At 71.6% G+C, this 115343-nt stretch carries 96 protein-coding genes and 2 pseudogenes (1 of these 98 only partly in view); 53 read left to right on the top strand and 45 right to left on the bottom strand.

Features of this window, described 5'->3' with window-relative positions:
* Positions 1-203: 203 nt before the first annotated feature.
* The gene (locus tag EF387_RS11205; RefSeq protein WP_128376372.1) at positions 204-1301 is read right to left on the bottom strand and encodes a LacI family DNA-binding transcriptional regulator; all 1098 of its coding nucleotides are present in this window, start codon (positions 1299-1301) and stop codon (positions 204-206) included.
* 190 nt (positions 1302-1491) lie between these two features.
* Here EF387_RS11205 and EF387_RS48185 point away from each other — a divergent pair, with 190 nt between their 5' ends.
* The 5 genes from EF387_RS48185 to EF387_RS11180 all read left to right on the top strand — a co-directional run bounded on the left by EF387_RS48185 (position 1492) and on the right by EF387_RS11180 (position 6039).
* Entirely contained in the window at positions 1492-2280 is a 789-nt protein-coding gene (locus EF387_RS48185; RefSeq protein ID WP_238431446.1) for a TMEM175 family protein, read from the top strand.
* Between the two features lie 118 nt (positions 2281-2398).
* Positions 2399-2740, top strand: coding sequence for an ArsR/SmtB family transcription factor (locus EF387_RS11195; RefSeq protein ID WP_128376371.1), 342 nt, complete (start codon positions 2399-2401; stop codon positions 2738-2740).
* Positions 2741-2743: 3 nt separating this feature from the next.
* Positions 2744-3250, top strand: a complete 507-nt coding sequence (locus EF387_RS11190; protein WP_128376370.1) for an SRPBCC family protein — start codon at positions 2744-2746, stop codon at positions 3248-3250.
* Entirely contained in the window at positions 3250-3915 is a 666-nt protein-coding gene (locus EF387_RS11185) for a dihydrofolate reductase family protein (protein WP_128376369.1), read from the top strand. The genes EF387_RS11190 and EF387_RS11185 overlap by 1 nt, the downstream gene beginning before the upstream one ends.
* A 555-nt stretch (positions 3916-4470) precedes the next feature.
* Positions 4471-6039, top strand: coding sequence for a pentapeptide repeat-containing protein (locus tag EF387_RS11180; RefSeq protein ID WP_128376368.1), 1569 nt, complete (start codon positions 4471-4473; stop codon positions 6037-6039).
* Positions 6040-6180: 141 nt separating this feature from the next.
* On the opposite strand, the pseudogene EF387_RS48180 reads toward EF387_RS11180, so the two are convergent.
* Positions 6181-6519 (bottom strand): annotated as a pseudogene (locus EF387_RS48180) (SbtR family transcriptional regulator); the annotation flags it as partial.
* Positions 6520-6691: 172 nt separating this feature from the next.
* Here EF387_RS48180 and EF387_RS11170 point away from each other — a divergent pair.
* Positions 6692-7627: an ion transporter gene (locus tag EF387_RS11170; protein WP_128376367.1), complete on the top strand. Its 936-nt coding sequence runs from the start codon at positions 6692-6694 to the stop codon at positions 7625-7627.
* On the opposite strand, the gene EF387_RS11165 is transcribed toward EF387_RS11170, so the two are convergent.
* The 4 genes from EF387_RS11165 to EF387_RS11150 form a co-directional block, all read right to left on the bottom strand.
* On the bottom strand, positions 7596-8030 hold the full coding sequence (locus EF387_RS11165; RefSeq protein ID WP_238431445.1) for a hypothetical protein: 435 nt from the start codon (positions 8028-8030) through the stop codon (positions 7596-7598). The genes EF387_RS11170 and EF387_RS11165 overlap by 32 nt on opposite strands.
* 73 nt (positions 8031-8103) lie before the next feature.
* On the bottom strand, positions 8104-8850 hold the full coding sequence (locus EF387_RS11160) for a class I SAM-dependent DNA methyltransferase (protein WP_128376366.1): 747 nt from the start codon (positions 8848-8850) through the stop codon (positions 8104-8106).
* Between the two features lie 104 nt (positions 8851-8954).
* Positions 8955-11384, bottom strand: coding sequence for a GH92 family glycosyl hydrolase (locus EF387_RS11155; protein WP_128376365.1), 2430 nt, complete (start codon positions 11382-11384; stop codon positions 8955-8957).
* Positions 11385-11917: 533 nt separating this feature from the next.
* Positions 11918-13138 (bottom strand): acyl-CoA dehydrogenase family protein, encoded by a 1221-nt coding sequence (locus EF387_RS11150; protein ID WP_128376364.1) that lies wholly within the window; start codon positions 13136-13138, stop codon positions 11918-11920.
* A 127-nt stretch (positions 13139-13265) separates the two neighbouring features.
* On the opposite strand from EF387_RS11150, the gene EF387_RS11145 reads away from it, so the two are divergent.
* The 12 genes from EF387_RS11145 to EF387_RS11085 all read left to right on the top strand — a co-directional run bounded on the left by EF387_RS11145 (position 13266) and on the right by EF387_RS11085 (position 27909).
* Positions 13266-14096, top strand: a complete 831-nt coding sequence (locus EF387_RS11145; RefSeq protein WP_128376363.1) for an enoyl-CoA hydratase/isomerase family protein — start codon at positions 13266-13268, stop codon at positions 14094-14096.
* A 65-nt stretch (positions 14097-14161) separates the two neighbouring features.
* A complete protein-coding gene (locus EF387_RS11140) occupies positions 14162-14800 on the top strand; it encodes a hypothetical protein (protein ID WP_238431444.1) in 639 nt (212 codons plus the stop codon).
* Complete coding sequence (locus tag EF387_RS11130) at positions 14797-17604, top strand: putative PEP-binding protein (protein WP_238431443.1); 2808 nt, start codon at positions 14797-14799, stop codon at positions 17602-17604. The genes EF387_RS11140 and EF387_RS11130 overlap by 4 nt, the downstream gene beginning before the upstream one ends.
* On the top strand, positions 17601-18743 hold the full coding sequence (locus EF387_RS11125) for an acyl-CoA dehydrogenase family protein (RefSeq protein WP_128376360.1): 1143 nt from the start codon (positions 17601-17603) through the stop codon (positions 18741-18743). The genes EF387_RS11130 and EF387_RS11125 overlap by 4 nt, the downstream gene beginning before the upstream one ends.
* Positions 18744-18831: 88 nt before the next feature.
* Positions 18832-19350, top strand: coding sequence for a Zn-ribbon domain-containing OB-fold protein (locus tag EF387_RS11120; protein ID WP_128376359.1), 519 nt, complete (start codon positions 18832-18834; stop codon positions 19348-19350).
* The gene (locus tag EF387_RS11115; RefSeq protein ID WP_128376358.1) at positions 19347-20507 is read left to right on the top strand and encodes a thiolase family protein; all 1161 of its coding nucleotides are present in this window, start codon (positions 19347-19349) and stop codon (positions 20505-20507) included. Before EF387_RS11120 ends, EF387_RS11115 begins: the two co-directional genes overlap by 4 nt.
* 24 nt (positions 20508-20531) lie before the next feature.
* Entirely contained in the window at positions 20532-21239 is a 708-nt protein-coding gene (locus EF387_RS11110) for an SDR family NAD(P)-dependent oxidoreductase (RefSeq protein WP_202918201.1), read from the top strand.
* 174 nt (positions 21240-21413) lie between these two features.
* Positions 21414-22493, top strand: a complete 1080-nt coding sequence (locus tag EF387_RS11105) for a zinc-binding dehydrogenase (RefSeq protein WP_202918200.1) — start codon at positions 21414-21416, stop codon at positions 22491-22493.
* A 238-nt stretch (positions 22494-22731) separates the two neighbouring features.
* Entirely contained in the window at positions 22732-25494 is a 2763-nt protein-coding gene (locus tag EF387_RS11100) for an ATP-binding protein (RefSeq protein WP_238431442.1), read from the top strand.
* A 341-nt stretch (positions 25495-25835) separates the two neighbouring features.
* The gene (locus EF387_RS11095) at positions 25836-26111 is read left to right on the top strand and encodes a hypothetical protein (protein ID WP_128376355.1); all 276 of its coding nucleotides are present in this window, start codon (positions 25836-25838) and stop codon (positions 26109-26111) included.
* Positions 26108-26608 carry a hypothetical protein gene (locus EF387_RS11090; RefSeq protein ID WP_128376354.1) on the top strand — a complete coding sequence of 167 codons (501 nt, stop codon included), beginning with the start codon at positions 26108-26110 and terminating at the stop codon, positions 26606-26608. The genes EF387_RS11095 and EF387_RS11090 overlap by 4 nt, the downstream gene beginning before the upstream one ends.
* Entirely contained in the window at positions 26605-27909 is a 1305-nt protein-coding gene (locus tag EF387_RS11085; protein ID WP_128376353.1) for a hypothetical protein, read from the top strand. Before EF387_RS11090 ends, EF387_RS11085 begins: the two co-directional genes overlap by 4 nt.
* A 233-nt stretch (positions 27910-28142) precedes the next feature.
* Here the strand turns inward: EF387_RS11085 and EF387_RS11080 are convergent, their stop codons facing one another.
* Complete coding sequence (locus EF387_RS11080) at positions 28143-28787, bottom strand: TetR/AcrR family transcriptional regulator (RefSeq protein ID WP_128376352.1); 645 nt, start codon at positions 28785-28787, stop codon at positions 28143-28145.
* A gap of 158 nt (positions 28788-28945) precedes the next feature.
* Here EF387_RS11080 and EF387_RS11075 point away from each other — a divergent pair, with 158 nt between their 5' ends.
* Positions 28946-29578, top strand: coding sequence for a TetR/AcrR family transcriptional regulator (locus EF387_RS11075; RefSeq protein ID WP_128376351.1), 633 nt, complete (start codon positions 28946-28948; stop codon positions 29576-29578).
* Positions 29579-29677: 99 nt separating this feature from the next.
* On the opposite strand, the gene EF387_RS11070 is transcribed toward EF387_RS11075, so the two are convergent.
* The 4 genes from EF387_RS11070 to EF387_RS11055 all read right to left on the bottom strand — a co-directional run bounded on the left by EF387_RS11070 (position 29678) and on the right by EF387_RS11055 (position 33750).
* Positions 29678-31168 (bottom strand): 2-oxo acid dehydrogenase subunit E2, encoded by a 1491-nt coding sequence (locus EF387_RS11070; RefSeq protein ID WP_238431441.1) that lies wholly within the window; start codon positions 31166-31168, stop codon positions 29678-29680.
* A complete protein-coding gene (locus EF387_RS11065; RefSeq protein WP_128376350.1) occupies positions 31165-32190 on the bottom strand; it encodes an alpha-ketoacid dehydrogenase subunit beta in 1026 nt (341 codons plus the stop codon). The genes EF387_RS11070 and EF387_RS11065 overlap by 4 nt, the downstream gene beginning before the upstream one ends.
* A gap of 5 nt (positions 32191-32195) precedes the next feature.
* Positions 32196-33197, bottom strand: coding sequence for a thiamine pyrophosphate-dependent dehydrogenase E1 component subunit alpha (locus EF387_RS11060; RefSeq protein WP_128376349.1), 1002 nt, complete (start codon positions 33195-33197; stop codon positions 32196-32198).
* A gap of 97 nt (positions 33198-33294) precedes the next feature.
* The gene (locus EF387_RS11055) at positions 33295-33750 is read right to left on the bottom strand and encodes a VOC family protein (protein ID WP_128376348.1); all 456 of its coding nucleotides are present in this window, start codon (positions 33748-33750) and stop codon (positions 33295-33297) included.
* A 294-nt stretch (positions 33751-34044) separates the two neighbouring features.
* On the opposite strand from EF387_RS11055, the gene EF387_RS11050 reads away from it, so the two are divergent.
* The 4 genes from EF387_RS11050 (at position 34045) to EF387_RS11035 (ending at position 38309) form a co-directional block, all read left to right on the top strand.
* The gene (locus tag EF387_RS11050; RefSeq protein ID WP_128376347.1) at positions 34045-35319 is read left to right on the top strand and encodes an aromatic ring-hydroxylating oxygenase subunit alpha; all 1275 of its coding nucleotides are present in this window, start codon (positions 34045-34047) and stop codon (positions 35317-35319) included.
* Positions 35320-35348: 29 nt separating this feature from the next.
* Positions 35349-36140 (top strand): SDR family NAD(P)-dependent oxidoreductase, encoded by a 792-nt coding sequence (locus tag EF387_RS11045; RefSeq protein ID WP_128376346.1) that lies wholly within the window; start codon positions 35349-35351, stop codon positions 36138-36140.
* A 40-nt stretch (positions 36141-36180) separates the two neighbouring features.
* Positions 36181-37917: a PEP-utilizing enzyme gene (locus tag EF387_RS11040; RefSeq protein ID WP_128376345.1), complete on the top strand. Its 1737-nt coding sequence runs from the start codon at positions 36181-36183 to the stop codon at positions 37915-37917.
* 77 nt (positions 37918-37994) lie between these two features.
* Positions 37995-38309, top strand: coding sequence for a putative quinol monooxygenase (locus EF387_RS11035; RefSeq protein WP_202918199.1), 315 nt, complete (start codon positions 37995-37997; stop codon positions 38307-38309).
* 59 nt (positions 38310-38368) lie between these two features.
* Here EF387_RS11035 and EF387_RS11030 read toward each other — a convergent pair whose 3' ends face one another.
* Genes EF387_RS11030 through EF387_RS11015 form a run of 4 tightly spaced genes read right to left on the bottom strand, consistent with a single transcriptional unit; the run spans position 38369 to position 41371 of the window.
* Positions 38369-39412 carry an NADP-dependent oxidoreductase gene (locus EF387_RS11030; RefSeq protein WP_238431440.1) on the bottom strand — a complete coding sequence of 348 codons (1044 nt, stop codon included), beginning with the start codon at positions 39410-39412 and terminating at the stop codon, positions 38369-38371.
* A 5-nt stretch (positions 39413-39417) separates the two neighbouring features.
* Positions 39418-39636: a transposase gene (locus EF387_RS11025; protein ID WP_128376343.1), complete on the bottom strand. Its 219-nt coding sequence runs from the start codon at positions 39634-39636 to the stop codon at positions 39418-39420.
* Positions 39637-39641: 5 nt separating this feature from the next.
* Positions 39642-39980: a 2Fe-2S iron-sulfur cluster-binding protein gene (locus tag EF387_RS11020; protein WP_238431439.1), complete on the bottom strand. Its 339-nt coding sequence runs from the start codon at positions 39978-39980 to the stop codon at positions 39642-39644.
* The gene (locus EF387_RS11015) at positions 39965-41371 is read right to left on the bottom strand and encodes an aromatic ring-hydroxylating oxygenase subunit alpha (RefSeq protein ID WP_238431438.1); all 1407 of its coding nucleotides are present in this window, start codon (positions 41369-41371) and stop codon (positions 39965-39967) included. The genes EF387_RS11020 and EF387_RS11015 overlap by 16 nt, the downstream gene beginning before the upstream one ends.
* Positions 41372-41809: 438 nt before the next feature.
* Between EF387_RS11015 and EF387_RS11010 the strand changes: the two genes are divergently transcribed.
* The 4 genes from EF387_RS11010 to EF387_RS10995 all read left to right on the top strand — a co-directional run bounded on the left by EF387_RS11010 (position 41810) and on the right by EF387_RS10995 (position 46840).
* Positions 41810-42952 carry a sugar ABC transporter substrate-binding protein gene (locus EF387_RS11010; RefSeq protein WP_128376341.1) on the top strand — a complete coding sequence of 381 codons (1143 nt, stop codon included), beginning with the start codon at positions 41810-41812 and terminating at the stop codon, positions 42950-42952.
* Between the two features lie 96 nt (positions 42953-43048).
* Positions 43049-44671, top strand: a complete 1623-nt coding sequence (locus EF387_RS11005; RefSeq protein WP_162467115.1) for a sugar ABC transporter ATP-binding protein — start codon at positions 43049-43051, stop codon at positions 44669-44671.
* Between the two features lies 1 nt (position 44672).
* Positions 44673-45800 carry an ABC transporter permease gene (locus EF387_RS11000; RefSeq protein WP_128376339.1) on the top strand — a complete coding sequence of 376 codons (1128 nt, stop codon included), beginning with the start codon at positions 44673-44675 and terminating at the stop codon, positions 45798-45800.
* The gene (locus EF387_RS10995; RefSeq protein ID WP_128376338.1) at positions 45797-46840 is read left to right on the top strand and encodes an NAD(P)-dependent alcohol dehydrogenase; all 1044 of its coding nucleotides are present in this window, start codon (positions 45797-45799) and stop codon (positions 46838-46840) included. The genes EF387_RS11000 and EF387_RS10995 overlap by 4 nt, the downstream gene beginning before the upstream one ends.
* 372 nt (positions 46841-47212) lie before the next feature.
* Here the strand turns inward: EF387_RS10995 and EF387_RS10985 are convergent, their stop codons facing one another.
* Genes EF387_RS10985 through EF387_RS10975 form a run of 3 tightly spaced genes read right to left on the bottom strand, consistent with a single transcriptional unit; the run spans position 47213 to position 50095 of the window.
* Positions 47213-48010, bottom strand: a complete 798-nt coding sequence (locus EF387_RS10985) for a ThuA domain-containing protein (protein WP_128376336.1) — start codon at positions 48008-48010, stop codon at positions 47213-47215.
* Between the two features lie 3 nt (positions 48011-48013).
* Complete coding sequence (locus tag EF387_RS10980) at positions 48014-48778, bottom strand: SDR family NAD(P)-dependent oxidoreductase (RefSeq protein ID WP_128376335.1); 765 nt, start codon at positions 48776-48778, stop codon at positions 48014-48016.
* Between the two features lie 24 nt (positions 48779-48802).
* Positions 48803-50095 (bottom strand): acyl-CoA dehydrogenase family protein, encoded by a 1293-nt coding sequence (locus tag EF387_RS10975; RefSeq protein WP_128376334.1) that lies wholly within the window; start codon positions 50093-50095, stop codon positions 48803-48805.
* A 190-nt stretch (positions 50096-50285) separates the two neighbouring features.
* On the opposite strand from EF387_RS10975, the gene EF387_RS10970 reads away from it, so the two are divergent.
* From EF387_RS10970 to EF387_RS10955, 4 genes are all read left to right on the top strand, one after another.
* Entirely contained in the window at positions 50286-51833 is a 1548-nt protein-coding gene (locus EF387_RS10970; protein WP_128376333.1) for an AMP-binding protein, read from the top strand.
* Positions 51834-51934: 101 nt separating this feature from the next.
* Positions 51935-52603, top strand: coding sequence for a histidine phosphatase family protein (locus EF387_RS10965; RefSeq protein WP_128376332.1), 669 nt, complete (start codon positions 51935-51937; stop codon positions 52601-52603).
* A 56-nt stretch (positions 52604-52659) separates the two neighbouring features.
* Positions 52660-53850 carry an acetyl-CoA C-acyltransferase gene (locus tag EF387_RS10960; protein WP_128376331.1) on the top strand — a complete coding sequence of 397 codons (1191 nt, stop codon included), beginning with the start codon at positions 52660-52662 and terminating at the stop codon, positions 53848-53850.
* 110 nt (positions 53851-53960) lie between these two features.
* Positions 53961-54929: a PDR/VanB family oxidoreductase gene (locus EF387_RS10955; protein WP_128376330.1), complete on the top strand. Its 969-nt coding sequence runs from the start codon at positions 53961-53963 to the stop codon at positions 54927-54929.
* Positions 54930-55391: 462 nt separating this feature from the next.
* Here the strand turns inward: EF387_RS10955 and EF387_RS10950 are convergent, their stop codons facing one another.
* Positions 55392-56231 carry an intradiol ring-cleavage dioxygenase gene (locus tag EF387_RS10950; protein WP_128376329.1) on the bottom strand — a complete coding sequence of 280 codons (840 nt, stop codon included), beginning with the start codon at positions 56229-56231 and terminating at the stop codon, positions 55392-55394.
* Positions 56232-56625: 394 nt separating this feature from the next.
* Between EF387_RS10950 and EF387_RS10945 the strand changes: the two genes are divergently transcribed.
* Positions 56626-59283, top strand: coding sequence for a SpoIIE family protein phosphatase (locus tag EF387_RS10945; RefSeq protein ID WP_420802562.1), 2658 nt, complete (start codon positions 56626-56628; stop codon positions 59281-59283).
* Between the two features lie 33 nt (positions 59284-59316).
* Here EF387_RS10945 and EF387_RS10940 read toward each other — a convergent pair whose 3' ends face one another.
* Both EF387_RS10940 and EF387_RS10935 read right to left on the bottom strand, forming a co-directional pair.
* Complete coding sequence (locus EF387_RS10940; protein ID WP_128376327.1) at positions 59317-59916, bottom strand: dihydrofolate reductase family protein; 600 nt, start codon at positions 59914-59916, stop codon at positions 59317-59319.
* Positions 59917-60022: 106 nt separating this feature from the next.
* Complete coding sequence (locus EF387_RS10935) at positions 60023-61147, bottom strand: CapA family protein (protein ID WP_128376326.1); 1125 nt, start codon at positions 61145-61147, stop codon at positions 60023-60025.
* Positions 61148-61293: 146 nt separating this feature from the next.
* On the opposite strand from EF387_RS10935, the gene EF387_RS10930 reads away from it, so the two are divergent.
* From EF387_RS10930 to EF387_RS10910, 4 genes are all read left to right on the top strand, one after another.
* On the top strand, positions 61294-62112 hold the full coding sequence (locus tag EF387_RS10930) for an MBL fold metallo-hydrolase (RefSeq protein ID WP_128376325.1): 819 nt from the start codon (positions 61294-61296) through the stop codon (positions 62110-62112).
* Positions 62113-62441: 329 nt separating this feature from the next.
* Positions 62442-64244: a serine/threonine-protein kinase gene (locus EF387_RS10925; protein WP_128376324.1), complete on the top strand. Its 1803-nt coding sequence runs from the start codon at positions 62442-62444 to the stop codon at positions 64242-64244.
* Entirely contained in the window at positions 64241-64969 is a 729-nt protein-coding gene (locus EF387_RS10920) for a hypothetical protein (protein WP_128376323.1), read from the top strand. Before EF387_RS10925 ends, EF387_RS10920 begins: the two co-directional genes overlap by 4 nt.
* Positions 64970-65403: 434 nt before the next feature.
* Positions 65404-66177, top strand: coding sequence for a maltokinase N-terminal cap-like domain-containing protein (locus EF387_RS10910; RefSeq protein WP_128376322.1), 774 nt, complete (start codon positions 65404-65406; stop codon positions 66175-66177).
* 395 nt (positions 66178-66572) lie between these two features.
* Here the strand turns inward: EF387_RS10910 and EF387_RS10905 are convergent, their stop codons facing one another.
* Positions 66573-66980, bottom strand: coding sequence for a hypothetical protein (locus tag EF387_RS10905; RefSeq protein ID WP_128376321.1), 408 nt, complete (start codon positions 66978-66980; stop codon positions 66573-66575).
* 609 nt (positions 66981-67589) lie between these two features.
* Here EF387_RS10905 and EF387_RS10900 point away from each other — a divergent pair.
* On the top strand, positions 67590-68291 hold the full coding sequence (locus tag EF387_RS10900) for a YoaK family protein (RefSeq protein WP_238431437.1): 702 nt from the start codon (positions 67590-67592) through the stop codon (positions 68289-68291).
* 180 nt (positions 68292-68471) lie between these two features.
* Here EF387_RS10900 and EF387_RS10895 read toward each other — a convergent pair whose 3' ends face one another.
* On the bottom strand, positions 68472-68951 hold the full coding sequence (locus EF387_RS10895) for a hypothetical protein (RefSeq protein WP_128376320.1): 480 nt from the start codon (positions 68949-68951) through the stop codon (positions 68472-68474).
* A gap of 491 nt (positions 68952-69442) precedes the next feature.
* On the opposite strand from EF387_RS10895, the gene EF387_RS10890 reads away from it, so the two are divergent.
* Entirely contained in the window at positions 69443-70237 is a 795-nt protein-coding gene (locus tag EF387_RS10890) for an NPP1 family protein (protein ID WP_128376319.1), read from the top strand.
* Between the two features lie 255 nt (positions 70238-70492).
* A complete protein-coding gene (locus EF387_RS10885) occupies positions 70493-71728 on the top strand; it encodes a PP2C family protein-serine/threonine phosphatase (RefSeq protein ID WP_128376318.1) in 1236 nt (411 codons plus the stop codon).
* A gap of 27 nt (positions 71729-71755) precedes the next feature.
* On the opposite strand, the gene EF387_RS10880 is transcribed toward EF387_RS10885, so the two are convergent.
* From EF387_RS10880 to EF387_RS10840, 9 genes are all read right to left on the bottom strand, one after another.
* On the bottom strand, positions 71756-72181 hold the full coding sequence (locus EF387_RS10880; protein ID WP_128376317.1) for a Pepco domain-containing protein: 426 nt from the start codon (positions 72179-72181) through the stop codon (positions 71756-71758).
* Between the two features lie 183 nt (positions 72182-72364).
* The gene (locus tag EF387_RS10875; protein ID WP_128376316.1) at positions 72365-74665 is read right to left on the bottom strand and encodes a metallophosphoesterase; all 2301 of its coding nucleotides are present in this window, start codon (positions 74663-74665) and stop codon (positions 72365-72367) included.
* On the bottom strand, positions 74665-76605 hold the full coding sequence (locus EF387_RS10870) for a GMC oxidoreductase (RefSeq protein WP_128376315.1): 1941 nt from the start codon (positions 76603-76605) through the stop codon (positions 74665-74667). The genes EF387_RS10875 and EF387_RS10870 overlap by 1 nt, the downstream gene beginning before the upstream one ends.
* Before the next feature lie 309 nt (positions 76606-76914).
* Positions 76915-78990, bottom strand: a complete 2076-nt coding sequence (fusA, locus tag EF387_RS10865; RefSeq protein ID WP_128376314.1) for an elongation factor G — start codon at positions 78988-78990, stop codon at positions 76915-76917.
* 379 nt (positions 78991-79369) lie between these two features.
* On the bottom strand, positions 79370-79963 hold the full coding sequence (locus tag EF387_RS10860) for a GTP-binding protein (RefSeq protein WP_128376313.1): 594 nt from the start codon (positions 79961-79963) through the stop codon (positions 79370-79372).
* Entirely contained in the window at positions 79950-80303 is a 354-nt protein-coding gene (locus EF387_RS10855; protein ID WP_128376312.1) for a DUF742 domain-containing protein, read from the bottom strand. The genes EF387_RS10860 and EF387_RS10855 overlap by 14 nt, the downstream gene beginning before the upstream one ends.
* A 1-nt stretch (position 80304) precedes the next feature.
* A complete protein-coding gene (locus tag EF387_RS10850; RefSeq protein WP_128376311.1) occupies positions 80305-80736 on the bottom strand; it encodes a roadblock/LC7 domain-containing protein in 432 nt (143 codons plus the stop codon).
* 11 nt (positions 80737-80747) lie between these two features.
* Positions 80748-83282: a sensor histidine kinase gene (locus EF387_RS10845; RefSeq protein ID WP_128376310.1), complete on the bottom strand. Its 2535-nt coding sequence runs from the start codon at positions 83280-83282 to the stop codon at positions 80748-80750.
* Between the two features lie 186 nt (positions 83283-83468).
* Entirely contained in the window at positions 83469-84497 is a 1029-nt protein-coding gene (locus EF387_RS10840; protein WP_128376309.1) for a substrate-binding domain-containing protein, read from the bottom strand.
* A gap of 395 nt (positions 84498-84892) precedes the next feature.
* Between EF387_RS10840 and EF387_RS10835 the strand changes: the two genes are divergently transcribed.
* The gene (locus tag EF387_RS10835; RefSeq protein ID WP_128376308.1) at positions 84893-85810 is read left to right on the top strand and encodes a hypothetical protein; all 918 of its coding nucleotides are present in this window, start codon (positions 84893-84895) and stop codon (positions 85808-85810) included.
* Here EF387_RS10835 and EF387_RS10830 read toward each other — a convergent pair.
* Entirely contained in the window at positions 85791-86993 is a 1203-nt protein-coding gene (locus tag EF387_RS10830) for a CdaR family transcriptional regulator (RefSeq protein WP_128376307.1), read from the bottom strand. The two genes, EF387_RS10835 and EF387_RS10830, sit on opposite strands and share 20 nt — an antisense overlap.
* A gap of 238 nt (positions 86994-87231) precedes the next feature.
* Between EF387_RS10830 and EF387_RS10825 the strand changes: the two genes are divergently transcribed.
* Genes EF387_RS10825 through EF387_RS10810 form a run of 4 tightly spaced genes read left to right on the top strand, consistent with a single transcriptional unit; the run spans position 87232 to position 91030 of the window.
* Positions 87232-88173 (top strand): substrate-binding periplasmic protein, encoded by a 942-nt coding sequence (locus EF387_RS10825; protein ID WP_128376306.1) that lies wholly within the window; start codon positions 87232-87234, stop codon positions 88171-88173.
* A gap of 9 nt (positions 88174-88182) precedes the next feature.
* A complete protein-coding gene (locus EF387_RS10820) occupies positions 88183-88959 on the top strand; it encodes an amino acid ABC transporter permease (protein ID WP_128376305.1) in 777 nt (258 codons plus the stop codon).
* The gene (locus tag EF387_RS10815; RefSeq protein ID WP_128376304.1) at positions 88956-89750 is read left to right on the top strand and encodes an amino acid ABC transporter ATP-binding protein; all 795 of its coding nucleotides are present in this window, start codon (positions 88956-88958) and stop codon (positions 89748-89750) included. The genes EF387_RS10820 and EF387_RS10815 overlap by 4 nt, the downstream gene beginning before the upstream one ends.
* A complete protein-coding gene (locus EF387_RS10810) occupies positions 89747-91030 on the top strand; it encodes an NAD(P)/FAD-dependent oxidoreductase (protein WP_128376303.1) in 1284 nt (427 codons plus the stop codon). Before EF387_RS10815 ends, EF387_RS10810 begins: the two co-directional genes overlap by 4 nt.
* Positions 91031-91166: 136 nt before the next feature.
* On the opposite strand, the pseudogene EF387_RS50405 reads toward EF387_RS10810, so the two are convergent.
* A pseudogene (locus EF387_RS50405) lies at positions 91167-91262 on the bottom strand (PPA1309 family protein); the annotation flags it as partial.
* 181 nt (positions 91263-91443) lie between these two features.
* The gene (locus EF387_RS10800) at positions 91444-92157 is read right to left on the bottom strand and encodes a GntR family transcriptional regulator (RefSeq protein ID WP_128376301.1); all 714 of its coding nucleotides are present in this window, start codon (positions 92155-92157) and stop codon (positions 91444-91446) included.
* Positions 92158-92302: 145 nt separating this feature from the next.
* Here EF387_RS10800 and manD point away from each other — a divergent pair, with 145 nt between their 5' ends.
* From manD to EF387_RS10775, 5 genes are read left to right on the top strand one after another with little or no spacing between them, the layout of a single operon-like run.
* Positions 92303-93511 carry a D-mannonate dehydratase ManD gene (gene manD / locus EF387_RS10795; protein WP_128376300.1) on the top strand — a complete coding sequence of 403 codons (1209 nt, stop codon included), beginning with the start codon at positions 92303-92305 and terminating at the stop codon, positions 93509-93511.
* Positions 93508-94920, top strand: coding sequence for a mannitol dehydrogenase family protein (locus EF387_RS10790; RefSeq protein ID WP_128376299.1), 1413 nt, complete (start codon positions 93508-93510; stop codon positions 94918-94920). Before manD ends, EF387_RS10790 begins: the two co-directional genes overlap by 4 nt.
* 37 nt (positions 94921-94957) lie before the next feature.
* Positions 94958-96388, top strand: a complete 1431-nt coding sequence (locus tag EF387_RS10785; RefSeq protein ID WP_128376298.1) for an MFS transporter — start codon at positions 94958-94960, stop codon at positions 96386-96388.
* Between the two features lie 46 nt (positions 96389-96434).
* The gene (locus EF387_RS10780; RefSeq protein WP_128376297.1) at positions 96435-97469 is read left to right on the top strand and encodes an L-idonate 5-dehydrogenase; all 1035 of its coding nucleotides are present in this window, start codon (positions 96435-96437) and stop codon (positions 97467-97469) included.
* The gene (locus EF387_RS10775; RefSeq protein ID WP_238431436.1) at positions 97466-98545 is read left to right on the top strand and encodes a sugar kinase; all 1080 of its coding nucleotides are present in this window, start codon (positions 97466-97468) and stop codon (positions 98543-98545) included. The genes EF387_RS10780 and EF387_RS10775 overlap by 4 nt, the downstream gene beginning before the upstream one ends.
* Here EF387_RS10775 and EF387_RS10770 read toward each other — a convergent pair.
* The 3 genes from EF387_RS10770 to EF387_RS10760 all read right to left on the bottom strand — a co-directional run bounded on the left by EF387_RS10770 (position 98475) and on the right by EF387_RS10760 (position 101349).
* A complete protein-coding gene (locus EF387_RS10770) occupies positions 98475-99404 on the bottom strand; it encodes a hypothetical protein (RefSeq protein WP_128376296.1) in 930 nt (309 codons plus the stop codon). The two genes, EF387_RS10775 and EF387_RS10770, sit on opposite strands and share 71 nt — an antisense overlap.
* Before the next feature lie 146 nt (positions 99405-99550).
* Positions 99551-100261 carry a response regulator gene (locus tag EF387_RS10765; RefSeq protein WP_128376295.1) on the bottom strand — a complete coding sequence of 237 codons (711 nt, stop codon included), beginning with the start codon at positions 100259-100261 and terminating at the stop codon, positions 99551-99553.
* Positions 100258-101349, bottom strand: coding sequence for a sensor histidine kinase (locus tag EF387_RS10760; RefSeq protein ID WP_162467114.1), 1092 nt, complete (start codon positions 101347-101349; stop codon positions 100258-100260). Before EF387_RS10760 ends, EF387_RS10765 begins: the two co-directional genes overlap by 4 nt.
* A gap of 448 nt (positions 101350-101797) precedes the next feature.
* Between EF387_RS10760 and EF387_RS10755 the strand changes: the two genes are divergently transcribed.
* The 3 genes from EF387_RS10755 (at position 101798) to EF387_RS10745 (ending at position 105751) form a co-directional block, all read left to right on the top strand.
* Positions 101798-103708 carry an AMP-dependent synthetase/ligase gene (locus EF387_RS10755; protein ID WP_128376293.1) on the top strand — a complete coding sequence of 637 codons (1911 nt, stop codon included), beginning with the start codon at positions 101798-101800 and terminating at the stop codon, positions 103706-103708.
* Between the two features lie 232 nt (positions 103709-103940).
* Positions 103941-104960 (top strand): permease, encoded by a 1020-nt coding sequence (locus EF387_RS10750; protein WP_128376292.1) that lies wholly within the window; start codon positions 103941-103943, stop codon positions 104958-104960.
* Entirely contained in the window at positions 104957-105751 is a 795-nt protein-coding gene (locus tag EF387_RS10745) for a TIGR03943 family putative permease subunit (protein WP_128376291.1), read from the top strand. The genes EF387_RS10750 and EF387_RS10745 overlap by 4 nt, the downstream gene beginning before the upstream one ends.
* Before the next feature lie 235 nt (positions 105752-105986).
* Here EF387_RS10745 and EF387_RS10740 read toward each other — a convergent pair whose 3' ends face one another.
* Positions 105987-106364, bottom strand: coding sequence for a DUF952 domain-containing protein (locus EF387_RS10740; protein WP_128376290.1), 378 nt, complete (start codon positions 106362-106364; stop codon positions 105987-105989).
* Positions 106365-106424: 60 nt separating this feature from the next.
* On the opposite strand from EF387_RS10740, the gene EF387_RS10735 reads away from it, so the two are divergent.
* The gene (locus EF387_RS10735) at positions 106425-107264 is read left to right on the top strand and encodes an HAD-IIA family hydrolase (RefSeq protein ID WP_202918198.1); all 840 of its coding nucleotides are present in this window, start codon (positions 106425-106427) and stop codon (positions 107262-107264) included.
* Positions 107265-107389: 125 nt separating this feature from the next.
* On the opposite strand, the gene EF387_RS10730 is transcribed toward EF387_RS10735, so the two are convergent.
* The 6 genes from EF387_RS10730 to EF387_RS10705 form a co-directional block, all read right to left on the bottom strand.
* On the bottom strand, positions 107390-110767 hold the full coding sequence (locus EF387_RS10730; protein ID WP_128376289.1) for a pyruvate carboxylase: 3378 nt from the start codon (positions 110765-110767) through the stop codon (positions 107390-107392).
* A 594-nt stretch (positions 110768-111361) separates the two neighbouring features.
* Positions 111362-111868 carry a MarR family winged helix-turn-helix transcriptional regulator gene (locus tag EF387_RS10725; protein WP_128376288.1) on the bottom strand — a complete coding sequence of 169 codons (507 nt, stop codon included), beginning with the start codon at positions 111866-111868 and terminating at the stop codon, positions 111362-111364.
* 122 nt (positions 111869-111990) lie between these two features.
* Positions 111991-112404: a DUF6069 family protein gene (locus tag EF387_RS10720; protein WP_128376287.1), complete on the bottom strand. Its 414-nt coding sequence runs from the start codon at positions 112402-112404 to the stop codon at positions 111991-111993.
* 337 nt (positions 112405-112741) lie between these two features.
* Positions 112742-114394, bottom strand: a complete 1653-nt coding sequence (locus tag EF387_RS10715) for an alpha-amylase family protein (protein ID WP_128376286.1) — start codon at positions 114392-114394, stop codon at positions 112742-112744.
* 5 nt (positions 114395-114399) lie between these two features.
* Positions 114400-115236, bottom strand: coding sequence for a carbohydrate ABC transporter permease (locus tag EF387_RS10710; protein WP_128376285.1), 837 nt, complete (start codon positions 115234-115236; stop codon positions 114400-114402).
* Positions 115233-115343 carry the 3' portion of a carbohydrate ABC transporter permease gene (locus EF387_RS10705; protein ID WP_128376284.1) on the bottom strand. It continues 882 nt past the right edge of the window, so 111 of the gene's 993 nt are visible here — the last part of the coding sequence; the start codon falls outside the window, past its right edge; the stop codon is at positions 115233-115235. Before EF387_RS10705 ends, EF387_RS10710 begins: the two co-directional genes overlap by 4 nt.

Genomic DNA, 115343 nt, shown 5'->3' with positions numbered 1-115343 from the left:
TTGGACCGGTTGCGTAGGCACGTCTGGACCGGTCGCATGCGTCCCGTGTGAGCCGGTCGCATGGCCCGGGTTCGCGGGTGAATCGGTTGCGGGTGCACCGATCGGCGGCGACTGCCGGCTGGCCGCCGGGCGCTGGCCGCCGGGCGCTGGCCGCCGGGCGCCGGGCCGCCGGCTCAGGGGTACGGAGGTCGCCGAGGTCCAGCTCAGCGGGCGGGGGCCGGAGCCGTCGACTCCCGGACGACCAGGCTCGGCAGCAGTTCGAGGTGGCGGCTGGCACCGGGTCGCAGACCGCCGCGCGCCATGTCCAGCCGACGCAGCAGCAGGTCGACCCCGGTGCGGCCGAGTTCCGCCTTGGGCGGCGCGACGGCCGTCAGGGGGACGGGACCCATGTCGGCGACCACGTCGTTGTAAGCGATCACGGAAGCGCGTCCCGGCACGTCGATCCCGGCCGCCTGCAGCCGCTGTACCAGCACCAGTGCGTCCATGTCGCTGTGGATCAGTACCGCCGTGGCCCCGCTCTCGCGGACCGCTTCGGCGAGATCGAGCGCCCGCGGATCGGCGGCCCTCGGGTCGGGGCCCGCGGTGCGCGAACTGAGGATCGCGCGGCACCCGTCGGCCAGACCCCGGGCAGCGGCCTGCTCGGCGAACTCCGCGCGGATGACCCGCGCGGTGGGGCTGTCGTCGCGCGCCGCCAGCACGATCCGCCGGTGGCCGAGGTCCACCAGGTGCCCGAGCGCCAGGTGCACGCCGTACGCGTGGTCCGAGCGCACGCAGTCCAGCGGGTAGATCGCGCTGGTCCGCGCGGGCCGGCGCTCCACGAGCACGGTGGGGACGTCCAGGGCGGCCAGCCAGGAGTGGTCGGCGTCCGCCTCCTCCCGGGTACGCCAGTGCGGCGACAGCAGCAGCCCGCGCGCGCCGCCGTCCAGCGCCTGGCGCACCGCCTCGCGCTCCGCCCCGCCCTCGTCGGCGGCGATGTGCAGCGCGAGTCGCAGTCCGGCCTTCTCGGCGGCCTCCCGCGCGCCTTGGACAGCCTCGGTGAGGTAGGTGTTGCGCTCGGGGACGATCATCGCGACCGCGTCTCCCCCGCCCCCGGCGACGCTTTCCTCGGGCATCGGCTGCAGTGACCGCGCCACCCCGTGTCCGCGACGCACCTCTCCGCGCCGGGCCAGTTCCTCCACGTCGCGGCGCACCGTGACGACGGAGACGCCGAGTTCGTCGGCGAGATCGGTGATGCGCGCGACGCCGCGGCCCCGCACCACCTCCGCGATCCGGGTCTGCCGCTTCTGCGCCGACTCCCGCATGCCCCACCGCTTCCGTCACGCCTGCGTTCGAAAGGACCGCCCGGCGCGCGTTGCCGGGCGCGACCGTACGGCGGTGTGCGCGATCGTATTCGCGCGATGCGCCCCATGGTACCGATCAATCGATCAATTGCCTCCCGGACGGACGCTTCCGGCGGGCGGCCGACGGGCGCCGGCGGCAGGATCTGGGGGTGTGACGGACGACGGGCGTCCCGTGGTCGCGGGAGACGGTGCGGAGGGCGGCGGGGCGGCCGAGGGCCCTGGGGCCGGGACCGGCACGGGCGCCCAGCGGCTGGCAGCGCTCTCGGACGGTGTCTTCGCCATCGCGATGACGCTGCTGGTCCTGGACGTCTCGGTGCCCGCCGGACTCGACGACGCCGCGTTTCGCGAGGCGTTGGGGGACACGCTGCCGAACCTGGCCGCGTACGCCCTGAGCTTCGCGGTCATCGCACAGTTCTGGCGCGAACACCGGCACATCCTGGACGCGACGCCCACGGTCGACGGAGCGGTGACCGGGCTCGCGCTGCTGGGGCTGGCGCTGGTCGCGTTGCTGCCGTTCCCCACGGCGCTGCTCGCCGAGTACACGGACCAGTCCCTGGCCGTCGCCGTCTACTCGGCGACCGTCGCCGCCACCAACGCGGCTCATGTGGCGCTCATGGCCGCGATCCAGCGGCGCATCGTGTCGGACGGGCGGCCCGCGGGGGCAACGCCTCCGGGTGCGACCGCCGAGGGAGCGGCGGCTGAGGGGGCGACTCCCGAGCCGACGACGGCCAAAGGGGCCGGCGCGGCTGCGGGCGCGGGCGCGGCTGAGGCGTCGGCCCAGGTACGGGAACGATCCGTGGACGCCGGCACGACCGCCCTCGTGTTCGGTCTGGCCACCCCTCTCGCCTTCCTCTCCCCCGCGGCGGCCATGTGGTTCTGGCTCACGCTGATCCCGCTCAACGTCACGATCGGGCGCAGGCAGCGGCGCCGCCGCGAGTGAGCCACCTTGGTACTGGTGAGGTCGCGTATTTCAGGCGTTGACAGTTCTGGCCCTGGGAGACCGGGCTGTGAAAGATCCACGGCTTGACGCATACCCATAACGGCATATGATGGCGCCCATGGCACGAGCAGCGACGACGTCGGATGTCTTCAACGCCATCGCCGAGCCGCAGCGCCGGGAGATCCTGGTGCTGCTGCGGGCGGGTGAGCGGCCGGTGACCGAGTTGGCCCAGGAGCTGGGGATGACCCAGCCGGGGGCGTCCAAACATCTGCGGGTGCTCCGGGAGGTCGGGCTGGTGCGGGACCGCAAGGCAGGCAAGCAGCGCCTGTACGGCCTTGACGCCCGTGGGCTGCGACCGGTTCACGAGTGGGCCGGCGGATTCGAGCGGTTCTGGAACGAGAGCTTCGACCGGCTGGACGCGTACGTGCAGGACCTCAAGCAGGCAAGGCAGGAGGAGTGACCGATGGCAGCGACAGGACGGGACGCGCCGGCGCGGTCAGCGACGGCCGACCGCGAGATCGTGATTTCCCGGATCATCGACGCCCCACGGGAGCTGGTGTTCGAGGCGTTCACCGAAGTCCGGCACCTGTCGCGATGGTGGGGACCGGACGGGTTCACCACCACCACGCGGTCCTTCGAGTTCCGCGTCGGCGGGGAGTGGGACTTCGTGATGCACGGACCGGACGGGACGGACTACCAGGAGTGGATCTCCTGGACGGAAATCGCCCCGCCCGAGCGGATCGCGCTGCTGCACGGTGAGTCCCGCGGCGACGCGAACGCCTTCGAGTCGGTCCTCACGTTCGCGCCCGACGGCGCGGCGACCCGGATCGAGATGCGCACGGTGTTCCCCACCAAGGAGCTGCGCGACGAGGCGGTCGAGAAGTACCACGCGATCGAGGGCGGCCGGCAGACCCTGAGCAACCTGGCTGCCTACCTCACCGAGACCGTTCGGAAGGGAGCTGAGGGCTGATGGCCGGGAAGGTGTTCTTCAGCGTGTCGATGTCGCTGGACGGCTTCATCGCGCCCGAGTCCGTGCCCGTTGACGACTTCTTCGCACCCGAGAATCAGGACGACCCGCAGGTCCAGCGCTGGATGGGGCAGTGGATGGAACTGCAGCAGTGGATCTTCCCGCAGCGGTTCTTCCGGGAGAACCTGAAGCTGGGCGAGGGCGGCGAGGAAGGGCGCGACAACGACATCGCGCGGGAGACGTTCGAGCGCACCGGCGCGAGCGTGATGGGCAAGCGCATGTTCGACCTCGGCGAGCAGGCGTGGCCGGAAGAGGCGCCGTTCCACACGCCGGTCTTCGTCGTGACGCACGAGAAGCGTGACCCCTGGGAGCGGCCGGGTGGGACCACCTTCCACTTCGTCAACGACGGCATCGAGCCCGCGCTCGACCGGGCCCGCGAGGCCGCCGGCGACCGAGACGTCCGCGTCGCGGGCGGCGGCGCAACGATCCTGGAGTACGTGAACGCCGGCCTGATCGACGAGTTCTCGATCGCGCTCGCACCCGTGCTGTTCGGCTCCGGAATCCGCCTGTTCGACGGCGTGGACGCGGGCCGCGTGGCCCTGGAGCCGGTCCGCGCGGAGCCGACGCAGCGGGTGACCCACCTGACCTACGCGGTCCGGGAGCGGTAACTGCCTCGACCTCAGCGCTCGCCCGTCGAGCCGGCAGCACGGTGAGATCCTCGACGCTCCGGGCGCCAGGAAGTGCGAGCGTTCTCGATCTCGGCCGCGCGATCCTCCCCTGAACAGTCGGTGGCGGCTGGTTCTTGGGTGGCAGGGTGTCGCGGGTGACGGCTGTGCGTGTGGGGAGGTTCCGCCGGGAGCGTCGGGCGCGGTGTGCCGGCGCGGGGGCGTCGGGCCGCGTGGCGGCTGGAGCAGGTCGAGCGCCGCCGTAGGCCGACCGACACCGGCCTGAGCCATGCCGAGTTCTGCGACCGCACCAGAACGCCGTGGCGCTCCACCCGGCAGGGTGACCTCGCCCGCCCCGCCTGTCAGGCCGAATGCCGATGACCGCGGAGAGACCGACGAAGACTCCTTCACCGCGTACAACCCCTTCCACCACGGCAGGCTCTGACCCGGCGGCGCCCCGAACCCCTGTCGCCCGTCTACCGCCCGTCTGCCGCCGACGCCCCGGCAGACAGCGCCGTCGGCCCCCGTCACTGCCGAAAGCCCCGGAGTTCCCAAACCATGAGCACACCACCGACGCCCGCCCCAGCCCCGCCTTCCTGGCCGCACTGCGGACACGGCGCCGACCCCGCCACCGCCCCCGTCGGCTGCCCCGGCATCCATGTGCCCGGCCACACCGCATGCCTGGCCCACTTGGACGACACCGACCGCGATGTCTACCTGGCCTCCCTGACCCCCGGCGCCGACATCGACCACCGCGGTACCCCCTTCACCGAGCAACTCCTGAGAGGTCTCCTCCACGCCCTGCGCGACCCCACCACCGGAAAACTCCACCTGGGCGTTGCCTTGTTCAACGGGGCGCGGTTCTCCGGCCCTGCCGGGTTCGATGGGGCGCGGTTCTCCGGTAACGCAGAATTCCACGGCGTGCGATTCTCCGATATCGCGCGGTTCGAAGACGTGCAGTTCTCCGGCACCGCCGGGTTCGGCACGGCACAGTTCTCCGGTGATGTCGTCTTCGACAGGGCCCGGTTCTCCCGTACCGCCACGTTCCGCGGGGCGCGGTTCTCCGGTAACGCCGTGTTCCGCGGGGCCCAGTTCCATACCGGCTGGTTCACCGAGGCGCGGTTCTCGGGTACCGCCGAGTTCCGCGGGGCGCGGTTCTCCAGCGACGCCGAGTTCCGCGGGGCGCAGTTCTCCGGCCCCGCCAACTTCGACGGGGTGCCGTTCTCCCGCACCGCCGGATTCGACAGCGCGGAGTTCTCCAGCGACGCCGGCTTCGACGGGGGGCAGTTCGGCCGGGCCGAGTTCCGCGGTGCGCGGTTCTCCGGTAATGCCGGGTTCGGCGATACGCGGTTCTTCATTGCCGCCGGGTTCGACAGAGCGCAGTTCTCCGGCGACGCACGATTCGACGGGGCACATTTCTCCAGCGATGCCCGGTTCGACGGGGCGCGTTTCTCCGGCCCTGCCAGCTTCGGCAGGGCAAGGTTCTCCAGGGACGCCTGGTTCCGCAGGGCGCAGTTCTCCAGCGACGCCGAGTTCGACGGGGCACACTTCTCCCGCTTCGCCGAGTTCTACGGGGCACAGTTCTCCGGCCCCACCATGTTCAGCAGGGCAAGGTTCTCCAGGGACGCCTGGTTCCGCGAGGCGCGGTTCTCCAGCGACGCCGGATTCGACGGGGCACAGTTCTTCGACACCACCCGGTTCGATGAGACGCGGTTCTCCGGTACAGCCGAGTTCCGCGGGGCGCGGTTCTCCAGCGACGCCGAGTTCCGCGGGGCGCGGTTCGCGCTGGCGTCGCTGTTCGGGCCGGTGGTGTGTGCGGGGAAGGTCAATCTGTCCGGTGCGGTGTTCGAGGTGCCTGTGACGCTGGAGATCGCGGCGCGTGAGGTGCGCTGCGAAGAGACCCGGTGGGAGTCGACGGCGACTCTGCGTCTGCGCTACGCGGCCCTCGACCTCAGTCACTCGGTGCTGTCGTTCCCCGTGACCGTGGCTGCCCACACCGCCCCCTTCACCACCAGCGGCGGTACGGCGGTGGAGGAGAGTCTGCTGGAAGGCGCCGAGAGTGGCGTGCGGGTGGTCTCGGTGCGCGGGGTCGACACCTCGCACCTGACCCTACCGACATCGACCTGAACGACCTCCTGCTCTCCGGTGCCTTCCACCCCGACCAGCTCCGCCTCGCTCGAAGGCCGCGATTCGCGTGGTGAGGGTGCGCCGACGACTCGGGGTGGCCGCGCGTGACGATGTCAGCTGCGGGCGCGACACGCGGCGCTCTCCTTCGGCATCGCTGCTCGCCGCGCTCGTCAGCACTGCGCTCGCGACGACATCGAAGTGGTGACCGGCGCGTGGTGCGAGCGAGGCTTGGTCGCCCAGCCACGCGAGCGCCGCCACCAGCGCGAACAGATCGGTGCCGTCGATGTCGGTCCACGCTTTCCCCGCGCCCTGCGCACCGGCGAGGAGCCGCGTGCCCGCCGTACGCATGGTGACGCACGGAGCATGGAGTGCTGACTCGCTGTCTTCAGGGGCGGCGGCCGTCAGCGCTACAAAGCCCCGATACTCACCTGCCGTCGCGACGCAGTCGCGTAGCCAACCTGCGTCGGCCGCCGATCTGCTGTACCGATGGTCGCCAAGCTCAGTTTGGCACCGCTTCGGTGCGCGAACGTTCTGGTCCACCACCACTCCGGAGGGCATCTACACTCCTGGAGAAGGATCTTGCAGGGCGGGCCCGGAGCGACAACATGCCCGGCTCTCCGCCCTGTTGACCCCCGGGGGACGAGAAAACGGCATGACGGACCACACGGCCGAGCGCAGACTGTCGGCTCGCGAGGCGCTGGCACGCCGGTGCCGGACCATCACGGAGGCACGTGCCTTCGCGGTCGTCGTTCTAGGTGTGATCCTGGCCAACGCGACACTGCTCGGCGTGGAGACGTACACCGGTGCGGTCCAGGAGTGGAGCGGCTGGTTACGTCTGGCCGAGCACGCCTGCCTGGCCGCTTTCACGGTGGAGATCCTGCTGCGGGCCGCGGCACACGCGGACCGCCCGAAGGACTTCTTCCGTGACCCGTGGAACGTCTTCGACCTGGCCGTCGTCCTGTCCGCGTTCCTGCCGGTCGTCCGCGAGAACGGCACCGTCCTGCGACTGTTGCGGCTGGCCCGGGTCCTGCGCACCGCACGCTTCCTCCCGCAGTTGCGGATCATGATGATCGCGGTGGGCCGCAGCCTGCCGGGTACGGCGAGCTTCCTGCTGGTCGGAGCGCTGCTGCTGTATGTGTACGCGATGGTCGGCTGGGTGTTCTTCGCCCGCCACGATCCCGAGCACTACGGCTCCATCGGCCGTGCGGCGCTCACGCTCTTCCTCCTGATGACCCTGGACGGCATCGGTGACGCGGTCCACGCGGGCCTGGAGGTCTCCCGCTGGAGCCTCCTCTACTACGCGTCGTACGTCCTCCTCGCCTCCTTCGTGCTCGTGAACGTCCTGATCGGGGTCGTCATCAACTCACTGGACGAAGCACGTGACATGGAGCGGGAAGACCCCCCGGCGGCGCACCCCGACGACACGGTCCTCCTGCGTGAACGCATCGCCGCGGCCCGCCGGGCCCTCGACGACCTGGAGCGCAGCCTCGCGCAGGCCTCGGCCGTGTCGACCGTGGGCCACGGCGGGCATCAGGACCCGACCCGAACCGTCGCCCCTATCGCCGTGCCCACCGCCGGAGATCCCTGACGGAGCGCTCCTTCCAGTCCCGGATTCCCGCTAGCTCGGCCGTGGCGGTCATCAGGACCACCACCGGTGTCCATCGGGCCCGTCCGGTACGCGTCGTCCACCTGACCGCGGGGAAGTCCGTGACCGCCGTGACGGACCCCCGGGGGATGACGCGCGTGCGCAGGTAGCCCCGGACGATCAGTGTCCCGGTGTCCCAGGAGAGGCCCAGCCGGTAGCCGCGGACGGCGAGGACCGCGAAGACGAGCAGGGCCGCACCCGCCGCGGCGCGTGGAAACGCCTCACCGGTCTGCTCCCCGTAGGCCACGCACGCGACCATCGGGACCCACCCGAGAGAACTGTTCGCGAGCCGGTTCAACACAGGAGGAGAAAGGTCCACGATGCGCTCCTCGACCGCCCGGGACACGCTGGTTTCTCCTGCCCGTGACGGGACGGTCCGGTGACTGTACATGCCGGGTGTGCGGCCGGTACAGCGATGGTCAGGCGGGCTTCTCCCAGACCGAGACATGTCCGCCGCTCTCACTGGTGAACGGATCCCGTCGCCAGTTCTCCCAGCGGTCGCGCAGCCGCAGCCCGGCGAGTCGCGCCATCAGGTCGAGCTCGGCGGGCCAGACGTACCGGAACGGGATGGACCAGTGCTCGGCGCGTCCGTCGATGATGGTGACGTAGTTGGAACTCTGTGACTGGGTGGCGACGTCGTAGGTGTCGAACGCCCACCGGGTGGGGCTGATGTCGAACGGGACCGCGTTCTGTCCCGGCGGCAGCCTGCGCAGATCGGGCACGCCCACCTCGATGACGAAGCAGCCTCCGGGCCGTAGGTGGTCGGCCGCGTTGCGGAAGCAGGCCACCTGGGCGTCCTGTGTGGTCAGGTTCATGATGGTGTTGAACACCAGGTACGCGACCGAGAAGGAACCGGTCACGCGGGTCGTGGCGAAGTCGCCGACCGTCACACCGATCGCGTCGCCGCCGGGTTTGGCGCGCAGCCGGGCCACCATCGCCCGGGACATGTCGATGCCGTGCACCGGGATCCCTCGTCCGGCCAGCGGCAGCGCGATCCGGCCCGTGCCGATGCCGAGTTCGAGCGCCGGGCCGTCACCGGCGAGTTCGGCGAGCAGGTCGACCGCCGGGTCGACCACGTCCGGGGCGTACATGCCCTCGGTGGACTCGTCGTAGGTGTCGGCGATCTTCTCGCCGAAGTAGCCGTCGTCCCCGTCGTCGTCATGCATCCGGGGACCGTACCGTCCGCGGCCCGGCTGACGCGCGCGATTTTCCCGCCCGGGCATCACCGTGGTGCCGTGCACCGGCCCGGGTGCGGGCCGGTGCACGAGGGTCAGCGGGGCAGGTTCGCCGGTTCGGTGGCCCAGGTGGTGTCGGGCTGTTCCGCCAGGCGGTAGGTGAGCGTTCCGCCGTACAGCGTCAGCCTCCGGTCCACCCAGGAACGTTCACTGGTACGGCCATTGACGCGGACCGACTCGATGTACGGGTGGGTGGCGCCGGCGTCCGGTGCGCTGATGACGATGTCGCCGCGGCCGGGGCGGTCGAGGACGGCGGACCGGAACAGGGGGGCACCCAGCAGCAGGGTGGCACTGCCGGGCGTCTGCGGGTAGAGGCCCAGGGCGGAGAAGACGTACCAGGCCGACATGGTCCCGAGGTCGTCGTTGCCCGGCAGGCCCGCGGGGCCGGTTCCGTAGACGGTGGTGAGGATCTCCCGGACGGTGGCCTGGGTCTTCCACGGCTGCCCGAGGGCGTTGTACAGCCACGGGGCGTGGATGCCCGGCTCGTTGGTGGGGTCGTAGCGCAGGGCGTCGCCGCCCCTCACCGACCAGGAGCCGTCGGGCTTGTGGAAGAAGCCGTCCAGCCGGGTGGCGGCGGTCTCCCGGCCGCCCATCGCCTCGGCCAGCCCCTGGACGTCCTGCGGAACCATCCATGTGTAGGTGGCGCTGGTGCCCTGCGCGAAACCGAGGTCGCTGCCCGGACTGAACGGTGTCACCCAGGAGCCGTCGAGCCTGCGTGCCTGGATGTAGCCCGCGGTCGGCGTGGCGTTCGGGTTGTAGACGTTGCGCCAGTAGCCGGCGCGCTCGCGAAAGGCCGTCGCCTGCTCGTCCCGTCCCAGGAGTTCGGCCCATTCGGCGAGCGCGGAGTCGGCGACGGCGTCCTCCAGGGTCTCGGCCGCGCCGCCCCAGCAGTGGCAGACGTCCTGGGCCGCGTAGTGGGAGCTCAAGTACTGGGCCAGATTGGGGCGTTGGCCCACGCACTGGCCGGGGCAGCCCGCGTCCGAGAGGCCGTCGGGATGGGGGACGGTGGCCTGGCGGACCAGGGAGTCGAAGGCGCCTTCGTAGTCGAAGTTGCGTACGCCCATGGCGTAGAAGGTGGCGAGGGTCGCCGCCGACGGGTCGCCCGTCATGACATGGGTGGCACCGCTGATGTGCACCCACCGGTCCCAGACTCCCCGGTTCTGCCGGGCGAAGTTGTACAGGGACTGCGCGAAGTCTCCCGCAACACGCGGTTTGAGCACGGCCAGCAGCTGGATCTGCGCACGGTACTGGTCCCAGCCGGAGAAGTTGCTGTACTGGGCCCCCTGGCCGCGCTCGACGCGGTGCACCGCGCCGTCCATGCCGTAGTAGCGGCCGTCGGTGTCACTGATCAGGTTCGGCTGCATCAGTGAGTGGTACAGCGCCGTGTAGAAGGCGGTGCGCTGGTCGTCGGTACCGCCGCCGAGACGGACGGAGCGCAGTTCCCGGTCCCAGGCCCGGGTACCGGCCGCCGCGACGTCGTCGACGCTCGCCCGCGGTGCTGTCTCCCGGCGGAGGTTGTTCTCGGCGCCGGCGAGGCTCACATAGGAGATGCCGAGCCGCATGCGGACATCGTTGTCATCACTCGTGTCGAAGCCGACCCAGCCACCGGAGCCGCGTCCCGCGCGGTCCGCGCCGGTGGCGTATCCCTCCCCGCCCGACGCGGAGGTCGAACCCGGTGCGAGCGTGCCGTCCTTCCAGGTGCCGGTCGAGGAGAAGGCGCGGTCGAAGGAGGCGCTGAAGTAGAGCTTGTAGTAGCTCTTGCGGTTGTTGACGCCGCCGTTGGCGCGTCGGCCGCAGAAGGCGCCGGTGAGCACCCAGCCGGTCACCTTGCGACGAGCGGCGTCGATCTCGACGTGGGCGTCCTCACTGCCGTTGAGGGAGTTGGAGACCCGGAACAGGAGATTGGCGGGTTTGTCGCCCGGGAACGTGAAGTCGGCGACGCCGGCCCGCCGGCTGACGGCGAGGTCGGCGGTGGCGCCGGAGTCCAGGCCGAGGGTGTAACGGCCGGGAGTGGCCTTCTCGTTGGCGTGCGAGAAGGTGGAGGCGTAGACCGCGTCCCGGGTGTCGGCCGACGGCGAGGAGGTGACCTCACCGACGAACGGCATGATCGGCACGTCGCCCGCGGCACCTGGGTTGCATCCGGCGCCGTTGACATGGGTGAGGCTGAGGCCGCGGATCCGGGTGGTGTCGTACTGGTAGCCGTTGGCGGCGCCGGTGCTGGTCTGGTCGCCGGTGGTGCTGGTCGGCGACCAGGCGATCATTCCGTACGGGAGGGTGGCCCCGGGGTAGGTGTTGCCACCGTTGCGGGAGCCGATCAGCGGGTCGACGTAGGCGGTGGGACGGTCGACCGGAGCACCGGCCCCCGCTGCGGGCGGTGCGGCCGATAAGCCGAGGACGGTGGACAACAGAACGACGACACCCCGCCGGGTGAGCCGCCGGGTGACGGGCAGCGATCTCAGACGCATGGCACCTTCCGGTTGAGAAGCCGATACCGGGCGCGCGCGATCACGCGCCGCCCCGAGTCGATCAGCGAGCTTAGGAGGCACCTGGGAGGCCGGGAAGCGAGTCGTGCGTCGGGCCGGTGAATGCGCGGTGAACGCGACGCGGTGGCGTCGGCTCCGGCCCGCCGGCACCGGCTCAGGCCCGCTGGCGTCGGCTCAGGCGCGGTGGCATGGGCTCCGGCACGGCGGCACCGGCTCAGGCGCCGTGGCATGAGCTCCGGCGCCGTGGCATGGGCTCCGGCGCGGCGGCACCGGCTCCGGACCCGCCGTCGAGACGGCTTCGGGACCGGACACGGGGACGGCTCGGAACCTGAAGCCGACACAGCTCACGACCCGACGCCCCACGCGGCTCCCGGATCCGACGCCGAGACAGCTCCCGAACCCGGCGCCGAGACAACTCCCGAACACGATCCCGAGACAGTGCCCGAACCCGATCCCGAGACAGCTGACTCCCACCCCACCCGGCCGGGCCGCCGTTCCCGGCCGTGGGCACCCCGTCAGGAGTCGGCGGGCGTCTCCGGGCGCGGTTGCCGGTGGGGGCGCAGCGCGCGGCGTGCGATGGCGAAGCGGTGGGTCTCCGACGGGCCGTCGTAGATGCGGAACGGCCGGACCTCACGGAGCAGGCGGGCCAGTGGGGCGTCGGCGGCCGAGATGCCCAGTGCTCCGCAGATCTGGACCGCGCGGTCGACCACGCGGCCCACCGCCTCCGCCACGAAGGTCTTGGAGACGGAGGTGAGTTGCGCCGCCGCCGCGGAACCGGTGTCCAACTCCCAGGCGGTACGCAGGATCAGGGCACGGCTCGCCTCGATGTCGATCTCGGAGTCGGCCAGCATTTGCTGCACCATGCCGAGGTCTCCCAGTACGGAGCCGAAGGCGGTCCGGCTTCCCGCCCGCTCCAGTGCGACGTCCTGGGCGCGGCGGGCCGCGCCGAGCCAGCGCATGCAGTGCGTCATCCGGGCGGGGCCGAGCCGGACCTGAGCGTTGTCGAAGCCGCGGTCCACCTCGCCCAGCACCTGTTCCTCGCCGACCACGCACTCCTCGAACACGATCTCGCTGTGTCCGGCGAACAGGCTCTCGTCCAGGGTCTCGATGTCGCGGACGATGCGCATGCCCGGGGTGCCGGCGTCGACCAGGAACATCGTGGCCCCGCCGGGGTCACCGGGACTGCCGGAGGTGCGCGCCATGACGATGGCGAAGCCGGCTCCGTTCGCCCCGCTGATGAACCACTTGCGTCCGTCGATGCGCCACCCGCCGGGGACCCGGGTCGCCGTGGTCCGCAGGGAGCGGGGGTCGGCCCCGGCTCCCGGAGCCGGTTCGGTCATCGCGAAACAGGAGCGGCACTCACCGGCGGCGAGTGGGCGCAGATAACGCTCCTTCTGCTGCTCGGTGGCCACCTTCTCCAGCAGGTGCATGTTGCCCTCGTCCGGCGCCGCGCAGTTCAGGGCGAGGGGTCCGAGCAGCGAGTACCCGGCGGCCTCGAACACGACGGCCTGCCCGCGCAGGTCGAGTCCGTGCCCGCCCCACCGGGGTGGCATGTGCGGCACGAACAGGCCTGCGTCGCGGGCGGCCTTCTGCAGGGAGGCGCGCAGTTCGTCGGGTGCGTCGTGGACGGATCCGCCGCAGTCGCGCTCGGCGGGGACGACGACCTCCCGCACGAACTCGGCGGTGAGTTCGGCGAGTCGGGCGACGGGCGGATCGACGTCGAACTGGATGGGCACGGTTCCTCCCGCCAATGGGGCGTACGAACGTAGGGGCGTCGGCGCCCGCTACGCCTAGAAACTGTACAACGTCTTCAGTATCTTCGTATCTTCCTGAGTGACATCGCGCGATGACGGGAGAGGTCACATGGATACCGAGCCGGTCCGGGTCGTCCGCCATCCGGACGGAGTCGTCGAACTCCTGCTGGACGATCCCGGACGGGGCAACGCCCTGGATCTGCGGACCGCCGAGGCGCTGCGGGACGTGACGGCCGAGGTGGCCGCGGACCCGGGCGGCGCGGTCCTGCTGCGGGCGGCGGGCGCCACCTTCTGCGTCGGCGGCGACCTGCGCGCCTTCGCCGGCCGCGGGGCCGAGACCGGCGCGTATGTGCACGCCGTGGCGACCGCCGCGCACGCTGCGGTGCTGTCGCTGTACGAGCTGCCGGTGCCCGTGGTGACCGCGGTACGCGGTGCCGCGGCGGGCGGCGGCATCGGCCTCGCCCTGGTCGGCGACCTGGTGCTGGCCGCGCGGTCGGCGCGGTTCCGCCTCGCTTACACGGCGATCGGACTGACCCCCGACTGTGGGGCGTCCTGGCTGCTCCCGCGCCTGGCCGGGCCCCGGGCGGCGGCCGATCTGATCCTCACCAACCGGGTCCTGACCGGCGCGGACGCCGAACGGTTCGGCCTGGTCTCCCGGGCCGTGGACGACGACGAGCTGGACGGGACTGCGCGGCGCACCGCCGCGGAGCTGGCCGCCGGGGCCGGCGCCGCACTGCGGGCGGCGAAGGGCCTGCTGCGGCGCGACGCCCTGGCCGCCGACGGGCTTCGCCGTCACCTCGCCGAGGAGGCTCGGCTGATCGCGGGCCTCGCGGACGGTGAGGAGGCACAGGCCCGGATGGCCGCGTTCCTGGCCCCGCGGACCCCGGCGGGGGCGGGCGGCGACCGGCGCGCGGACCGGAAACCGGAAAGTGTTTCTTGATGGACTCTTCACTAACAACCCCGCCGGAGCGTAACCTCCGGGCAACACAGCACCGAGGAAGAGGTATGGCGATGCAACCTGCTGCCGTGGCCGGAACGGACGCTCTCGACGAGTCCCTCACCGAAGCCGTCGTCGACCTCGTCCTGCGGGGCATGTGGCGCGGCAGGCCCGAGTCCGAGCACCGTCCCCTGGTCGAGGCCGGGCTGGCGATGGTGAAGGGCCCGATGGTGCTGCCGACCGAGCGCGCCCGGACGGCCGCCGCCCAGATCCTGCGGATCGCCCCCGGTTCCGCCGAGGAGCAGCGGATCACCGCGGTCTACGAGGCGTTCCTGCCGGTCAACCGGAGGATCCGCGAGGTGTGCACGGCGTGGCAGTGCCGCCCCGACGGCACAGCCAACGACCACTCCGACAGTGTCTACGACGCCGAGGTGCGCGAGTCGCTGGAGGACGTGCACGAGGCCATCCAGCCGGTGCTGCGCAGGCTCGAACGCGAACTCGCGGGCAGCGGACGGTACATGACGGCCCTCGAGGAGGCCCTCGACCGGTTCGACGAGGGCGCGGTGGAGTGGCTCGCCTCGCCGCTGTGCGACTCGTACCACACGGTGTGGATGCGGCTGCACCAGGAGCTGCTGCTGGTGCTGGGAGTCAGCCGGGCCGAGGACGAGGCCCTCGAGGAGGAACTGGTCCGAAGGAGCCGGGGTTGAGCGTCACCGACCGCCGGGCAGACGCGCTCGACGCGCAGGAAGCCCTCCCCGTAGCCGACGTGCTCCCGAGAGCCGACATGCTCCCCGAAGATGTGCTTTCCGAGTCCGAGGCGCGGCCCGAAGCCGATGTGCTCCCGGAGGCGGAGCTGCAGCCCGAAGCCGGCATGCTCTCGAAGGCCGGCATGCTCCCCGAAGCCGACGTGCGCCCCGAAGCCGACACGCTTCCCCGGGCGCAGGGCCCCGGCCGCGCTCTGGTCCCCTACGGCCAGGGGCGGATCCGCGGGCTGGAGGCCGCGGATCTGGGCACGCACGGCGTCGCCATGGACCGGCTGGTGGCGCTCGGGCTGCCGGTGGTGCCAGGACTCAGCGTGCCGGTCGGTTCGGCCGCCGCACTGTGCGAGCCGGAGAACGCCCGCGCCGCCCTGGAACTCGTGGAGCAGTTGTCGGGACGGCGGATCGGCGACGGGGGCAGGCCGCTGCTGCTGCGGTTGTCGGCAAGCGCGCCGGCCGACGTGGCGGGGCTGCCGCCCGACCTCGCCTGCCTCGGCGTCACCCCGGCCGGGGCCGCCGGCCTGTGTGCCGTCATCGGCGGCGAGGAGGCGCTGTACGAGGTGTGGGCGGCTACGATCCGCATGATCGCCGAGTACGCCCTCGACGTTCCCGGTCCCGACCTCGACGACGTCCTTCTCGACGCCCCGGATCACCGGGCCCGCGTCGACGCGCTGCTGTCGGCGGTGGCCCGGCACACCGCGCGGCCGTACCCGGAGGACCCGGCCGAGCAGCTCGCGCTGGCCGCCCGGGCGATGCTGGGACGGTGGGCCTCGCCCCGGGCCAGACGGGCCCGCAAGGCACAGCGGCTCCCCGCGGATCTCGGCATCGCACTGCACGTACAGGCGCTGCGCATCGGACCGGCGGACCGCTCCGGCTACGGCACTGCCGTGAGCCGGGACCCCGAGAGCGGCCGGTTCTCCCCGCAGGGCTCCTTCTTCCGCGGGGTACGCCGCAGCTCGCCGCCGCCGCTCACCGGCGAACCGCTGGACCGGCTGGGCGGTGGCACCGCGCTGCTGGAGCACGCGATGCTCACCCTCGAACGCCATCTGCACTCGCCCGTCTCGGTCGACTTCGAGGTGCGCGACGGCGAGATCGCGCTGCTGGCCGCCGCTGCACAGAGCCGCCCGCCGCTGCGCGCCTCGGTGTGCCTGGCCGCGGATCTGGCCGGCGACGGGACCCTGTCCCCGCAGGAGGCGGTCCGCCGCATCGGCCCCGACCAGGTGCAGGAACTGCTGCACGCGCGGCTGAGGTTGACCGGTGCGGAGGATCTCCTCGTCCGAGGGCTGCCCGCTTCTCCCGGGGCCGCCGCCGGAAGCGTGGTGCTGTCCGCCGAACGCGCCCTCGAACTCGCCGCGGACGGCACGCCCGTCGTCCTGGTGGCCCAGGAGACCACACCGGCCGATGTCCCCGGGATGCTGGCCGCCGCCGCGGTGCTCACGGGCAGCGGTGGTATCGCCTCGCACGCCGCGGTGGTGGCGCGGGGCGCCGGGATCCCCGCGGTGTGCGGCGCCGAGTCGCTGCGCGTCCTCCCGGCCGAGGGCACGGTGCGGATCGGGGACCGGGTGCTGCGTGAAGGCGACCCGGTGTCGCTCGACGGCCGCACCGGCACCGTCTACGCCGGGACGCTGCCGGTCACCGTCGCCGGTCCGCCCCCGGAACTGTCCACCGTGCTGGGGTGGGCGGACGACCTGCGACGGCTGGGTGTGCGGGTCAACGCCGACACGGCGGCGGAGGTGAACACTGCGGTGGCCCTGGGCGCGGAGGGGGTCGGTCTGTGCCGCACCGAGCACCAGTTCCTCGGGGAGCGGCTGCCGCTGATCCGGCGGGTGATCCTCGCCGCCGACCCGGACGCCCGGACCGAGGCCTTGCTGGCGCTGGAACGCGCCCAGCACGAGGACTTCCGGGATCTGTTGACGGCCGTCGGCGACCGCCCGGTCACCGTACGGCTGCTGGACGCGCCGCTGCACGAGTTCCTGCCCGCCCCCGGGGAGGCCGAGGACGCCGCGGCCGAACAGCGGGCCGCCGCGCTGCGGGAGGCCAACCCCATGCTCGGGCTGCGCGGGGTGCGGCTGGCCCTGCTGCACGAGCGGCTCTACCCGGCGCAGGCCGAGGCGCTCTTCGCGGCCTGGGTGGAGGTCGCGGCCACCGGTGTGCGGCCCGAGCTGGAGGTGATGATCCCGCTCGTCAGTCTCCCGGAGGAGCTGGCCGTCGCGGCGGCTCATGTGCGCGGGGCCGCCGAGGCGGTCGCGGCCCGCACCGGCGTCGAGGTCCCGTACCGCCTCGGCACGATGATCGAGACGCCCCGTGCGGCGCTGCTGGCCGCGGAACTCGCCGAGCACGCCGAGTTCTTCTCGTTCGGCACCAACGACCTCACCCAGCTCACCTACGGTTTCTCCCGCGACGACGTGGAGCGCCAGGTGCTCGCCGTGTACCGGGACCGCGGACTGCTGGCGGCCAGCCCGTTCGCCCGGCTCGATCCGCACGGGGTGGGCGCGCTGGTCGCCCTGGCGGCGGAGCGGGCCCGGAGCGTACGGCCGGACATCAAGCTCGGGGTGTGCGGTGAGCACGGCGGGGACCCGGAGTCGATCGCCTTCTGCGACGGCCTCGGCCTCGACTACGTCTCCTGCTCCGCGCACCGCGTGCCGGTCGCCCGGATGGCGGCCGCGCACAGCGCGCTGGGCGCGGGACGGGACGACAGCGGGCGGAACGGGAGCGGAAGCAACGGGAGCAGCGGGAGCGGGAGCGCACGATGACGAGCACCATGACCGATCCCGTGGGTGGGGCGTCCGGTACGGGCATGGCCCTGTCGGACACCGAACGGGACGATCTGCGCGAGACCGTACGGTCGGTGTGCGCGGACGCCGGTGGCACGACGGCCGTGCGGGGGCTGGACGAGTACTCCCCCTGTGTCGACGCCGCGTTGTGGGACACCCTGGGCAGGCAGGTCGGTCTGGCCGCGCTCGGGCTGCCGGAGGCCGTCGGGGGCATCGGGTCCCTGGCGGAGATCGCCCTGGTCTGCGAGGAGTTGGGCAGGACGCTCGCGCCGGTGCCCCTGCTGTCCTCGACCGTGCTGGCCGGACAGGTGCTGGCGGGCTGCGGCACCGCGGACGAGGCGCTGGCGGAGCTGGCCGGCGGCACGGTGCACGCCCTCGCGATCGCGTCACCCGACGGCGCCTGGCGCCCGGACGCCGTACCGGTGGCCGTCACCGGGCGCGACGGCGCTCCCGTACTGGACGGAACCGCGCCCTTCGTCCTCGACGGTGCGGACGCCGCGGCGCTGGTGGTCGCGGCCGGCGGAGCCGACGGAGTGGATCTCTTTCTCGTCGACCCGGGCGATCCGGGGGTGACGGTCCGCCGGGTGCCCACCCTGGACCTCAGTCGCGGCCAGGCCGTGGTCGCCTTCTCCGGTGCGCGGGCCCGGGCGCTGACCGCCGGGGGTGCGGGGGCGGACGTCGTCACCCGGGCCCTGGACGTGGCCCTGGTGGCCCTGGCCGCCGAACAACTCGGTGGTGCGCAGGCCGCGTTGGACATGACCGTGGCGCACGTACGGGACCGGACCCAGTTCGGCAGGTCCATCGGCAGTTTCCAGGCGGTCAAGCACACCTGTGCCGACATGCTGCTCCAGGTCGAGGGCGCCCGGTCGGCGGTGGTGCGGGCGGTCCGGGCGGCCGGTTCCCCCGGGGCGCTGGCCGAGGCCGCCGCGGTGGCTCAGGCGTGGTGCGGCGAGGCGTTCGTGTTCGTAGCCGCGGAGTGCGTGCAGTTGCACGGCGGCATGGGCTTCACCTGGGAGCACGACGCACATCTGTACTTCCGGCGCGCCCAGTCCGACGCCGTGCTGCTGGGCGGTGCCGCGCACCACCGGGAGCGGCTGGCCGGGCTGCTCGGCTGGTGAGGCCGGCCGCGGTCGTGGCACGACACCCGGCCGTACGGACGAGCCTGCGCAAGACCACACGAAGACCGTGCGGAAGAAGGCGGACGGCATGACCACCGGAACCAACAGGTCCACCGCAACCAACAGGGCCATCGCAACCGACACGGCCGCCGTGGCCACGGAAGCCACCGGCGCCGGTTCGGCCGCCGGGGCCACCAGACTCGTCGACGACGGTCTGTTCGCGGACGTGGCCCCACCGCGCCTCGCGGGCGCGCGGTGCTCCGGCTGCGGCACCGTCGTCTTCCCCCGGCAGGAGTCGTGTCCCCAGTGCTCGGGCGGAACCATGACCGCGCACGTGCTGCCGGTCCGGGGGCGGGTGTGGTCGTGGACGCTGCAGGCCTTCCCGCCCAAGCCGCCGTACCGCCCGCCGGCCGAGGGCTACCGGCCGTACCACGTGGGCTATGTGGACCTGGGTGAGGTGCTGGTCGAGGCGCGCCTGGAGGTTCCGCGGGCGGACATACGGATCGGGCTCGAGGTCCGCCTCATCACGGTGCCCGCCTATCTCGACGAGGACGGAACCCAGGTGCTGACCTTCGCATTCGAGCCGGACCCGGAAGGAGAGCGATGACCAGGGCCCGCTCCGACGAGGTCTACGTGGTCGGTTGCGGCATGCATCCGTTCGGCCGCGACGAGACCGTGACCGGAATGGACATGGCGGAGCGCGCGGTGCGCGAGGCGCTCCGGGACGCCGGTGTCGCCTGGGCGGACATCGGCTACGCGGCCGGCGGGTCGGACGTGTCCGGCAAGCCCGACACCATGGTGGGCCGGCTGGGACTGACCGGCGTGCCGTTCGTCAATGTGCAGAACGGCTGCGCGACCGGGGCGTCCACGGTGCTCGCGGTGGCCAACGCGCTGCGCGCCGGCGAAGCCGCGCTGGGCCTGGCCGTGGGCTTCGACAAGCACGGACGGGGCGCGTTCAACGCCTCTCCCGCCCGCTACGGACTGGGCGACTGGTACGCCGAGACCGGCATGATGCTCACGACCCAGTTCTTCGCCCTGAAGACCCGGCGCTATCTGCACGAGCACGGAATCTCGGAGCGGGCGCTGGCGATGGCGGCGGCGCGGGCCTTCCGCAACGGCTCCGAACATCCGATGGCCTGGCGTCGCAAACCGCTGACGGTGCAGGAGATCCTCGACTCGGCCGAGGTCAGCCCGCCGCTCACGCAGTACATGTTCTGCTCTCCGGGTCAGGGGGCGGTGGCGCTGGTGCTGGCGCTCGGCGACCGTGCCTTCGACCTGTGCGAAAGGCCGGTCAGGCTGGCGTCGGTGGCGTTGCGCACCCGGCGGTTCGGCTCGTTCGAGGTGTTCGCGCCCTGGCTGCCCCCGGGGCCGCACCGCAGCCCGACCGTCGACGCTGCCGAGGCCGTCTTCCGCGCCGCGGACGTGCGTCCTGCGGACGTCCAGGTGGCGCAGGTGCAGGACACCGACAGCGGGTCGGAGCTGATCCATCTGGCGGAGACCGGGCTGTGCGGCCACGGCGAGCAGGAGGAACTGCTGGCCGCCGGGGAGACGGATCCCACGGGCCGGCTGCCGGTGAACACCGACGGCGGGTGCCTGGCGGGCGGCGAGCCCGTCGGCGCCTCAGGGCTGCGCCAGTTCCACGAGGTCGTACGGCAGTTGCAGGGGCGCGCACCCGGGGCGCAGGTCCCGGGGGGTCCCCGGGTCGGATTCACTCATGTGTACGGGGCACCCGGGATCAGCGCGTGCTCGGTGCTGACCGTGTAACTCCCTTCGAAAGGTGGCGGACCCGTGGTGGAGTACAGCGGCAGAACCGCTCTGGTCACCGGTGGCGCCCGCGGACTGGGCGCCGAGATCTGCCGGCAGTTGGCCGACCGGGGCCTGCGGGTCCTGGTGGCGGCCCGGCGTCGGGAGGCGGCCGAGGAGGTCTGCCGCCGCATGGGTCCGGCGGCGGTGCCGCTGAGCCTGGACGTGGCCTCGGCCGACAGCGTCACCGCGGCGGTGGACGAGGCCCTGGAGCGCTTCGGCACCATCGACGTCCTGGTGAACAACGCCGGCGTGAGCATCGACGGCCCACGAACGGCCCTGGACTTCGACGAGGACAGCCTGCGCGTCACGCTGGACACCAATCTGGTGGGCGCTTGGCGGCTGGCCGGGGCCGTCGTCCCCGGCATGGTGCGGGGCGGTTACGGCCGGGTGGTGAACGTCAGCAGTTCCTACGGCTCGCTGACCCTGACGGACTCCGGCCGTCACCCCTCGTACCGGGTCTCCAAGGCGGGCCTCAACGTCGTGACCCGTATGCTCGCGGCCGAACTCGCCGGCACGGGCGTCCTGGTCAACTCCGCCGATCCGGGCTGGACGCGGACCGGCATGGGCGGCCCGTCCGCTCCGCGCGGACCGGAAGTGGGCGCCGACACGCCGGTCTGGCTGGCGACGCTCCCCGAGGGTGACACCACGACGGGCGGCCTGTTCGCCGAGCGCAAGCCGCTGCCGTGGTGAGGGGACGCCGCGCACGGCTCCCCGTCGCGCTCGCAGGAGAGCGGTGCGTGATCTGTTTCGCGGGCGGCGCGCTGGACGAGGATGGCACCTGAGTCCGGGGATCTCCTTCCCGGTCCGGAGGAGCCCGTCGTCGCGGGCCGTGGAGTGAGGAAGACCGTGATCTCCGTAGTCGTCATGCCTGAGCCGGATGTGCCGCTTCAGCTGCGCCAGGTCGAGCTGCCCGAACTCGAGCCGGGCGGTGTTCTGTTGCAGACCCTGGGCAGTGAGGTGTGCGGAACGGACGCCCACTTGTGGAAGGGGCAGCTCGCGGGGGTGCCCTATCCGATCATTCCCGGCCATGTGAGCGTCGGCCGGATCGCCGCCATCGGTGCCGGCGGGGACGGACCGCGGGACGTGTCGGGTGCCCCGCTGCGGGTGGGGCAGACCGTGACGTTCCTCGATGTCTACGGCACCTGCGGGCGCTGCTGGTACTGCACGGTGGCGCACGCCACCACCCGCTGTCCGGAGCGCAGGGTCTACGGAGTCACCCTGTCCGCCGACGACGGGCTGTTCGGCGGCTGGGCCGAGTACATCCATCTGAAGCCGGGCGTGCATGTGATCCCGCTGCCCGAGGAACTCGACTGGCGTGCCTTCCTCTCCGGCGGCTGCGGTATGCCGACGGCCCTGCACGCGGTGACCCTCGGGGAGATCGCGTTCGGTGACACGGTGGTGGTTCAGGGCGCGGGTCCGGTGGGTCTGTGCGCCGCGGTGCTCGCCCAACTGCGGGGCGCGGGATCGGTGGTCGTGGTGGGCGGCCCCGACGTGCGGCTGCGGGCGGCCTCCCGCTTCGGGGCCGACGCCGTGATCGACATCGGCGACACCACCCCGGAGGAGCGCCGGGAGACCATCCTCGCGATGACCGGCGGTCGCGGCGCGGACGTGACGATCGAGGCGACCGGTGTGCCGGGCGCCGTCCCCGAGGGCATGCGCTTCACCCGGGACGCCGGACGGTACGTCGTCGTCGGGCAGTACACCGACGCCGGCCCGGCCACGTTCAATCCGCACCTCGACCTCAACCAGAAGCACTTGGACGTCCGCGGCTGCTGGGGCAGCGACGTCGGACATCTGTACCGGGCGGTGCGGGTGATGGCCCGCTACCGGCAGCAGTTCCCGTGGACGGACCTCATCAGCAGGGAGTACTCGCTGGCGGAGGCGCAGTCCGCGCTGGAGGACGTGGCCCGGCAGAGGGTCGTCAAGGCGCTCATCGTGCCCTGACCCGCCTATATCAGGTCGTCCGCGCGAAGCGGTCAAACATCGCCGAAAACGACGACTGCCTCAATCGGGGCCGTCATGCTCGGTACCGACACAGGCCCTGGCGGGTCGGGCCTCCGGCCGGGCGGAGTGGGCCGGACGGGTGAGCCGGCCCTGCCCAGCGCTCCACGAACGCCCCGCGGCCCGGCGTCGTGCGCGCTCACGGTCTCGTCGAACCGATGGGGGGGAACGGATGCGGCAGATGTCCGGGGCGCCATTTCTGGGCAGGACCGAGGAACTGACCAGGATGGGCATCCGGCTGGACAGAGCGGCCCGCGGCGAGCCCCAGGTCCTCGTCATCGAAGGAAGCGCCGGAATGGGGAAGACCTCGCTGATCCGGCAATTCCTCGGCGACAGAAGCCGGGACTGCCGCGTGGTGGCGGCCAGCGGCGACGAACTCGAGACGGAACTGGCCTACGGAGTCCTCGCGCAGCTGATGCACCACCTTCCCGAGGCGCCCGGTCCGGCGCTGCCGGAGCCGACGCGCGCTGCTTCGCCGGGCACCGCCGCGCTGGACCCTGTTTCCGTGGGGGCCACGTTCCTGGATGCCCTGGGCCGGTTCCAGGACGGCAACCCGGTGGTCGTGGTGATCGACGACATTCACTGGGCGGACACGCCCTCTCTCCATGCGCTCACCTTCGTCCTGAGACGCTTGCGTGTGGACCGGGTCCTGACCGTACTGGCGACGAGGGATGCGGCTGATCCCAGGCTGCCACAGGGACTTCACCGGCTGATCCATGACGACACCACGCTCAGGCTGACACTCGAAGGCCTCGGGGTGCCTGAGCTGACGGAACTGAACGCGGCGCTCGGACCCGCGCCGCTGCCCCGCCGGACCATCTCCAGACTCCGGGACCACACGCACGGAAACCCATTGCACACCAAGGCCTTGCTTCAGCAGTTCCCGGCCGACGTACTCAGCGGCCACGCCGTTCTGCCGGCGCCCCGTAGATACGAGCGGATCATCGCGGAGCAGCTGGGCGCGTGCGACAGCGGCACACGACGCCTCGTACAAGCCGCCAGTGTCCTCGGCATGTCCAGCCCTCTTCATCTGGCGGCGGAGGTGGGCGCCGTGCCCGAGCCGCTGACGGCGCTCACCCGGGCGATGGCGTGCGAACTGCTGGACGAAGGCCCGGCGGGGGCCCCGCCCCAGGTGGTCTTCCCCCATCCGCTCCTGCGCGCGGCCGTCTACCGCGGGCTGGAGCCGGCTGAGCGCTCACGTCTCCACCACCTGGCCGCCGGCCTCATGGACGACCCCTGGGTCACACTGCAACACCGGGTCCACGCCGCCGTCGGACCGGAGGAAGAACTCGCGCAGGATCTTGCCGTGTTTGCCGCGCACCAGTCCGAGAAGGGGGCCTGGTCGGTGGCGGCGTCCGCCTCGATGGCCGCCGCCCGCCTGTCGACCGAGCCCGGCGGGCACGCGCGGTGGCTGCTTCGAGCGGTCGAGTACCTCCTGCTCGCCGGAGACGTCAGCCAGGCCGCCGAACTGGAACAGACCATCCGCTCGATGGTGCCCGACGCCGAACAGCATTACGTACTGGGGCATCTGGCCCTCACCGCCGGCCGACTCGACGACGCCCGCCGAGAACTCACCGCCTGCTGGGACACCTGTGATGTGACCACGGAAACAGAGACACTCCGCAAGGCCGCGGAGCAGCTGGCCTGGCTGTGCCTCATCCAGGGCGACGCACCGCGCATCATCCACTGGGCCGAGCGCGGGCTCGCCCTGCCACCGGGCGAGCGGTCGTCCTTTCTGCGCGACGCCCTCGCCATCGGACTGGCGATCTCAGGCGCGTACGAGAAGGGCATGCGGTCCCTCTCCCATCTGCCGCCCGCGGGGCCGCGGGACATTCCGGAGCGGTTGGACGGCCTTCTCGCCCGCGGCATGCTGCGGCTGTGGAACGGACAGCTGCGCGAGGCCCGCCGGGACCTCAAAGAGACGTTCGACTCCCACCGACGTGGCGGACTGCCCTACGCGGCTCTCGTGGCCCTGGGCTTCCTCACCGACGCCGCGTACCGGGCCGGGCAGTGGGACGAAGCCATCTCCCACGGCACCCACGCCGTGTCCCTGGCCGAGGACACCGACCAGATCTCCATCCTCGCCGTGGTGCACGCCGTCACGGCGTTCCCCCTCGCCGGCCGGGGCGACTTCCGGGCCGCCGAAGCACACGCCAGATCGGCGGCCGAACACGCCCGCGTACTCGGAGACGTCAATGATTCGGCTTTCGCGGCCACCGCACTCGCCCTGGTGCACACCGCCCGCGGGGACCACGAGAGAGTGATCGAGGAACTGAGCCCCTTACTGAGTCCGGAGATCGTCCACCGCTCCGGCATCGAGGAGGCCGGGCTCGTCGCCTGGCGCCCGCTGCTCGCCGAAGCCCTGACGCGCACCGGCCGGACGGAGGAAGCCCACGCGGTGCTCGCCCCGTACGAGAGCCGCGCGGCCGAGCGGAGCCGCTGGCTCGAGCAGGCGGCGGCCGCGCGCTGTCGCGGGCTGCTGGAGGAAGCCCGCGGCCACCCGGAGGCCGCCGAGCAGGCGTTCCAAGACGGACTGCGGCACTGCGCACAGGGAGAGAGCTGCTGGGAAGAGGCACTCCTGCGCCTGTCCTACGGCACCTTCCTGCGCCGCTCCGGCCGGCGCAGGAACGCGGCGGCCGAGCTCGAAGCCGCGCAAAGCACCTTCCTCCGCCTGCAAGCCACGCCGTATCTGGAGAGGTGTGACAGGGAACTGACGGCCTGCGGACGCGTGGCGGTACGCCCGCGGACCACCCGGCATCCGGTGCTGACCGCACAGGAACTCACCGTCGCCAGGCTCGCCGTACGGGGACTGACGAACCAGCAGATCGCCCGCGAACTCCTGCTCAGCGTGAAGACCATCGAGTACCACCTCGGCAACACCTACGCCAAACTCGGTATCGCCTCACGCATGGGCCTGATCGACAAGCTCACCCCGGAAACCTGACGTCGCTCCCCAGGGATCTCCCCAGGGCCGTCCCCGGGGTGCTCGGAGCTGCGCTTCCGTAGCGTTCCCACCACCAAGGCCGCTGCCGGGAACCTCGCGGCACCCGGTGAAGAGCCGACATCGAACGGCGGGTCAGCCGTTCACCATGCACGATCGATCGGGGGAAAGAATTGCGTGCCCTTGCGTTTTCCTCACGCCTCTTCTGCGCTGTGATGCTCGCTCCGGCGCTGATGGCGATCGGGGCCTGTTCGGGGAAGGAAACGTCAGCTGCGGATCCGGTGAACCCTGTCACCCGGCGGGACTCCGGCTCGGGAAGGACGACAACATCGGGCGGGGTTTCCTTGAGCACCCCACCGCGCGTGGTGGGCAGTTGGTGCGGGGGAACGGACCGGGAGCCGCACTGGACCTACATTTTCGGCAGCGACGGACAGTACCTCCGGCGCAGTGTGAACGGACGCGGGGATTCGGGGCTCGCACGCTTCGACGGTGCGCAGATGACGCTGATCGTCAACGGCCGGCCCGTCATCTCCTACCCGTGGTCCATGTACTCCGACCCGACCCTCGGTGACCTGCTGTACATCGACGGCTTCAGCTACGTACGGGGGAAGTGCTCGTGAAGCGGCGGCCTCGCACCCCGCTCCTCGCGGTCGCTGCGCTGCTGCTGGTCTCCGGCCTCACCTCCTGCTCGCAGCCCCGGCCCGACCGGTCGGGGACCACGCCGCCCGGCTCATCGACGAGGGCCGCGACAGCCCGGGACCTGGTCGGGGCCTGGGAGAGCGCGCAGCAGGGCAGCAACACCACGCTCGCGTACCGGTTCACCGCCGAGGGGAAGTACAAGTACGTCGGACTGATCTCCTATCCCATGGGCGAAAAGGGGATCTACGAACTCACCCACCTTGCCGAGGGCACCTTCCGGGCCTTGGGAAGCGACCTCACCCTCAGGCCCAGTTCCGCCAGTGTGACCAGGAAGAACCCCGAGAACCCGGCGGGAGACCACGTGAACAGACCGGTCCCTCTGGAAACCCAGCGGTACCGGTGGAAAATCGTGGACCAAGAACTCTCCCTCACCGCGGACGACGGACCGCGGTTGGTCTTCAAGTGGGTGTCGGAATGACGAGCCCCACGCCCACGGGCCCCGCCGGCTCCGGTCCGTCCCGGCGGCAGCGGTTCAGTCCGCGTACCCGGGTCCAGTTCGGCCTGATAGCCGCGATCGTGGCGGCGACTCTGCTGGCCACCTGGCAGTTCAAGAAGGCCGGTGACACATATCAGGACGCGGTCGCCGAGGAACTCAGGCTGCAGGCAGCGGTTCAGGAGGAGGCCCGGCACGTCTACGCCGACGAAGCACCTCTCGCGTACCGGGTGGCGGCCGCCTCGACGCGGGCCGCGGCGCTCGAGGCGCTCAAGGACGACGGCCGGCTCGCGGCATCCGAGTACTTCGTCGCCGAACAGGAGGCGGTCAGCCTTCGGCACAGTGCCGAGCCCGGGAGCATCATCGGCAACGACCGGTACCTGGATGACGACCAGGGCTACGACATCCCTCGTCGCCTCGCCGACCAGGAGGAACGGACTCCTGCCGGCCACCGCCTCGCTCCCGACCGGACGATGCGGCAGGGCGACAGCTGGGCGGCCTGGGGGCGTGCCTCCTTGGCCGCGGCCGGCGCGGCGGTCCTTGCGGCGATGGTCGCAGCGAGTGTTCTGCGCCCCGAGGCCTGGCGCAGTGCACCGGCCGCCGGCCGGGCGCGCCGCACCCTCCGGGGCATCGACCCCATACCGCAGCCGGCGACCGCCTCGTCCGAACTCCGACGCGGCACACAACTGCACCTGGCCGTGGCGGTACTGCTGTTCCTGCTGCCCTTGCTGCAGTTGGCGGCCGCCTCGAACGAGCAACGGGCGCAGGCCGAAGCGTCACGACATGCGCTCCGGCTCGGAGCCGCCATCGTGGCCAGCGGACAACGAGAGGCCTTTCTGGCGCAGGCCGTCACGGCGTCCAGCGTGGCCGACATCCATGCGGCGGCCCGGGAAGCCTCGGTCCTGTACCAAAAGGACGCTCCCGCCGTACGACACGAACGAGCCGTGGCCGCCGCCGAGACTCGCCATGCTTCCCTGCTGCGTCGGATGGCGGAGTACATGGGCCGAGCGCCGAGCGTCACCGACGGCGTCTCCTCCGCGGCGGTGGTCGCTCTGCGCGCCCGCCCTGAGGACTGGCCCGGGATGCGGGCCGAGCAGGGTCGGCAGAAGGACCTGGCGGACGCAGCCGGTGATCGCGGTTTGTACCTCGCCGCGGCCACGGGCCTGGCGGTGGTCGCGGAGATGCTGGCAGCGGCCTTCCTGGCATCCGGACGACTGTCCAGGCTGGGCTGGCCGGCAGGGACCGCCACGGCCTCGCTCGTCATCACGGTCTTGACCATGGTGTAACCGTGCCGCCCGGGACGTCGTCCCGCGGACACGCCCCCGCCCCACCTGCGGTGGCCGCGTGCTCGCGGACGTCCCGGTCACGGCACGACCAGCGGGTGTTCCGCTAGTGTCCTGCGCCGGAAGTTCCTAGGCAGTTTTGGCTGAGCCGCCGACGGTCAACGCGCCTGATCGGCGGCCGGGGATCCGACCGTCGAGACGAGACAGATCTACCGACGGATTTCTGGCGCAGGACACTAGGCCGCGACGCCCTGCTCCGCGGCGACGATCCGCAGCGCGAGCGACCTCACCGCCTGCTGGACGGACCGCGGTGGCAGTCCGGCCAGCGGCCCGCCCTCCACCCGCAGTGCGGTGACCAGCATGGTCGTGCTGATGAGGGTGCGGACCGCGAGCGCCTGCGCCGCGTGCCGTGCCTTGGCGGCGCGCGGGCTGCGGGTGGTGCCTTCGGGGAGGTAGTCGTACGCGCGCTGGATGTGCCGCTGCTCGAACTCGTCGCGCAGCACCTTCACGTTCCCGTTGCCGGAGGCCACCTGCACCTGGAACAGCCGGGCCTCGTCGGGGTTCTTCTCCACCCAGTCCCACACCGCGTCGATGACGCGCAGCAGGCCCTTGGCGTCACCGGGCTCGGTGTCCGGCCGGGCCTCCTCCACCACGGCGTTGAGCTGGTCGAAGACCCGGCGCATGGCGAGTTCGAGCAGCTCTTCCTTGCCGTCGAAGTGGTAGTAGACGGCCGTGGGCACCACCTCGGCCTCGTCCGCGATGTCCTGGACGCTGGTCTCGGCGAAGCCCTTACGGCCGAAGACGCGCACAGCGGCACCGATGATGTGCTGTCGCCGCGAGGGGCGGTGGGCCGGCTGCTTGCCGTTCTGCGTGGTGGCCATTCCTGCTCCCCTTGCGGCTGCGGTGGCCGGTACCGGTGCTCCGGTGCCGGTGCGTCCCGTGTACTGACCATGCTATCGAGTAACTCCCCGGGGTAACCGCCATAACTCCTGCTGCAGCTGTGGCTCTCGGGGCCGGAGTCTTGGGCATACTTGACATCATGACGACTTCCGGAACCCGCGCCGCTCACCGCCCGTCACGCCGTCAGTGGGTGATCGAGGCGGCAACCGAGCTGTTCGCGACCCAGCCCCCGGACGAGGTGACGGTGGCCGACATCGCCGCGCGGGCCGAGATGACGTCGGCGGCGGTGTACTACCACTTCTCCTCCAAGGACCAGGTGCTGGTGGAGGGCATGCGGGTGTTCGCCGCCGCACTGCGCGAGGAGTTGGCGTCGCTCACCGAGGCGCACGCCGCGGGCGTGAGCATCGGCGCGGAGGTCACCGCACTGCTCACCTGGCTGAGTGAGCACCGGTCGGCCGCCGCGGTCTTCTTCGTCTCCTCGGCGGGGATGAGCCAGGAGGCGGAGTCCCTGCGCCACGAGATCCGCGCGCAGCTCCTCGAGGAGCTCGTCCGGCTGGTGCGCAAGGCCCGGGAGCCGATCACCGACGCGGAGGCGGCGGTGATCGGTCTGGGCGTGCTCGCGCTGCTGGAGAACGCGGCGATCTCACAGATCCGGGGCGACGATGTCTACCGTGCGCTGGGGCACCGGTCGTTCACCAAGGAGGTCGGCGAACTCGCCGACCGGATCGTCGGGGAGACGGACGGCGCTCCGCGGCAGCACCAGGACGCTTAGGTCACCGTGGCCCACGGTCCACCCCTGAGTCGACTGTGGGCCACGGTCCGCCCCTGAGTCGACCGTGGGCCACCGTCCACCCCTGGGTCGTTCGTACGGTCACACCAGGAGCCGCAGCGGCCTGCGCAGCAGGGTCTCCACCGTGCGCAGGTACTCCGCCGCGGGAGCACCGTCGACGGCGCGGTGGTCGAAGGTAAGGCTCAGGGTGAGGACCTGTGTCCTTCGCGGCCGGTCGTCCACCCACTCGACGCCGTCCTTGAGCCTGCCCACTCCGAGGATGGCCACGTTGCCCGGGTTGATCACCGGAGTGAAGAAGTCGACGCCGTAGCCGCCCAGCGAGGTGACGGTGAACGTGGACCCTTCGAGCTGTGCCGGGGAGATCCGTCCGATGCGGGCGTTCTCGGCCAATTCCTTTGTCCTGCGGGCCAGTTCGGTGAGCGGCAGGGCGGCGGTGTCCTCGATCACGGGGACCAGCAGGCCGTTGGGCACCGCGACCGCGAAACCGACGTTGACGTCCTGGTGGAGGTGGATGCCGTCCTCGTGGACCGCCGCGTTGAGCAGCGGGTGTTCCCGCAGGGCCAGTGCGGCGGCTTTCATCAGGAAGTCGTTGAGGCTGGGCACAGGCAGGCCGCTGTCGGTCCACTCCTCCTTGAGCTGGGCCCTGAGAGCCACGACGGCGTCCATCCGCACCTCGTAGCCGTGCGTGAGCTGCGCCATCTCCTGGAGGCTGGCGTGCATCCGGCGGGCGATGGCGCCCCTCATCCCGGTGAACGGGACGACGTCACCCGGGCGGGGTGCGGTGGCCTGGCGGCCCGCGGCCGGGGTGGGCGCCGGTGCCGGTGCGGGGGCGGGGATCGGTGCCGGAGTGGCGGCGTCGAGGTCGGCCCTGCGGATCCGGCCGCCCGCGCCCGTGCCCCGTACGTGCGCCAGGTCGATGCCCCGTTCCTTCGCCAGGCGGCGCACCAGTGGGGACACGGGGATGATCGGGTCACCGAGTGGTTCGGCGGGCACCGGTGCCGTCGACGAGGCGGCCGCGGCGAGCAGGTACTCCTCCACGTCCTCGGAGACGATCCGGCCACCGGGCCCACTGCCGCGTACGGCGGTCAGGTCGACTCCGGCCTCGCGCGCCACCCTGCGGGCGTTGGGCGAGGACAGGAGCCGGCCACCGGCGCCGGTCCGGGCCGGGGATCCGTTGGCGGACGGCGCGGCGGCGCCGTTGGCGGAGAGGGACACCGCGCCGTTGACGGCGAAGGCCGTCGCGCCGTCAGCCGATGGGGCCGCGTCCGTGCCGAGGGAGCCGGACCCCGCGGGCATCGGCGTACTTCCCGGGCCCGGCGGCTGCTCGCCTTCGGCGAGCAGCCAGCCGATGAGCGTTCCGGCGGGGACGGTGGTCCCGGCCGGGACGACGGGGTGGAACACTCCCCCGGCCTCCGCCTCGACGTCGACGTCGACCTTGTCGGTGGCCAGCCGCAGCAGCACGTCGCCCTCGCGGACGGCGGCGCCGGTCGGCACCAGCCATTCGTCGATCGTGCCCTCCTGCATGGTCAGGCCGATCTTCGGGAGCAGGACCTCGACCGCCACGTCGGTCACGACCTTTCGAGGAGTCGGCGGCAGCCCTGCGCGATACGGGCCGCGTCGGGGACGTACGCCTTCTCCAGGACCGGGGAGAACGGCACCGGTGAGAACGGCGCGCCGATCCGCAGGACCGGGGCGTCCAGGTAGTCGAAGGCGGCGTCCTGGATCTGGGCCGCGATCTCCGCACCGAGCCCGCCGAAGGTGACGGCCTCGTGCACCACGAGGACACGATTGGTGCGGCGGACGGAGGCGATGACGGTCTCGGTGTCCAGGGGCTGCACGGTCCGAGGGTCTATGACCTCGATCTCGACACCCTCGGCGGCGAGTTCGGCGGCCGCCGTCAGGGCCTCGCCCACCATGCGGCCGAGGGCGACGACGGTGACGTCCGAGCCCTGCCGCGCGGTGTGCGCCTGCCCCAAGGGGATGCCGTAGATCTGCTCCGGCACCTCGCTCTTGCTGCCCAGCAGGACCTTGTTGAGCATGACGACGACCGGGTTGTCGTCGCGGATCGCCGAGACGGTCAGGCCCTTGGCGGTGTAGGCGTCGCACGGCATCACGACCTTCAGGCCGGGCACGTGGGCGAGCCAGGCCTCCAGGCTCTGGCTGTGCTGGGCGGCGGCGCCGAGCCCCGCTCCGGAGGCGGTGGTGATGGTGAGCGGCACCGACACGGCGCCGCCGAACATGTACTTCATCTTGGCGGCCTGGTTGACGATCTGGTCCAGGCAGACGCCGATGAAGTCCATGAACATCAGGTCGACGACGGGGCGCAGGCCCCGGGCGGCGGCGCCCACGCCGAGGCCGACGAGGGCGGCCTCCGAGATCGGGGTGTCGACCATGCGCCGGGGACCGAACTCCTCCAGCAGACCTTCGAACATGCGGAAGACACCGCCGTACCCGGCGACGTCCTCCCCGGCTACGAAGACACTGTCGTCCTCGCGCATGACCTGTCCCAGGCCCTCGTTGAAGGCCTTGACGTAGGTGAGGGTGCGGGCCGTGCCATCGGGGGCGGGGGCCGGTGCTTCGGTGATGGTGGTCATGGCGGTCACCCCGAGTAGACGTTGAGCAGCAGGTCGGCGGTGTCGGGCAGGGGGCTGGCCTCGGCGTGCGCGATGGCCTCGGCGATCTCGTCGCGAGTGCGCCGCTCGATGTCGTCCAGTTCCGCCCCGGTGGCGGTGCCGTCGGCGAGGGCACGGTCCCGCAGCAGGTCGATCGGGTCGCGTGCCTTCCACGTGTCGACCTCCTCCTGCGAGCGGTAGGGGTGACGCAGTCCCTTGACGCCCTGGTGGTCGTAGTAGCGGTAGGTCTTGGCCTCGATGAACATGGGGCCCTCGCCGGCGCGGGCGCGTGCCACGGCCTCGGTGGCGGCGCGGTGGACGGCGACCGCGTCCATGCCGTCGACGATCACACTGGGCATGCCGTAGGCCGCGGCACGGTCGGCGACGTCGGTGAGGAGCATGTGCTTCGACTGCGGGGTGAACTCGGCGTAGCCGTTGTTCTCGCAGATGAAGAGCACCGGCAGGCGCAGTACGGCGGCCATGTTGGCGGCCTCGTGGAAGGAGCCGATATTGGTGGCGCCGTCGCCGAAGAAGGTGACGGCGACGCCGTCCTCGCTCTTGTAGCGGGCGGCGAAGGCGGCGCCGACGGCAATCGGGATGCCGGCGCCGACGATGCCGTTGGCGCCGAGCATGCCGAGGGTGACGTCGTTGATGTGCATGCTGCCGCCGCGTCCCAGACAGGCGCCGGTGACGCGCCCGTACAGCTCCGCGTACATCTCCTTGAAGCCCACACCCTTGGCCACCGCGTGCCCGTGGCCCCGGTGGGTGGAGGTGATCTGGTCGTCGTCCCGCAGGGCCGCCATCACTCCGGCGGCCACGGCTTCCTGGCCGACGTACAGGTGCAGGAAGCCGGGGAGTTTGCCGGCCTCCATGAGTTTCCCCGCCTCGGTCTCGAACAGCCGGATACGCACCATGCGTTCGTACAGGTCCTTGACGACCTGCGGGGATATCGGGTGCGCGGCCGTATTGGCCGGCTTGTCTTGCGTCATCGTCCACCCCTTCGCCCGAGGGAGGCGTGCCGAGCAATCGGACTTACTAGTGCTGGTCTACAGTAACCAGTGCGAGGCAGCTTACTGAACAGGTTCTCTAATTACTACGCCTGGGGCCGGGGACGTCCCCCCGCCCGTCCACCACCTCCAGCGCGTTGCCCTCCGGATCCGCCCAGAAGCTGATCCGCCGGCCCCGGGCCAGGACGACGACCGGGTCCGACAGGGGCCGCGCACCCGCCGCCGCCAGTGCCGCCACCGCCGGACCGATGTCGTCCAGCAGGAAGGTGAGATACGCCAGGCCCTGCCGGCCGGTCAGCGGCAGGGCCGAAGGCGGGGCCGTCGGGGCCGGCTGAGGAAGGATCAGCTTGACGCGCCCGCCGCACGGCACCTGCAACCAGACGACCGACAGCTCGCCGCCCAGTCCGGCCGGACCGGCGATGGACGCCGGGATGCGCGAGCGGTGCACCGCGACACAGCCGAGCGCCTCCCGGTAGAAGCGCTCCATCCGCTTCAGATCGCGTACGACGACACCGGCCTCGAACGGCCCGGTCATGTGCCACGGACTCCCGGACACCGGGTCGGCCCCGCCTTCGCGCACCCAGCTCACCACCCCTCGCCACAGGTCCGGCCGCCACGCCCGAAGACTGGAGCCGGTCCAAAGAAAGATCGAGGCACGCCAGGACCCCGTCCCATCGGTAAGCCGAGGTGACCTGCGGCGCCTCGAGCGGCAACTTCAGCAGTTTCTATTGACAGACAACACTAAGTCCTGTTGTCGTTTGCGTCACAGCCCAGCTGTCGTATCCGCAGCCCTTCATCGGCTCGCGGCTGGGAGGATTGTGAGGACATCGTGGTCCAGATCAGTTCGCCGGAGATCCGGGATCAGGACGCCGAGCGCCGGCCACCTGCGGCCCCCGAGTACTCCTCGTGGATCAGTCAGGACCGGTCGACCGACGCCGCATCCGTGACGATGCGGCGGGAGGCCGTCGAACTCGTCGAGCGCGTGCTGGCGCACTACCGCGACAACACGACCCACGAGGCCGACGGCCAGTGGACCGAACCCGTCGCCAACTACCTCGACGCCGACCGCTGGCGGCGGGAGATGGACGCCGTCCACCGGAGCGTTCCGCTGCCGCTCGCCATGTCGTGCGAGCTGCCCGGGCCGAACACCTACAAGGCACTGGACGTGCTCGGTGTTCCGGTGCTGATCACCCGTGACCGGCAGGGCGCCGTACACGCGATGATCAACGCCTGCCGGCACCGCGGCGCGAAGATCGTCGAACCGGGGTGCGGGGTGTCGAGGCGGCTCACCTGCCCCTACCACTCCTGGTCGTACGACCTCGCCGGAGAGCTGCGGGGCGTGTACGCCGAGAAGACCTTCGGGGATGTGCCGCGCGAGGGCCGCTCTCTGGTCAGGCTCCCGGCCGGGGAGCGCGCGGGCATCGTGTTCGTCACCCTTGATCCGGCGGCCGAGCCCGACCTGGACGACTGGCTGGGCGACCTTCAGCCGCTGCTGGAGGGTCTGCGGCTGGCGGAGTGCCACCACTACTCCACCAGCGAGCTGACCAGTCCCAACTGGAAGGTCACCCTCGACGGGTACCTGGAGACGTACCACTTCGCCTCGCTGCATCCGAAGACGGTGTTCGAGACGAACCTCTCCAACATGATGGCCCACGACACCTGGGGCCCCCACCAGCGCATCGCACCGGCCCTGCGTCCCATCGCGCAGGCGGCCGAACTGCCCCCGGAACAGCGCGACCCCGGTGACTGTGTCGGCCCCATCTACTGGCTCTTCCCCGGTCTGGCGATCGCCGGCGGGTGGCGCCAGAAGATCGCTGTCTCCCTGGTGCTTCCCCGGACGGCCACCGAGTCGGTGACCCAGCAGATCATCCTGCTTCGGGAACCGGCGGTCACCGAGGAGGAACGCCAGGCCGCCGACCGGTTCGGCGAGTGGTTCCACGAGGTGGTCCGTGACGAGGACTACGCGACCACCTACGGAGTCCAGCAGGGCCTCGCGGCCCTGAACGGGACGGATTTCGTCTTCGGACGCAACGAGCCCGGACTCCAGCACTTCCACCGCACCATCCACAAGTACCTGGACAGAGCCGCCGGCGCCGCCAGGTGACGAACCAACAACACTCGCGGGAGAACACCATGGTGGCTACGGGCAGCCTCGACGGACGCGTCGCGGTGATCACGGGCAGCACGCGCAGCATCGGCCGCGCCATCGCCGAGGCCTTCCTGGCCGACGGCGCGACGGTCGTCATCAGCGGCCGCTCGGAGGTCAAGGGCAAGCAGGCCCTGGAGGAGATCGGCGCCGGTGACCGGGCCGTCTTCCACCCCTGTGACGCCAACAGCCAGGAGGACATCGAGGGCCTCGCCGACTTCGCCGCCGAGCGGTTCGGACGGCTGGACATCTGGGTCAACAACGTGGGCGGCACCTCGGGCTTCGCCCCGATCCACGAGCTCAGCGACGAGGCCTGGCACGACGCGCTCAAGCTGAACCTCAACGCCTACTTCTACGGCACCCGCCGTGCCCTGCCGAAGATGCTGGCGGGCGGCTGGGGCCGGATCATCAACATCTCCTCCGTCGAGGGCAAGCAGGCCAACAAGCCCGCGATCAGCCACTACATCACCAACAAGCACGCGATCCACGGTCTGACCAAGGCGACCGCCTTCGAGTACGGCACCCAGGGCATCACCTGCAACGCCATCTGCCCCGGCGCCGTCGACACCGACCTGATGCGGGCCGCGGGACCGGCCGCCGCCGAGGCGGAAGGCATCTCCTACGAGGTGTGGCTGAACCGGTTCGCCGAGCACGCCGCCACCAAGCAGATCACCACCGTGGAGCAGATCGCCGCGGTCGCCTCGCTGCTCGCGAGCGACGCCGGCGCCGGCATCACCGGCACGCTGATCAGCGTCGACGGCGGAACGGCGCAGTGGTAGGCGCGGCAAGCACCGGCACGGACGGCGGGAGACCTCGGTCATGAAGAGCTGGATCACGGACTGGCAGCGCAGTGAGCGGCTGCCGCACTACACCCGCGCCAACGCGGGCGAGACCCTGCCGGAGCCGGCCAGCCCGCTGGGCTGGACGCTGGTGTGGGGGCCCGGGCTGCGCGGCTGGCGCAAGGGCTTCGTCGGCTTCGGCATCTACCGCGAGGAGGAGGTGGCCGGTCCCCGCCCGCCGTTCGTCGGGATGTTCGGCGGCTACTTCTACCTCAACCTGTCCCACATGCGGCTGTTCGGCATCCGCATGGGACAGACCGCGGACCAGATCGACGCGGCCTTCGTCGGCCAGCGCTCCGACACACCGGTGTACGTGGCGCACCCGGAGGACCAGGACGAGGAGCTGACGGCCAAGGCGGGTGCGACGCTCCAGCGGATGCTCGGCCAGACCACGTTCCCCGAGGCCGACGCCGACCGGGAACGGCTGCGCCGGCTGCGCCGCGAGCGGCCCGACCTGACGTCGCTGTCCGAGGCGGACGTGGTGGCGTACGCCCGCTCGCTGCTGGGCGAGGTGGAGACCACCTACCAGCGGCACGTGGAGTCCTCGCTGCCGGCGTCCGTGGGCCCGGCGATCCTCGGCCCGCTGTGTGCGAGCGTGGACCGGCCGGGGGCCATGCTGGACCTCATCGGCGGTCTGGGGGACGTCGATTCGGCCTCGCCCTCGACCGGACTGTGGGCACTGTCCCGTCAGGTGGTGGCCTCGGCTGAGCTGACGGCCCTGTTCGACCGCGGTCCGGCCGCGGTGGAGCAGGCGCTCGACGGCGCGACCGGCGATGTGAAGGCGTTCCGTGACTCCTTCGAGGAGTTCCTGGCCGCCTCCGGCGACCGCGGCCCCAACGAATGGGACATCCACGCGCTGTCCTGGGAGGCGGCCCCGGTCCAGGCGCTGGCGCTGGTCGACCGGATCCGGCACAGCTCCGACGACGACTCCCCCGCCGAGCGGCACCGCAGGCTGACGGAGCGGCGCGCGGAGGTCGCGGCCGAGATCCGGGCCGCGCTCCCGGAGGAGACGCAGCCGATGTTCGACGCGGGGATGCACGCCTCCCAGGTGTGGATCCCGGCCCGGGAGCGGACCAAGGCGAACTGTGTGACCGTCGTCAACGAGATCCGGATGGCGATACGGGAGCTCGGTCGCCGCGGGGTCGAGGCGGGGCTCTACACCGCGCCCGAGGACGTGATGATGCTGCTGGACACCGAGCTCGACGACTATGTCGCCGATCCGGGCCGCTTCGGCCCCGTCATCGCCCAGCGCCTCGGCGAGTACGCCGAACTCGGTGAGCTGGAGCCGCCGTTCTTCGTCGCGGCGGACTCCCAGACCGAGATCGACGGGTGGCCGCGGCGCAGTGAGGAGGGGCTCCCGGCCGCCACCGAGGGTGAGGTGCTCACGGGTGTCGGCGGCAGCCACGGCACCTACACGGGCCGGGTGCGGGTCGTCACCGATCCGGCCTCGTGTGAGGCGCTCGAGCCGGGCGAGGTGCTGGTGGCGCCTCTCACGGACGCGGCCTGGACCCCGTTGTTCCTGGTCGCCGGGGCGGCCGTGGTGGACGTGGGCGCCCTCAACAGCCACGCCGTCGTGGTCTGCCGCGAGCTGGGCATCCCGGCCGTCATCTCCGTGGAAGGCGGTACCGGGCGGTTGCGGGACGGCATGGTGATCACGGTCGACGGCGACCGGGGCACAGTCACCGTGGACAGCGTTCCTGCGATACTCGGCGTCTGAACCGCCGCGGGCCCGCCGCTCACCCTGACAGGGGCGGCGGGCCCGTCGGCTTGAGCATCCAACGGAAGGGAACCACCGTGGCCGGCCAGATCATCGTCTCGGGCTGGATGGACTACGAGCCCGTGGACCGCGACACGATGCTGGGCTATCTCATCGAACTGGGCCGCCGCACCCGCGAGGCGGAGCCGGGCTGCCTGGACTACGCGATGACCGCGGACCCCGCCGACGCGGGTCGCATCCGCGTGTACGAGCGGTGGGCTTCGCAGCGGGCGCTGGACGAGCACTTCACCACGGCGCACATCAAGGAGTTCCGCGGCGCGGTGTCCGGGCTCGTCCGGGTGGGAGTCAGCCTTCAGGCGCACACCGTGGCCGAGTCCCGCGACATGCGCTGAGACGCAGAGCTGCGGACAAAGGGGGAGCCCGAGCCGGGCTCCCCCTTTGTCCGCAGCTCTCAGCCCCCGGCCGGGGCGGGACCGTCCAGCCTCACCAGCATCTTGCCGACGTTCCCGCCGGCCAGCAGGGACAGCAGCGCCCCCGGGGCGTTCTCCAGGCCGTCCACCACCGTCTCGCGCGCGGTCACCTCGCCGGAGCGGAGCCAGCCGGAGACCCGGCGTTCGAACTCCGGGCGCAGGTCGTCGTGGTCGCGGACGATGAAGCCGCGCAGGGTGAGCCGTTTGAGGACCGCCTGGATCAACTGGTTGATGTCGGCGGAGTGCCGGTCGTCGCCGAACTGGGACATCATGCCGCACAGGGCGACGCGGCCGTTCGGGCGCAACGCGTGGAGGGCCGCGGCGAGTTGGCGGCCGCCGACGTTGTCGAAGTAGACGTCGAGGCCGTCGGGTGCCAGTCGGGCCAGTGCCTCGCGGACGGGTTCGGCCCGGTAGTCCGCGGCGGCGTCGTAGCCGAACTCCTTCACCAGCAGGGCGCACTTGTCCGGTCCGCCGGCGGTTCCGATGACGCGCCGGGCGCCCAGCAACCGGGCGAACTGCCCGGCGGCGGTACCCACCGCGCCCGCCGCCGCGGACACCAGGACGGTGTCGCCCGGGCGCAGTTCCGCGATCCGGGTGAGGCCCACGTAGGCGGTGAACCCGGTCTGTCCGAGGAGCCCCAACCATGTGGGAAGCGGGGCGAGTTGCGGGTCTATGCGGCCCGCGCCGTCGGTGTCCGCGGCGTCCAGGACGGCCCGGTCGCGCCAGCCGAGCTGGTGGCGTACGAAGGTGCCGGGCGGCACGGAGGTGCAGCGGCTCTCCTCCACGACGGCGAGTGCCCGGCCGTCGAGCGGGGAGCCGGGGGTGAAGTTGTGGGTGTAGTGCTTCTCGGTGCGCTCCAGCCGTCCACGCATGGACGGGTCGACGCTCATGTAGAGGTTGCGCACGAGGAGTTGCCCCTCGCCGAGGGGCGCGAGGGGCCGCTCCTCGACGGCGAAGTCGTCCGGGGACGGTTCCCCGTGGGGGCGGCGTACCAGGCAGACGGCGCGGGTGGTGCGGGGTGTCACGACCCTCACTCTCCGGCCGGCGGCGGGGTGGTGCGGCGCTGGGCCAGGCGGCCCACCCAGCCGGCCATCTGCAGGTCGGCGTGGCGCAGTTCGCCGGACTGCCAGCGAGCCTGGAAGTCGAAGATGCCCTGTGCCCCGGTCTTCGGGTCGGTCACCTCGACCAGGCCGTCCTCGGTCAGCCGGTAGACATGCCCGGTGAGCGGGTGGGTGACTTGTTTGGGCATGGGGCTCACTCCTGCACTTGCTCAGGGATGCGGCGGCGTACGCCGCGCTTGGTCACGGTGACCGGGCCCTCGACCCGGAGCCGGCAGGCGAGCCGGGTCAGGCCGTCCACCGGTTTGCGCAGGGACTCGATGCCCTCACGCTCCAGCGGGCCCACGGGGGAACAGTTCTCGGCACCCTCGTCGACCTCCACGAAGCAGGTGCGGCAGGTGCCCTTGCCGCCGCAGACGGTGGGCCAGCGGTAGCCGAGCCGCTGGGCGGCGCTGAACAGGTCCTCGCCGTCGAGCACGTCGAGTTCGACGCCGGAGGGCCTGACCGCCACGCGGTGGGTCACTTGTTCATCCACTGGTCGAGGGTGTGGTTGAAGTGCCGGATCCGGCTCTCCTGGTAGTTGGACAGGGTGATGCCGGGCTTGCGCATGGTCTTCAGGCCCTGCTGGACGTGCGGCAGGTTCTCGCAGTCCTGGTCGAAGACCGGTCCCAGCAGGCCGAGTTCGGGGATGTCCGCGAAGAGCAGGTCGTCGGGGACCCAGCGGATCTTCGCCGGGGGCGGTGTCCCGCCGGACTTGGGCGGGGACGACATGAAGAGGATCTCGGCGATGCAGGAGTCCGGGTCGAGGCCGTTGGGCCGGAACCGGTAGATGATGTTGGACTTCGCGCCGCCCCAGGGGTTGAAGTTGGGGAACAGCAGGTAGTTGATGGCGTCCAGCAGCTCGCTGTCGGAGGTGGCCGAGAAGTCCTGGTCCGAGCTGTTCGCGAGTTGCTCGCGCATCCGGTCCGCGAGGACCTGGCGGGCGGTGCCGCCGGGCGGGATCGCGGGGAGCTCGCCGCCGTCGGGCAGGGCGAGGTCGCGGCCCTGCGTGGCCGCGTAGAAGGAGCGCGAGTAGTAGAACGTCTCCAGGACGTCCTCCTCGGTGACCGAGTCCGCCACATGGGGACTGGGCGCTCCCTGGATGTTGATCATCCGGTTCCAGTTGGGCTGGCCTGCGGTGACGTCGTACTGGGAGTTGGCGTCGGCGAGCCAGGGCAGCATCTGCGGGTGCGTGGCGATCACATGGAAGGACTCGATGAACGCGTCCTGCGCGACCTTCCAGTTGCACGGCAGCACCTTGGCGATGTGCAGCGACTTGTAGCGGTTCTCCAGCGGCCAGATGTAGTAGTCGTCGAAGGTGCCGCGGTAGCTGTCGAAGGACTCGGCGTACGGGTCCATGTTGATGAACACGAAGCCCCGCCAGGTCGCCACCTTCGCCTCGGGCAGCGCGAACTTCTCCGGGGTGACATGGGGGAAGTCCCAGGCACAGGGCGGGGTCTGCATCGTCCCGTCGAGGTTCCAGGCGAAGCCGTGGAAGGGGCAGCGGAACTCGGCGACGTTGCCGCCGCCGGTGCGCAGCTTGCGGCCCCGGTGCAGACAGGCGTTGACGAATGCGCGGATCTCGTCGGGCGCGGTGCGCACGATGATCAGTGAGTCGTCGCCGATCTCGTAGATCTCGTGGTCGCCGACCTCGGGTATCTCGCTCTCCAGGCAGGCGAACTGCCATACGCGACGCCACACCTGGCGCATCTCACGCTCGGCCCATTCCCGGGAGACGAAGCGGGCGATGTCGACGTCCTCGCTGCCGAGGTGGTCGTTGTGGTCGTACCTCAGCGCGGCGGGAACCGGCCGGCTGTCCCGGTCGAGGTAGTCCTGGACGCTGGGCCCCGGACACCGCGCCGTGCCTGACTCCGACGGATCGGCCATCATCCCTCCTCCAATAGAAACTTTAGAGTGAGTGTAGTTATCGCTCCCAGCCGGGAGCAACACTCACGACGACCATCGGACGGCGAGACCCCGACGTTTCCGAAGAAACCGAGGCGGTCGGCCCTGAATTTCCTCTGCCATACCCCTCGCCAAGCCTGTCTGGGCGTGTCACACTCCCACCCACTTGAGGCTGTAGTGCCTCATAAGTTTCTCGGCTCTGGTGCGGAGTCTGTCCGCCCCGGCCACAGCGCCGCTCGGTCACCCGAGGGGCCCGCGCCGTACCCCACGCCGGCGATTTGACGCAGCCCTGTCGATCTCAGTCGTGCCGTCCCGGCCCGGGCGGCACAGGATCCGCCTGGACTTCGGCCGACCGCCGCGGACGCGGGAGCGACGCGCGGCCGCGGCAGCACAGGCACCACACCACGGGAGTACTCAACGATGAGTTCCACACCCGGTCGCGCGGCCCCCCGCGCCCTCACCGCGATCGTCTCCGTCAGTGCCCTGCTCGCCCTGGCGGCGTGCGGGTCCGAATCCACTCCGGCCGCCGACGCCGACCGGGCGGCGGCGAAAGACTCCCCCGGCCTGGCCGCGGCCCGGGCGGCACTGGAGAAGTTCTCCAAGCGCCCCGACCGGATCCCCGTCGACAAGCCGGTGGGCAAGAAGATCCCCCGGGGCAAGGAGATCGACTTCATTCTCTGCGGCGTCCAGTCCTGCAAGGACCTCGCCGACTTCTTCACCGAGGCCGCGAAGGAACTGGGCTGGAAGGTGAAGCAGATCCCCACCCAGGGCACTCCGGAGTCCGTCCAGGCCGCCTACGAGCAGGCCGTGCGCGACCAGCCGGACGCCGTCATCGCCTCCGGGTTCCCGCGCGCCGTGTACGCCAAGCAGTTGGCCAAGCTGAAAGCGGCGGACATCCCCGTCATCCAGTCCAACGCCGACGATGTGGTGGGCGACGGCATCGACCTGCTGAAGAACGGGCCGAAGGACGTGGGCATCCAGGGCGAGATGATCGCCTCGTGGCTGGTGTCGGACGCCATCGGGAAGGCCGACACCGTGTACTTCGATCTGCCGGCGTACACGATCCTGAAGCCCGTCAAGGACACCTTCGCGGACAAGTACAAGGAATGGTGCGACGGCTGTCCGCTGGACACCGTCGACGTGCCGATCACCGCCGTCGGCAAGGACATGCCCGACCGCGTGGTGTCCTACCTGAGGTCACATCCGAAGGTGACCCATGTCGTCTTCTCCCTCGGGCTGCTGAACGTGGGCGTCCCGGCCGCGCTGAAGACCGCCGGCATCAACGGCAAGCACATCCTCGTCAACGTCGGTGACGCGCAGAACTACCAGTACATAGCGAGCGGCCTCACCGAGGGTGCGATGTCGCTGAACTCCCACGAGCTCGCGTGGATCCAGGCCGACGCGCTGGCCCGCCACTTCACCGGCCAGTCGATGGCGGTGGACCAGGAGGCAGTGCTGCCCAACATGCTGGTCACCAGGGACAACCTGCCGTCCGTGGACGGCGACTTCCCGATCGTCGAGGACTACCAGGCGCAGTTCAAGGCGCTGTGGGGGCTGAGCTGAACCGGCTCGGGGCCGCCGCCGGCACCACGCCGGCGGCGGCCCGCCGACGCCGCCCCCGCCGCGGAAGGGACTGCCAGGGAAGGGATGGAGGAAGCGGTGAACGCTGACACGTCGGCGTGGGCGCGCCCCTCCGGGGGCGCGGCGGACGACGCCACGGACGCGTCGGACCGGCCCGTGCTGCGGGTGACCGGGCTGTCGAAGAGGTTCGGCGGAACCCAGGCGCTCAAGGACGTGGACCTGGAGATCGCCCACGGCGAGATCCACGCGCTGATCGGCCCCAACGGGTCGGGCAAGTCCACCCTGATCAAGATCCTCGCCGGGTACCACGACGCCGAGCCGGGCGCGCTAGCCGAACTGGACGGTGAGCGGTTCGACCTCCACCATGTCACGGCCTCCCGGCACGACCGGCTGCGTTTCGTGCACCAGGAGCTGGGGCTGGTGGGCGAGTTGAGCGCCACGGACAATCTCGCGCTCAGCCGCGGCTTCGCCCGTACGGCCTTCGGCAACATCCGCTGGCCGGAGATGGAGCGGCGCACGGCGGCACTGGTGGAGCGGTTCGGCCTCGGCATCGACGTGCGCCGGCCGCTGTCCCTGGCCTCGCCCGTCCAGCGCGCGGTGGTGGCCATCGCCGCCGCGCTGCAGGGCTGGGAGGGCCGGCGCGGTGTCCTGGTGCTCGACGAGCCCACCGCGGTCCTGCCGCCCGGTGAGGTGGCCCGGCTCTTCGACATCGTGCGGGAGGTCCGCGACGCCGGTGCCAGTGTCCTGTACGTCTCGCACCGGATGGACGAGATCTTCGCTCTCGCCGACCGGGTCACCGTCATCCGCGGCGGGCGCCGGATCGCCACCCGCCCGGTGGCCGCCCTGACACCGCGCTCGCTGGCGGAGCTGATGGCCGGCGAGGAGGTGGAGAGGGGCGAGGGGAGACATCCGGGGACGGCCGGGGGCACCGGCCACCGCCCACGGGCCGCCGTGAGCACCGCCGCCCCCGTACTGGAGGTCCGCGACCTGCGGGCCGGCCCGCTGCGCGGCGTCGGCTTCGACCTCGCCCCGGGCGAGCGGCTCGGCATCACCGGCCTGGTCGGCTCCGGCCACGAGATCGTGCCGTACGCGGTGTGCGGCGCCCACCGCGGCCCGGTACGCGGCACACTGCGGCTGCCGGAGCGCTCCGCGCGGTGGACCGACGCACGCGACGCCGCCCGGCTGGGGCTCCCCCTGGTCCCCGCGGACCGGGCGAGTGAGGGCGTGATCGGCGACTTCTCCGTCGGGGAGAACCTCACCCTGCCTCTCCTCGACCGGCTCCGCGCCCTGGGCGGCCGGCTGCACCGGCGGCGCGAGTCCGCGCTGGCCGAGGAGTGGATCGAGCGGGTCGGGGTGCGCACGGCCGGTCGTCAGCCGGCCGGCGCCCGGATCACCACGCTCAGCGGCGGCAACCAGCAGAAGGTCGTGATGGCCCGCTGCCTGGCCCGGCGGCCGCCGGTGCTGGTGCTGTGCGAACCCACGGCCGGCGTCGACATCGCCACCCGGCTGCAGTTGTACGACCTGATAGCGCGTCAGTCCGAGGAGGGCATGGGCGTCCTCGTCTCCTCGTCGGACACCCAGGACCTGCTCGCCCTGTGCACCCGGGTCCTGGTGGTGCGGGACGGCCGGATCGCACGGGAGATCAAGGGCCGGGACATCACCGAGTCAGCGCTCGTCCACGCCATGGAAGGAACCGAATGAGATGACGTCCACCCCGACCCAGGCCGCGCGGCACCGGCCGGCCAGTACACCGGAGGGGCCCGCCGGGCCCGTCGCGAGGACGACGCGGGTCCGGCGGGCGGTGGCCGCCCTGTCGTTCAGGAACATCGGCGCCGTCTATGTGTGGCTGCTCATCGTCGTGCTCTTCTCCGTGTGGGCGCCGGAGACGTTCCCGACCGTCACGACCGTCAAGCAGGTACTGAACGGCAACGCGGTGGCCGGACTGGTCGCGCTGAGCGTCGTACCGCCACTGGCCGCACGGGTCTTCGATCTCTCGGTCGCCTACACCATGTCGCTCACCAGCGTGCTGACCGCCTGGTTCCTGGTCACCGCCGGTCTCGGCCCCGGCGCCGCGATCGCCCTCGCGATGACGGCCGCGCTGCTGATCGGTGTCGTCAACGGAGTGGTGGTCGTACTGCTGCGGGTCGACTCCTTCATCGCGACCCTGGCCACCGGGGCGCTGATCCAGTCCCTGATCACCATGGTCACCAACGACAGCTCCATCACGGGTGTGAAGCTGCTGGCCAAGCCGTTCGCGAGCATCGCACAGCTCGACGCGGGCGGCATCACCCTGCCGGTGCTGTATCTGCTCCTGGCCGCGGTGGCCATCTGGTTCCTGCTGGAACACACCGCCACCGGGCGCCGGTTGTACGCGACCGGCTTCAACGCGGACGCGGCCCGTCTGCAGGGCGTACGCACCGACCGGCTGCGCTTCTTGACCCTGGTGGCCTCCGCGTTGCTGTCCGGGTTCGCCGGGATCGTCTTCGCCTCCTCGGTGGGTTCCGGATCGCCGACCGCGGGCACCCCCTACCTGCTGTCCGCCTACGCGGCGGCTTTCGTCGGGGCGACCCAGTTGCGGGCGGGCCGTTTCAACGCCTGGGGCACGGTGCTCGCGGTGCTGCTGCTCGGCACGGGAATCACCGGGCTCGGGCTCGCCACCAGCGCGCCGTGGGCGGCGAGCCTGTTCACCGGCTCGGTCCTCATCGTCGCGTTGGTCCTCACGGGCGGACGGATCGCGCTGCCCGCTCTGCTGCGCCGCCGGAAGGCGTCGCCGGACACCGACGGGGCCGCCGGCCCCGCGCCAACGACCGAGAAGGGGATCGGACGATGAAGGCGGTTCAGTACCGGACGGTGGGCGGCCCGCCCGAGGTCGTTGAGGTTCCGACGCCCGAACCGGGCCCGGGGCAGGTGTTGTTGAAGGTCACGGCCGCCGGGCTGTGCCATTCCGACCTCGCGGTCATGAGCTGGCCCGAGGAGGTCTTCCCCTATCCGCTGCCGCTGGCGCTGGGACACGAAGGGGTCGGCACCGTGGCGGCGCTCGGCAGCGGCGCCACGGGGGTCGCGGTGGGCGACGAGGTGGCGGTGTACGGCCCGTGGGGGTGCGGGCGCTGCCGCAAGTGCGCCGCGGGGACGGAGAACTACTGCCCGCACGCCGCCGGGCTCGGCATCCTGCCGCCCGGTCTCGGCTCGCCCGGTGCCCTGGCGGAGTACATGGTGGTGGACTCGCCCCGCCACCTGGTGCCGCTGAACGGGCTGGACCCGGTGCAGGCGGCTCCGCTCACCGACGCCGGACTGACGCCGTATCACGCCGTCAAGAAGTCCCTGCCCAAGCTGGTGCCGGGCAGTACGGCGGTGGTGATCGGTGTCGGCGGCCTGGGCCACCTGGCGGTGCAGTTGCTGCGCGCGCTCACTCCTGCCCGGGTGGTCGCTCTCGATGTGAGCAAGGAGAAGCTGGAGCTGGCGAGTTCCGTGGGCGCCCACGAGACGCTGCTCTCCGACGACGGGGCGGCGGACGCGATACGGGAGCTCACCGGCGGCAACGGGGCGGAGGTGGTGCTGGACTTCGTGGCGGTTCCGGCGACGCTGGCGGTGGCCTCGGCGTCGGTGGCTTCGGACGGTGATGTGACCGTCGTCGGAATCGGGGGCGGCACGCTGGCGGTCGGCTTCGGGGGTGGTCTGCCGTTCGGCGTGTCGGCCTCGGCCCCGTACTGGGGAAGCCGTGTGGAGCTGGTCGAGGTCGTCGAGCTCGCGCGGCAGGGGTTGGTCGTCTCCCACGTGGAGACGTTCTCCCTCGACGAGGCTCCCCTTGCTTACGAGCGGTTGCACGCCGGGGAGATCGGGGGGCGGGCTGTGGTGCTGCCGCACGGGTGAGTGGGCCTGCCGGCGGGGCGGGGGTGGGTTTTGTTCGCCCCCTCCGCCCTTACCCGTCCCGTACCTGGGGGCTGCCGCCCCCGGACTCCCGCTATCGGCCTCGCGGCCTCGTCCTCAAACGCCGGACGGGCTGAGCCTTCCGCCCCGGTCAGGCGGAAGGCTCAGCCCCTCCGCCCTTACCGGGGCGCTGCCCCGGACCCCGCTCCTCAGACGCCGGAGGGCTGGAAGCTCGCGCCTGACCGGGCGAAGGCTTCCAGCCCGTCCGGCTTTTGAGGACGAGGCCGTTCAGGCCGATAGCGGGGTCCGGGGGCGGCAGCCCCCCGGGAAGGGACGGGTAGGGGCGGCGGGGGCGAAGAACCCGCCCCCCGCCGCTCAACGGACCGCCGCCTCCCCCGCGGGGGCGCGTACGCCCACCACCCGTGCCACACACCGCCGAAGCACCGTCAGGAACTCCGGCGTCTCCCAAGGGCCCGGGTCCACCCGCCCGGTGTCGGCCACGCCCAGGTCCTGCATGTCGTAGCGCCCGCGGCAATGGCCGAGGGTGAAGTAGCACACCTCGCCCAGCCCATGCCGCTTCAGGTACAGCACCGGCCGGGGAGCGTCGTCGAGGGCCGCCGTGTCGCCCTCGGCGAAGCCCCGGCACGGGCCGGTGTAGTCGGCGTGCAGCAGCACCTCCAGCTCACCGTGCAGCTCGCACACGTACAGCTCGTCGGTGACCGTGAACGGCGGGACCCCCGCGACCAGCGGGTGGTCGGGCCGGGTGACCCGTACCTCGTACGGCTCGATGGGCGGGTGGGCCAGGAACTGGCTGCCGAGCACCTCCGCCAGGTCACCGAGGAGCCGCGGGGTGCTGAACACCTTCGGTGCGCCGCGGGCCGGTGCCTCGATCACCGAGTTGGTGCCGTGCAGGGCCAGCCAGCGCCCGCCGCGGCGGGTGAACCGGGAAAGGGCGGCCCGCTGCGCCGGGCGGGGCCGGACGTCGCAGGTGTAGGTGATGAGCAGATCGGCCCGGTCCAGCGCGGCCAGGCAGTCGTAGTCCTGGTGGACCGTGGTGCGCACCTGCGGATGCTCGCCGAGCAGCTCCAGCAGCCGCAGCCGCGCGTAGTCGAAGTCGTGCCACTTGCCGCCGCAGACCAGTACGGCGTCCAGGCGGCCCGCGGGGCCCGCCATCGCTCAGTACTGGACGCGGGTCAGCAGCCCGCCGTCCACCACGAGGTTGACGCCGACGCAGAACGAGCCGGTGCGCCCGAGCAGGAACGCCACCGCCGCCGCCACGTCCTCCGGGGTGCCGTATCGGCCGATCGGCAGTTTGCCGAGGACTTCCTCGTACACCTCGGGGCGTCCGGTGCGGATCGCCTCCCAGGCGCCGCCCGGGAAGTCGATGGGGCCGGGCGAGACGGTGTTGACGCGGATGCCCTTGGGGGCGAGGGCGTGGGCGAGGGCCGAGGCGTGCTGGACCACGGCGGCCTTGAGGGCGGAGTAGGAGTTGGCGCCGGCCGGGCGGGCGGTGTCGGAGGCGTTGGTCGTGCCGATGGCGACGACGGCGGCGCGCTCGGAGCGCTCGAGGTGCGGCAGGGCGGCCTCGACCAGACCGACGAACGGCAGCAGATCGCCGCGCAGGCTCGCCTCCCACGACTCGGGGCCCTTGAGGTTGCCCGCCGAGACGTTGGACACCAGCAGGTCCAGGCCGCCGAGTTCACCTGCCGAACGCTCCACGAAGCCCGCGAGCTCGGCCGGGTCGGTGACGTCAACCGGTTCGGCGAACACCGTCGCCCCTTCGGCGCGCAGTTCGGCGGCGGCCTTGGCGAGGGCCTCCTCGCCCCGGGCGCACAGCGCCAGCGCACAGCCCTCGGCGGCCAGTGTCCCGGCGATCGCCCGTCCGATGCCCCGGCTGGCGCCGGTCACCAGCGCCTTCGCGCCTGACAGTCCCAGATCCATGATTCGCTCCTGAATGTCTTGTCGTCAGCTACCGGGTAGTTCGGAGAACGGGACGCGGTCCGTGCGCGGCTCGCCGGGCAGTCCCAGTACGCGCTCGCCGATCAGGTTCCGCTGGATCTGGTCGGTGCCGCCGGCGAGCCGGTAGCCCGGTGCGCCCAGCAGGTGCTGGGTCCAGGCGAAGGTGTCGGGCTCTCCCGTGTCGGCGCTGATCCGCGCGCCCATCAGTTCGGCCGCCGTCTGCCCGGTGCGGGTGAGCAGGTCGGAGGCCATGAGTTTGGTCAGCGACGCCTCCGGTCCGGGCCGGCCGCCGCCGGCGCTCGCCCGGGCGACCCGGTCCACGGTGGCCGCGCGCAGTGCGGATCGTACGTACAGGTCGGCGAGGCGCTGGCGGACCAGTGGGTCCTGGGTGCGGCCGAGGGAGCGGGCGAGGGCGAGTACATCGTCGAAGTTGCCGCCCTTGCGCCGGTTGCCGGTGCCCGAGGCGGTGCGTTCGAAGGCGAGGGTGGCGGTGGCGACTTCCCAGCCCTGCCCGGGGCGTCCGACGCGCAGCCGGTCGGGGACACGTACTCCGCTGAGGAAGACCTCGTTGAAGGAGGCGCCGCCGCTCATCTGGCGGATGGGGCGCACCTCCACGCCGGGCGCGTCCATCGGGACCAGGAAGGCGGTGATGCCGGCCTGTTTGACGACGTCCGGGTCGGTGCGGGCGAGCAGCAGACCGTAGTCGGCGAACTGGGCTCCCGAGGTCCACACCTTCTGCCCGTCGATCACCCAGTCTCCCCCGCCCGCGGCTTCGCTCGAGCGGGAGGTGTCCCCGTCGTCCTGGCGGGCGCGGGTGCGCAGGGCGGCGAGGTCGGAGCCGGCACCGGGTTCGCTGAAGAGCTGGCAGGCCAGCAGGTCCGTACGCAGGAACGCGCGAGCGTACTCGGAACGCTGCTCCGCCGTCCCGAACAGGGACACCGCCATCGCCACCAGCCGCACGGTGACGCTGATCAGCTCGGTCGACGGCGGCACCTCGAACGCCGACTCCTCCTGGGCGAAGGCCGCGGCATGAGCGGCGCTCAGGCCCGCGCCGCCCTTGTCCTTCGGCAGGGTCAGCGCCTGGTAGCCGGCGTCGAAGCGGGCCCTCTGGTAGGCGCGGCAGCGTTCCAGCAGCAGCCGTTCATCGTCCTCGGGGAGGTTGTGGAACACGGCCAGATCGGCGTGCGCCCTCACTTCGTCGGTGGGCTCCGGCGCGCCGGCCGGTTCCAGGACGCCGGCCAGCCACTGCCGGACCTGTGTGCGCCAGGCCTCCACATCCGGCCGGGGCGGCTGGGACATGGCTCCTCCTCGGGTCACCTGCTCCGGGTACTTACCAGATGGCGGATTGAGTAACGGTCCGCCGAAAAGGCGTGCATGTCCGTCGAAGCACACGTGCGCGCCTTGGGCTCGCCTCAGAGTGTTCCGCACTTTCTTGATAAACGCTACAGTCCTGCCATTGGGGCCAGACCGAGGAGCCGTCGGAGGAGCCATGTCCCTGCCACCACTCGAACGTCGCGCCCACGAGACACCCGACGAGCCCGCCCTGGTGGACGACCGGGGTGTGCTGTCGTGGTCCGAGCTCGCCGACCAGGTTGCACGGGCCTCGGCACGGCTGCTGGAGCTCGCGCCCGGTCCCGGCGACCGGGTCGCCGTCCTCGGCGACAACGCGATACCCACCCTGGTGGCCCATCTGGCCGGGCTGTACGCCGGAGTAGGCACGGTTGCCTCGGCGCGGCAGCTGACGGTGGGTGAACTCGTCGACCAGATCGTCGACGCGGGCGTGACCGGGGTCGTCGCCGGCCCCGTGGGCGCGGGCGTCGCCGTGGAAGCGGGCCGCGAGCTGGGCCTGCCGGTCGTGACGCACGGCACCGAGCCGGCCGGACACGCCTTCGACTGGGACCTCTGGCTGGCGGCGGCGCACCCCGACACGGCCGCCGGGCCCGTCCCCGCGGGCCGGCCGGCCCGGCCGCCCCTCGTCTACACGTCGGGCACCACCGGACGGGCACGCGGCACCGAGGTGCGCTGGGTGAGCACCCCGGTCACCGACAGCGCCGCGTACCTGACCGCACTCGCCGCCCGGCCCGGCTTCCCGCCCGGTCCGCATCTGGTGTGCGGCCCGCTGCAGCACAACGGTCCGCTGACCTCGCTGCGGCACCTGGCCGCCGGCCAACAGGTGGTGGTGCTCGGCAAGTTCGACGCGGAGGCGTTCCTGCGCCGCGTCGAGGAGTGGCGGGTCACCTCCACCGTGATGGTGCCCACCCACTTCCAGCGGCTGCTCGCCCTGCCGGAAGAGGTACGGAACCGGTACGACGTCTCCAGCCTGCTCCAGGTCTCCCACACCGGCTCCGCCTGCCCGCCCGAGGTGAAGCGCGCCATGATCGAGTGGTTCGGTCCGGTGCTCACCGAGTCGTACGGCGCGAGCGAGGCGGGCACGGTGGCCCGGATCAGCAGCACCGAGTGGCTGGCGCACCCGGGCTCGGTCGGGCGCGCACAGCCCCCGTTCGAGGTCCTGGTGACCGGCGACGACGGTGACCCGCTGCCGCCCGGCGAACTCGGCCTGCTGGCGTTCCGGGCGCCGGAGGACCGCGGTGTGCGCTACCACGCCGATCCGGAGAAGACGAAGGCCGCCTATCTGACCCCGGGCGTCTTCACCCTCGGCGACATCGGCTATGTCGACCGGGACGGCTACATCTTCATCACCGACCGGGCCGCCGACGTAGTGGTCTCCGGCGGGGTCAACCTGTACCCGGCCGAGAGCGAGGCGGTGCTGCGCGAGCATCCCGGGGTCGCCGAGGTCGCGGTCATCGGAGTACCGGACGCGGACTTCGGCGAGTCGCTGCGGGCGCTGGTGGTGGCCGCCGCGGACGAGCCCTCGGCCGAGGAACTGGACCGGTTCTGCCGCGAGCGGCTGGCCGCCTACAAGTGCCCCAGGGCATACGAGTTCGTACCGGAACTGGTGCGCAACGCCATGGGCAAGCTCGACAAACGCGCGATGCGCCGCCCCTATTGGCACTCCGAGCGGACGATCGCAGGCTGAGCGAAGGCGAAGCCCACCACCGAGGCCCCCCGACACGCCGACAGCCCGGCGCGCGGCTCCCGCCCGACACACCGACCCGCCCCCTCGTACGAAGGATCACCATGACCGAACTGCTCCTCATCCGGCACGGCCTCCCCCGGGCGGGTGTGTTCGACCCCGGGCTGTCGCCAGAGGGCACCGCACAGGCGGAGCGCCTCGCCGCCTGGCTCGTGCACGAGGACCTCGACGCCCTGTACACCAGCCCGTTCCAACGGGCCCGCGAGACGGCGGCGCCCCTGGAGCGGCTCACCGGCCTCACCGCCACCGTGCTGGACGACCTGCGCGAGTGGGACACCGACGTCTCGCACCCCTACACCCCGCCGGAGCAGATCCGGGCGGACGACCCGAGATCGGTGGCGATGGCCGAGGGGCGGTACGAGGACTTCGTGCCGGACCTGGACTGGGACGACTTCCGGGCCCGCGCTGCCCGGGCCATGGACACCATCCTGGACGCCCACCCCGGCGGGCGGGTCGCGGCCGTGTGCCACGGTGGCATCACCAACACCTATCTGGCGACGGTGCTTGGCCTGGCGCAGATGTTCTGGTTCCACCCCGGCTACACCTCGGTCAGCCGGGTGCGGCGGATGCCCGGCGGGCGGATCGTCCTGCACTCCGTGAACGAGACCGCCCACATGGTCGCCGAGCGCGGCGCGGAACCCGCGGAAGCCGCGAACGCCACCCAGGCCGCAGAAACCACCGCCACCGCGGACACCGTCGACGCGGTCGCCTGACCCGCCGACTCGCACTCGCCCTCGCCCTCGCCCTCGCCACCCAGGAGGTCCCCGGCATGCCCGGATCCGTCATCGTCGCCGGCGCCAGAACGCCCATCGGCAAGCTGTTGGGCGCCCTGAGCACGGTGTCCGCCGTCGACCTCGGCGCGCACGCCATCGGCGCCGCGCTGGCCGCCGTGGAACTGGACCCGGCCACCGTGGAGGCGGTCGTCATGGGCCAGGTGGTGCAGGCCGGGGCAGGTCCCAACCCGGCGCGGCAGGCCGCCGTCCGGGCCGGCATCCCGTTCTCCGTCCCGGCGAGCACCGTCAACAAGCTCTGCCCGTCCGGTCTGCACGCCATCGCCCTGGCCGACCTCATGATCGCCTCCGGGCGCCACGAGGTCGTCGTCGCCGGCGGCATGGAGTCCATGTCGGGTGCCCCGCATCTGCTGCGCGGAGCCCGGGACGGCTGGAAGTACGGCGCGGCTCCCGCCGAGGACGCCCTCGACCGTGACGCGCTCGTCTGCGCCTTCGACGGCGTCTCCATGGGCGCGGCCACCGAGCGGTACCAGCAGCCGTACGCCCTGACCCGCGAGGAGCAGGACGAGTACAGCGCGCTGTCCCACCAACGGGCCCACCGCGCCCGGGAGTCGGGCGCGACGGCCGCGGAGATCGCCCCGGTCACGGTGGCCGGACGCCGGGGGGAAGTGGTGGTGGACAGTGACGAGGGCATCCGGCCGGACAGCACCGCCGAGGGCCTGGGGCGGTTGAGGCCCGCCTTCTCCGGCACCGGAACCATCACCGCGGGCAACTCCTCGCAACTGTCCGACGGCGCGGCGGCCGTGGTGGTGATGAGTGCGGAGCGGGCCCGCCGGGAGGGGCTCACGCCGCTCGCGGAGATCGGCGCCTACGGCACCGTCGCGGGTCCCGACCCCTCGCTGCTCGTCCAGCCGGCGGGCGCGGTCCGCGACGCGCTGTCCCGGGACGGCCGGCTGAAGACCGCCGACGTCGACCTGTTCGAGATCAACGAGGCGTTCGCCGGGGTCGCGCTGGCTTCCGCCCGGGAGCTGGACCTGCCCCTGGACAAGGTGAACGTCAACGGCGGCGCGATCGCCCTGGGACACCCGGTAGGGATGACCGGGGCCCGTCTGGTGGTGACACTCGTGGCCGAACTGCGGCGCCGCGGCGGCGGTACCGGGGCGGCCGCCCTGTGCGGGGGCGGGGGCCAGGGCGACGCGCTGCTGCTGCACGTGCCGCCGCCGGCCTGACCCCACGCCGCCACTCCCCCGTTCCGCCCCGCCGTTATGTGCACCGAAGCCCCCGGACCGAGACCGAGTTGACCGCCATGACCGACCGCCAGACCCTGGACGCGACACCCATGCCAGAGACACGCCTGGACGAGACACCGCTCGTCGTCACGGACCGTGCCCACGCCGCCGACGGCGTCGTCTCCCTCACCCTGCGCCGCCCCGACGGTCAGCCGCTCCCCTCGTGGGCCCCGGGCGCGCACATCGACCTGTTCCTGGAAGGCGGTCTGATCCGTCAGTACTCCCTGTGCGGGAGCCCCTCGGACCCGGGTGCCTGGCAGATCGCCGTGCTGCGTGAGCCGCAGGGCCGCGGCGGCTCCTCGTACGTGCACGAGCGGCTCACTCAGGGAGCCGTCGTGCGGGCCCGGGGTCCGCGGAACAACTTCCCGCTGCGGCCCGCCCCACGCCATCTGTTCATCGCCGGCGGCGTGGGCATCACCCCCCTCCTTCCCATGGTCGAGGCCGCCGCTGCCGCCGGGACCGACTGGCGGCTGCTGTACGGGGGCCGCACCCGCTCCTCCATGGCTTTCCTGGACCGACTCGCCCCGCACGGGGACCGTGTGCTGGTCCGGCCGCAGGACGAGTACGGGCTGCTGGACCTCGCCGAGTTCCTCGGTACGCCGCGGGAAGGCACCCTGGTGCACGCCTGCGGTCCGGAACCGCTGTTGCAGGCGGTGCGTGAGCGGTGCGCCGACTGGCCGCCGGGCACGCTGGGTATCGAACGGTTCGCCCCGGTACCGGCCGGCGCGACGACCGACGGTCCGAACTCCGACACGCCCTTCGACGTGGTCCTCGCCCGCGCCGGTCGCACCCTGACCGTGCCGCCGGACCGCTCGGTGCTCGAGGTCCTGATGGAGGCCGGCGTACCGGTCGACTACTCCTGTCAGGAGGGCACCTGCGGTACCTGTGAGACCGATGTCCTCGACGGCGAGCCCGACCACCGGGACTCCCTCCTGGCCGAGGACGAGCGGGCGTCCGGTGACACCATGCTCATCTGCGTCTCCCGCGCGTGCGGGCCGCGCCTGGTGCTCGACCTGTGAACGGGCGCGGGTTCAGCCCGCGTTCAGGGTCTCCAGGAGTGTCCGGCGGGAGGTGTCCGCCTGGCTGACGGAGCTCGGTGCCCCGGTCGAGGAACAGCGCGCCGATGCGGGATTCCGCTACCGAACACTTGCCCATTGCCCCGCCCTTCAGGGTGGAGGTGTAGGGCATCCTTGCCATAGCGGCCCGGAGGGGAGCAGAACCGTGTAAGGGGTCCTTGCACCCTGCCCGCCCGGGTCGTGCGGCACCAGACCACGCGACCTCATCGGACGCTCATAGCGCAAGGACCCCTAAGACCTCAACTTCCCAGACCGGAAAGCTTCCTTGCTGCTTGCTGCTTGCTCGCTTCACGCTCGGCGCCATCGGACGTCGGCAACGCGAAAAGCGGCCCCGGGGTCGTGTGGTCGTATCCGCCACGACGTCCCCGGGGCCGCTTCCCCGGTCCCCGAGCCACGAACGACGGGTTACACCGGAACGGTGAGCGTCGCCGTGTAGCCCTTCTCGACGCTGCCTTCCACCGTCGCCATCTGCTGGTCGTAACCGTCGCTGAAGATGTTGTCGGTCTCGAGCGAGAGCTCACCCAGGTTCCGCACGCTCTGTTCGTAGCCGTCCGTCGCGTACACGGCGTCGCAGACATCCTTCGGCAGGGCGAGCTGCGAAGTGGAGGTGATGGAGGTGGCGTTGGTGGCGTCCTCCAGGCTGCCGTAGACCTCGAAGTGGATGTGCGGCCAGCGGCCGCTGTAGCAGCCGGGGAAGATGCTGGTGAACGTGAGCCGGCCCTCGGCGTCGGACTCCTGGACGCCGCGCAGGTAGTTCTCGTCGGTGACGCCCTCGGAGTACAGGGAGTAGTTGCCGTCCCTGTCGCAGTGCCAAAGGTAGACCGCGGCGCCCTCCTTGGGTGTGTCGCAGCCCGACGCCGCGTCCACGACGGTGAGGGTGATGGTCAGTGGTATGCCCTCCGCCTTGCCGCTCGCGGAGCCGAAGCTCGAGGTGATGTCCTTGCGGACCACACCGCTCTCCTTCAGGACGTTCACGCCGTTGGAGCCGTCGCCGGGGAAGGGGCCCGCCGTCTCCTCCGGGATCGTCTCGCAGCTCGCGTCGGAGGCGCCCGAGGAGGAACCGGAGGAGCCCGCGGAAGAGGAAGACGAGGAGGAGTTGGCGGGGGAGTTGTCCGAGTCCTGGCCCGAGCAGCCCACCAACGGGACCAGGCCCGCGCCCGCGAGCAGCCGGATCATCTTGCGGCGCTGAAGCGTGGGGAGGTCGAAGGAGAGACCTCTGTCGTGGTCGTGGAGTTCTTCGCTCATGACGGCGTGCCTTTTGCTTTCTCTTGGTCGCCCGCTGGGTTGCGGGTGACTCTAGGCAGGCCGCCTGTGGAGCGTCCCCGTGAACGCTGTGCGTTTCCTGGCAGGTTCCCAGGGGCCTCGGGTCTACTACGCTGTGCGTCGGCCGCTGTACAGTGCGTCAAAGCCTGTCACAACACGTGGAAGGCGTTAGCCTCACGGCACCCTGCAGTGTAGACATGGCATATGGTCCGACTTGTGGGTCGATCCCGGCCCCTGGTCGGACTGCTCCGACCGGTCAGCGCCCACTGGCGCCGGCCCGACTGTCCCCCACACCACTCCACGAGCGAGCGTGCAGCAGACACAGCAGCGAAACGGACAGCATCGACCACCGGCACAGCGGAAATCTCCCGAAGGTCTGACCCGGCGCACGCCGGTCGCCAGGCTGAGTTCGGTGCTGGGCGGCCGCAGCGTCGCCGGCCAGGTATTCGTCCTGCAGGTGGTCATCGTGCTGCTGCTGGTGGTGGCGGCGGCGGTGACGCTGGTCCTGCAAGTGCGGCACGACAGCACCGAGGAGGCCCGCAACCGCTCGCTCGCCGTTGCGCAGACGTTCGCCAACGCGCCCGGCACCCGTGAGGCGCTTCGCGGGCCCGATCCCACCGCGGTGCTGCAGCCGAGGGCCGAGGCCGCCCGGGAGGAGTCGAAGGTCGACTTCATCGTCGTGATGAACACCGACGGCATCCGCTACACCCACCCCAAGCCGGACCGGATCGGGAAGAAGTTCGTCGGCAACCTCGAGCCGGCGCTTCGCGGCGGAATTCTCACCGAGGAGATCAACGGGACCATCGGCCCGCTGGTGCAGGCGGTGGTGCCCGTCAAGGACCGCGGGCAGGTCGTGGGCCTGGTCTCCGCGGGCATCACCAAGTCCAGCGTCAGCAACACCGCCGAGGAGCAACTGCCGCTGCTTCTCGCCGCCACCGCTGCGGCGCTCGCCCTCTCCACGGCCGGGACCGCGCTGGTGAGCCGCCGGCTGCTGCGCCAGACCCGGGGCCTCGGCCCGTACGAGATGACGCGGATGTACGAGCACCACGACGCGGTGCTGCACGCGGTCCGGGAAGGCGTGATCATCGTCAGCGGCGACGGCCGGCTGCTGCTCGCCAACGATGAGGCGCAGCGGTTGCTCGGCCTGCCGCCGGACGCCGACGGCAGGCCCGTGCGCGAACTGGGTCTCGATGCGGACACCGCCGCCCTGCTGACCTCCGGCCGGGTCGCCACGGACGAGGTGCATCTGGTCGGGGACCGGCTGCTGGCGATCAACCAGCGCTCCACGGATCACGACGGAGGCCCGCCCGGCAGCGTCGCGACGCTCCGGGACTCGACCGAACTGCGGGCGCTGTCCGGCCGGGCCGAGGTGGCGCGCGGCCGCCTGAAGCTGCTGTACGACGCCGGTGTCCGCGTCGGCACGACCCTGGACGTGACCCGGACCGCGGAGGAGCTGGCGGCAGTGGCCGTGCCCCGGTTCGCCGACTTCGTCACCGTGGACCTCGCGAAGGCCGTCCTGGACGGCGAGGAGCCGGACGCCACGGTCGGCGCGCTGCGCCGTACCGCGCTTCGGGGCACCCGGGACGACGCTCCCCTGTACCCGGTCGGCACGGAGATCGGGTTCGTCGACTCCACGCCTCAGGCCCGCAGCCTCAGCACCGGCAAGGTCGTCTGCGAGCCGGAGCTGAAGAACGCGCCGGGCTGGCTGGCGCAGGATCCCGAGCGGGCCGCGCAGGTGGTCGCGTACGGGATCCACTCCCTGGCGACGGTGCCGCTGCGGGTGGGCGGAGTGGTGCTGGGGATCGCCAGTTTCTGGCGCTCCCAGCAGGCGGATCCCTTCGACGAGGACGACCTGTCCCTCGCCGAGGAGTTGGTGACCCGGGCCGCCGTCTCGATAGACAACGCGCGCCGCTACACCCGCGAGCACACCATGGCCGTGACGCTGCAGCGCAGCCTGCTGCCGCGCAGTCTGCCCGAGCAGAACGCCCTGGACGTCGCCTACCGGTATCTGCCCGCGGAGGCCGGCGTGGGCGGCGACTGGTTCGACGTGCTGCCACTGCCCGGCGCCCGGGTGGCCCTGGTCGTCGGCGATGTCGTCGGGCACGGTCTGCACGCAGCGGCCACCATGGGGCGGCTGCGCACCGCCGTGCACAACTTCTCCGCCCTGGACCTGCCGCCCGACGAACTCCTCGGGCATCTGGACGAGTTGGTCGCCCGGATCGACCAGGACGAGGCGGAGGCGGGGGCCGGCGCGCCGATCACCGGCGCCACCTGTCTGTACGCGATCTACGACCCCAGCACCCGGCGCTGCACCATCGCCCGGGCCGGTCATCCGCCGCCGGCGGTGGTCCGCCCGGACGGCGCCGTGGAGTTCCCCGAGGTGCCTGGCGGCCCTCCGCTCGGTCTGGGAGGGCTGCCGTTCGAGACCGCCGACCTGGGCCTGGCGGAGGACAGCCGGCTGGTCCTCTACACCGACGGCCTCATCGAGGACCGCGAGCGGGACATCGACGTCGGGCTCGACCTGTTGCGGTCCGCCCTGGCCCGCGCGGACCGGTCTCCGGAGGACACCTGCCGTGAGGTGCTCCAGGCGCTGCTGCCTGCCCGGCAGACCGACGACGTCGCGCTGATCGTCGCCGGCACCCGTGGGCTCGGGGCGGACCGGATCGCCGACTGGCACGTCCCGTCCGACCCGGCGGCCGTCGCCGAGGTGCGCGCTTCGGTCGCCCGGCGGCTTCAGGCGTGGGGGCTGGACGACCTGGCGTTCACCACGGAACTGATCCTCAGCGAGCTCGTCACCAACGCCATCCGGTACGGCGGCGCCCCGATCCGGGTCCGCCTGCTGCTCGACCGCAACCTGATCTGCGAGGTCACCGACCACAGCAGTACCTCGCCCCATCTGCGCTACGCGGCCACGACGGACGAGGGCGGACGTGGTCTGTTCCTGGTCTCCCAGCTGTCCGAGCGCTGGGGCACCCGCTACATGCCCGACGGCAAGATCATCTGGGCCGAGCAGTCGCTGCCTTCGGGGCGGTGAGCCGGCCCGTCAGTCCCTTGCGGGGGTGAGGGCTCACTCGGCGGCGGTGGGACGGTAGGTGCTGACGTGTACGCCCGTGCCGCTGGTGACGCTGGAGACCAGTTCCAGCGTGTGCAGCCCGCCGTCCCCCGGGAAGATCGTCTTCCCACCGCCGAGGATCACCGGCATGATCATCAGCCGGAGCTCGTCCACGAGCCCTTCGCCGAGCAGGGCGCGCACCAGCGTGGGGCTGCCCATGACCAGGAGGTGTCCGCCGTCCGCGGCGCCGTCGCGCAGCTTGCGGATGTGGGCGAGGGCCTCCTCGCCGGGAATGCGGGTGGTGTTCCAGGTCAGCTCCTCGTCGCCGAGCGTGTCGGACACGACGTACTTGGGCAGCGCGTTCATCCGGTCCGCGAACGGGTCGCCCGCCCTCTCCGGCCACGCCCCCGCCATCGTCCGCCAGGTGCGGCGCCCGAACAGCAGGGCACCGGCGCCGGTCACCGCCTCGTCGAAGGCTCCGCCGACCGTCTCCGGGTCGAAGTACGCGTGCGTCCAGCCGCCGTGCGCGAAACCGCCCTCGGTGTCCTCCTGCGGTCCGCCCGGCGCCTGCACGACGCCGTCCAGGCTGATGAACTCAGTGACCACGATGCGCATGGGACTCACTCCTCTTCTCACCCCGCGGGTTACGGAGATGGAGACCGCCGCGCCGCGGGGAACTCATCGCCGCCCGCCATCCCCATGGCCTGACGCAGGCCACACATTAGTGCGGGGGAACGGCGGGGTGGACCAGTCCGAGCGAGCCGTCGGGATCCACGGCGACGTGGACGTCCCGGCCGCTGATTCTGTCGAGGGTTGCCCGCAGCCACTCGCGGTCCTCGGCCGGAGCCGCCTCCAGCCGCATCCGGCGGGCGAGCAGGGGCACCATGCGCAGGCCCGCCAGCCGTCCGGTGCCGGCGTCCGCCGTGACGAAGAAGGCGAGCCGGAGATCGTCGCGGTACTGCTCGTAGCCGCCGATGCCCTCGTAGTCGTCGATGAAGTCGCCGCAGCCGTAGAGCACCAGCCGGTCGCGGTACACCTCCAGGGGGCGGGGATGGTGCGAGGAGTGACCGTGGACGACATCGGCGCCGCCGTCCACCAGTGCGCGGGCGAAGCGGATCTGCTCGCGGGGGACGGAGTATCCCCAGTTGGAGCCCCAGTGCACGGAGACGACCGCGAGGTCGCCCGGCCGTTTCACCCGCTGGATGCGGCGGACCGTCTCGTCGGCCGCGGCGGCCGACGGCTCCGCGACGTAGGCGACGCCGGGCCGCTCGGCGGTGGCGGCCCAGTCCGGGGGGATGCCGCTGGAGCGCATTCCCAGGGCGAGGACGAGGACGCGGCGGCCGGCGCCGAGGGGGACCACCGCCGGTGCGTAAGCCTCGTCGGCGTTCCGCCCCGCGCCCGCGGTCCGTCGGTCCGCGCGGGCCAGGGTGTCGAGCGTCTCGGTGAGGCCCGGGCGGCCGAAGTCCAGTACGTGGTTGTTGGCCAGGACGCAGACGTCGGGCCGGGCCACCGTCAGAGCCTCGATGTTGGCCGGGTGCATCCGGTAGTGGATCTCCTTGGCTTCCGCGAAGGTGTCACGGCGCGTGACGGAGGTCTCCAGATTCACGATCCGGACGTCGGGTGCGGCCTCCTCAAGTGTCCGGAGGGCCTCACCCCACGGCCATGACGGTGGGACCGGGACGGGGATCGGTCCGCCGGCCGCCTCCGCGCCCCGGACGTAGGAGCGGGCGTCGCCCACGTAGGTTTCCCGCAGGGCCGGATCGCCGGCGTGCGGGAGGATCTGGTCGACGCCGCGCCCGAGCATCACGTCTCCGCACAGGAACAGCGTGACCGTGCCGCCGCCCATGCTCTCCACGGTAATGCGGCGGCGTGCGCGCACGGCGGCTGCCCGGGCCCGGAGCCGGTCGGCTCGGTGGCGGCGGTTTCTGCGGTGAACCATGATGGGCTTGAGGTTGCGAGCGACACCAGCCGTGGGGGGCTGGGAGTCTCGCCATGCCCGTGCACAGGATTCGACCGGACGTCAGCGTCCTGAACGACAGTCTGGAGGTGCCCGGCCTCGGGCACCTGCCCGTCAACGCCTTTGTCCTGCACGCGGCCGAGCCAGTCGTCGTCGACAGCGGACTCGGCCTTCCGGACCGGCACTTCGTGGAAACGCTCGCCACGGTGCTGGATCCCGCCGACGTGCGCTGGATCTGGCTCACGCACCCGGACCGGGACCACACCGGCGGCATCTTCGAGCTGCTCGCCGCGGCTCCTCGGGCACGCGTCGTGACCACGTTCCTGGCCGTCGGGATCATGTCCTGCGAGCGGCCTCTGCCGCTCGACCGGGTGTATCTGCTCAATCCGGGCCAGACCCTCGACGTCGGCGACCGCACGCTCACGGGCTTCCGCCCGCCACTGTTCGACAACCCCGCCACGGTCGGGTTCTTCGAGGACCGCTCCGGAATGTGCTTCAGCTCCGACTGCTTCGGCGGCCCGCTGCCCGACAGGGAGCTCGCTGAGGCACGTGATGCCCGCCAGGTCCGTGCCGATGACCTGCGTGCCGCGCAGCTGTTGTGGGCAAGCGTGGACAGTCCCTGGGTGCGGGACGTCGACGAGCGGCGCTTCCTGGACACGTTCAAGCCGCTGCTGGACTGGGAGCCGGAGATCGTCTTCTCCACGCATCTGCCGCCCGCCCCGGGGATCACTGGGCAGATGGTCGACACGCTGGGCTCGGCCGCCGGCGCGGCGCCCTTCGTGGGTCCCGACCAGGCGGCGCTGGAGCGGATGCTGGCGGGCTTCGAGCCGGCCGGCGGGCGCAGCGGGGGTTGAGATCTCCCGGGCCGCCGCCGGACCATCGTGGGGTCGAGGCCGGGGTTCGCCACCCTGCGGCGCAACGCCCTGCGCAGAAGTTCCCACTTGAGCCCTGGGTCCCACCCAGGGGACCAGGTGTCGAGCAGTCGTGCCGCGTCCTGCGCCGAGTTCTCCGCCACCCCGTCCGCAGCGGTTCCATGCTCCGCCCGGCCGGTTGCAGTTCGCTTACAGCGCCGCTGTCCCCCTTCCGGGAACCGCCATGGCCGAAAATATGTCTCATAGCGTACGGTTCGAAGCGCGTGGCCCCGGGGGTTGCCGGAGCGCCGGGCGGTCGGGGGGAATTACTGATGAACACCTGGGCAGTTCCGGGATACGCCGAGTCACAGGAACTCGGGTCCGGCGCCAGCGGGCGGGTCGTACTCGCCGTGCACGAGGAGACCGGGGTGCCGGTCGCGGTGAAGTACCTCAGTGAGTCGTTGCGCACGCGTGAGGGTTTCGTCCACGGCTTCCGTGCCGAGGCCCGGCTCCTGGGTGGGCTGGAGAGCGACCACGTCGCCGGGTTGTACGAGTACGTCGAGGGCCCGTCGGGCGCGGCGATCGTGATGGAACTCGTCGACGGCGTCTCCCTGCGCACGCTGCTGGCGCGGGAGGGCCCGCTGCCGGCGGAGGCCGCGCTGGCGGTGCTCAAGGGGTCACTGCTCGGGCTGGCCGACGCCCACCGGGTCGGTGTGGTGCACCGCGACTACAAGCCGGAGAACGTCCTCGTCACCGAGGACGGTGTGTCGAAGCTCGTCGACTTCGGGATCGCGGCCGACGCGGGAACCACGCCCGGTGTGGCCGGAACACCCTCCTACATGGCACCCGAGCAGTGGACCGGCGCGCCCGCCTCCCCCGCCGCCGACGTCTACGCGGCCACGGCCACGTTCTTCGAGTGCCTGACGGGGCACAAGCCGTACCGCGGTGACAACTTCGCCGAACTCGCGCTGCAGCACGTCGACGCCCCCATCCCGGACGCGGAGCTCCCCGAACCCCTGCGGCCGCTGGTGCGGCGGGGACTGGCCAAGTCCCCGGAGGAACGGCCCCTGCACGCCCAGGACTTCGTCGCGGAGCTCGAGGCGGTGGCGGGCGGGACCTACGGCCCCGACTGGGAAAGCCGGGGCCACGCCCAACTGGCCGCACTCGTGGCGCTGTTCGCGCTGCTGCTGCCCTCGCGCCGGGACCCCTCCAGCGGTACCACGGACACCGCACGCACCGTCCTCAGCCAGGGGCAGGGGCACGGGTGGGCGCACGCCTGGCGGCCCGGGCTGCCCGGTATGGCGGCGTCCGGCGCGGCACTGGTCCTGGCCCTCATCCTCGCCTTCGGCGCGAACGGCGCCACCGGTGACACCGCGGAGCGCACCGCCGAGGCACTCGCCACCACCAGCGCGCAGCCCGGCATCACCAGCGGCCCCACGGAGCCGGCCGGCACGTCCGAGCCGACCCCCACGTCCAGCGAGTCGTCCGACGCGTCGCCGTCCGCCTCGACGACCGATGACCCCGGCGACCCGTCCGCCGGCCCGAGCGACACGCCCACCGGCACCACGGACGCCGGAGGGACGACGGGCACCGGCGGTACGACGACCACGGGCGGCGGCACCGGCGGCGGTACGGGTGGCGGGGGCGGCACGGGAGGCGGCACCCGTGGTGGTACAGGTGGTGGCGGCACCACCGGTGGCGGCGGGACAACCGGTGGCGGCGGGACAACCGGTGGCGGCGGGACGACGGGCGGCGGGGAGACGGTCACTCCGACCGAGACGAGCGAGCCCCCCACCGGGCCGGTCTCGCCCGCGGTCAAGGACGTCGCCGTCACCTCGTTCCGGCAGACCGGCCCGAACACGGCCGCGGCGGCCATCACCGTCACCACGGACGGCACCGGACCGATCTCCGTCACGGTCACCTGGTCCACCACCAACGGGGCAGGTCAGGCAGGCGCGTTGGACACCTCGACGGAGACCTTCCAGCGCAGCGGCGCGACCGAGTACACGCTCTCCCTCACCCATACGTTCCAGGGCAAGGACTGCTACTGGACGGTCCAGGCCACGACCAGTCCGGCATCCGCGGACGGCGGGGCATCCCAGCAGCTGACGACCCGGCAGTGTGTGATCTCATGAACCCGACCCTTCCGCTGAACGGCGGCCCCAACCCGCCCGGTGACCAGCCCGACGACGGGTACAGCGCCACGGTGCTCGGCACCCATTGGGTCCAGGGGCCGGGCGGCCAACCGTCGTACGTCCCAGGCCCGACGTACGTCCAGGGCACGGTGCCGGAGACCACCGCGTTCGCGGTCCCGACCACCGAGGAGGTGCTCCCCGACCGCGTCGAGGGCACGCTGATGCGGTTCGGCCCGGGGGTGACCGCCTACCTCGCGCACCGCACCCACCACAGCGGCTCCACCACCCTCCCGGCACCGCACCCGTTTCCGGTCCCCGGCCCCCCGCGGTCGAGGCGTCTGCGCCGGCACGTCCTCCCCGCCCTGGTGCTCCTGGCAGCGCTCGCCCTCCTCGCCTGGCAGCGCCTCACCCCGTCCCTCACGGTGCGCGACGTGCAGGTCAGCACCGAGCGGCCGGCACCGGGTTGTGACGAGACGGCGGACATCGTGGGCGCGGTCAGCACCAACGGCCGGCCGGGAACGCTGACCTACCGCTGGATCCGCAGCGACGGCTCGACGTCGGGCCTGCTGCGGGAGGAACTGGCCCGCGGCCAGAACCAGGCGCGCCTGCACCTGCGGTGGACCTTCCAGGGCGAGGGCCACTACGAGGCCACGGCCCGGCTGCGCCTGATCTCACCCGTCCAGCGCACGGTCACCGCCCGGCTGACCTACGACTGCGGGAGCTGACCGGGCGTCGGCCCGGATTCGCGGGTGCCTCGAGTACTTCTACGAGCGGTGGACCTACAACCGCCACGGCCTGCCGCCCGAGGCGGTCGACGCCTACGTACGGGCGTTCTCCGACCCCGGCGCCCTGCGCGCCGGATTCGACGACTACCGCGCCCAGGAAGCGGACCTCGCCCTCGACGAAGCGGACGCCGTCACGGGCCACCGCCTCACCATGCCGGTGCTCGCCCTGTGGGGTTCGGTCGGTCTGCCGTCCCGGCTGACCACCCGGGTTCGGGCGCGAGTACCCCGACGACGTCACCGGTGCGAAGATCCCCGAATGCGGCCGCTTCATCGCGGAGGAGCCGCCCGACGCGCTGGTGGAACACCTGCGCCGTTTCCTGACCCGCTGAGCCCGTTCAACGAGATTCGACGAGACGAAGGAAGGTCCCTGGCGCATGGCCGTCATCCATCACACGACCCTCACCCCCAGCAAGCTGGAGCTGCTCAGCGGATGGCTGCCGACGCGGCCGTGGTCCGCGGGAGGTCCTCGGCCCGAGCTGACCAAGGCGGGCGGTTTCCGGCTCGACGACCCCCAGGGTGAGGTCGGCATGGAGTTCATGGTCGTCACCGATGCCTCCGGCGAAGGGCCGCGGGCCTACCACATTCCGCTCAGCTACCGCGGCGCACCGCTCGACGGCGCCGAGCACGCCCTCATCGGGACGAGCGAGCACGGGGTGCTGGGCCGGCGCTGGGTCTACGACGGATGCCACGACCCGGTCCTGGTCGGGCAGCTACTAGCTCTCCTCGCGGGCAAGGCCGAGCCGCAGTTGCAGAGCATCAGCGACACGCCCGACCCGTCGGTCACGTACTCCCTCATGGGCACGGTGGACCAGCTCGATGCCGGGTCGGCCGCCGCCGTGGCCGACGGGCCGGAGGGCACGGACATCACCGTCGGACCGCTGACCCTGCGGGTGACCCGGCTCCTCAGGCCCCTCCCGGACGGCTCCGCCGCCGAAGCCGCCGAGCCCGAACACGCCGGACCCTCTGGGCCCTCTGGGCCCGCCGAACCCGCCGAACCCGCCGAACCCGCCGAACCCTACGCTTCGGCCGAGCCCCGGGGTCATGTCACCGCCGGATGGCGTCTGCCGGACGGCTCGGAGGTCCGTGGGCGATTCCTCGTCGCCCTGCCATGCCCGCCGCAACCTTCTGTTCACCAAAGCGACGTCTGATGTGCGCCCGAGAGGCACCTATTGCGGAGGAAAGAGCCGCACAGTCGGATACCGAACATCCCGCACATCGAGATCAGAAAGTCAGCAGACATGGGCGAGTTCCTGGTAGGCGTGGCAACGAGGATCGGCGTTGCGCTCGCCGAGGCGATCATCATGCGTCTCATGTGGGAGCTGTGGGCCGCGCTCTCGCGGTCGCTGCGCCCGACCGTCGCGCCGGCTGCCGCATAGCCCCGCGCTCGGCACAACCGCACTCCGGGCACAGCAACCCCGCGCTCTCGGCACGACGGCATCACACTCTCGGGACAGCAAGACGCCGCACTCCGGGGACACCACAGCGCGACACACTGCGCCCGGCAGCCCCTGTGACTGCCGGGCGCTCTTCGTCGTGTGCGTCGTCAGGCGCTCTTCGTGGCCGCGCCACCGGTCCGGGCACTGGTGTCCCCGGCCGGCCGCTCCGCGGGCGTCGCGGCACCTTCCTCCCGCGTCTCCTTCCTCCTGCTGCGCACCAGCCAGGTCGCTCCACCGACGGCCGCGGCGACCGGCCATTCCAGTGCTCCCGCCACGGCCATCGCTCCGAGGCCTCCGTAGAACGCGAGGTCCTTGGCCTGCGGCCGACCGGGCAGACGTGCGGTCGCGGCGCGTGCCGTGCTCGTCAGATCGCCCTTGGTGAGGTACGGCAGCGGCACCGGAGCGTGCAGCGTCCGCGTGTGGATGTGGAAGCCGGCTCCCTCGTGGTGTTCGCTCCGCGAGGCCTGCTCCGCGGATGCCTGGTCCTGCCGTACGGTCTCTGCCGTCTTGGCCATTCCCTGCCCTCCTTTCCAGGAGTAGGTGTGGTGTGCCTCTTCAATTCTCGCGCGCGTCCGACGTCGCGCGAGGGGTGAGAGCGCCTGGATCGAAGAAGGTGATCCCCGTTGCCCATGAGCCCCCCGGTACGGTCACCGGCCGGCTCGGCGCCAGGCCGGCTCGGCGCCTGGCCCGCCGGGCGCCCGATTCGCCGATCGCGCCTGCCCGGGTGACCCGCCTCACCCTGGTCACCCCGAAGAAAAATACGAACATTAGGTAAAAAGTCACCTATAAGGTCTTCTCTTCGGCAGCCCGCGTCCTATCCTGGAAGGGCCTACGGGGCGAGTGAGGGAGTTCGACCGGAGTAGCCGACTCGGGCGGAAAGCTACGGCTTCCGCTGGGGCCGACGTCGACGGTCGGACTGAGAGGCCGGAAGGTCGAGAGACCGGAAGGCGACCCCTAATCACCTGATCCGGACAATACCGGCGAAGGGAACTTGTCTCGTAGGTTTTGTCTGCCCCGGCTTTCACTGCCGGGGCTTTCGCGTGCGCGCCTTCATGCGCGGGCTTTCGCCTCCAGGCCAGCTATGTTCCTTCCGTGGCGAATGAGACCGAAGAGGGAATTGTGCCGTGAAGCCGACGCCTCCGGGTGGCCTCACCGCGGTCATGGTGGCGTTGACGCTGACCACGGGGGCGGTCGAGGCCGTCAGCTTTCTCGTTCTGGGGCCGGTCTTCACCGCGATACAGACGGGCAATCTGCTGTTCCTCGGTTTCGCGGTGGCCGGCGAGGGTGACCTGTCCGCCGCATCGTCGGCCGTTTCGCTCGGGGCGTTCGTCGTCGGGGTGATGCTCGGGTCCCGGTTCGAGTCGGGCCAGGATCTGCGCGGGCGCCGGTGGTTCGTACGCGCCCTGTCGGTGGAGGCCGTGCTGCTGGCCGCCGCGGGCCTGACGGCGTGGGACGTCAGGAGCGGCGGCGAACCGTTGTCGGTCGGCCGCTGCGCGGTGATCGCGACGGTTGCCGCGGCCATGGGCATGCGGAACGTGACGACGATGCGGGTGGGGGTGCCGGACCTGACCACCACGGTGGCCACCCGCACCCTGACGGCATTCCTCGGCGGCTCACCGCTCGCACCGGACACCAGGATCACGTCCGGCACCAGGAACGAAGGCCATCGGGCGGCGGCGATCGGCGCGATGTTCACGGGCGGACTGCTCGGTGCGTGGCTGCTGCACGAGGGCGTGCGGCCGGCGGTGGTGCTGCTGATCGCGGCCGCCGGCGTACTGGCCACCGCGGTCGTCCACGGACTCGCGCCACGTCACCGCGCAACGTAACCGCACTGAACCGGGCCGCCGTTCTCCGCCCGCGCCGCCGTCCCACACCCGTGACCCGGCGGCCGCCGCCCGCACACGCCAGTGGCCCGGCAGCCGAAGAGCTGCCGGGCCACATCTCGCACTGTTCCGCCCGAACCCGGGGACGCGTCCGCTCATGGGACGCGTGACCCGGCCGTCGGGTCAGACACCCCAGGTGCCCTGGTCGACCGCGCAGTTCCAACCGGAGCCGCGCAGCGTGAACTTGACCTTGTACGAATTCTTGTTCAGCAGACGTGTGCGGACCTTGAAGCCGAGGCTGGCCTTGCCCTTGAACGTCTTGGTGTAGACGGAGACCGTCTTCGACGTCTTGTGGGTGATCTTGCCGCCCTTGGGCCTGGCGGTGCCGAAACGGATGTTCTTCACGTTGGTCACGGTGAAGGTGACCTTCTTGAAGCTCTCGGTGGTCTTGCTTTTGATGCCGAAGTACAGACCGCCGTTGGTCACCCAGCCGTTGGAGTCAATGTAGAACCGGGTGGGATAGACGATGTTGATCGGGCAGCCGGTGCTCTGCGGCGAGGCGGTCGCCGCGGACGCGGTTCCGGCGAGGCCGAGTTGAGCGGCGGTGAGCGTCCCGGCCGTGGCCAGAACTGCGACAGTGGTGCGCTTGCGGTTGCGGTTCACTTCGGTGATCCTCTCCCCCTGAGGCCCTGATGGACCCGCCGAACAGGACGTCCGATGCCTGCATCCAGGACGCCCCGCGGATCTGTGACGCCCATATTTCATAGCATGCGAAAGCACGTACGATGTCGGCTGTCGTCGGAGCGGCACAGTGCGGTGACGGAACCCTGACATCGAAGCGTCAATTCCGTTTGCTCAATTGCAAGTTGGGCCCATGTACGGCTTGCCCGAGGGATCGCCCGGGAGGCCAAAAAACGGCGGCCCCTCCCTTCCTGCGACCTGGCCGCACTCCCCTCTGATCCATAACCAAGGCCCGGTCCGATCTGCAGCCAGGGCCGGGTCCGACCTGTGAGCGACGCACGGTTCGCGTTCTCAACTCACCCCAGTCTTCCGCCCCCTGTATTGGCCGATCCTTCATCGCTCGGAAACCCATCGAGGTCCGGTGCGTCAACGAGATCCGGGATACCGGGAGCTGAGCATGCTCATGACGATGTATGCTCCCGCTCCCGCAACTGCTCGGCCAGGAGGACGCATTGAGGACAGGCTCGGGGATCCGAAGAGTTTCCATCACGGTGGGCAGCGCCGTTGCGCTGGTAGTCGGCTTCGCGGGCAGCGCCTTCGCCGCTCCGCCGGGCGCCCTGCCGGCCAACGCGGAAGCTCTGGAGCAGGCGTTCCAGCCGGCGTACGACTACGACACCGACGGCTGCTACCCAACACCCGCCATCGGCCCCGACGGGACCATCAACGGCGGGCTCAAACCCAGCGGATCCCCGAGCGGCCAGTGCCACGACGCCTCGGACCTCAACAACACCAACGGGTACTCGCGCTACAAGTGCAACAACGGCTGGTGCGCCTACATGTACGGCCTGTACTTCGAGAAGGACCAGGCGACCATCGGCGGGCACCGGCACGACTGGGAACACGTCGTGGTCTGGGTACAGAACGGCCAGGCCCAGTACGTCTCCACCTCCGCCCACGGCGGCTTCGGCGTCCACACCCGTGACCAGGTCCGTTGGGACGGGAACCACCCCAAGATCGTCTATCACAAGGACGGCCTGAGCACCCACGCCTTCCGCCTCGCGAACTCGAACGACGAGCCGCCGGAGAACCACTACCGCACCTGGCAGTACCCGGCGTTGGTCGGCTGGAACGGCTACCCGGCGGGTCTGCGCGACAAGTTGAGCCAGGCCGACTTCGGCAGTGCCAACTTCGGTCTGAAGGACGGCAGTTTCAACAGCCACCTGGCCAAGGCCAAGCCGTCCGGCATCGCGTTCGACCCCAACGCCTGAGCAGAGGTCGGCGCAAGCGCCTTGGCGTCCCGAAACCGTCAAGGCGTGCCGGCCGGCGGAGGCCGACGGGACGGCCGCGTCCGGCGTCCCACCGGGGCAAGGCTTGGGAGCTCCGGACTTCCGAAACCCCGGAAGACCGATCACTCAGCGTCACCATCTCGTCACCAGCCCGCGACCGAACCCGAGACGACCCGACCTCCAGTCGCCCATATCATGCGAAACTGGGCAATATCTCCCGGGCGAGGCGGTAGCACCATGACACAAACCGAGATCGACATTGACTACGCGGCGGTGTTCCAGGCCCTGCCCGGTATGGTCGCGCTGCTCACCCCCGATCTCGTGTTCGCGGACGCCAACGAGGAGTTCCTGCGCACGGCCGGGCGCACCCGGCGGCAAGTGGTCGGCCGCTACCTCTTCGATGTCTTCCCCGAAAACCCGAACGACCCCACGGCCACCGGCATGCGCAACCTGGAGGCCTCGCTGCGACGCGTGCTGGCCACCGGCGAGCGTGACGCGATGGCCCTGCAGCGGTACGACGTCGAGTCCCCGGACGAACCCGGGCACTGGGAGGAACGCTACTGGAGCCCGGTCAACGTCCCGGTGCACGATGCGGACGGGAACGTGGTCCTGCTGGTGCACCGGGTCGAGGAGATCACCGAGTTCATCCGCAGCCGCGGCGTCCCCGGCGGGAGCCGGCCCCGCGTGCTGGAGGCCGAGCTCTACACCAGGGCCCGCGAGCTGCAGGAAGTCAACGAACGCCTGCGCGACGCCCACGCCCGCGAACGGGAAGTGGCGCTGGCCCTGCAGGAGGCGATGCTGCCCGCGCCCCGGCAGGTGAGAGACCACCGGGCCGCGGTCCGCTACCGCCCCGCCACCGGCGCCCTGAACGTGTGCGGCGACTGGTACGACCTGGTGGATCTGCTGGGCGGGGACCGGATCGGGGTGGCGGTCGGCGACGTGGTGGGGCACGGCCTGGAGGCCGCCGGTGTCATGGGTCAGCTGCGCAGCGCGCTGAGCGCCACCTCACGCGTCGCCGAGGGCCCGGCCCAGGCCCTGGACGTCCTGGGCCGGTATGCGCATGTGGTGGACGGCGCCGAGTCCAGCACCGCGGTCACCACCTTCATCGACTTCGACCGGCACGTCATCACCTACAGCAGCGCCGGCCATCTGCCGCCCGCCCTCATCCGCGCGAACGGCACCGTAGAGTTTCTCGACCAGGCCACCGATCCCCCGCTCGACGCCGACCCCGATCCGCTCCCCCGGCTCGAGGCCAGCACCGAATTCACCGACGGCTGCACCCTGGTGCTCTACACCGACGGTCTGGTCGAACGACGCCATGAGGACATCGACACCGGGCTCGCCCGTCTCTCGGATGCGCTCGCCCGCCACCAGGGCGCCGACCCCGAGGTCCTCGCGGACGCCGTCCTGCTCGAGCTGCTTCCGCCGGCGGGTGCCACCGACGACACCGCACTGATCATCGTCCGGCTGTGACCTCCGGCCGTGACGCGGGTCCGCACGTCAGGCGGTACCGCCGTCCTCCCGGGCCGCCGCCACGAACTTCACCTCGATGGATGCCTCGATCCCGGCCTCGGCGACGAAGGCGAGTCCTCCCTTCGCCGACACCCCCAGCCTGGCCGTCACCTCGGTGACCCCGAAGCCGTTCCCCCGGCCGCCCGAGCCCTCCATGATCGATGCCACCTGCCGCTGGATCCGCTCGAAACTCGCCTGCAAGTCCTTCAGCCGCAGCGACTCCTCGTCCACCTCGACGGAGGGCTCACGCCAAGGGAGCGAGAACGGAGCGCGCTCGGCGATCCTCTCGAGCTCTTCCTCGGCCGTGTCACCGGCGTACTCGGCGTGGTCGGTGTGATCGGGGTACGCACCGTCGGAGGGCGCCACCCGCACCAGAATGGGTACGGCTTCGAGATCGTGACGTGAGTCGGTCATCGTTCTCCAGCTGTTCCTCGGCTCGGTTCAGGACGCGATCGCAGCTTCCGTCGGCCGATCGCACTCGATTCCCCCGGTCCTCTTCCATCCCACCTCACAGCGATGGTGATCGCATCCCTGAACGGCCCCGGCCACGGAAGATGAGCCGTCAACAAGTCGCCCCACGTGCCCACCGTCTGCCTCTCATCGACCCGCGCCGGGTGACTGCCTGCGCTCGTGGCGGGGTGCCTCACGCGCGATGACGATGGGGTCCTCGATCAGCCGCACGGCCGGCGGGTCGGCGGGCGCCGGCCGCTTGTCGCCGCCCGGGTCCTCCACGAGGTGCCAGTCGCGGCAGATGCGGTCCAGGGCCAGCGGGTACAGCGTGAGGTCACCGCCCGGTGCGATGTGCAGCCGGAGGAAGCCCTTGCGCTCCTCGATGGACTGGCCCGACATCTGCCAGTCGGCGACCGCGCCCCGGCGCCGCGTCATCATCCACAGTGCGAAGACCTCCGAGCCCACCAGCGCGCCCAGCACTCCGGCGACCGCCAGACACACGGCGAGGACCAGCCATCCGGGCCACGACGCCGGGAACGGCAGCGCCACGACGACCGCGAGGATCGCCAGCGCCACCGCGAACTGCAGGAGTACGGCCGCCGTCGTCCCGGACGACGGCCGGCGCGGGCGGCCACGGACGAGCCGGCGGAGCCGGCCGATGACCGGCGGCACCACCGCGGCGGCCGCACACAGGGCGGCGAAGCCGCCGAGATCCCCGGCGCCGGCGGCACGTACCGCCGGGACGGGGCGGTTCAGCCCCATCATGAAGGCGAGCAGATAGCCCAGCAGGAGGAAGAGGACCGCGTGCACGCCGGCGGTCAGCTCGGCGAACCCGGGGTTGCGGCGGGGCAGCCAGCGCCGCCCCCACGGCTGGGCGATGCCCCAGGCGATACGGCGGGACTCCGCGATACCGGGGCTGGTCACCGGTCCGCGGACGAACTCCCTCGGCGGGTTGTCCTTCTCCCGCATCCTCGATGCGGGAGAAGGCAGCGGCAGGACGGCGGGCAGGGTCTCGGTCGACCCCAGATAGGCGCCGCCCATCCCACACGTGACCATCTGGCCGCGCCGCGGGTCCGGAGGCAGTTCGCCGGAACCGGGTGGGTCCCCGGGGAGGCGTTCGGCATAGCGGGCGTAGTGGTGCTTGTCGCCGGTCAGCCACAGCCGGATCGACGCGTGCGTCTCCTCACGCTGTCCCGTACGCGGGTCCACCCGGGTGCGGACGTAGTTGCGGTCGAACCAGTGCAGGGCGTTGAAGGCGTCGGCGTCGTGTTCGGCGCTCTCCACCCAGGTGGGTTTGGCGGAGCAGACGACGACGCCGTCACCGGGCCGTAGGTTGGCCGACAAGTGGGTCTCGAAATAGCGCAGTTGGGGCGCGTCGAGATAGGAGCCGAGTTGGCTGTCCAGGCCGACGAGCCACCAGCGCTCGGGCAGTCGGACACAGAAGTAGCTGCGGGTCTGCGCGGTCTGCCAGCCGCCGATGGCGTGTTGCTGGGCGAACATCCGCAGGAACGCGGTGAGTCCGTCGTACCAGTCGTGGTTGCCGGGCAGGGCGACCATGAGCGGCCGGTCGTCGGCGGCGGGCAGGGCCGCTCGGTAGGGGCCCTTCATGCGGTCCTCGTACGCCGTCGCGGACGCCGCCGGGTACACCTCGTCCCCGCCGAGGACGAGCAGTGAACCCCGGGTCAGCCGGGACGGCACACCGCCGGTCCCCTCGACGGTGATCTCGTCCGCGGCCAGGCTCCACGCCACCGAACTCGTCGCGTCGAAGCCGTCACCGAGGTCGGCCACATAGTCGATCCAGAGTTCCGTCGCGTCGGGGCGGCCGAGGGGGGCGTGCAGGAGTTCCGCGTCGAGCGAGCCCTGGATCTCCCGCTTGTCCGAGTAGTCGGCGAAGACATCGGCCAGCATGACCTTGACCGCGGTGCGCACCAGTTCCCGCGGTGCCAGCCAGCGCACCGCCTCTTGTGGCGTGAAGCCGAGCCGCGTCGCGTGCTCGCGCAACTCGCTTACGTTCATCCCGCTGCCCTGCTCCCTCGCCCGGCCCGCAGTGCGGGTCGTGGACGGCCACAACTCGCCCGGGAACAGCCGTTTGAAGCGTTCGAGGACACGTACGGTATGCGGTCCCTCGCTCCGGAACGTCGTCAACTGCCAGGGCGAAGCCGACTGTTCGGATGAAGATAACGTCCGCGCCGAGCACCGGTTCCGACGGGGGTTGCCGCCGGGGGCGCGCAGGTGCGGCCGGTTTTGCGTGCGGCGCCGACGCGGGTCGTCGTCGCGGGTGAAGAGGTGGTGCCAGCCACGCTCGACCGGGAGCAGGACACCCAGGACGTCGCAGTGGACGTGGCCGGTGGCGGTGGCCGGCTGGTCGGGGTCGGTGGCGGTGGCCGGGTGGTCGGGGTCGGTGAGACGGCGGACCAAGTCGGCGGCGGTGATGCTGAGCCGGAACATCAGGCTTTGTCCGAGCGTCCGTCCGGGTTCGTGTCCTTTTCCGGATGGTCGACGTCGAGTGCGATGTGACCCTGCCCCTTCTCGGTGAGGGATGGGCCGCCCGGCGGTTCACCGTGGGCGGAGGAACGCGCGGCGACGGGCGGGGCCGTGGTCGGCGCCGCCGTGGTTTCCTTCGCCGCGGTCGTCGTCGCTCGCAGCGCGATCCGCGGCTGTGCGGGCTGATCGAGGATGTGGTCGCAGGCCCGGTCGGCGAAGGCGGCGATCGTCAGGGAGGGGTTGGCGCCCACCGGTCCGGGCAGTGCCGCGCCGTCGAGCACATGCAGGCCCGGCAGTCCGAAGACCTCGCCGTAGGAGTCGCAGACGCCCTCCACCGGGTTCCGGCCCATCGGTGCGCCACCCAGCGGGTGCACGGTGACCACCCGGCGGGTCCACCACAGCGGGTTGTCGCGGAACTCGGCGCCGAGGACCTCGGCCATCTCGCTCATGGTGGACCGGACCCGTTCGAAGTAACGGCGGGACGTCCGGGTGGTCCAGTCGATGTCCAGGTGGCCGCGGCGCAGGCTCATACGGCCGTCGGGGACGTCACGTCCCATGCCGAGCAGGGGCAGCGACGACTCCGAGAAGGCCGCCGGGCCCAGCCAGGCGGCGAGTTGCCGGCTGATGTTGCTGCGCGGGTCGAGGCCCAGCCGGGACCGCAGCCGCTGCACGGCGAAGCCGGCGGTGCGGCGGATACCGCCGGGCACCTGCGCGACCTCGGCGAGCCAGTCGACGAACGCGGGGTAGCCGGCGTCCTCGATGTAGTAGCCGCGCCCCGAGGCGCCGTCGCCGTCCACTTCGTCACCGACCCGGACGGCACTGGTGATGACGCATCCCGTGCTGCTCTCCAGCCGGCGCGGACCGCCCCTCCTGCCGACGTGTCCGGTGCCCGGTCCCCCGGCGCCGTCGGTCGCGTTGACCATCAGCCCCAGCAGGTCGCCGTTGCCGCAGAACCTGGTGCCGAGCGCTCGGCTGATGCCGCGCAGCGCGGAGCGGTTGCGGAGCAACAGGTACGTCGAACCGAACGTGCCGGCCGCCAGCACCAGGCGGGCGCAGCTGATCCGGTGCAGCGGGAGCCGGGCGGTGGCCGTCCGGCTGCCTTCGTCGGCCGCGTCGTGGACGACGTAGCGCACCTCGTAGCCGCCGTCGGGGAGCGGGGCGAAACTGCGCACCTCACAGCGGGTACGGATGTCCGCGCCGTGGTGCCGCGCGGCCGACAGGTAGGTGTGGTCGAGGGTGTTCTTCGCACCGACGTTGCAGCCGAGGTCGCACTCGCCGCACATCCGGCAGGTGCTGCGGGGCAGTCCGTGGATGTTCCCGTACCCGGCGTCCGGAATCGGTGCCCCCGCCACCGGCTGGGCGCCGGCGCCGGGGGCGAAGGTGACGGCGAGCGGTGGCCGCGAGACATCGAGGCCGAGCCGGTCCGCCGCCTCGTGCAGGGCGACGGTCTTCGGTGTGTCGGGGTACGGGTACGGGGTGGCGTCGAGCATGCGCTCGACCCGGTCGTAGTGCGGGTCGAGGTCGGCGCGGCCGATCGGCCAGTGCTCGTAACCACCGCCGGGGAGCGGGGACTCGTGCACGAACCAGCGCTCGTCCTTGCGGAGCAGGACGTTGGCGTAGATGAGGGAGCCGCCGCCCAGCCCGCTGGAGACGACACCCTCCAGTCCGCGGAACGACCAGATGTCGAACAGCCCGTGCATGCCCTCGCTCGGGTCCCAGAAGTTGCGGGCCATGGCGGCGGGGGTACGCGGGAAGCTCCCCGGCGCGTAGGCCTTGCCCCGTTCCAGCACCACCACGGACCGGCCGCCCTCGGCGAGTCGGCAGGCGGCGACGGAACCCCCGAATCCCGAGCCGACGACCACGACGTCGACGTCGAGTCGGCTGTGGCGAGTTACGTTCGTCATCGGCGTCCCACCTATGACCCACTGGGTATTTTCCGGTCATAGGAAGTTAGTCAGCTATCTCCATGACACACCACTCGTTCCGCGCAAATGGTGTACACGGGTGGTAAGTGACCTGCGTGCGCTCGTCCCACGGATGGCCCCGCCCGTGGTGGGCGGGGCCATCCAGGGCCTGTGCCGGAAGTGGCGCTGCCGGCCGACGCCCGGCACGCTCCCCACGCTCGGACCCGAGCTCGCGCGGGGGACCCCCATCGACGCCGCCCGGCCCGCCCTTCGGGCGAACGACGCTACTTCCGACACAGGCCCCAGCCGCTACCGCGACCGCTGCGCCTCAGGTGCCCCCTGAGGTGCCAGGGCATAGCCCGTGGGGCGGGCGGTGAAGGAGCCGCGGCCCTGGGTCCGGCTGCGCAACCGGGTCGCGTAGCCGAACAGTTCGGCCAACGGCACCGTCGCCGTGATCACCGCGGCGCCCGCTCGGACGGTCGAGCCGGAGACCCGGCCGCGACGGGCCGCCAGATCCCCCAGGACGGAGCCGACCGCGTCCTCGGGGACGGTGACCGTGACCTCGACCACCGGCTCCAGCAGGGCCATCGCGCTCGCCCGCAGCGCCTCCCTGAGGGCGAGTCGGCCGGCCGTCCGGAACGCCATCTCCGACGAGTCCTTCGGATGGGTGGCGCCGTCGGTCAGCACGACCCCGAGACCGGTCACCGGGTGACCGCCGAGCGGGCCCTCGGCAAGCGCGTCCCGGCATCCAGCCTCCACGGCCCGCACGTACTCCTGCGGTACCCGTCCGCCCACGACACTCGAACGGAACGCGAACCCCGTCACCGTCTCCAGGGGTTCGACGTCCAGCACCACGTGCGCGAACTGGCCCGCGCCACCGTCCTGTTTGACGTGCCGGTACACCAGTCCGGACACGCCGCGGACGACCGTCTCCCGGTAGGCCACCCGCGGGCGGCCGACACCGACGGCCAGGCCGGCCTCGCGCCGGATCCGCTCCACCGCCACCTCCAGATGCAGCTCGCCCATCCCCGACAGCAGGGTCTGCCCGGTCTCCGGGTCGGTCCGCACCGTCAGCGAGGGATCCTCCTCGGCCAGTCGTGCCAGTGCCGTTGCCAGCCGGTCGGTGTCCGTGCTCCGGCGGGCCTCGACGGCCACCGAGACGACCGGGTCGGCGACACCGGGAGGTTCGAGCAGCAGCGGAGCCGCGGGCGCACACAGGGTCGCCCCGGGCCGGGCCGACTTCAGCCCGACGACGGCGACGATGTCCCCGGCCACCGCACGGTCCACCTCCGCGTGCCGGTCCGCCTGGACCCGCAGGATCCGGCCGACCCGTTCGGTGCGTCCGGCGCCCACGTCCAGCACGGTCTCCCCCTTCCGCAAGGTGCCCGAGTACACCCGCAGGAACGTCAGCCGTCCCGTGGCGGTCGACTGCACCTTGAACGCCAGTGCCGCGAACGGCGCCCGCGGGTCGGCGGGCCGCTCCTGGACCGCGCCGTCGACGGTGCCGCGCACGGCGGGTACGTCCGGCGGCGCGGGCAGGTACGCCACGACGGCATCGAGGAGCGGCTCGATGCCGCGGTTGCGGTAGGCGGAGCCGCACAGCACGACCACGCCCTCACCACTGTGAGTCAGGTCCCGCAGCGCCCTCGCGAGCGACGGCGCCGAGAGTTCGCCCCGCGCGCAGAACTCCTCCAGAGCGAGGGGATGGAGTTCGGCGACCGCCTCCTGAAGCGAGCGGCGTCGGCGCAGCGCCTCCTCCCGCAGTGCGTCCGGTACCGGGCTCTCCCGCACGCCGTCCCGGCCGTCCGCCCAGACCAGCGCCCGCATGCGCAGGAGGTCCACCACACCGGTGAAGCCGTCCTCCGCACCGATCGGCAGCTGCACCACCAGCGGAGCCGGGTGCAGCCGCCGCCGGATCGACTCGACGGCCGTGTCCAGGTCGGCGCCGGCGCGGTCCAGCTTGTTGACGAAGGCGATCCTCGGCACACCGTGCCGGTCGGCCTGCCGCCACACCGACTCGCTCTGCGGCTCGACCCCCGCGACCGCGTCGAACACTGCGATCGCGCCGTCGAGCACCCGGAGCGAGCGCTCGACCTCGTCGGCGAAGTCGACATGGCCCGGTGTGTCGATGAGGTTGATCCGGTGTCCGCTCCAGTCGCAGCCGACCGCCGCGGCGAAGATGGTGATGCCGCGGTCGCGTTCCTGGGAGTCGAAGTCGGTGACGGTGGTGCCGTCGTGGACCTCGCCGCGTTTGTGGGTGGTTCCGGCGGCGTACAGGAACCGTTCGGTGACGGTGGTCTTCCCGGCGTCGACGTGGGCGAGGATGCCCAGGTTGCGGACGGCGGTCAGGGGGCGGTCGAGGTGACGGCTCGGGTTGGTGCGCACGGCCCTTGGCCTTTCGGGTGAACAGGTGAATGAGGCAGCGCGATTTCCCGGACGAACGGCAGGCGCCGGGCGACGCCCGGCGGCCCTTCGGCGTACGCTCCTGCGGCCCGCACGGCCACAGGGCCGTACGGCGAACCGGAAGGGGGTGGAAGGGCGTGCGTCAGGTGTTCGTCGCGGGCATCCGGTTCCGGCCGCGCAGCCGGCACCGGATGGACGAGGACACCAGAATCACCTCGTGGAGGGAGCGGGGAACGACGACAGCGGTGCGGTAACGCACGGCCCGGCTCCCCTCGCTCGTCACGGCGCGCGCTGCGAGGGCCCGCGGCGCGCGATTCGTCGGCGAGTCTAGGGAGCCGGCCGGGGACCGCGCACCGGGTTTTCAGGCGCGGTTGTCGGCGGCGGAGGCGATCAACTGGTCGATGAGGGCGATCAGTACGTCACGGCACGACTTGCGTTCCCGCGCGTCGCACAGCAGTACCTGGGTCCCCTCGGGCAGCGCCAGCGCCTCACGGATCTCCTCGGGCGAGTAGGGGTGCTCACCGTGGAAGCCGTTGACGCCTATGACGAACGGTATGTTGCGCCGTTCGAAGAAGTCGATGGCGGCGAAGCTGGACTTGGGCCGTCGTACGTCGACGAGGACCACGGCGCCCAGCGCGCCGACGGCGAGGTCGTTCCACATGAACCAGAACCGCTGCTGCCCGGGCGTACCGAACAGGTAGAGCACGAGTTCCTGGCTGATGGTGATCCGGCCGAAGTCCAGGGCCACGGTGGTGGCATTCTTGTCCTCGATGCCGTCGAGGTCGTCGACCCCCAGGCCGGCGGAGGTCAGGCGTTCCTCGGTGCGCAGCGGGATGATCTCGCTGACCGATCCGACCATGGTCGTCTTGCCGACGCCGAATCCGCCGGCGATCAGTATCTTCACCGTGTCGGGTGCTTCAGCCACCCGCTGGGCGGTGTGGTCAGAGCCGGCCAAGGCCGTCCCTCACTTTCTGCAGCAAGTGGATGTCCTGGGATGGGGAGACGACGCGAGGTGGGTGCACGGTGATCCGGCCCGCCTCCAGCAGGTCGCAGAGCATGATGGCGACCACGCTCATCGGCAGGTCGAGCAGGGCCGCGAGCTCCGCGACGGCGATCGGTTTTCCGCACATGCGCAGAATGCGGGCGTGTTCGGGCTGTTGCCGGCCGCGCCGGGCGGGCGGCGGATCGACGGCGCTCACCACCGTGATCAGGGTGAACTCGTTACGGGGCCTGGTCCGGCCCCCGGTCAGCGCAAACGGCCGCACCAGGCGGCCACCCGCGTCGCCTCCGCTCACCTCACTCGCCGTTGCGGACCGCTGCGGCGACATCGGCACGAGGGGCCGCGCTGAGATGCTCGCCGATCTTCTTCACCAGCATGTTCATCTGATACGCCACCACCCCGACGTCCGCGCCCTGACTGGTGAGCACGGCCAGATGGGCGCCGGCTCCGGCGGTGGTGAGGATCAGGAAGCCGTTGCGCATCTCGATGAGGGCCTGCCGCACGGCACCGCGGCGGAAGTCCAGGCTGACCCCCCTGCTGAGGCTCATCAGACCGGAGGCGGTGGCCGCCAGCCGCTCGGCGTCGTCCCTGAGGAACCCCGTCGACCTGCTGACGACCAGTCCGTCCTCGGAGAGCACGACGGCGTGGTCCACCTCGGCGACGCGGTCCACCAATCCGGTGAGCAGCTGGTCGAGCTGGCTGTGCGTGGCGGGGATGGGGCGTGTCATGTCTCTGTCCTTCATCGAAGGTCGGCGGGCGGAGTGGACGGGACGGAAGTGACTGCTGCGGGGACTTGAGCCGCGACGCCGTCGGTTGCCGCTGTTTCCCCCCGGTCTTCGTCGTATCGCATCTCCGCGCCGTCGTCACGGGCCTCGCGCGTGCCACGCTGGAATCCGGCTAGGGAGGAGGCCGCGCGCTCCGCGGAGTAGTCGTCGAAGGGGTCCTCGGCGCCGTCGGGGTCCGTGGCCACCGGGGCGGGGTCCTCGCACAGTTCGGCGGCGAGGCTGGTCTGCGGAACACGGCGTGGAAGCGGGGCGGGTCCGCCGCGCCGGACGGTGCCCTCCAGCGGAGTCGGCCCGGGGTCGGCCGGGGCGGGGGCGTCGGCGGTGGGCGGGCCGTCCGCCGGTCGCGGCTGCCGTTCGTGCCGCGCGGGCGTGCCGTCCTCCAGGGCGGTCCCGTTGGCTTCCGCGGTTCCGTCGGTCTCCACGGCGATCCCGTTGGCCTTGCCGACCGTCCCGCCGGGCGCACCGGCCATCTCCCGCACGGCCGCGGCGTCCCGGCGCCCCAGGAGTCCGGTCGTGTCCGGTACGGCGTCCTCGTACCCGTCGTCGGGGGCCGGGGAGTCGGGGGACTCACGCACCACGACGTCGTGCGGGAGGAGCACGATCGCGGTGGTTCCGCCGTAGGGCGAGGAGCGCAGGGTGACGGCGATGTCGTGCCGGGTGGCCAGCCGGGCGATCACGAACATGCCGAGCCTCAGGTCGTCGGCGAGCGCGACCACGTCGAACTGCGGGGCGACCGCCAGTTGGGCATTGAGTGCCGCGTAGTCCTCCTCGGACATGCCGAGGCCGCGGTCCTCGATCTCGATGGCCAGGCCTCTGGCCACCAGTGCGGCCCGTACGCTCACCGGGCTTGGTGCCGGGGAGTACACGGTCGCGTTGTCGATGAGTTCGGCGAGAAGATGGACGACATCGGCCACCGCGGGCGGGGCGAGCCACACGTCGTCGTCGGCGTGCACCTCGACCCGCTGGTACTGGGCGACCTCACCGACGGCGCTGCGCAGGATGTCGATCAGCGCGACGGGTTCGCTCCAGCTGCGCCGGGGCTGTTCGCCGCTGATGATGACGAGGTTCTCCTCGTAGCGGCGCAACTGGCTGGCGGTGGAGTCGAGTTCGAAAAGGCCCTCGAGGACGTTCGGGTCCTGGTGCTCGCGTTCGAGGGCGTCGAGCTTGCTCAGCTGCAGGTTGACCAGGTTCTGGCTCTGCCGGGCGATCCCGAGGATCACCTTCTGGAAGCCGCGCCGGGTGTCGGCGAGTTCCACCGCGGTGTGCACGGCCGTGCGCTGGGCGGTGTTGAACGCCTGTGCCACCTCGCCGAGTTCGTCGGTGCCGTAGTCCAGGGACGGCGCGGCGGAGTCCACGTCGATGCGTTCGCCGCGGTTGAGGGTGGCGACGACCTCCGGGAGCCGCTGCTGGGCCAGGCCGAGGGTGGCCTCCCTGAGGCCGCGCAGCCGTCGGGAGAGCGAGCGGGTGATGCGCCAGGACAGCACGACGCACAGCAGCAGTGCGACGAGTCCGCCGGTGCTCAGCGAGGCGGCGGTGATCAGCAGTCGGTGTGCCTTGTCGGCGCTGCGCTCGAGCAGCCCCGAGGTCTGCCCCCTGATCAGGGACTTGTAGTCGGCGGAGACGCCGTTCAGTGCGGAGGTCCAGCGCTTCTCCGCGTCCGGCAGGGCGATGCTGCGGGCACCGCGGCCCGGATGGGTGGCGAGCACCTGGTCCTCGACGGCTTCCAGGGTCTTCCACTCACGGCTGTTGAGGATCTGGTCGGTCTGGGTCTTCGCGGAGCCGCGCAGCGACGGCATGATCTGGTCCGCGACCAGCCAGCGCCGGGTGTTGACCAGTTGCACGAACCGGGTGTGGCTCGCGGTGTCGAGCTTCCCCGACGGCCAGGCCAGGCCCAGGATGGCGTCCTCCTGCGAGACCAGCTCCGCCGCGTGTTCGAGGGCGACGAGCGGTCCGGCCTCCGATGTGAGGTCCCCGTCGTCGACCTGGGAGAGCTCCTGGAAGGCGTGGACCTGGTCGTCGATGATCGAGGTGTACTGGTCGAGGGTCTGCTGGGGGGTGATGTCCTTCGGGTCGTCGACCTGTCCCCGGTAGTACTCCAGGCTCTCCAGTGCGGCGAGGACCGAGTACATCCGGTCCCCGATGCGGGCGGGGGCCCGGTTGATGGCGTCCGACTGGTCGACGAGCTGCGCGACCGCCGTGTCCGTCCTTCTGCGCTGGTCGTCCAGCGCGGTCCGGGAGCCCTTGGGAGAGGCCAGGTAGGCGGCGGACAGGCTGCGCTCCGCCTGGAGCGCGAGCGTCGCCTCGGTGCCCATCGCCCCGGTCGACTCGCTGAGCTCGGTCTGTGCCCGCAGCCTCAGGCCCTCGGAGAACATCTGCGTCGTCGTCACGCCCCACATGGCGGCGAGCGTGACGCTGGGGACCAACGCCAGAAGGATCAGGGAAAGACGGATGGAGCCGAAACGGTGCCGGACACCGGTTCTTGGAGACATCGTCGTCCTTGGGCGGTCAGCGAGGGCGGTCGTGGTCGGTGGGGAGGGGGGCTCACGGAACACAGCGGTGGGGTGTCCGCGTGTTCAGAACGACACAGGGGGTGCGCAGGATGCTATCCGTACCAGTGCCCGTACGCACCGTGAGACGTCGAAACTTGAGGGACGCCGTTATACCGCCGGGCCGTGTCAACGGGTGCCGTTGGCGGCGAACTTCGCCACATCGGCGACGTTCTCCTTGGTCACGAACGCGGGACCGGTCAGGACCGGGGCCTCGCCACCCCCGCTGACGTTGCCGTTGAACTTGTAGAGCCACAGGGCGTCCGTGGCCAGATACCCCTGCAGATAGGGCTGCTGGTCCACGGCGAACTGCACCTCTCCCCTTTGCAGGCCCTTGACCAGATCCTTGTTGAGGTCGAACGTGGCGATCTTGGCGCTGCTGCCGGCGTCCTTCACCGACTTCACGGCCGCGAGCGCGAACTGGGCTCCCAGCATGACCACTTCGTCGATGGTGGGGTCCTGCCGCAGCCGGTTGGCGACCGACTCGGTCACCGCGTCCATGTCGGTGCCCTTGACGTACAGGTTCTCGGTCTGGCCGCCGAAGGTCTTCTTGACCCCGGCGCAGCGGGCCTCCAGGGCGACGTTGCCCGGTTCGTGGATGACGCACAGGGCGTGCTTGGCCTTCAGTTCGTCGAGTTTGTCGCCGAGGGCGCGGCCGGCGACGCTCTCGTCCTGCCCGAAGTACTCCAGGAGTCCCTGGGAACGCCAGGCGTCGATACCCGAGTTGAGGCCGACCACCGGGATGCCCGCCGTTCTCGCCTCGGCGACCACGCTTTTCATCGCGTCCGGTTTGGCGAGGGTCAGCGCGATCCCGTCGACGCGCTCGTCGATCGCGTCACGCACCAGTTTCGCCTGTCCGGCGGAACTGGGGTCGCTCTTGTACGTCAACTCGATGTTGTCCTTGTCCGCCGCCGCCTGTGCGCCCTTGTTCACCAGTTCCCAGAAGGTGTCTCCGGCGGCGCCGTGGGTGATGAGAGCCACCTTGATCCGCTCGGTGTCCACCTTGCCCGCCGTGTCGGTGCCGCTGTTGGAGTCCGAGCCGCTGGAACCGGAGCAGCCTGCCGCCAGCAGGCTGACGGCGGCGACGGCGGCGACGGCGGCCAGGGCGGTGCCACGAGGGGATCTGCGGGAATGCTGGGGATTGTGGCTGATGTCCATGAGGGGGTGGCACCTCGCTGTGCGGCGGAGCGGAAGGAGGAGAGGGCGAAGGGCGGCACGGTCTTTCGGAACGCTCTGTCCCGGCCGGGTGACGCTTCGCTCGGCCGGAGCCAATCGCGTCGGACGCCCGGGCGTCAAGTGAGCTGCCCGCCATGGCGGCTTGGAACCGCTCCCGCGCCGCCTCCGTCTGAATCGGGGGTTGTTTCCCAGGTGGGGACGTCTACGCGTGTCAGTTGACGGACTGTCAGGGGGCTCGGGTTTCAGGCCGTCAGGTGGCGGCCGGGGACGCGGGCTTCGGGGTGCGGAACGGGCCCGGCCCGGGGCATGTGCGCGGCTCCCGTACGATGCGGGTCTCGACGACGAGTCCCGTCCCACCCCCGGCGAGCGGATCCCGTATGCGGCGGACGCACCTGACACGCCCCGACGGCGGCGCGATCCTGCTGCTCGAGCCGCGCGACCGGCCGCGGCCGGGACTGAGCGTCCGGACGGCCGGAAACCGACTGGTGGTGACCCAGGGGTCGCGCCCGGTGCTGTTCGCCGTGGTGGAGGAGCACCACGAGGGCGTGGAGTTCGTGCGCACCGAAGGGTTCCGGCCCGTCGTCCCGCCTCTGCGCGCACGTGCCGCGCGTGAGTCGGCCGGGTCCGCGCATCACTGGGCGCACCGCGTCGCGGACGCTCTGACCAGGTCGTACGAGAGCCCGTTGCACGACGGACGGTGGATCCTGTCGCCGGACGCGGAGTTGGCGCGGTGGAACCACGGGCGCCTCGGACAGGCCGAGTACTGGTCCTCGATGGTCGTCGAGGGGCATCCCGAGGGATACCTCGACTGGTACGGCCACAATGTCGAGTGGGAGATCCTCCCGCTGCGACGGATGCCGGACGCCGACGACGGCCGGGTGAAGTCGTATCGCAAGCAGGCCCGTGAGGGGATCATGCCGCCCGTCGTGCTGTGGTGGGTCAGCGGGCTGGACTGTCATCTCGTGCTGGACGGCCACGCCCGGCTCGCCGCGGCGATCGCCGAGTCCCTCGAACCGCCCCTGCTGGAGCTGTACCGATCGCTCCCCGCGGACGAGGAGGACGCCGCGACCCGCGATGCCGTCGCCGCGTACGAGGCCGAGCTCGCCCGCTTCACGGAACTGAGCCGGCGCCATCCCGGTATCGACGGTGCGGGGCTCGCCGGACCGTCCTTCGCCCGCCGGCTCGACCAACTGCGCGCCGCCCGCCGTCCCTCCTGGGCCTGGCCGCTGTCCGGGGGCCGGGCCGAGTGGGAGCGCCTCGCACGGGAGTGCGGCGTCAGCCTTCCGCGTCGCTGATCCCGCCGCCCAACTGGTCCGCCAGACAGGCCAGGTAGAGGGACATGGTGGTGCGGTGGTCCCGCAGGGAGCGGGCGGTGATCTGTTCGATCTTGTTCATGCGGTAGACGACGGTGTTGCGGTGGATGTGCAGGGCCTCGGAGGCGCGTACGAGGTTGAAGCCGCTTTCGCACCAGGCGGTGATCGTGTCCCGGAGCACCGGCCAGTCCGGCTGGGCCCTCAGATCAGCGGCCGTGCGTTCGAGCAGGCGGACGCGGGCGGGCTGGCTCACCCCGGCGAGGACCTGGTGGACCCGTAGGTCGGTGATGTGGTGGATGTGCACCTGTGAGGCACTGGCCAGCCGCGCGCCAAGGCGCAGCGCGTCGCAAGCGTCCTGGTAGGAGTCGTGCAGACCGCCGACGGAGGTGGCCGCCTCCCCGATGCCCGCGCGGGCGCTGAGACCGTCCTGGGCCGCGATGACGTCGGTGACCCGGCGGCAGTCGGCGGCCAGGGCCTTGGGGGTGCGCCGGTCCGGGAGCCGGTGCAGCACGCCGATCCAGCCGGGAGCCGTGGTGGCGACGACGTCCTGGGGATCGGCGAACACCTCGCGTACCGTGCGCAGGAGTTCGGAGCGGATCAGCGCCATGTCGTGTGCGGGGGCGACCTGCCGCCGGGTCCCGGCCTCGGGCACGGTCACCTCGAACGCCACCGCGACCCGGCGCAGCCGCAGGTCGAAGCCCAGCTCCGCGCCGCGGAACAGTAGGAACTCGCCCTCCACGACATGGGGGTCGAAGGAGGCGATGTCGGTGAGGAGTTTCTCGGCCGCCCGTTCGGCGAGCAGCCGGGAGCGCAGCATCACGGACTCGCGGAGGAGTATCTCCGTCTGGCGTTTCACCAGCAGTCCGAAGCGGCGGACCTGGGCGGGGGTGCCGGTGATCCCGACCGTGCCGACCGCCTGGCCGTCGGTGACGAGCGGGAGGGTGACGCCGGGGCGCACTCCGCGCAGTTGCAGTGCCTGGGGGGCGGTGTGGGTGGCGGGTTCCTGGGTGCGGACGACCTCGACGGACGCCTCGTGGAAGGTGCCGACGCGGCTGCTGTCGCCGCTGCCGATGACCATGCCGTCCGCATCGGTGATCAGCACGTTGAAGCCGATGACCGCCGAGGTGTCGGTGGCGATCTCCTGTGCGAGTGACGGACTGAGCATGTGCGTTCCCTCCGTCGGGGCCGGGGCGGGCGGAAGGCGAGCCCCGACTGGGGGGACTGGACGTACCGTACAGGGGATCGAGCGTTTTCGGCCATAACTTCGTACGGAGTGACCGGTGACGCACAGCGAGCACATGCCTAGCGTATGGGCCCAATCACTCCCCGCCGGGGGCACAGCGCGGTGTACGGCGGGTCCCCCACCGCCGATCCTCACCTGCCGACATGGAAGGCCCAAGCCGATGATCCGTGTGCGTTCGTTCCTTGCCGCTTTGTCCGCGATGCTGTTGCTGCCCACGGCCGCCGCCTGCGGTTCCTCGGACTCCTCGGACGGTGACGCTCCGAAGAACGTGTCCGCGAAGACCGCCGCCCTCGGCACCATCACGCCCGGCGTGCTCAAGGTCGCCATCCAGCCGTACGCCCCGTACACCAGCGTCGAGGACGGCAAGATCGTCGGTCTGGACGGCGACATCCTCAATCGCGCGGCCGAGAAGCTGGGCCTCGAAGTCAAGCCGCAGGTCACGGACTTCGCCGGCATGCTCGCCGGGGTGCAGTCCCGCCGGGTGGACATCACCATCGGCGGTGTCGCCTGGTCCGCCGACCGGCAGAAGCAGGGCCTGTTCACCGATCCGCCCTACTACTCGCCCCCGGCGATGGCGGTCCGCAACGGGAAGACGTACAAGACGGTCGACGATCTCAAGGGCCTGGAACTGGGCACGGTCGAGGGCTATGTGTGGGTCAAGTCGATCCAGGCGGTACCCGGGGCGAAGCTGCACGCCTATCCCGACGCCAACGGAGTCTTCGACGACCTCGGGGCGGGCCGCATCGACGTCGGGTTCCTCGACCCGCTGATCATCATCGCGGCGCAGAAGGAGCGGCCCGACCTGAAGATATCGACGCAGTACATGACTCCGCCGACCGCCGCGGAGGTCAAGGCGAAGCCCGCGTACCAGTACTTCCAGCCGTACCAGACCGGCTTCTACCTCCCCACGCAGGCCACGAAGCTGGAGAAGGCGATCTCCGAGCAGATCGACGCCATGTACGCGAGCGGCGAGTTGGAGAAGCTCGTGCAGAAGTACGGGGGTGACCCCGAGCAGTTCCTCAAGCCCGCCGCCGATGTCGCCACCGCACGCCGGGGTGTGGACCGGCCGAACGACTGGACCCCGCCGTCCATCGGCCAGTGAGGGGATGACATGTACGCCCTTGCCGGTCTGTTCCAGGTTCCCTGGTCCGACTACCGGTCCGATCTGCTCGACGCGCTCGGACGCACCGTCTCCTACACGGTGGTGAGCTTCGTCGGGGCGGTGCTGCTCGGTCTGGCGGTGGCGCTGCTGCGGCTGAGCCGGGCGTGGCCGGCCCGCGCCGTCGCCGCCGTCTACACCGAGGTCTTCAAGAACGTCCCGCTGCTCGCCATCATCTTCCTGGCCTACTTCGGTCTGGCCTCGGCCGGGCTCAGGCTGGACGTGTTCACGGCGGGATGCCTCAGCCTGGTCGTCTTCTACGCCGCCTATCTCTCCGAGATCTTCCGTTCCGCGATCAGCGGGGTGCACGCGGGGCAGACGGAGGCGGGTGAGGCGCTCGGGCTGGGCCGGGCGGCCATCTTCGGCCAGGTGATCCTTCCGCAGGCCGTCCGGCTGGCGCTGCCCGGCACCAACACCATGCTGGTCGACCTGCTGAAGTCCACCTCCCTGCTGGTCACGGTCTCCGCGGCCGAGCTGATGTCCGAGGGGCGGCTCATCACCTCCGCCACCTTCCGGGCGCTGGAGGTCTATCTGGTCATCTCCGCCGTGTACTTCGCGCTCTGCTACCCGCTCTCCCAGCTCCTGCTGCTGCTGGAGCGGAAGGTGGCGGCCGGGGTGCCGCTGTCGCCGTGGCGGCGGCGGAGGGTGCGAGCCGCGCGCGCACTGCTCGCGGACGAACTCCGAGGGAGCGTCGGGGCAGACACCGAGCGGAAGGAGGCGGCGGTATGACCGAGCCCGTCATCACGGAGAAGACCGTCGCACCGGCACCGACCGAGGCCGTTGTACGGATCGAGGGGCTCCACAAGTCCTTCGACGGCCGGCTCGTCCTCGACGACGTGCATCTGGAGGTCGGCCGCGGCCGTATCGTCAGCGTCATCGGGCAGAGCGGTGGCGGCAAGACGACCCTGATGCGCTGCGTCAACCTGCTGGAACGCCCCGACCGCGGCACCGTCGAGGTCGCCGGGGAGGTCGTACACAGCGGCGGCCGTACGGTCTGCCGCGATCTGCCCCGGCTGCGCCGCACCGTCGGCATGGTCTTCCAGAGGTTCCATCTGTTCCCGCACCTGACGGCCGTGGAGAACGTCGTCCTCGCCCAGCGCAGGGCGGGCGTGCCGGAGCAGGAGGCGCTCGAGCGGGCCGTCGCGCTGCTGCGCCGGGTCGGGGTGGCCCATCGCGGACTCGCCCAGCCCGAACAGCTTTCCGGCGGTGAACAGCAGCGCGTGGCCATCGCCCGGGCGCTCGCGCTCAGGCCGGAGGTACTGCTCTTCGACGAGCCCACGTCCTCCCTGGACCCGGAGGCCACCCGCGAGGTCCTCGCCGTGATGCGCGAACTCGCCGCCGACGGGATGACGATGATGCTGGTCACCCATGAACTGCCGTTCGCCCGCGAGGTGTCCGACCATGTCGTCTTCGTCGACGGCGGCCGGATCGTGGAGGAGGGCGCGCCACGGGACGTGCTGGACAACCCGGCGCAGGCCCGGACCCGGGAGTTCCTCTCCTCGTACGGGTCGCCGTCATGACGGGCGTGCCCGGGGGTGCGGGCCCGGTCGTGGTGGTCGGGGGCGGTGTCGTGGGACTGTGCACCGCGTATTACCTGGCCGAGGCGGGCCTCGAGGTGGAGGTCGTCGAACGGCGCGCCCTGGGCTCCGGGGCCTCGCGGGGCAACGCCGGCTGGGTGTGCCTGAGCCACTCGACGCCGGTCCCGGCCCCGGGCGTTCTGCGGTACGCGCTGCGCTCGCTGGGACGGCCCGACTCGCCCCTCTATCTGCGGCCGTTGCCCGATCCGGCGTTCGTACGGTGGCTGTGGCGGTTCTGGCGCAGCAGCACACCGGCCGTCTTCCGGCGCGGTTACGCGGCGATCGCCGAGCTGAACCGCGACACGTTCGACCTCTTCGACGGCCTGCGGGAGGCCGGGGTCGCGACGACCCTGACCCGGCCCGGCATGGTGCACGCCTTCCTGTCACCGGCCGAGGCCCGCCATCACCTCGGCGTGCAGCGGCAGATGGCGGACGGCCGCTATCCGATGCCCACCGACGTCGTCACCGGGGACGAGGCCCATCTGCTGGACGGGGCGCTGTCGTCGCGGGTGCGCGCGGCGTACCTCGTCGAGGGGGAGGGCGTGGTCGATCCGGAGGCGTTCGCCCACGGTCTCGGGGAGGCGCTCGCGGCGGCCGGGGTGAAGGTTCACGAGAACGCCGAGGTGACGGGGTTCCGGGCGGCGGGAGGGCGGGTCGCCGCCGTGCGCACCGGCCCGGGTGAGATTCCCTGCTCGGCCGTCGTGATCGCGGCCGGGATGCGGTCCGCGGGTCTGCTGGGGGCGCTGGGGCATCCGCTGCCCCTCCAGGCCGGCAAGGGCTACAGCTTCTCGGTGAACCTGGACCCGGCGCCCCGGCACACGCTGTACTTCGGCGAACGCCGGGCCGTGGCCTCACCGATCGGGGGCACCACGCGGATCGGCGGGACGATGGAGCTGAGCGGCAACAACAACCGTCTCGACTGGCGTCGCATCGTCGCCGTCGCCCTGGCGAGCAGGCACTACCTGGGCCGCTGGTTCGACGACCCGGACGACCTGGTCGGCCTGATCCGGGACCCCTGGGTGGGCGGGCGGCCGTTCCTGCCCGACGGGCTTCCGGTGATCGACCGGGTGCCGGGGCACGACAACGCCTTCGCCGCCACCGGCCACGGCATGCTCGGCATCACGCTGGGCCCGGTCACCGGGCACCAGCTCACCCGCTACGTCCGCACCGGCCGCCGCCCCGAGGCCCTGGCCCCGTTCCGCTTCGACCGGCTCGCTCGCTGACTGCTCGCGCCGCCGAGCCGCGCGGCGCCCCTACGATCCGTCGGGCGACTCGGGGCGCAGGTACCTGCCCCAGATGTCGCCGCTGTCAATCGGGTCCCCAGGGACCCCACCAGCACCCTGAACCTCGGAAAGGCCCGGCCTCGTCCAGGCCTTCCGGGACCGACGCCTCCGCGGACGGCGGCAGCATCAGCCGCTCCACGGTCAGGGCGCAGCCGGCCACCGCCTTGACCCAGTACTCCAACTCGCCCGGTTGCGCGTGCGGGTGGGTCACCGGCTCGGGGACGCCCGAGTCGTCGACGGTGCCGGGGAACTCGTTCTGCCAGGGCCCGTCCCACGCCGTGTCACGCACGACCGTGGACCCTGCTGCCTGCGGCGAGCGCGCCCGGCGGCCAGTCGTTCAGGTCGCTCACGCGCTATTCCCAGACCACGACGTTCCGCCGCACCGGCACCGCCGACGGGTCGGAGGCGAACAGTTCCGGTGAATGGGCGCGGATGCGTTCGATGTCGTTGAAGACGGCCCGCAGGTGGGTGCGCATGGCGGTGCGGGCCAGCGCGACGTCCGCGCCCACCACGGCGTCGAAGATCTCCCGGTGCTGAGCGGCGAAGACGGCCGGGGATGCGTTCTCCACGAGGCCGAGCCGCCGGGCCCGGTCGAGGTGTCCCTTGGCGGCGGCGACGGTGGTCCAGGCGTTGCCGTGTCCGCTCAGCCGCATCAGGCCCTGGTGGAAGGCCTCGTCCAGTTCGAAGAACTCCTCGAGACCGAGCCGCGGCCGCTGTTGACGGTCCAGGTTGTCGCGCAGTTCGTCGAGGAGCGCGGGGTCCAGTTCCGGGGGGAGGTCGTCCAGGGAGGCGAGTTCGACGGCCTCGCGCAGGAACTGAGCGTCGGCGACCTGCGCCGGATCGACCCGGGAGACGAACGACCCGATCTGCGGGAAGACCTGCACCAGGCCCTCCTGCGCGAGGAGGATCAGGCTCTCCCGTACCGGGGTGCGACTGACACCCAGCTGGGCCGCGAGTTCGTTCTCCGACAGTGCGGCGCCCGGCGGGAGTTCGAGTTTCAGGACCATCTGGCGCAACGTCGTGTAGATCGTGCGCCGGTTCGTCCGCCGCCGGTTCGCTTGGGCCATGGGGCCATCGTATAGCCGGGCGCACACCACCCCGGGCACTCAAGAAAGCAGGTGACACGGTCTTGCCGTACTTCACGACAGATGCTTGTATACAAGTACTGCTCGACCTGTGCTGCCCGACGAGGGCCGAGAGGAGATCCCCCGGATGAGCGAGATCGAGCGCGTCGAGGTCTTCGTCGCCTCCCCCGGCCGGACGTTCGTCACCCTGCGCATCACCACGACGGACGGTGTGACCGGCCTCGGTGACGCCACGCTCAACGGACGCGAACTGGCCGTCGCGAGCTATCTGCGCGACCACCTCGTACCGTTGCTGATCGGCAGGGACCCGGCCCGTATCGAGGACATCTGGCAGTACCTGTACAAGGGCGCCTACTGGCGGCGCGGACCGGTCACCATGACCGCCATCGCGGCCGTCGACACCGCGCTGTGGGACATCAAGGGCAAGACCGCCGGACTGCCCGTCTACCAACTCCTCGGCGGACGCTCCCGCAACGGCGTCCTGGTCTACTCGCACGCCAGCGGCACCGACGTCCCCTCCCTGCTCGACGACGTGGAGCGCTACCTGGAACTGGGCTACAAGGCCGTCCGGGCGCAGGCCGCGATCCCCGACATCGGCGGCACCTACGGAGTCCGCAAGGGCAAGCTCTACGAACCCGCCGCGACGGAACTGCCCGACGAGCAGCCCTGGGACACCGAGGCCTACCTCGACTTCGCCCCCACCTACCTGGAGGCGGTCCGGGAACGCTTCGGTTTCGGCTTCCATCTCCTGCACGACATCCACCACCGGCTCACCCCCATCGAGGCGGCCCGGTTCGGCAGAAGCGTCGAGGGCTGCCGGCTGTTCTGGATGGAGGACCCGACACCGGCGGAGAACCAGGAGGCGTTCCGGCTGATCCGGCAGCACACCACCACCCCGATCGCGGTCGGCGAGGTGCTGAACACGATCTGGGACGTGCAGCACCTGATCACCGAGCAGCTCATCGATTACGTCCGCACCACCGTCGTGCACGCCGGCGGCATCACGCACCTGCGGCGCATCTTCGACCTCGCCGCGCTCTACCAGGTGCGCACCGGCTCCCACGGCGCGACCGACCTCTCGCCGGTCAGCATGGCCGCCGCCGTGCACCTCGACATCGCCGTGCCGAATTTCGGCATCCAGGAGCACATGGGCCACCCGGACGAGGCCTTCGAGGTCTTCCGCACCGGGGTCACCTTCGCCGACGGCATGCTCCACCCCTCCGACGAGCCCGGTCTCGGCGTCGAGTACGACGAGAAGGCCGCCGAGCGCTTCCCCTACCGGCAGCGGTACCTCCCGGTCGCACGCCGCCTCGACGGATCGGTGCACGACTGGTGAGCGCCGCCGGACCCGCGCCCCGCGACGCCGCCCCGCCCCGGCTGGACCGGGGGACACTGCCCCGGCTCCCCCGCGAGCAGCGTCCCCCGGTCGACCCCGCCGAACTGCGCACCCGCATCGTCCACTTCGGCCTCGGTGCCTTCCACCGGGCACACCAGGCGCTCTACACCGAGAACGCCGCGGCCCTGTCCGGCGAGCTCTGGGGAATCACCGCCGTGGCACCCAGCTCGCTGGAGACGGTGAGCGCCCTGCGGGACCAGGACTGCCTGTACTCACTCACCGAACGCCGCCCCGAGGGAGCCGTCCGGCGTGTCGTCGGCGCGCTCACCGGCGCCCTGGGGATGCGAGCCGACCCGGCCGGCGTCGGCGCGCTGCTCGCCGACCCCGAGGTGACGGTGGTGACCCTCACGATCACCGAGAAGGGCTACCGGCCCCCGGCCGCGGGCGGCGGGCCGGATGTCATCGGCTGCCTGACGGCCGGTCTGGCCGCCCGGCTGCGCGCAGGCGCCGCCCCCATCAGCGTCGCTTCCTGCGACAACATGGCGGACAACGGCGCCGCACTGGGCCGGCTGGTCGGCGACCGCGTCCGCGCGTCCGACTGGCCGGACCGCGAGAAGATCCTGGACCTGATGGCGGAGTCGGTGGCGTTCCCGTCGACCGTCGTGGACCGGATCGTGCCCGCGACCACCGCGGACGACCGGGCGGCCGTCGCTTCGGCGCTCGGCGTCCGCGACGCCGCACCCGTCGTGGCGGAGCCCTACCGTCAGTGGGTCCTGGAGGATTCCTTCACCGCACCCCGGCCCCCCTGGGAGCTGGACGGCGCCCTCCTCGTCCCCGATGTCGCGCCGTACCAGCTCACCAAGCTGCGGTTGCTCAACGGGTCGCACTCGGCCCTGGCCTATCTGGGCCTCGCCGCCGGTCACGGCACCATCGCCGACGCCATGGCGGGCGACTGGGGCGAACGTCTGGTCCGGGCCCTGTGCGCGGAGGTCGCCCCCACGCTGCCCGCCGGCGGCCCCGATCCGGACGCGTACGCCGACGATCTCGTCGTACGGTTCCGCAATCCCGGGATGCGCCACCTGCTGCGGCAGATCGGCTCCGACGGATCCCTGAAGATCACCGAGCGCTGGCTGCCCGCGCTGCGCTCGCTGCGTGAGCGGGGCGCCGCCACTCCGGTCCTCGAACTCTCGCTCGCCGGCTGGGTGCACGCCACCGCCGCCGGCTACGGCACCACCGACCCGGCACAGGACGCGCTGGCCGCCTGCTGGGCGGCGACGGCGCGTCCCGCGGACACGGTCCGCGGGCTGCTGCGCGCCCTCGGCGCGGATGACCTGGCCGACGACACCGCTCTCACCGCCGCCGTGGCGGACCGGCTGCCCGCACTGCGGGCGGGCCGGGTCGAAGTCTGAGTCCTCCCCGGCTCACTTCCTGTACAACGGAGTTCATATGTCCGCGAAGGACGGCATCACCACCGCGGAGTCATCGCCCCGGGCGCGGCGGGCGACACGCGACCTCACCAAGGCCGCCGTCTCCGGTTGGCTCGGCACCGCCATGGAGTTCATGGACTTCCAGCTCTACTCCCTGGCCGCCGCGATCGTCTTCAACAAGATCTTCTTCCCGGACGTCAGCCCCGCCATCGGCCTCATCGCCGCGATGGCGACCTACGGCGTCGGCTACGTCGCCCGGCTCGCCGGCGCCGTCTACTTCGGACGGATGGGCGACCGGCTCGGGCGCAAGAAGGTCCTGCTCATCACCATCCTGCTGATGGGCGTGTCGACGACTCTCATCGGCGCCCTGCCCACGTACGCGACGATCGGCATCCTCGCACCGGTCCTGCTCGTCGCGCTCCGGCTGCTCCAGGGCTTCGGGGCGGGCGCGGAGATCGCCGGTGCCACGGTGATGCTCGCCGAGTACGCCCCCACCGGCCGCCGTGGCCTGATCTCCTCCCTGGTGTCCCTCGGCACCAACTCCGGGACGCTCGCCGCCTCCGGTGTGTGGGCGATCCTGCTCGCCGTCCTGAGCGAGGACCAGTTGCTGTCCTGGGGCTGGCGCATACCGTTCCTGCTCAGCTTCGTGCTGCTGCTCTTCGCGGTCTGGCTGCGTGGCAACCTCAGGGAGAGCCCGGTCTTCGAGGAGCGGCCGGACGTGGTGGACGGCGTGGCGATGACCCGCGCCGAGGTCGAGTCGGCCGCCGCCGGAACGGCCGTCGCCGGGTCCACCGGCGCGGAGGCGGACCACGGCCGGGGCGGCACCCTGGCGGCGGGCCTGCGCCAGCGCAAGGGCAGGGCGTTCTTCCTGGCGCTCGGGCTGCGCTTCGGCCAGGCGGGCAACTCCGGTCTCGTACAGACGTTCCTCGTCGGGTACATCGCCACCAACCTCTCGGTCGGGCGGGCCGTGCCCACGGACGCCATCGTCTACGGCTCGCTGCTGGGCTTCCTGACCGTGCCGCTGGTCGGGTTGCTGGGCGACCGGTTCGGACGCCGGCCGATGTACATGGCGCTGACGCTGCTGACGGTCGCCGTCGCGTTCCCGGTGATGTTCCTCATCACCTCCGGGTCAACGCCCGCGCTGATGCTCGGCGTGGTGCTCGCCCTGAACATCGGTGTCCTCGGCCTGTTCTCCCTGGAGAGCGTGACGATGGCGGAACTCTTCGGCTCGCGCACCCGGTTCACCCAGCTGGCGCTGGCCAAGGAGATCGGCGGCATCCTCGCCACCGCGATCGGCCCGGTCCTCGCGGCGAGCCTCACCGCGGCCACCGGCAGCTGGTGGCCCATCGCCGCGATGCTCGTCGTCTACTCCGTGATCACCCTCGTCAGCACCGTCCTGGCGCCCGAGACCCGCGGCCGTGACCTCGTCCGCCTGGAGGACGCCGTATGAGGCACCGCACCACCAGCCCCGTCACCGACCTGCCGGAGAACACCCTGTGAAAGCAGTAGTCGTCCATGGTGCCGGGGACGTACGGATCGACGAACGTCCCCGCCCGCAACCGGCCCGGGGCGAGGTGCTGATCGCCATGGAGTGGGGCGGGATCTGCGGATCCGACGTGGCCTACTTCAGGCACGGGGCCTCCGGCACCGCCTCGCTCGCGCATCCGCTGGTGCTCGGCCACGAGGTGGCCGGGCGGATCGCCGCGGTCGGACCGGGCGTCACCGGCCTCGCGGAGGGACAGCCGGTCACCGTGCACCCGGCGGAACTCGTCGGCGACGGGATCCTGCCGGAGCGGATCGCCGGACGCACCAACCTGTACCCGCGCATCCGCTACTTCGGCTCGGCGGCCTTCACCCCGCACACCGACGGGGGATTCAGCGAGTACCGGACGGTCCGCGCGGCGCAGGTGCGGCCGCTCCCGGACGGCGTCAGCACCGAACTCGGGGCGCTGGCCGAGCCGTTGGCGGTCGCCCTGCACGCCGTCGGCCGCGTGCCGGAGCTGCGGGGCCGTACCGTCCTGGTCAACGGTGCCGGTCCGATCGGCTCCCTGGTCGTCGCCGCCGCACGGCTGTGCGGCGCGCACTCCGTCGTCGCCGCCGATGTGTCCGAGGCCCCGCTCACCACCGCCCGGCTCATGGGTGCCGACGAAACCCGCGACATCTCCCGCGGCAAGGAACTGCCCGCCGACATGGACGTGGTCTTCGAGGCCTCCGGGGCGCCGGCCGCGCTGGGTCCGGTGCTCAGGGCCACCGCCCGCGGCGGCATCGTCGTACAGGTCGGGAACCTGCCGGGAAGGGAGGTGCCCTCGGTCCTCGGCGACCTGGTGACCCGGGAGATCACCTGGATCGGTTCCTACCGCTTCGTCGACGAGATCGACGACGCCCTCGCCGCCCTGCGGGACGGCCTGGACATCTCGCCGGTGATCAGTCATCGCTTCCCGCTGGAACAGGCCGAAAGGGCGCTCGGTGTCGCCGGGGACCCGTCGAGCGGCAGCGGCAAGGTCATGCTGCGGCTCACCGCCCCGGCGTGAACCACCGTCCGCCGCACGACACCGACCGCCAGGAGGATCCCTTGCCCGTGCCGCCCCCGTCCCGTACCGCCGACCGTCCGGAGCAGGCCCCGGCGGACGTCGTGTGCGTGGGCGAGACGATGGCCGTCCTCGGCCCGACCGACGCCCGTTCCCTCGCCGACCAGGAGAAGCTCGCGTTCGCGATCGGCGGCGCCGAGTCGAACGTGGCGTGCGGACTGGCGGGGCTCGGGCACCGCGCCGCCTGGGTGAGCCGGCTCGGCGACGATCCGTTCGGGCGGCGCGTCCGGGCCGAGCTCACGGCACGTGGTGTCGACGTCAGCGGTGTCACCGTCGACCCGGTGCGCCCGACCGGCGTCTACTTCAAGGACCCGGGGCCCGACGGCACCCGGACCCACTACTACCGCGGTGGATCCGCGGCCACCGCCATGGGGCCGGAGGTGGCCCGGCTGCGGGTGCTGCGCCGGGCCGGCATCGTGCATCTGTCGGGGATCACCGCGGCGCTATCCGAGAGCTGTGCCGAGCTTGTGGAGGCGATCGTCGTCCACCGGGCCGCCGTTGAGCATGTCGTGGGCGGTGGCGGGCGGACGGCGGGACCGGTCATCTCCTTCGACGTGAACCACCGCCCCGCCCTCTGGCGCGGGCCCACGGCGGACCCCACGGAGACCCTGCTGAAGATCGCCCGAGCGGCCGACGTGGTGTTCGTGGGCCGGGACGAGGCGGAGGCGCTGTGGGGCACGGCCGACGCGGACGGCATCGCGGAGCTGATGGGCCCCTTACCCCGTCTCGTCGTCAAGGACGCCGGACGCGGGGCGAGTTCGTACGCGGCCGGCGTCCGTACGTTCGTCCCGGCGCTGCCCGTCGACGTGGTAGAGCCCGTCGGCGCGGGCGACGCCTTCGCGGCGGGCTATCTGGCCGGCGTGCTGGAGGGCCGCGACGAACGTTCCCGGCTGCGGCTCGGCCATCTCGCGGCCTCGGCCGCACTGCGCACCCGGGACGACGTCCCGGTCATGCCCCGACGCGCCGCGACGGAACGCCTCCTGGCACGGGACGACGCGGCCTGGTGCGCAGACCGCTGACGGCCACCGCCGCCGCGCACACCAGCGCCAGGGCTCCCGCGCCCAGCAGCAGCGCCATGCCCGCGGACGGGGACTGCGGAGCCCGGCCGTCGTAGGCGGTGGCGGTGATGGAGCCGAAGACCGCGGCGTACCCGGCGGCGCCCAGCAGCATCACCCGGGTCGAGGTGCGGTCCGGGCCGCGGCCCGTGTCGAGGGCCACGGCCAGGAGCGCCAGGACCTGCAGCCCGTGGAGTCCCGCGGCATGCGCCAGTTTGGCGCTGCCGGCGGCACCGAACACCACCTCCCACGGCACCTGACCCGTCTCGTCGAAGGCCGTCTCGCCGATCCGCGCCATGTCGCTGCCGATCGCTCCGGCGCCGAGCACCGCCAGGAGGCCGGCCACCACGGCGATCCGGGCCACGGCGCCGCCCCGGAACCGCACCAGCGCGTCGACCAGGAGCCAGGCCAGTCCGAGGACCAGCGGCAGTACCAGGGTGCCGATCGCCGACCAGATCCCGCTGTTGACGTCGCCGGACTGGTTGAAGTGCGAGGCGACCCCACGCCAGCGCTGCAGGGTGATGAGCAGGACCTCGGCCACCGAGGTGAAGGCGACCAGACCGGCCGGTACCCCGACCCACCAGCGCTCGGGCAGGCTCCGCAGGATCCACACCACCGACCACACGAGCAGGCCGAACGACAGTCCGAAGACCACCGGTTTGCGCCAGGCGACCGGGCCCCACCAGGTCGTTCCGTCCACCACGGCGACCACGCCGTGCACCGCGCCGGAGGCGATCAGAGCGCTCCCGCACCACCACAACAACCGCTGGTAGGTGCCGACGGGCCGTACCGCCCGCCAGACCTCCCCCGCCACCCCGCGCATCCGGCCGCCACCCCCGTTCCCGTCCTCAAGGACCGTCGGCCGAGACTACGAGCGGACGCCGCCCGGTACGTCCCTCCGGCGGGGTGGGTCCGCGTACCCCCGCTGGGGTACGCGCCGTGGCTACCGCCACCGTCAGCGAGCACCCGTCACACCAGTCCGCAGCGGTACGCGAGGACAACGGCCTGCGCCCGGTCGCGGGCGCCCGTCTTCTGCAGGATCCGCTTCACATGCGTCTTGGTGGTCGACTCGGCGATGCCGAGGAGTGCGGCGATCTCCTCGTTGGACAGTCCCTCGGCCATCCACCGCAGTACCTCCAGTTCACGGAGGGTCAGCCGGGCCAGCCAGGCAGGTTCCCCGCTCTCCTCGCCCCGAGGCCGCCCGCCCCGTACGAAGTGGTCCACCAGCGAACCGGTGACCGACGGGTCGAGCAGGGTGTCGCCGCCTGCGACGGTGCGGACGGCGTCCAACAGCCGCTCCGGCGAGGCGCGCTTGAGCAGGAAGCCGCCGGCGCCGGCGCGCAACGCCCGCCACACGTAGTCGTCCTGCGGGAAGGTGGTGAGGACCAGGACGCGTGTGCTCAGGCCGCCGGCCACGATCCGGGTGGTCGCCTCGATGCCGTCGATGCCAGGCATGCGCACGTCCATCAGGACGAGGTCGGGCTCCAGCGCCCGGCACAGCTCGACCGTCCGGACACCGTCCGCGGCCTCGCCGGCCACCTCGATGCCGGGAGCGCTGTCGAGGACGACGCGTACGCCCGTGCGCAGCAGGGCGTCGTCATCGGCGAGGAGGACGCGTACGGACGGCGGTGCCCCGCCATCCACGGGGGGCGGGGGCGTCGGAGTAGTGGGCTCGGTCATGGCAGCGGCAGTTCCGCGTGGAGCGTGAAGCCCCTGCCGTCCGGGCCCGGGCCGTGGTCGGCGGACCCGCCGAACGCGGCCACCCGCTCGCTCACGCCCAGCAGGCCGCGGCCGGCCCGGTAACCGGGCGCCGGCCCACGTCCGGTGTCGGTCACGGCGACCACCAGCCGGCCGTGCCTCCTTTCCATGACGACCTCCGCCGCTGCCGCACGGCCGTGCCGGAGGGCGTTCGTCAGGGCCTCCTGCGCGATCCGGTAGGCGGACAGTTCGACACCGAGCGGCAGCGATCCGGGTTCCGCCGCGACGCGCAGGCGCACGGTCATGCCCGCGTCGGTCATGGTCCGCGCCAGTCGGCCGATGTCGGCCAGGCCCGGCGGCTCCCCGGATCCGTCCCTCAGGACCCCGAGCAGCCGGTCGAGTTCGGCCAGCGCGGTGCGTCCGGTGTCCTCCACACTGATCATAAGTTCACGGGCCCGTTCCGGGTCGCTGTCGAGCACCATCCGGCCGGCGCCGGCCTGGACGAGCATGGCGTTGACCGTGTGGCCCATCACGTCGTGCAGTTCGCGCGCGATGCGCAGCCGCTCGCCGGCGGCCGCCTCACGGCGCGCCATGCGGCGGTGCGCGGCCAGTTCTTCCCGCCTGCGCGCGGACCCGTACCCGGCGGCCCAGACCAGCAGCCAGACGCACAGCACGGCCATCGGCGCGGTGGTGGTGGCCTGTCCCTTGCCCGCGAAGTACGCCCACACTCCGAGCGGTGCGACGACGACGCCCAGTGGGGCCCGGCGGCGGCCGGCGTGCAGCCCCAGCCCGTACAGGCCGATGAGATTGGCGAACGGGGAGAGCGGTCCCGGACCGAGCCACAGTGCCTCGACGGCCAGCCCGGCCGTCCCGGCCGCATAGGCCGCCACGGGGGTGCGGCGGCGAAGGGCCAGGCTGCCGGCGATCACCACCTCCAGCCCTAGGGAACCCGACAACTCGGGCACGGTCAGAGCGTCCCGGCCCGTTTCCGGCACCGCCGTCCCGCGCATCACCAGCATGGCGACGAGCACGATGACGGCCGGCGCGAGGTCCACCACGAGATCCGGCATGCGCGCGGCGCGCGCGACGGATGCTTTCAGGACATTCTCGAGCGCAGCCGGAAGGGGGGCCGGGCGCCCGCCCCACAAGGAGGGCACACCACGGGACACGCTGTCGCTCCCGCTCTCCCCCGTCGCGTTCGCCACCATGGCTACTCCCCCAACTCCCCCGGTTCCGGGCCGTGTCGGAGCGATCACACACTGTCGGTGACCGTTATCGAAGCAGAAGTGCCCGCCCATGGCACCCATGCGGACCACACCGGCGACCGTCTCACCCGCCGGGCCGGTTCCGGCGGACTCCGTTCGCCTGGGCAATTCAGGCCGCCCGTACATGCTCAGTTGCCGGATGAGGGCACGGTGGTGCCGCCGGGTGGACTAGATTCGACCACCGTCGATTCCAGTGGCGACCGGTTCCGGTTGCCGTCGGCGAACGCCCAAGGGGAGAGTGCGGGAGCGGCGCATGCACAACTTCGGGACTGCTCCACCGGCCGCCCCGGTCAAGACCGGAGGGCTCGCGGACAGCCTCTTCGAGAGGGCGGGCCTGACCCCCGACCTGCCCCAGGTCGCACGCCGCACCGGCCCGGACGGCACCGCCTGGACCCATGTGACCGCGGCCGAACTCCGGGACGAGGTCGTCGGCCTGGCTCGGGGGCTGATCGCGTCCGGGATCTCACCGGGCCACCGCGTGGCCATCATGGCGCGCACCCGCTACGAGTGGACGGTGCTCAGTTATGCGCTCTGGCTGGTCGGCGCCGAGATCGTGCCGATCTACCCGACGTCGTCGCACGAGCAGGTCGCGTGGATCCTGCGGGACGCGGCGTGCGTGGCCGTGATCGTGGAGGACGAGCAGGGCGTCATGACGGTCGGCCAGGTGTGCAACACCCTCCCCCACCTGCGTCACGTCTGGCAGCTCGATGCCGACGCGTTGGCGCACCTGGTGGAGCTGGGCCGGTCGGTGCCGCTGGAGACCGTCGAGTCGATGCGCCGGATCGTCCTGCCCGAATCCACCGCCGTCGTGGCCTACACCTCGGGCACCACCGGCCACCCCAAGGGCTGCGCCCTGAGCCATCGCAGTATGGCGACGCCCTGCGACACCCTGCTGAAGGGCTGGGGTCACACCGCGGCCCCGCCGGGGGAACAGCCGAGCATCCTCGTGTTCCTGCCCTTCTCTCACGTCTACGGCCTGATGCTGCAGTGCATGTGCCAGCGCGGCGGCATCCTGATGGCGCACGAACCCGATCTGCGCGAGGAGTCCCTCGCCGCGGCCCTCCTGTCGTTCCGCCCGACGTTCCTGTACGGCGTCCCGTTCATCTTCGAGAAGATCTACAAGAACTTCCTGAGGACGGCCCAGCGCACCGGCCGCGGCGCCCTCTTCGACCGGGCCGTGCGGGTCGCGCAGGACTACGCCGAGGCCGTAGAACGGCAGCGGCTGGGCCTCGGCAAGGGCCCCGGACTCGACCTGAGGCTGCAACACGCCTTCTACGAGCGGACCGTGTACCGCAAGCTGCGCGCGTCGCTGGGCGGAAGGGTCTGCGGGGCGGTCTCCGGCGGCTCGCCCCTCAACCGCCGACTCGCCCTGTTCTACTCGGGTATCGGGATCCTCGTCCACGACGGATACGGCCTGACGGAGACGAGCGGCGGCATCACGGCGCAGCCCGTGGGACGCGCCAAGTTCGGCACCGTGGGACGCGCCCTGCCCGGCACCGAGATCCAGGTGGCGGAGGACGGCGAGATCCTGGTCCGGGGCCCGTCCGTGTTCCAGGGATACATCAACGACGAACAGGGCACCCGGGCAGTCCTGCGCGGCGGCTGGCTCGCCACCGGGGACATCGGCCGGCTCGACTCCGAGGGCTATCTGTCGATCACCGGACGCAAGAAGGACATCATCGTCACCAGCGGTGGCAAGAGTGTGGCTCCGGCCGGCCTCGAGGAGCGCCTGCGGGTGCATCCCCTGATCCACCAGGCGGTGGTCGTCGGGGACAACCGGCCGTGCGTGGGGGCGCTGATCACCCTCGACCCGGAGTTCGTGGCGCACTGGCGGGGGATGCTGGCCGCGCAGGGCGACGAGAAGCTGCGCGGGGAGCGCGAGGAGAACGCGCTGCGCCAGGAGGTGGCGCGCGCGGTCGCCGCGGCCAACAGCACCGTGTCGCGCTCCGAGTCGATCCGGGTGTTCCGGATCCTGCCGGACCTCTTCGAGGTGTCCAACGGGATGATCACGCCGTCGATGAAGCTGCGCCGGGACGCCATCACGGAGTACTACGCGGCCGAGATAGAGGCCATGTACGCGACGGCCAGGCGCGGGAGCGGGCGGCACGCTGCGGGCGCCGAGCCGACGTGGGACGAGGACGACGTGTTCCGCCGGGTGAGGTGACGTGACGCGGAGTTCCTGAGAAGGCTCCTGAGGTAGCTCCCGGGAACGGGGAGTCCCGGCTCGGGGCTCTTGGGCCCGGGTTCGCCGGCGTGCGGGTGTTCCGTGGGCAGCGGTCATCCTCGGCCCTGCGTACGGGTGTTGGAACCGGGATGAGAAGCTGTGCCCGAACCGGCGTACTGAAGGTGGAGGGGGACAGCCCACCGAGCCCTTCCCTACCGGAGGTACCTCACCCGTGACCACGACCAAGACGGCGCCGCCCCGGGCCGACCGCGACGCGGACACCGCCGGGCGGGGTGCTCAGGGCTGGACGTTCAACTCGCCCCTCGTCCTGACCATTCTCCTGGTGCTGGTGCTCACGGTGCAGGGGCCGATCCGGCGGGCGCTGTCCGCGCCGGTGATGCAGAGCTGGATGACCGTGTTCGTCGCGGTGGTTCTGCAGGCGCTGCCGTTCCTGGTGCTGGGTGTGCTGCTGTCGGCGGTGATCGCGGTGTTCGTCCCGCCGTCGTTCTTCGCCCGCGCGCTGCCCGGCAGGCCGTCTCTCGCGGTGCCGGTCGCCGGGATGGCCGGGGCGGTACTGCCCGGCTGTGAGTGCGCCTCCGTTCCGGTGGCCGGGGCGCTGGTGCGCCGCGGTGTGACGCCCGCGGCGGCGCTGGCGTTCCTGCTGTCGGCCCCGGCGATCAATCCGATCGTGCTGACCGCCACCGCCGTCGCGTTTCCCCGCAACCCGGAGATGGTGCTCGCCCGGTTCGTGGCGAGTCTTGTGGTGGCGTGCGCCATGGGCTGGCTCTGGCTGCGGCTCGGCCGTACGGACTGGCTGCGCCCACCGGCCCGTCCGACGCCGGACGGACTCGGCAAGGGGGCGGCGTTCTGGTCGTCCGTACGGCACGACGTGATGCACGCGGGGGGCTTCCTCGTGGTCGGCGCGATGGCCGCGGCCACGCTCAAGGCGGTGGTTCCGGCGAGCTGGCTGCACACCGCCGCCGACCATCCCGTGGTGGCGATCCTGGCCCTGTCGCTCCTCGCGGTGCTGTTGTCGATCTGCTCCGAGGCCGACGCGTTCGTGGCGTCGTCCCTGACCCAGTTCTCGCTGACCGCCCGGCTGGCCTTCCTGGTCGTGGGGCCCATGATCGATCTCAAACTCTTCGCCATGCAGGCGGGCACGTTCGGGCGCGGGTTCGCGCTGCGGTTCGCGCCCGCCACCTTCGTCCTGGCCGTCGCCGTGTCGGCCCTCGTCGGGGCGGTGCTCCTGTGAACCGGCAGGCGCAGGCGGCGGTGCTGTTCCTGACCGGCGGGGGGATGCTGCACGCCGGCTCCACCGACCTGTACCTGCGGTACGTCAAGTCGGGGTTGCGGCCGTTGCTGCTGGTGGCCGGGGTCGTCCTGATCGCCGCCGCGGTCGCCACGGTCTGGTACGAGGTGCGGCAGGCCCGTGCGGCCCGCACGGCGACGGCCCGGCCCGGGCAACGCGACGAGCAAGGGATCGGGGACGAGCACGAACAAGACGAACAAGAGGACGGGGACGGGCAAGGGCACGGACATCGCGAGCCCCGTATCTCCTGGCTCCTCGTCCTGCCCCTGTTCGCGCTCATCCTGGTGGCGCCGCCGGCCCTCGGCTCGTACAGCGCCATGCACGCCGGAACGGCCCTGCAACGCCCCTGGGGTTTCCGGGCGCTTCCCGCCGGTGACCCCCTCCCCCTGAGCGCCGTCGACTACGCGGGCCGAGCGGCCTACGACCACGGGCGCACCCTGGGCGACCGAAGGATCAAGATCACCGGCTTCCTCGCGCTGGACCGCGGCGGCACGCCGTACCTGGTCCGGATGGAACTCAGCTGCTGCGCCGCCGACGCCCAGCCCGTGAAGATCGGTCTGACCGGGCAGCTCCCGCCCGTCCTGGAACCCGACAGCTGGCTCGAGGTCACCGGCACCTACACCAGCAAGCAGACGAAGGACCCGGTGAACGGCGGCCGCATCCCGTTCATCGACGTCATCAGCACCGAACCGATACCGGCGCCGAAGGACCCGTACGAGAGCTGGAGCGGCTAGGGCCTGTCTGGGGTTGTCATCTGGATCAGGGAGCGGGGCGTGGTGCGTGCGATCGCAAGGCGCCGGAACGCCCTCGGTGGGGGTGCCCCCGCTCGAGCGAAGCCGAGAGTAGAGGAGGAGCTACCAGGGCGTTCCGGCAACGCGGCATGGGGGTCCCCCCTGTTCGAGCGAAGCCGAGAACTTGGGGGAGTGCGTGCCACGCCCCGCGAGCACAGATCACAACCCCAGACAGGCCCTAGGGGTGTTGCCCCTGAGACGCGTGCGTCAGCCCCGTCGCCCGTCCTTCGTCGTCCCACTGGACCTGAAGGAGCCCCACGACGGCGTCGCGGTTGACGGGACCGTACACATGCGGGAACGAGGTGCCCTCGGCGACCCCGGGTGGCGGTGGGGGGATGGCTTCCTCCCAGGCGAGCCGGGCGGTGAGTCTGACCTCGTCGACCATCAGCGCCAGCAGTGGCCTTGGTGCGTCCCGGTAGAAGGCGTTCACCACTGCCAGCGTGGTCTGCTCGTCGGCGGAGCAGTGGACGAAGCCCTCCTCGGCGAGGGAGGCGGGTTCGTACGGCCGGTCGGGCTGGGCGTCCCAGGTCTCGCGAGGGATCACGTGATAGATCATGGACCACTTATACCGCTGTCCTTCGAGGTGTTCCGCCCCGGCTGCGGGTACGGTCCCGGCATGGAGTGGGAGCCGGAGTCGGTGCGCGCGGTCCTGATGGACATCGACGGTGTCCTCACCGTGTCGTGGAAGCCGCTGCCCGGTGCGGTGGAGGCGTTGCGGCGGGTACGCGCGTCCGGCCTGCGCGTCGCCCTGCTCACCAACACCACCTCCCGCACCCGCGCCTCGATCGCGGACGCCCTGACCGGGGCGGGCTTCCCCGTGGGGGCCGAGGACATCCTCACCGCGCCCGCCGCCACCGCCGCGTATCTGGCCGAGCACTGCCCCGGCGCCCGCTGCTCCCTGCTGAACAGCGGCGACATCCGTGAGGACCTCGCCGGTGTGGACCTCGTGGACACCGGCGACACCGACGACACCGGCGACACCGGGACGGTCCCGGATGTCGTCGTGGTCGGCGGTGCCGGTCCCGAGTTCGACTACGCCTCGCTCAACCGCGCTTTCGGCCACCTCCAGCAGGGGGCCCGGCTGGTCGCCATGCACCGCAATCTCTACTGGCGCACCGACGCGGGGCTGCAACTGGACACCGGCGCCTTCCTCACCGGACTGGAGCAGGCCGCCGGCGCGGAGGCCGAGATCACCGGCAAACCGGCGCCCGCGTTCTTCGAGGCCGCGCTGGCCCGCCTGCACGTGGAGGCCGGCGCTGCGCTGATGGTCGGCGACGACATCGAGTCCGACGTGCTCGCGGCACAGCGCGCCGGTATCACCGGTGTCCTCGTCAGGACGGGCAAGTACCTGCCGGAGACACACCGCGACGCGTCCGGAGAGCCGGACCACGTCCTGGACTCCTTCGCGGACCTGCCCGCGCTGCTGGGTCTGGCCCCTCATCGAACTGATCATTGAGGGTCTGCGGCGCCTTCGCGGTCGTCAGCGGCGACGCCGCCGAGGGGCACGGGACCGGGCGCCCCGTCGGACTGCCGCTGAACCGCGTGTGAGGGCGGCCGTCCGACGGGCGATGCCCGGAACCATCACTCGACCCGCAGGAGCAGATCGCCTCCCTCGACCTGCTGGATGGAACCGATGGCGAGGCGGGTGACGGTACCGCCGCGCGGGGTGGTGATCGCGGCCTCCATCTTCATGGCCTCGATGGTGGCGACCGTCTGTCCGGCCTCGACCGACGCCCCTTCCTGCACCTGCAGGGTGACGACACCGGCGAAGGGGGCCGCGATCTGGCGGTCGTCGCCGCGGTCGGCCTTCTCGGCGACCTTGACGTCCGTGGTGATGGAGGTGTCGCGCACGGAGACGGGCCGCAGTTGGCCGTTGAGGGTGGCCAGTACGGTGCGGTAGCCGCGCTCGTCGGCCTCGGAGATCGCCTCCAGTTCGATCAGCAGCGTCACACCCTGTTCCAGGGTGACGGTGTGCTCGGTCTCGGGTTCGAGGCCGTAGAAGAAGTCCTTGGTCGACAGTACGGAGGTGTCGCCGTAGGTCTCGCGGTGGGTGTCGTAGGCCTTGGTGGGGCCGGGGAACAGCAGCCGGTTCAGGGTGGCTCGGCGTGTCTCTCGCAGCCCGATGCGGTCCTCCTCGGTGAGCTGTGGTGTCTCGGCCTGTGCGGGCCGGCCGTGCAGGGCCCGGGTGCGGAAGGGCTCGGGCCAGCCGCCCGGCGGGTCGCCGAGTTCACCGCGAAGGAATCCGATCACCGAGTCCGGCAGGTCGAACTTGGCCGGGTCGGACTCGAAGTCGCTCGCCTCGACGCCGGCGCCGACGAGGTGGAGCGCGAGGTCTCCCACGACCTTGGACGACGGGGTCACCTTCACCAGGCGGCCCAGCATCCGGTCGGCGGCGGCGTAGCAGTCCTCGATCAGTTCGAACCGGTCGCCGAGCCCCAGCGCGATGGCCTGCTGGCGCAGGTTGGACAGCTGACCGCCGGGGATCTCGTGGTGGTAGACGCGGCCCGTGGGCGAGGCAAGGCCTGACTCGAAGGGCTGGTAGACCTTGCGCACGGCCTCCCAGTACGGCTCGAGGTCGCCGACGGCCTGGAGGGAGAGCCCGGTGGCGCGGTCGGTGTGGTCGGTGGCCGCGACCAGCGCGGAGAGGGAGGGCTGGCTGGTGGTGCCGGCCATCGAGGCGACGGCCGCGTCCACCGCGTCCACTCCTGCGTCGATCGCCGCCATCAGGGTCGCCAGCTGTCCGCCCGCGGTGTCGTGCGTGTGCAGGTGGACGGGGAGGTCGAAGCGTTCCCGCAGCGCGGTGACCAGCTTCCGGGCCGCCGGCGGGCGCAGCAGGCCGGCCATGTCCTTGATGGCCAGGACGTGGGCGCCGGCGTCGACGATCTGTTCGGCCAGGCGCAGGTAGTAGTCGAGGGTGTAGAGCCGTTCGCCCGGGTCGGACAGGTCGGCGGTGTAGCACAGGGCCACCTCCGCCAGGGCCGTCCCGGTGGCCCGGACCGCGTCGATCGCCGGGCGCATCTGTTCGACGTCGTTGAGGGCGTCGAAGATGCGGAAGACGTCCATGCCGGTGGCGGCGGCCTCCGCGACGAACGCGTCGGTGACCTCCGTCGGATAGGGCGTGTATCCGACGGTGTTGCGGCCCCGCAGCAGCATCTGGGTGCAGATGTTCGGTGCCGCCTCGCGCAGCAGGGCGAGCCGCTCCCACGGGTCCTCGGCGAGGAACCGGAGCGCCACGTCGTAGGTCGCGCCGCCCCAGCATTCGAGGCTGAGCAGCTCCGGCGCGGTCCGGGCGACGTACGGGGCGACGGCCAGCAGGTCCCGGCTGCGTACCCGGGTCGCCAGCAGTGACTGGTGGGCGTCACGGAAGGTGGTGTCGGTGACGGCGACCGCGCTCTGCCGGCGCAGTTCGGCGGCGAACCGCTCGGGGCCGAGTTCGGCGAGCCGTTGCCGGGAGCCGGGCGGCGGCGGATCGCCGAGGCTGACGACGGGCAGCTTGTCGACGGGTTCCACGACGACGGGCCGCGGGCCGTGCGGCTTGTTGACGGTGACCTCGGCGAGGTAGTGGAGCATGCGGCTGCCGCGGTCGGCCGGGGGCCGGGTCCGCAGCAGCTGGGGGCGCTCGTCGATGAAGCTGGTGGTGACGCGCCCGTCCTGGAAGTCGGGGTCCTCGAGGAGTGCGGCGAGGAAAGGCAGGTTGGTGGAGACGCCGCGGATGCGGAACTCGGCGATGGCGCGGCGGGCCCGGCGGGCCGCGTTGGTGAAGTCGTGCCCGTAGCAGGTCAGTTTGACCAGCATCGAGTCGAAGTGGGCGCTGACGTGGGCACCGGTGTGGACGGTGCCGCCGTCCAGCCGGACGCCGGGGCCGCCCGGGGAGCGGTAGGCGGAGATGGCGCCGGTGTCGGGGCGGAAGCCGTTCGCGGGGTCCTCGGTGGTGATACGGCACTGCAGCGCGGCGCCGGACAGCACGATCTCGTCCTGGGTGAAGGAGAGTTCGGGCAGGGTCATGCCGGAGGCGATGCGCAACTGGGCGATCACCAGGTCCCGGTCGGTGACCTGTTCGGTGACCGTGTGCTCGACCTGGATGCGCGGGTTCATCTCGATGAAGACGTGGTTGCCGCGCTCGTCGACGAGGAACTCGACGGTGCCCGCGTTGACGTAGCCGATGTGACGGGCGAACGCGACGGCGTCGGCGCAGATCCGCATCCGCAGTTCCGGGTCCAGGTTCGGGGCGGGCGCGATCTCGACGACCTTCTGGTGGCGGCGCTGCACCGAGCAGTCCCGCTCGTAGAGGTGGACGACGTTCCCGGCGGCGTCGGCGAGGATCTGCACCTCGATGTGGCGGGGGTTGACCACGGCCTGTTCGAGGAAGACGGTGCCGTCGCCGAAGGCGGACTCCGCCTCGCGCCGGGCCGCCTCGATGGAGTCGCGCAGTTCGCCGGGTTCGGCGACCCGCCGCATGCCTCGCCCGCCGCCACCCGCGACGGCCTTGACGAACAACGGGAAACCGACGTCGTCGGCGGCGGCGAGGAGGGTGTCGAGGTCCGTCGACGGCTGTGACGACTTCAGGACCGGTACGCCGGCCTCCTTCGCCGCCGCGACCGCGCGTGACTTGTTGCCCGTCAGGAGCAGGACGTCCGCGGGCGGGCCGACGAAGGTGATGCCCGCCTCCGCGCAGGCGGCGGCCAGGTCCGGGTTCTCCGACAGGAAGCCGTAGCCGGGGTAGATGGCGTCCGCACCGGCCTTGCGGGCCGCCCTGACCACCTCGTCGACCGAGAGGTACGCGCGCACCGGGTGGCCGCGTTCGCCGATCAGATACGACTCGTCCGCCTTCGCCCTGTGCAGTGAGTTGCGGTCCTCGTACGGGAACACCGCCACCGTGGAGATGCCCAGCTCGAACGCGGCTCGAAAGGCCCGGATCGCGATCTCGCCCCGGTTGGCGACGAGCACTTTGGTGAACATCCGACTCCTCGGCGTCGCTGGAGTTGATTTCGGCGGAAGTCTTGCACGGGCGGGGTGCGGGTGCCCTGTGCAGGGTGCGGTGGGTGCGCACCGGGCGAGGTGCGGTGGCCGGCCGACAGTATCCGTTCCCGCGAATTCCGGGACAATGCGGTGCTGTTCGCCGTTGCCTCGGCGCCAGGTTCGACGAGATCTTCGCGCCGCGTCCGACAGGGCCTCCGCGCCGGCTTCGACGGGCCCTCCGCGCTGGAGTGTCGCCGAGTGCGCTGCGCGCTGGGCTCGGCGGGGACGCTCCGGCGGGGACGCTCCGCGCTGGGTTCGCGGAGGCCGCTCAGCTCCGGCTGGGGTTCTCTGAATGCCTCACCGCGCCGGGTTCACCGGGGTCGCGCCGCGCTGCGTTCGCTGATGCCGCACCGCGCCGGCGATGCGCGGGGTTGCACCGCGCCGGCGATGCGCGGGGTTGCACCGCGCCGGAGGTTCGCCCGGGGTCGCAGACCGCTGCCCGGATCCGGTGCGGAGAGAAAGCGGGGGGCGGTATCGGTCCTGGTTGGCCGTGCTCTCTGTCGTCCGGTCGCCCACGACACGCCGCACGGTGCGCTATCGGCGGCGCCAGGGCAGGACCGCCGGATCGGAGTCCGTGGCGTCGACCCGCAGCAGGGCCGTACTGATGGCTTCGCCGATCTCCGTGAACTGGGCCACCTGCTCCGGAGTGAGCGCATCGAAGATCGCGCGGCGCACGGCCGTGACATGTCCCGGTGCGGCCTGTTCCAGCAGGGCGCGGCCCTCGTCGGTGAGGACGGCGAGCTGGGAGCGTCCGTCGACGGGGCTCTCCCGGCGGTCGACGAATCCGGCCTCGGCGAGCCGGTTCACCGCGTGGGTGAGTCGACTGCGGGTGATCCTCAGCTTGCAGGCCAGTTCGGACATGCCGAGCGCCTGGTCGGGCGCCGAGGAGAGAAAGGCCAGCAGGGCGTAGTCGGTGTGGGTGATGCCGGAGTCGCGGCGGAGCTGCCGGTTGAGGTAGTCGGCCAGCAGCGTGGAGAAGTCGACGTAGGCCAGCCAGGCCCGGCGCTCCTCAGCGTTCAGCCAGCGAGGCGTGGTGGACATGGAGGGCACCTTACCGGGCCGCTTGAGTTTGAATTGTCAAACACAAGGATACGACTCCTGGTCCGGTCCCCGGCAGGGAAGCCGCGTCGGCCCCGCCTTCCGGCGGGGCCGACGTTCGTTCCTCAGGCAAGCGGCATCACCTTGCGGTACGTGGCCACGGCGATCACCCCGACCGCCACGTGCATCGCGAGGAGCGCGATGACGCCTGCCGCGCCGCCCGCCTCGAAGAGCAGGAAGTCGGGGATGAAGGACACCACGACCAGCGTCGGCGCGAGCCACCGTACGAGCGCCGCGGGCCGGGCGGACACCTGGCGGACGACGGCCCACCCGACGGCACCCCCGGCCAGGCCCAGCGCGGTCAGGAAGATGTACGAGGACGGCTTGAGCGGCTGGAAGTCATCGGGAGCGCCCGCCGCGAGGGCGGCGACGGCGAGTACCGCGTTCACCAGGCTGGACAGCACGACGGCGGCGAGGACTCCGCCCACCACGACGAGCGGACCGCGACGAGTGGGGACTGCCTCGGGGACTGCGGACATGGTGACTCCTGGATCGGGGGATTCGACGGCGGGTTGGGACGGCGGGATGGGAACACGACGGGCGGTCAGGTGCGCCCCGTAGACACGGAGAGACCGAAGCGGCCCGCGACAGGCGGGCGCGACGGCGGACGGACCGGACCGGACCGGCGCCGTCGTTTGAAGGCTCAAACGAAGCATGGCGGCACTGGCTTGAAACTTCAAGTGTCCATCCAGTCGCAGGCGCGTCACCTTGTGGCTCCGACGGCGAATCCGACCCGCTTCGCCCCGAGCGCGAGGTCGTGAGGAGGCCTGGCGGCATTTCCCGTCCTGGCCGCAACCGGGACACGAACCGCGGTGATTACGACGGCAGCAGCGGCCACGCGCCCCACGGCTGCGACCACGAGTACACGAGGTCCCTGTCGCCGGTGTGCCAGCGCTGTGGGGCGGTCGTGGTGAGCCAGTCCAGTGGCTCCACGCCGCCCGGCTGCCCGCCGTCCAGGGCGAGCCGCACCGCCGCGGTGAGGTCGGCGTCGGCCCGCGCGGTGCGCGCGGCGGGGTCGACGGAGACGAACAGCGCGGTGCCGGACCGGGCCACCAGGTCCAGGAACCGCCTGTTCAGCTCCCACTCCGTGGCCGGGGTGCACGGCACGCAGTCGGCGTCCAGAGCGTAGAAGCGGCCGTGCTGGGCGAGCCGGAAGGCGAGGGTGTTGACGCCCATCCGGCGGGTGCGTTCCCAGTGCCGGCCGGATGTGTCGTCGCCGGTGCGCTGGACCTGCACGAGGCCCGCGGCGAGGTGCCCGACGGTGTTGCAGCCGATCACCACCGCGCCGCCCGCGGCCTCGGCGATAGTGCGGTACAGGGCCACCAGCACCTCGGCCGTGGTACGGCCGCGGTCGGCCAACCGCCAGCCGTCGCCGGCCATTTCTGGCGGCGTGTCCGGGTGGAAGCGGCCGAAGACGTCGTAGGTGCTGAAGTCGTGCTTGATCAGCTCGTAGCCCCAGCCGCGGAAGCGGCTGATGTCGGCGGCGACGGTGGCGAGGGTGGCGTCGAGCGACGGGTCGAGCGGGATCCGGCCGGGGGTCCCGGTGTCGGTGCGCATGCCCTCGGTCTCGGTCCGGGAGAGCAGCGGCCGGAACCACACCCCCGGCCGGGCGCCCCGGTCGGCGATGCCCGCGGCCAGGCCAGCCATGTCGTCGAACACTCCCGGCAGGCCGGTGTCCCAGGGCCCGCCGGGCGCGCTGCCGCCGCCTTCCGTCCAGCCGTCGTCGACGACGCAGAAGGGCCGTACGGGATGGTCCCCGGCGTACTCGGCGATGGTGGCGGCGTCCCGCAGCACGGCGTCGGGGCCGAAGTCCCTGCCGTAGGCGTAGTACCAGTTGTTGCAGCCGACCACGGGCAGTTCGGGCAGCAGCGGGTCGGGGGACATCGCGGCGCACAGCGACTCCAGCACCGCGTAGGGGCGCGTACCGTCGTCGGCCGCCACCCCGACCACCGTGGCGGCCGCGACCTCCCGTTCGCCCGGCAGCACCGGCAGGCCGCCCGCGCGCACGTCCAGCCAGAGCGTGGTGCCGTCATCGTCCACCGCCCAGCAGCACAGTGCCCCGGCGCGGGTGCGCACGCCGAGCCCGGCGGTGGTGCCGGAGGCCGGGTCGGTGCCCAGCCAGTACCAGGGCAGCGGCCGTTCCGGCTGGATGCCGCGCCACTGGAGGTCGCCGTACGAGCGCTCCCAGGCGTCGCCGAGGACCAGGGCGGGGCGGTGCCCGCCGGGATGGTGCCGCCAGCGCAGCGCCACCTTCGACACGCCCTCCCGCCCGGGTGCGACGAGCGCCAGACGCAGCGCGCCGCCCGATACGCCCGAAATGTGACGTGCCGTCACCTCGACGCCGGCCACCGTCCAGCGGCCCTCGCCCGAGGGTTTGGCGGGCCGTGGGACGTCGCCCGCGTCGGCCGGGTCGGTTGTCCCGACGAGCACGTGGACGGAGTCCGGAAGGGGGACATCGATCTCGTGCACGGTGCTCAGCCCTTCACGGCGCCGGAGGTGAGCCCCTGGACGATGTGCCGGCTGGCGAAGGCGAACAGCAGCATCGTCGGCAGGATGGTGAGCACGGCCGCGGCGGACATCGAACCCCAGTCGATGTTGAAGCTGGAGATGAACCCGTTGAGGGCCGTGGGGACCGTCTTGTTGGCGTCGCTGTTCATCAGCGTCACCGAAAGGAACAGCTCGTTCCAGCAGTTGACGAAGTTGAAGATGAACGCGGCCACGATCCCCGGGCGCATCACCGGCAGCAGCACCCGGAACAGCGCCCCGAACCGGGAGAGTCCGTCGATCATGGCGGCCTCCTCCAGCGCGTCGGGGATGTTCTCGAAGAACCCGCGCAGCATCACCGTGCAGAACGGGATGCACACCGCGATGTAGACCAGCATCAGCCCGAGGCGGTTGTCGACCAGCCTGAGGTCGGTCATCAGCAGGTACAGCGGGCCGAGCGCGATGAACGAGGGGATCATCTGGGTGACCAAGGCGGCCATCAGCAGCGCGGACTTGGTGCGGAACTCGAAGCGCGCCAGCACGTACGCGGACAGCATGGAGATCGCCGTGGCCACCGCGCCGGCGACGGTCGCGACGATGAGGCTGTTGGTGAGGTAGACCCCGAAGTCCGCCTTGGAGAACAGGCCGGTGTAGTTCTCCACCGAGAAGTGCTCGGGCCAGTAGTCGATCGGGAAACGGAAGATGTCGCCGGGTGCCTTCAGCGAGGTGACGGTGATCCAGTACAGCGGGAAGACGGTGAAGACCAGCCAGATCCCGAGGAAGGTGAACCGTGCGGTCCGGCCGGCCGTGGTCTCTTTGCCGATCACGGCTTCACCTCTCGTTTCTCGCGCGTGGCCAGCAGGAAGAACGTGGCGAACAGCAGCAGCCCGGCGACCACCAGAAGTCCGATCGCGGAGGCCTGGCCGTAGTCGCC

It is taken from the genome of Streptomyces cavernae, assembly GCF_004023625.1.
In the GTDB taxonomy this organism is placed as follows: domain Bacteria; phylum Actinomycetota; class Actinomycetes; order Streptomycetales; family Streptomycetaceae; genus Streptomyces; species Streptomyces cavernae.
The sequence above is the reverse complement of the archived record's forward strand: the minus strand, read 5'-3'. Positions and strand labels throughout refer to the sequence as shown.

Bases quoted from the DNA above. Each gene is read 5' to 3' on its own strand.
- EF387_RS11205 (WP_128376372.1), bottom strand. From the start codon at position 1,301: ATGCGGGAGTCGGCGCAGAAGCGGCAGACCCGGATCGCGGAGGTGGTG.
- EF387_RS11195 (WP_128376371.1), top strand. From the start codon at position 2,399: ATGGCACGAGCAGCGACGACGTCGGATGTCTTCAACGCCATCGCCGAG.
- EF387_RS11190 (WP_128376370.1), top strand. From the start codon at position 2,744: ATGGCAGCGACAGGACGGGACGCGCCGGCGCGGTCAGCGACGGCCGAC.
- EF387_RS11185 (WP_128376369.1), top strand. From the start codon at position 3,250: ATGGCCGGGAAGGTGTTCTTCAGCGTGTCGATGTCGCTGGACGGCTTC.
- EF387_RS11180 (WP_128376368.1), top strand. From the start codon at position 4,471: ATGAGCACACCACCGACGCCCGCCCCAGCCCCGCCTTCCTGGCCGCAC.
- EF387_RS11170 (WP_128376367.1), top strand. From the start codon at position 6,692: ATGACGGACCACACGGCCGAGCGCAGACTGTCGGCTCGCGAGGCGCTG.
- EF387_RS11160 (WP_128376366.1), bottom strand. From the start codon at position 8,850: ATGCATGACGACGACGGGGACGACGGCTACTTCGGCGAGAAGATCGCC.
- EF387_RS11155 (WP_128376365.1), bottom strand. From the start codon at position 11,384: ATGCGTCTGAGATCGCTGCCCGTCACCCGGCGGCTCACCCGGCGGGGT.
- EF387_RS11145 (WP_128376363.1), top strand. From the start codon at position 13,266: ATGGATACCGAGCCGGTCCGGGTCGTCCGCCATCCGGACGGAGTCGTC.
- EF387_RS11140 (WP_238431444.1), top strand. From the start codon at position 14,162: ATGGCGATGCAACCTGCTGCCGTGGCCGGAACGGACGCTCTCGACGAG.
- EF387_RS11125 (WP_128376360.1), top strand. From the start codon at position 17,601: ATGACGAGCACCATGACCGATCCCGTGGGTGGGGCGTCCGGTACGGGC.
- EF387_RS11120 (WP_128376359.1), top strand. From the start codon at position 18,832: ATGACCACCGGAACCAACAGGTCCACCGCAACCAACAGGGCCATCGCA.
- EF387_RS11115 (WP_128376358.1), top strand. From the start codon at position 19,347: ATGACCAGGGCCCGCTCCGACGAGGTCTACGTGGTCGGTTGCGGCATG.
- EF387_RS11105 (WP_202918200.1), top strand. From the start codon at position 21,414: ATGCCTGAGCCGGATGTGCCGCTTCAGCTGCGCCAGGTCGAGCTGCCC.
- EF387_RS11100 (WP_238431442.1), top strand. From the start codon at position 22,732: ATGTCCGGGGCGCCATTTCTGGGCAGGACCGAGGAACTGACCAGGATG.
- EF387_RS11085 (WP_128376353.1), top strand. From the start codon at position 26,605: ATGACGAGCCCCACGCCCACGGGCCCCGCCGGCTCCGGTCCGTCCCGG.
- EF387_RS11080 (WP_128376352.1), bottom strand. From the start codon at position 28,787: ATGGCCACCACGCAGAACGGCAAGCAGCCGGCCCACCGCCCCTCGCGG.
- EF387_RS11075 (WP_128376351.1), top strand. From the start codon at position 28,946: ATGACGACTTCCGGAACCCGCGCCGCTCACCGCCCGTCACGCCGTCAG.
- EF387_RS11065 (WP_128376350.1), bottom strand. From the start codon at position 32,190: ATGACCACCATCACCGAAGCACCGGCCCCCGCCCCCGATGGCACGGCC.
- EF387_RS11060 (WP_128376349.1), bottom strand. From the start codon at position 33,197: ATGACGCAAGACAAGCCGGCCAATACGGCCGCGCACCCGATATCCCCG.
- EF387_RS11055 (WP_128376348.1), bottom strand. From the start codon at position 33,750: ATGACCGGGCCGTTCGAGGCCGGTGTCGTCGTACGCGATCTGAAGCGG.
- EF387_RS11045 (WP_128376346.1), top strand. From the start codon at position 35,349: ATGGTGGCTACGGGCAGCCTCGACGGACGCGTCGCGGTGATCACGGGC.
- EF387_RS11040 (WP_128376345.1), top strand. From the start codon at position 36,181: ATGAAGAGCTGGATCACGGACTGGCAGCGCAGTGAGCGGCTGCCGCAC.
- EF387_RS11025 (WP_128376343.1), bottom strand. From the start codon at position 39,636: ATGCCCAAACAAGTCACCCACCCGCTCACCGGGCATGTCTACCGGCTG.
- EF387_RS11015 (WP_238431438.1), bottom strand. From the start codon at position 41,371: ATGGCCGATCCGTCGGAGTCAGGCACGGCGCGGTGTCCGGGGCCCAGC.
- EF387_RS11010 (WP_128376341.1), top strand. From the start codon at position 41,810: ATGAGTTCCACACCCGGTCGCGCGGCCCCCCGCGCCCTCACCGCGATC.
- EF387_RS11000 (WP_128376339.1), top strand. From the start codon at position 44,673: ATGACGTCCACCCCGACCCAGGCCGCGCGGCACCGGCCGGCCAGTACA.
- EF387_RS10995 (WP_128376338.1), top strand. From the start codon at position 45,797: ATGAAGGCGGTTCAGTACCGGACGGTGGGCGGCCCGCCCGAGGTCGTT.
- EF387_RS10985 (WP_128376336.1), bottom strand. From the start codon at position 48,010: ATGGCGGGCCCCGCGGGCCGCCTGGACGCCGTACTGGTCTGCGGCGGC.
- EF387_RS10980 (WP_128376335.1), bottom strand. From the start codon at position 48,778: ATGGATCTGGGACTGTCAGGCGCGAAGGCGCTGGTGACCGGCGCCAGC.
- EF387_RS10975 (WP_128376334.1), bottom strand. From the start codon at position 50,095: ATGTCCCAGCCGCCCCGGCCGGATGTGGAGGCCTGGCGCACACAGGTC.
- EF387_RS10970 (WP_128376333.1), top strand. From the start codon at position 50,286: ATGTCCCTGCCACCACTCGAACGTCGCGCCCACGAGACACCCGACGAG.
- EF387_RS10965 (WP_128376332.1), top strand. From the start codon at position 51,935: ATGACCGAACTGCTCCTCATCCGGCACGGCCTCCCCCGGGCGGGTGTG.
- EF387_RS10960 (WP_128376331.1), top strand. From the start codon at position 52,660: ATGCCCGGATCCGTCATCGTCGCCGGCGCCAGAACGCCCATCGGCAAG.
- EF387_RS10955 (WP_128376330.1), top strand. From the start codon at position 53,961: ATGCCAGAGACACGCCTGGACGAGACACCGCTCGTCGTCACGGACCGT.
- EF387_RS10950 (WP_128376329.1), bottom strand. From the start codon at position 56,231: ATGAGCGAAGAACTCCACGACCACGACAGAGGTCTCTCCTTCGACCTC.
- EF387_RS10940 (WP_128376327.1), bottom strand. From the start codon at position 59,916: ATGCGCATCGTGGTCACTGAGTTCATCAGCCTGGACGGCGTCGTGCAG.
- EF387_RS10935 (WP_128376326.1), bottom strand. From the start codon at position 61,147: ATGGGCGGCGGCACGGTCACGCTGTTCCTGTGCGGAGACGTGATGCTC.
- EF387_RS10930 (WP_128376325.1), top strand. From the start codon at position 61,294: ATGCCCGTGCACAGGATTCGACCGGACGTCAGCGTCCTGAACGACAGT.
- EF387_RS10925 (WP_128376324.1), top strand. From the start codon at position 62,442: ATGAACACCTGGGCAGTTCCGGGATACGCCGAGTCACAGGAACTCGGG.
- EF387_RS10920 (WP_128376323.1), top strand. From the start codon at position 64,241: ATGAACCCGACCCTTCCGCTGAACGGCGGCCCCAACCCGCCCGGTGAC.
- EF387_RS10910 (WP_128376322.1), top strand. From the start codon at position 65,404: ATGGCCGTCATCCATCACACGACCCTCACCCCCAGCAAGCTGGAGCTG.
- EF387_RS10905 (WP_128376321.1), bottom strand. From the start codon at position 66,980: ATGGCCAAGACGGCAGAGACCGTACGGCAGGACCAGGCATCCGCGGAG.
- EF387_RS10890 (WP_128376319.1), top strand. From the start codon at position 69,443: ATGCTCCCGCTCCCGCAACTGCTCGGCCAGGAGGACGCATTGAGGACA.
- EF387_RS10885 (WP_128376318.1), top strand. From the start codon at position 70,493: ATGACACAAACCGAGATCGACATTGACTACGCGGCGGTGTTCCAGGCC.
- EF387_RS10880 (WP_128376317.1), bottom strand. From the start codon at position 72,181: ATGACCGACTCACGTCACGATCTCGAAGCCGTACCCATTCTGGTGCGG.
- EF387_RS10875 (WP_128376316.1), bottom strand. From the start codon at position 74,665: ATGTTCCGGCTCAGCATCACCGCCGCCGACTTGGTCCGCCGTCTCACC.
- EF387_RS10870 (WP_128376315.1), bottom strand. From the start codon at position 76,605: ATGACGAACGTAACTCGCCACAGCCGACTCGACGTCGACGTCGTGGTC.
- EF387_RS10850 (WP_128376311.1), bottom strand. From the start codon at position 80,736: ATGACACGCCCCATCCCCGCCACGCACAGCCAGCTCGACCAGCTGCTC.
- EF387_RS10845 (WP_128376310.1), bottom strand. From the start codon at position 83,282: ATGTCTCCAAGAACCGGTGTCCGGCACCGTTTCGGCTCCATCCGTCTT.
- EF387_RS10840 (WP_128376309.1), bottom strand. From the start codon at position 84,497: ATGGACATCAGCCACAATCCCCAGCATTCCCGCAGATCCCCTCGTGGC.
- EF387_RS10835 (WP_128376308.1), top strand. From the start codon at position 84,893: ATGCGGCGGACGCACCTGACACGCCCCGACGGCGGCGCGATCCTGCTG.
- EF387_RS10830 (WP_128376307.1), bottom strand. From the start codon at position 86,993: ATGCTCAGTCCGTCACTCGCACAGGAGATCGCCACCGACACCTCGGCG.
- EF387_RS10825 (WP_128376306.1), top strand. From the start codon at position 87,232: ATGATCCGTGTGCGTTCGTTCCTTGCCGCTTTGTCCGCGATGCTGTTG.
- EF387_RS10820 (WP_128376305.1), top strand. From the start codon at position 88,183: ATGTACGCCCTTGCCGGTCTGTTCCAGGTTCCCTGGTCCGACTACCGG.
- EF387_RS10815 (WP_128376304.1), top strand. From the start codon at position 88,956: ATGACCGAGCCCGTCATCACGGAGAAGACCGTCGCACCGGCACCGACC.
- EF387_RS10810 (WP_128376303.1), top strand. From the start codon at position 89,747: ATGACGGGCGTGCCCGGGGGTGCGGGCCCGGTCGTGGTGGTCGGGGGC.
- EF387_RS10800 (WP_128376301.1), bottom strand. From the start codon at position 92,157: ATGGCCCAAGCGAACCGGCGGCGGACGAACCGGCGCACGATCTACACG.
- manD (WP_128376300.1), top strand. From the start codon at position 92,303: ATGAGCGAGATCGAGCGCGTCGAGGTCTTCGTCGCCTCCCCCGGCCGG.
- EF387_RS10785 (WP_128376298.1), top strand. From the start codon at position 94,958: ATGTCCGCGAAGGACGGCATCACCACCGCGGAGTCATCGCCCCGGGCG.
- EF387_RS10770 (WP_128376296.1), bottom strand. From the start codon at position 99,404: ATGCGCGGGGTGGCGGGGGAGGTCTGGCGGGCGGTACGGCCCGTCGGC.
- EF387_RS10765 (WP_128376295.1), bottom strand. From the start codon at position 100,261: ATGACCGAGCCCACTACTCCGACGCCCCCGCCCCCCGTGGATGGCGGG.
- EF387_RS10760 (WP_162467114.1), bottom strand. From the start codon at position 101,349: ATGCCGGATCTCGTGGTGGACCTCGCGCCGGCCGTCATCGTGCTCGTC.
- EF387_RS10755 (WP_128376293.1), top strand. From the start codon at position 101,798: ATGCACAACTTCGGGACTGCTCCACCGGCCGCCCCGGTCAAGACCGGA.
- EF387_RS10740 (WP_128376290.1), bottom strand. From the start codon at position 106,364: ATGATCTATCACGTGATCCCTCGCGAGACCTGGGACGCCCAGCCCGAC.
- EF387_RS10735 (WP_202918198.1), top strand. From the start codon at position 106,425: ATGGAGTGGGAGCCGGAGTCGGTGCGCGCGGTCCTGATGGACATCGAC.
- EF387_RS10730 (WP_128376289.1), bottom strand. From the start codon at position 110,767: ATGTTCACCAAAGTGCTCGTCGCCAACCGGGGCGAGATCGCGATCCGG.
- EF387_RS10725 (WP_128376288.1), bottom strand. From the start codon at position 111,868: ATGTCCACCACGCCTCGCTGGCTGAACGCTGAGGAGCGCCGGGCCTGG.
- EF387_RS10720 (WP_128376287.1), bottom strand. From the start codon at position 112,404: ATGTCCGCAGTCCCCGAGGCAGTCCCCACTCGTCGCGGTCCGCTCGTC.